This is a genomic window from Neosynechococcus sphagnicola sy1 (assembly GCF_000775285.1).
In the GTDB taxonomy this organism is placed as follows: Bacteria; Cyanobacteriota; Cyanobacteriia; order Neosynechococcales; family Neosynechococcaceae; genus Neosynechococcus; species Neosynechococcus sphagnicola.
Genome location: NZ_JJML01000002.1, coordinates 57,672 through 171,371 on the forward strand (window position 1 = coordinate 57,672; position 113,700 = coordinate 171,371).

The 113,700-nt window shown below is 52.3% G+C and carries 104 protein-coding genes, 2 tRNA genes and 22 pseudogenes (2 of these 128 running past the window's edge); 65 read left to right on the top strand and 63 right to left on the bottom strand.

Translation table 11 applies throughout. From position 1 onward, the window contains the following. The 4 genes from DO97_RS00950 to DO97_RS00965 form a co-directional block, all read right to left on the bottom strand. Positions 1–847, bottom strand: the 5' portion of a protein-coding gene (locus DO97_RS00950) for an S-layer homology domain-containing protein (RefSeq protein WP_239651339.1). Its footprint begins 530 nt before the window's first position; the window shows 847 of its 1,377 coding nt (coding positions 1–847); its start codon is at positions 845–847; its stop codon lies off the left edge, out of view. Positions 848–1,382: 535 nt separating this feature from the next. After that, positions 1,383–1,658: a hypothetical protein gene (locus DO97_RS00955; protein WP_036530462.1), complete on the bottom strand. Its 276-nt coding sequence runs from the start codon at positions 1,656–1,658 to the stop codon at positions 1,383–1,385. After that, positions 1,645–1,914, bottom strand: a complete 270-nt coding sequence (locus DO97_RS24255) for a hypothetical protein (RefSeq protein ID WP_036530464.1) — start codon at positions 1,912–1,914, stop codon at positions 1,645–1,647. Before DO97_RS24255 ends, DO97_RS00955 begins: the two co-directional genes overlap by 14 nt. A gap of 36 nt (positions 1,915–1,950) precedes the next feature. Next, positions 1,951–2,238, bottom strand: coding sequence for a hypothetical protein (locus DO97_RS00965; protein WP_036530465.1), 288 nt, complete (start codon positions 2,236–2,238; stop codon positions 1,951–1,953). Positions 2,239–3,166: 928 nt separating this feature from the next. Between DO97_RS00965 and DO97_RS00970 the strand changes: the two genes are divergently transcribed. The 9 genes from DO97_RS00970 (at position 3,167) to DO97_RS01005 (ending at position 9,769) form a co-directional block, all read left to right on the top strand. Then, positions 3,167–3,535, top strand: a complete 369-nt coding sequence (locus DO97_RS00970) for a hypothetical protein (protein ID WP_036530467.1) — start codon at positions 3,167–3,169, stop codon at positions 3,533–3,535. Positions 3,536–3,555: 20 nt separating this feature from the next. Next, on the top strand, positions 3,556–4,416 hold the full coding sequence (locus tag DO97_RS00975; RefSeq protein WP_156120377.1) for a hypothetical protein: 861 nt from the start codon (positions 3,556–3,558) through the stop codon (positions 4,414–4,416). A gap of 216 nt (positions 4,417–4,632) precedes the next feature. Beyond that, positions 4,633–4,767 carry a hypothetical protein gene (locus DO97_RS27190; RefSeq protein WP_275574911.1) on the top strand — a complete coding sequence of 45 codons (135 nt, stop codon included), beginning with the start codon at positions 4,633–4,635 and terminating at the stop codon, positions 4,765–4,767. A 198-nt stretch (positions 4,768–4,965) separates the two neighbouring features. Further along, positions 4,966–5,250: a hypothetical protein gene (locus DO97_RS23535; RefSeq protein ID WP_156120378.1), complete on the top strand. Its 285-nt coding sequence runs from the start codon at positions 4,966–4,968 to the stop codon at positions 5,248–5,250. Between the two features lie 256 nt (positions 5,251–5,506). Beyond that, positions 5,507–5,800: a hypothetical protein gene (locus DO97_RS00985; protein ID WP_052128219.1), complete on the top strand. Its 294-nt coding sequence runs from the start codon at positions 5,507–5,509 to the stop codon at positions 5,798–5,800. Positions 5,801–5,973: 173 nt separating this feature from the next. Then, positions 5,974–6,975: a hypothetical protein gene (locus tag DO97_RS00990; RefSeq protein WP_036530472.1), complete on the top strand. Its 1,002-nt coding sequence runs from the start codon at positions 5,974–5,976 to the stop codon at positions 6,973–6,975. Between the two features lie 641 nt (positions 6,976–7,616). Next, positions 7,617–8,213, top strand: coding sequence for a hypothetical protein (locus tag DO97_RS00995; RefSeq protein ID WP_036530474.1), 597 nt, complete (start codon positions 7,617–7,619; stop codon positions 8,211–8,213). 835 nt (positions 8,214–9,048) lie between these two features. Then, the gene (locus tag DO97_RS01000; protein ID WP_036530476.1) at positions 9,049–9,303 is read left to right on the top strand and encodes a UPF0175 family protein; all 255 of its coding nucleotides are present in this window, start codon (positions 9,049–9,051) and stop codon (positions 9,301–9,303) included. Then, a complete protein-coding gene (locus DO97_RS01005) occupies positions 9,287–9,769 on the top strand; it encodes a PIN domain-containing protein (RefSeq protein WP_036530480.1) in 483 nt (160 codons plus the stop codon). Before DO97_RS01000 ends, DO97_RS01005 begins: the two co-directional genes overlap by 17 nt. A gap of 393 nt (positions 9,770–10,162) precedes the next feature. Here DO97_RS01005 and DO97_RS01010 read toward each other — a convergent pair. The 5 genes and pseudogenes from DO97_RS01010 to DO97_RS01030 all read right to left on the bottom strand — a co-directional run. Beyond that, positions 10,163–10,528: pseudogene (locus DO97_RS01010) on the bottom strand (Arm DNA-binding domain-containing protein); the annotation flags it as partial. Positions 10,529–10,795: 267 nt separating this feature from the next. Beyond that, positions 10,796–10,867: transfer RNA gene (locus DO97_RS01015), tRNA-Val, on the bottom strand. A 97-nt stretch (positions 10,868–10,964) separates the two neighbouring features. After that, positions 10,965–11,697, bottom strand: a pseudogene (radC, locus tag DO97_RS01020) (RadC family protein). A 131-nt stretch (positions 11,698–11,828) separates the two neighbouring features. After that, positions 11,829–12,329 (bottom strand): cupredoxin domain-containing protein, encoded by a 501-nt coding sequence (locus DO97_RS01025; protein WP_036530483.1) that lies wholly within the window; start codon positions 12,327–12,329, stop codon positions 11,829–11,831. A gap of 119 nt (positions 12,330–12,448) precedes the next feature. After that, positions 12,449–14,708: pseudogene (locus DO97_RS01030) on the bottom strand (heavy metal translocating P-type ATPase). A gap of 221 nt (positions 14,709–14,929) precedes the next feature. Here DO97_RS01030 and DO97_RS01035 point away from each other — a divergent pair. Beyond that, positions 14,930–15,859: a glycosyltransferase family 9 protein gene (locus DO97_RS01035; RefSeq protein ID WP_036530485.1), complete on the top strand. Its 930-nt coding sequence runs from the start codon at positions 14,930–14,932 to the stop codon at positions 15,857–15,859. A 10-nt stretch (positions 15,860–15,869) separates the two neighbouring features. Here DO97_RS01035 and DO97_RS01040 read toward each other — a convergent pair whose 3' ends face one another. Further along, complete coding sequence (locus tag DO97_RS01040; protein WP_036530487.1) at positions 15,870–16,349, bottom strand: CRR6 family NdhI maturation factor; 480 nt, start codon at positions 16,347–16,349, stop codon at positions 15,870–15,872. A gap of 113 nt (positions 16,350–16,462) precedes the next feature. Between DO97_RS01040 and mtnA the strand changes: the two are divergent. Further along, positions 16,463–17,527 (top strand): annotated as a pseudogene (gene mtnA / locus DO97_RS30540) (S-methyl-5-thioribose-1-phosphate isomerase). Positions 17,528–17,538: 11 nt separating this feature from the next. Here the strand turns inward: mtnA and dapB are convergent. Further along, positions 17,539–18,360 carry a 4-hydroxy-tetrahydrodipicolinate reductase gene (gene dapB / locus DO97_RS01050; protein ID WP_036530490.1) on the bottom strand — a complete coding sequence of 274 codons (822 nt, stop codon included), beginning with the start codon at positions 18,358–18,360 and terminating at the stop codon, positions 17,539–17,541. Positions 18,361–18,716: 356 nt separating this feature from the next. On the opposite strand from dapB, the pseudogene bchI reads away from it, so the two are divergent. Both bchI and ruvC read left to right on the top strand, forming a co-directional pair. Further along, positions 18,717–19,796: pseudogene (bchI, locus tag DO97_RS30545) on the top strand (magnesium chelatase ATPase subunit I). A 19-nt stretch (positions 19,797–19,815) separates the two neighbouring features. After that, on the top strand, positions 19,816–20,295 hold the full coding sequence (gene ruvC, locus DO97_RS01060) for a crossover junction endodeoxyribonuclease RuvC (protein WP_036530492.1): 480 nt from the start codon (positions 19,816–19,818) through the stop codon (positions 20,293–20,295). Positions 20,296–20,421: 126 nt separating this feature from the next. Here ruvC and DO97_RS20415 read toward each other — a convergent pair whose 3' ends face one another. Both DO97_RS20415 and DO97_RS24765 read right to left on the bottom strand, forming a co-directional pair. Then, positions 20,422–21,768: a DUF6745 domain-containing protein gene (locus DO97_RS20415; RefSeq protein WP_052128221.1), complete on the bottom strand. Its 1,347-nt coding sequence runs from the start codon at positions 21,766–21,768 to the stop codon at positions 20,422–20,424. A 287-nt stretch (positions 21,769–22,055) separates the two neighbouring features. Further along, complete coding sequence (locus tag DO97_RS24765; RefSeq protein WP_204368415.1) at positions 22,056–22,670, bottom strand: hypothetical protein; 615 nt, start codon at positions 22,668–22,670, stop codon at positions 22,056–22,058. 544 nt (positions 22,671–23,214) lie between these two features. On the opposite strand from DO97_RS24765, the pseudogene DO97_RS30550 reads away from it, so the two are divergent. Further along, a pseudogene (locus tag DO97_RS30550) lies at positions 23,215–24,113 on the top strand (S66 peptidase family protein). A gap of 160 nt (positions 24,114–24,273) precedes the next feature. Continuing rightward, positions 24,274–24,945, top strand: coding sequence for a response regulator (locus tag DO97_RS01080; protein WP_052128223.1), 672 nt, complete (start codon positions 24,274–24,276; stop codon positions 24,943–24,945). Between the two features lie 49 nt (positions 24,946–24,994). On the opposite strand, the pseudogene DO97_RS30555 reads toward DO97_RS01080, so the two are convergent. Beyond that, a pseudogene (locus DO97_RS30555) lies at positions 24,995–25,679 on the bottom strand (HEAT repeat domain-containing protein). Between the two features lie 252 nt (positions 25,680–25,931). On the opposite strand from DO97_RS30555, the pseudogene mnmA reads away from it, so the two are divergent. Both mnmA and glgX read left to right on the top strand, forming a co-directional pair. After that, positions 25,932–27,015 (top strand): annotated as a pseudogene (gene mnmA, locus DO97_RS01090) (tRNA 2-thiouridine(34) synthase MnmA). 158 nt (positions 27,016–27,173) lie between these two features. Beyond that, positions 27,174–29,267 carry a glycogen debranching protein GlgX gene (gene glgX, locus DO97_RS01095; protein WP_036530495.1) on the top strand — a complete coding sequence of 698 codons (2,094 nt, stop codon included), beginning with the start codon at positions 27,174–27,176 and terminating at the stop codon, positions 29,265–29,267. Positions 29,268–29,381: 114 nt separating this feature from the next. Here glgX and trpA read toward each other — a convergent pair whose 3' ends face one another. The 6 genes and pseudogenes from trpA to trpD all read right to left on the bottom strand — a co-directional run bounded on the left by trpA (position 29,382) and on the right by trpD (position 33,840). Next, positions 29,382–30,188 (bottom strand): tryptophan synthase subunit alpha, encoded by an 807-nt coding sequence (trpA, locus tag DO97_RS01100; RefSeq protein ID WP_036530496.1) that lies wholly within the window; start codon positions 30,186–30,188, stop codon positions 29,382–29,384. Between the two features lie 55 nt (positions 30,189–30,243). After that, positions 30,244–30,585, bottom strand: coding sequence for a DUF3007 family protein (locus tag DO97_RS01105; RefSeq protein WP_036530498.1), 342 nt, complete (start codon positions 30,583–30,585; stop codon positions 30,244–30,246). Positions 30,586–30,608: 23 nt separating this feature from the next. Further along, the gene (gene ndhL / locus DO97_RS01110; protein ID WP_036530501.1) at positions 30,609–30,833 is read right to left on the bottom strand and encodes an NAD(P)H-quinone oxidoreductase subunit L; all 225 of its coding nucleotides are present in this window, start codon (positions 30,831–30,833) and stop codon (positions 30,609–30,611) included. Between the two features lie 149 nt (positions 30,834–30,982). Further along, positions 30,983–31,351 (bottom strand): STAS domain-containing protein, encoded by a 369-nt coding sequence (locus tag DO97_RS01115; protein ID WP_036530502.1) that lies wholly within the window; start codon positions 31,349–31,351, stop codon positions 30,983–30,985. 155 nt (positions 31,352–31,506) lie between these two features. Next, complete coding sequence (carA, locus tag DO97_RS01120) at positions 31,507–32,694, bottom strand: glutamine-hydrolyzing carbamoyl-phosphate synthase small subunit (RefSeq protein ID WP_036530505.1); 1,188 nt, start codon at positions 32,692–32,694, stop codon at positions 31,507–31,509. A 98-nt stretch (positions 32,695–32,792) separates the two neighbouring features. Further along, a pseudogene (gene trpD, locus DO97_RS30560) lies at positions 32,793–33,840 on the bottom strand (anthranilate phosphoribosyltransferase). Positions 33,841–34,340: 500 nt separating this feature from the next. On the opposite strand from trpD, the gene DO97_RS01130 reads away from it, so the two are divergent. Together DO97_RS01130 and plsY are read left to right on the top strand one after the other, a co-directional pair. Further along, the gene (locus tag DO97_RS01130; protein ID WP_036530507.1) at positions 34,341–34,535 is read left to right on the top strand and encodes an NblA/ycf18 family protein; all 195 of its coding nucleotides are present in this window, start codon (positions 34,341–34,343) and stop codon (positions 34,533–34,535) included. 456 nt (positions 34,536–34,991) lie between these two features. Then, positions 34,992–35,666, top strand: a complete 675-nt coding sequence (gene plsY / locus DO97_RS01135; RefSeq protein ID WP_156120381.1) for a glycerol-3-phosphate 1-O-acyltransferase PlsY — start codon at positions 34,992–34,994, stop codon at positions 35,664–35,666. On the opposite strand, the gene DO97_RS24260 is transcribed toward plsY, so the two are convergent. The 5 genes from DO97_RS24260 to DO97_RS01160 all read right to left on the bottom strand — a co-directional run bounded on the left by DO97_RS24260 (position 35,657) and on the right by DO97_RS01160 (position 38,525). Then, on the bottom strand, positions 35,657–36,046 hold the full coding sequence (locus DO97_RS24260) for a potassium channel family protein (RefSeq protein ID WP_162182917.1): 390 nt from the start codon (positions 36,044–36,046) through the stop codon (positions 35,657–35,659). The two genes, plsY and DO97_RS24260, sit on opposite strands and share 10 nt — an antisense overlap. 320 nt (positions 36,047–36,366) lie before the next feature. Beyond that, a complete protein-coding gene (locus DO97_RS01145) occupies positions 36,367–37,500 on the bottom strand; it encodes a PP2C family protein-serine/threonine phosphatase (RefSeq protein WP_036530514.1) in 1,134 nt (377 codons plus the stop codon). Between the two features lie 13 nt (positions 37,501–37,513). Further along, positions 37,514–37,891: an Hpt domain-containing protein gene (locus DO97_RS01150; protein WP_239651340.1), complete on the bottom strand. Its 378-nt coding sequence runs from the start codon at positions 37,889–37,891 to the stop codon at positions 37,514–37,516. Further along, on the bottom strand, positions 37,888–38,316 hold the full coding sequence (locus tag DO97_RS01155) for a response regulator (protein WP_036530517.1): 429 nt from the start codon (positions 38,314–38,316) through the stop codon (positions 37,888–37,890). Before DO97_RS01155 ends, DO97_RS01150 begins: the two co-directional genes overlap by 4 nt. Before the next feature lie 50 nt (positions 38,317–38,366). After that, positions 38,367–38,525 (bottom strand): hypothetical protein, encoded by a 159-nt coding sequence (locus DO97_RS01160; protein ID WP_162182918.1) that lies wholly within the window; start codon positions 38,523–38,525, stop codon positions 38,367–38,369. 174 nt (positions 38,526–38,699) lie between these two features. Here DO97_RS01160 and cysE point away from each other — a divergent pair, with 174 nt between their 5' ends. Beyond that, positions 38,700–39,491, top strand: coding sequence for a serine O-acetyltransferase (gene cysE, locus DO97_RS01165; RefSeq protein ID WP_036530522.1), 792 nt, complete (start codon positions 38,700–38,702; stop codon positions 39,489–39,491). An 11-nt stretch (positions 39,492–39,502) separates the two neighbouring features. Here cysE and DO97_RS01170 read toward each other — a convergent pair whose 3' ends face one another. Further along, a complete protein-coding gene (locus DO97_RS01170) occupies positions 39,503–39,865 on the bottom strand; it encodes a hypothetical protein (RefSeq protein WP_052128230.1) in 363 nt (120 codons plus the stop codon). A gap of 248 nt (positions 39,866–40,113) precedes the next feature. On the opposite strand from DO97_RS01170, the pseudogene nrdJ reads away from it, so the two are divergent. Continuing rightward, a pseudogene (nrdJ, locus tag DO97_RS30565) lies at positions 40,114–42,412 on the top strand (ribonucleoside-triphosphate reductase, adenosylcobalamin-dependent). 28 nt (positions 42,413–42,440) lie between these two features. On the opposite strand, the gene DO97_RS01180 reads toward nrdJ, so the two are convergent. Genes DO97_RS01180 through DO97_RS01190 form a run of 3 tightly spaced genes read right to left on the bottom strand, consistent with a single transcriptional unit; the run spans position 42,441 to position 45,126 of the window. Next, the gene (locus DO97_RS01180) at positions 42,441–43,184 is read right to left on the bottom strand and encodes an NUDIX hydrolase (protein ID WP_036530523.1); all 744 of its coding nucleotides are present in this window, start codon (positions 43,182–43,184) and stop codon (positions 42,441–42,443) included. Continuing rightward, on the bottom strand, positions 43,130–43,744 hold the full coding sequence (locus tag DO97_RS01185) for a nicotinate-nucleotide adenylyltransferase (protein ID WP_036530526.1): 615 nt from the start codon (positions 43,742–43,744) through the stop codon (positions 43,130–43,132). Before DO97_RS01185 ends, DO97_RS01180 begins: the two co-directional genes overlap by 55 nt. After that, the gene (locus DO97_RS01190; protein WP_036530528.1) at positions 43,741–45,126 is read right to left on the bottom strand and encodes a nicotinate phosphoribosyltransferase; all 1,386 of its coding nucleotides are present in this window, start codon (positions 45,124–45,126) and stop codon (positions 43,741–43,743) included. The genes DO97_RS01185 and DO97_RS01190 overlap by 4 nt, the downstream gene beginning before the upstream one ends. A 421-nt stretch (positions 45,127–45,547) precedes the next feature. Here DO97_RS01190 and DO97_RS01195 point away from each other — a divergent pair, with 421 nt between their 5' ends. Continuing rightward, positions 45,548–45,994, top strand: a complete 447-nt coding sequence (locus DO97_RS01195) for a T3SS (YopN, CesT) and YbjN peptide-binding chaperone 1 (protein WP_036530531.1) — start codon at positions 45,548–45,550, stop codon at positions 45,992–45,994. A 92-nt stretch (positions 45,995–46,086) separates the two neighbouring features. Here the strand turns inward: DO97_RS01195 and DO97_RS01200 are convergent, their stop codons facing one another. The 3 genes from DO97_RS01200 to DO97_RS01210 form a co-directional block, all read right to left on the bottom strand. Next, a complete protein-coding gene (locus DO97_RS01200) occupies positions 46,087–47,253 on the bottom strand; it encodes a DNA double-strand break repair nuclease NurA (RefSeq protein ID WP_036530534.1) in 1,167 nt (388 codons plus the stop codon). Positions 47,254–47,407: 154 nt separating this feature from the next. Continuing rightward, entirely contained in the window at positions 47,408–48,130 is a 723-nt protein-coding gene (locus DO97_RS01205; protein ID WP_081980574.1) for an HAD-IA family hydrolase, read from the bottom strand. Further along, positions 48,127–49,344 carry an NAD(P)/FAD-dependent oxidoreductase gene (locus tag DO97_RS01210; RefSeq protein WP_036530535.1) on the bottom strand — a complete coding sequence of 406 codons (1,218 nt, stop codon included), beginning with the start codon at positions 49,342–49,344 and terminating at the stop codon, positions 48,127–48,129. Before DO97_RS01210 ends, DO97_RS01205 begins: the two co-directional genes overlap by 4 nt. A gap of 152 nt (positions 49,345–49,496) precedes the next feature. Between DO97_RS01210 and DO97_RS30570 the strand changes: the two are divergent. From DO97_RS30570 to DO97_RS01230, 6 genes and pseudogenes are all read left to right on the top strand, one after another. Then, positions 49,497–49,577: pseudogene (locus DO97_RS30570) on the top strand (helix-turn-helix domain-containing protein); the annotation flags it as partial. Between the two features lie 40 nt (positions 49,578–49,617). Beyond that, positions 49,618–49,836: pseudogene (locus DO97_RS29980) on the top strand (zinc ribbon domain-containing protein); the annotation flags it as partial. Between the two features lie 70 nt (positions 49,837–49,906). Then, a pseudogene (locus tag DO97_RS01215) lies at positions 49,907–51,050 on the top strand (pyridoxal phosphate-dependent aminotransferase). A gap of 420 nt (positions 51,051–51,470) precedes the next feature. Continuing rightward, positions 51,471–54,062 carry a DNA gyrase/topoisomerase IV subunit A gene (locus DO97_RS01220; protein ID WP_036530537.1) on the top strand — a complete coding sequence of 864 codons (2,592 nt, stop codon included), beginning with the start codon at positions 51,471–51,473 and terminating at the stop codon, positions 54,060–54,062. A 195-nt stretch (positions 54,063–54,257) separates the two neighbouring features. After that, positions 54,258–56,170, top strand: a pseudogene (locus tag DO97_RS30575) (cation:proton antiporter). Between the two features lie 187 nt (positions 56,171–56,357). Then, entirely contained in the window at positions 56,358–57,116 is a 759-nt protein-coding gene (locus tag DO97_RS01230) for a hypothetical protein (RefSeq protein ID WP_036530538.1), read from the top strand. Positions 57,117–57,276: 160 nt separating this feature from the next. Here the strand turns inward: DO97_RS01230 and DO97_RS01235 are convergent, their stop codons facing one another. Further along, positions 57,277–57,813, bottom strand: coding sequence for a P-loop NTPase family protein (locus DO97_RS01235; RefSeq protein ID WP_036530540.1), 537 nt, complete (start codon positions 57,811–57,813; stop codon positions 57,277–57,279). Positions 57,814–58,115: 302 nt separating this feature from the next. Between DO97_RS01235 and rph the strand changes: the two genes are divergently transcribed. Next, positions 58,116–58,841 (top strand): ribonuclease PH, encoded by a 726-nt coding sequence (gene rph / locus DO97_RS01240; protein ID WP_036530541.1) that lies wholly within the window; start codon positions 58,116–58,118, stop codon positions 58,839–58,841. Between the two features lie 2 nt (positions 58,842–58,843). Here rph and hemJ read toward each other — a convergent pair whose 3' ends face one another. After that, complete coding sequence (gene hemJ, locus DO97_RS01245) at positions 58,844–59,452, bottom strand: protoporphyrinogen oxidase HemJ (protein ID WP_052128232.1); 609 nt, start codon at positions 59,450–59,452, stop codon at positions 58,844–58,846. Between the two features lie 34 nt (positions 59,453–59,486). Beyond that, positions 59,487–59,690 carry a DUF2811 domain-containing protein gene (locus DO97_RS01250; RefSeq protein WP_036530544.1) on the bottom strand — a complete coding sequence of 68 codons (204 nt, stop codon included), beginning with the start codon at positions 59,688–59,690 and terminating at the stop codon, positions 59,487–59,489. Positions 59,691–60,658: 968 nt separating this feature from the next. Between DO97_RS01250 and psbV the strand changes: the two genes are divergently transcribed. The 10 genes and pseudogenes from psbV (at position 60,659) to ilvB (ending at position 68,422) form a co-directional block, all read left to right on the top strand. Next, entirely contained in the window at positions 60,659–61,150 is a 492-nt protein-coding gene (gene psbV, locus DO97_RS01260; protein ID WP_036530549.1) for a photosystem II cytochrome c-550, read from the top strand. Between the two features lie 47 nt (positions 61,151–61,197). Further along, positions 61,198–61,698, top strand: coding sequence for a photosystem II cytochrome PsbV2 (psbV2, locus tag DO97_RS01265; RefSeq protein WP_036530550.1), 501 nt, complete (start codon positions 61,198–61,200; stop codon positions 61,696–61,698). 180 nt (positions 61,699–61,878) lie between these two features. Continuing rightward, positions 61,879–62,211 (top strand): cytochrome c6 PetJ, encoded by a 333-nt coding sequence (petJ, locus tag DO97_RS01270; RefSeq protein ID WP_036530552.1) that lies wholly within the window; start codon positions 61,879–61,881, stop codon positions 62,209–62,211. A 126-nt stretch (positions 62,212–62,337) separates the two neighbouring features. Further along, positions 62,338–62,646, top strand: coding sequence for a hypothetical protein (locus tag DO97_RS01275; protein WP_036530554.1), 309 nt, complete (start codon positions 62,338–62,340; stop codon positions 62,644–62,646). A 4-nt stretch (positions 62,647–62,650) separates the two neighbouring features. Then, a pseudogene (locus DO97_RS01280) lies at positions 62,651–63,614 on the top strand (Npun_F2552 family protein). Between the two features lie 232 nt (positions 63,615–63,846). Next, positions 63,847–64,005, top strand: coding sequence for a hypothetical protein (locus DO97_RS24265; protein WP_162182919.1), 159 nt, complete (start codon positions 63,847–63,849; stop codon positions 64,003–64,005). A gap of 23 nt (positions 64,006–64,028) precedes the next feature. After that, positions 64,029–64,298 carry a YciI family protein gene (locus DO97_RS01285; RefSeq protein WP_036530555.1) on the top strand — a complete coding sequence of 90 codons (270 nt, stop codon included), beginning with the start codon at positions 64,029–64,031 and terminating at the stop codon, positions 64,296–64,298. Next, on the top strand, positions 64,280–64,858 hold the full coding sequence (locus DO97_RS01290; protein WP_036530557.1) for a hypothetical protein: 579 nt from the start codon (positions 64,280–64,282) through the stop codon (positions 64,856–64,858). The genes DO97_RS01285 and DO97_RS01290 overlap by 19 nt, the downstream gene beginning before the upstream one ends. Positions 64,859–64,944: 86 nt before the next feature. Further along, positions 64,945–66,192, top strand: a pseudogene (locus DO97_RS30580) (MFS transporter). Positions 66,193–66,531: 339 nt separating this feature from the next. Next, positions 66,532–68,422 (top strand): annotated as a pseudogene (gene ilvB, locus DO97_RS01300) (biosynthetic-type acetolactate synthase large subunit). Positions 68,423–68,920: 498 nt separating this feature from the next. On the opposite strand, the gene DO97_RS01305 reads toward ilvB, so the two are convergent. The 3 genes from DO97_RS01305 to DO97_RS01315 all read right to left on the bottom strand — a co-directional run bounded on the left by DO97_RS01305 (position 68,921) and on the right by DO97_RS01315 (position 70,888). Then, entirely contained in the window at positions 68,921–69,604 is a 684-nt protein-coding gene (locus DO97_RS01305; RefSeq protein ID WP_036530559.1) for a hypothetical protein, read from the bottom strand. 128 nt (positions 69,605–69,732) lie between these two features. Next, positions 69,733–70,599: a DUF2092 domain-containing protein gene (locus DO97_RS01310; RefSeq protein ID WP_239651345.1), complete on the bottom strand. Its 867-nt coding sequence runs from the start codon at positions 70,597–70,599 to the stop codon at positions 69,733–69,735. A gap of 43 nt (positions 70,600–70,642) precedes the next feature. Beyond that, positions 70,643–70,888: a hypothetical protein gene (locus tag DO97_RS01315; protein ID WP_052128233.1), complete on the bottom strand. Its 246-nt coding sequence runs from the start codon at positions 70,886–70,888 to the stop codon at positions 70,643–70,645. Positions 70,889–71,105: 217 nt separating this feature from the next. Between DO97_RS01315 and DO97_RS01320 the strand changes: the two genes are divergently transcribed. Both DO97_RS01320 and DO97_RS01325 read left to right on the top strand, forming a co-directional pair. Beyond that, on the top strand, positions 71,106–71,297 hold the full coding sequence (locus tag DO97_RS01320; protein ID WP_036530561.1) for a hypothetical protein: 192 nt from the start codon (positions 71,106–71,108) through the stop codon (positions 71,295–71,297). A gap of 140 nt (positions 71,298–71,437) precedes the next feature. After that, positions 71,438–72,697, top strand: coding sequence for an MFS transporter (locus DO97_RS01325; protein WP_036530562.1), 1,260 nt, complete (start codon positions 71,438–71,440; stop codon positions 72,695–72,697). A gap of 9 nt (positions 72,698–72,706) precedes the next feature. Here the strand turns inward: DO97_RS01325 and DO97_RS01330 are convergent, their stop codons facing one another. The 3 genes from DO97_RS01330 to DO97_RS01340 all read right to left on the bottom strand — a co-directional run bounded on the left by DO97_RS01330 (position 72,707) and on the right by DO97_RS01340 (position 75,431). Beyond that, on the bottom strand, positions 72,707–73,639 hold the full coding sequence (locus tag DO97_RS01330) for an NADP-dependent oxidoreductase (RefSeq protein WP_036530563.1): 933 nt from the start codon (positions 73,637–73,639) through the stop codon (positions 72,707–72,709). A 140-nt stretch (positions 73,640–73,779) separates the two neighbouring features. Then, the gene (locus DO97_RS21715; protein ID WP_036530565.1) at positions 73,780–74,574 is read right to left on the bottom strand and encodes a DUF6515 family protein; all 795 of its coding nucleotides are present in this window, start codon (positions 74,572–74,574) and stop codon (positions 73,780–73,782) included. Positions 74,575–74,654: 80 nt separating this feature from the next. Next, positions 74,655–75,431 carry a DUF2092 domain-containing protein gene (locus tag DO97_RS01340; protein ID WP_036530566.1) on the bottom strand — a complete coding sequence of 259 codons (777 nt, stop codon included), beginning with the start codon at positions 75,429–75,431 and terminating at the stop codon, positions 74,655–74,657. A gap of 164 nt (positions 75,432–75,595) precedes the next feature. Here DO97_RS01340 and DO97_RS21720 point away from each other — a divergent pair. Further along, positions 75,596–75,754, top strand: a pseudogene (locus DO97_RS21720) (DUF4351 domain-containing protein); the annotation flags it as partial. Positions 75,755–75,829: 75 nt separating this feature from the next. On the opposite strand, the gene DO97_RS01345 reads toward DO97_RS21720, so the two are convergent. Continuing rightward, positions 75,830–77,026, bottom strand: a complete 1,197-nt coding sequence (locus tag DO97_RS01345) for a glycosyltransferase (RefSeq protein ID WP_036530567.1) — start codon at positions 77,024–77,026, stop codon at positions 75,830–75,832. Between the two features lie 65 nt (positions 77,027–77,091). On the opposite strand from DO97_RS01345, the gene DO97_RS01350 reads away from it, so the two are divergent. Beyond that, positions 77,092–77,844, top strand: a complete 753-nt coding sequence (locus tag DO97_RS01350; RefSeq protein WP_036530568.1) for a proteasome-type protease — start codon at positions 77,092–77,094, stop codon at positions 77,842–77,844. A gap of 188 nt (positions 77,845–78,032) precedes the next feature. Here DO97_RS01350 and DO97_RS01355 read toward each other — a convergent pair whose 3' ends face one another. The 8 genes and pseudogenes from DO97_RS01355 to bchB form a co-directional block, all read right to left on the bottom strand. After that, positions 78,033–78,572 carry a DUF2996 domain-containing protein gene (locus tag DO97_RS01355; RefSeq protein ID WP_036530569.1) on the bottom strand — a complete coding sequence of 180 codons (540 nt, stop codon included), beginning with the start codon at positions 78,570–78,572 and terminating at the stop codon, positions 78,033–78,035. A 148-nt stretch (positions 78,573–78,720) separates the two neighbouring features. Next, positions 78,721–79,194, bottom strand: a complete 474-nt coding sequence (locus DO97_RS01360) for an SRPBCC family protein (protein WP_036530570.1) — start codon at positions 79,192–79,194, stop codon at positions 78,721–78,723. Between the two features lie 59 nt (positions 79,195–79,253). After that, positions 79,254–80,704, bottom strand: a pseudogene (zds, locus tag DO97_RS01365) (9,9'-di-cis-zeta-carotene desaturase). 62 nt (positions 80,705–80,766) lie between these two features. Then, a pseudogene (locus tag DO97_RS01370) lies at positions 80,767–82,847 on the bottom strand (ribonuclease catalytic domain-containing protein). Between the two features lie 55 nt (positions 82,848–82,902). Continuing rightward, entirely contained in the window at positions 82,903–83,121 is a 219-nt protein-coding gene (gene rpsR / locus DO97_RS01375; protein ID WP_036530572.1) for a 30S ribosomal protein S18, read from the bottom strand. Positions 83,122–83,198: 77 nt separating this feature from the next. Next, positions 83,199–83,387 carry a 50S ribosomal protein L33 gene (gene rpmG / locus DO97_RS21725; RefSeq protein WP_072016314.1) on the bottom strand — a complete coding sequence of 63 codons (189 nt, stop codon included), beginning with the start codon at positions 83,385–83,387 and terminating at the stop codon, positions 83,199–83,201. A gap of 41 nt (positions 83,388–83,428) precedes the next feature. Then, positions 83,429–83,821, bottom strand: a complete 393-nt coding sequence (locus tag DO97_RS01380; RefSeq protein WP_204368416.1) for an RDD family protein — start codon at positions 83,819–83,821, stop codon at positions 83,429–83,431. Positions 83,822–84,070: 249 nt separating this feature from the next. Further along, on the bottom strand, positions 84,071–85,597 hold the full coding sequence (bchB, locus tag DO97_RS01385) for a ferredoxin:protochlorophyllide reductase (ATP-dependent) subunit B (protein WP_036530573.1): 1,527 nt from the start codon (positions 85,595–85,597) through the stop codon (positions 84,071–84,073). Between the two features lie 367 nt (positions 85,598–85,964). Between bchB and DO97_RS01390 the strand changes: the two genes are divergently transcribed. Next, on the top strand, positions 85,965–86,870 hold the full coding sequence (locus DO97_RS01390; RefSeq protein ID WP_036530650.1) for a carbohydrate ABC transporter permease: 906 nt from the start codon (positions 85,965–85,967) through the stop codon (positions 86,868–86,870). Here the strand turns inward: DO97_RS01390 and DO97_RS29985 are convergent. Together DO97_RS29985 and DO97_RS01395 are read right to left on the bottom strand one after the other, a co-directional pair. Beyond that, a complete protein-coding gene (locus DO97_RS29985; RefSeq protein ID WP_193365046.1) occupies positions 86,867–87,109 on the bottom strand; it encodes an AMP-binding enzyme in 243 nt (80 codons plus the stop codon). The two genes, DO97_RS01390 and DO97_RS29985, sit on opposite strands and share 4 nt — an antisense overlap. Next, a complete protein-coding gene (locus DO97_RS01395) occupies positions 87,001–87,741 on the bottom strand; it encodes an AMP-binding protein (RefSeq protein ID WP_052128240.1) in 741 nt (246 codons plus the stop codon). Before DO97_RS01395 ends, DO97_RS29985 begins: the two co-directional genes overlap by 109 nt. Between DO97_RS01395 and DO97_RS23540 the strand changes: the two genes are divergently transcribed. Continuing rightward, entirely contained in the window at positions 87,740–87,982 is a 243-nt protein-coding gene (locus DO97_RS23540; protein ID WP_036530574.1) for a hypothetical protein, read from the top strand. The two genes, DO97_RS01395 and DO97_RS23540, sit on opposite strands and share 2 nt — an antisense overlap. A 373-nt stretch (positions 87,983–88,355) precedes the next feature. Here DO97_RS23540 and DO97_RS01405 read toward each other — a convergent pair whose 3' ends face one another. From DO97_RS01405 to DO97_RS01430, 6 genes and pseudogenes are all read right to left on the bottom strand, one after another. Next, a complete protein-coding gene (locus tag DO97_RS01405; protein WP_036530575.1) occupies positions 88,356–88,706 on the bottom strand; it encodes a hypothetical protein in 351 nt (116 codons plus the stop codon). A gap of 117 nt (positions 88,707–88,823) precedes the next feature. Beyond that, positions 88,824–91,733: pseudogene (locus tag DO97_RS01410) on the bottom strand (glycerol-3-phosphate acyltransferase). A gap of 113 nt (positions 91,734–91,846) precedes the next feature. After that, the gene (locus DO97_RS01415) at positions 91,847–94,171 is read right to left on the bottom strand and encodes a GAF domain-containing protein (RefSeq protein ID WP_052128243.1); all 2,325 of its coding nucleotides are present in this window, start codon (positions 94,169–94,171) and stop codon (positions 91,847–91,849) included. A gap of 158 nt (positions 94,172–94,329) precedes the next feature. Beyond that, positions 94,330–95,079 (bottom strand): histidine kinase, encoded by a 750-nt coding sequence (locus tag DO97_RS01420; RefSeq protein ID WP_239651351.1) that lies wholly within the window; start codon positions 95,077–95,079, stop codon positions 94,330–94,332. Then, positions 95,066–95,248, bottom strand: a complete 183-nt coding sequence (locus DO97_RS25660; RefSeq protein ID WP_239651352.1) for an Hpt domain-containing protein — start codon at positions 95,246–95,248, stop codon at positions 95,066–95,068. Before DO97_RS25660 ends, DO97_RS01420 begins: the two co-directional genes overlap by 14 nt. 265 nt (positions 95,249–95,513) lie before the next feature. After that, a complete protein-coding gene (locus tag DO97_RS01430; RefSeq protein WP_036530578.1) occupies positions 95,514–95,948 on the bottom strand; it encodes a hypothetical protein in 435 nt (144 codons plus the stop codon). A 248-nt stretch (positions 95,949–96,196) separates the two neighbouring features. Between DO97_RS01430 and DO97_RS01435 the strand changes: the two genes are divergently transcribed. The 4 genes and pseudogenes from DO97_RS01435 to DO97_RS30585 form a co-directional block, all read left to right on the top strand. Then, the gene (locus tag DO97_RS01435; protein WP_036530579.1) at positions 96,197–96,865 is read left to right on the top strand and encodes a hypothetical protein; all 669 of its coding nucleotides are present in this window, start codon (positions 96,197–96,199) and stop codon (positions 96,863–96,865) included. A gap of 141 nt (positions 96,866–97,006) precedes the next feature. Beyond that, on the top strand, positions 97,007–97,381 hold the full coding sequence (locus tag DO97_RS01440) for a hypothetical protein (protein ID WP_036530581.1): 375 nt from the start codon (positions 97,007–97,009) through the stop codon (positions 97,379–97,381). 36 nt (positions 97,382–97,417) lie between these two features. Then, positions 97,418–97,936 carry a TIGR04376 family protein gene (locus DO97_RS01445; RefSeq protein ID WP_239651353.1) on the top strand — a complete coding sequence of 173 codons (519 nt, stop codon included), beginning with the start codon at positions 97,418–97,420 and terminating at the stop codon, positions 97,934–97,936. Further along, a pseudogene (locus tag DO97_RS30585) lies at positions 97,911–97,991 on the top strand (TIGR04376 family protein); the annotation flags it as partial. The gene DO97_RS01445 and the pseudogene DO97_RS30585, both read left to right, overlap by 26 nt. An 8-nt stretch (positions 97,992–97,999) precedes the next feature. Here DO97_RS30585 and DO97_RS01450 read toward each other — a convergent pair. After that, positions 98,000–98,374, bottom strand: a complete 375-nt coding sequence (locus DO97_RS01450) for a pentapeptide repeat-containing protein (protein WP_036530582.1) — start codon at positions 98,372–98,374, stop codon at positions 98,000–98,002. A gap of 196 nt (positions 98,375–98,570) precedes the next feature. Here DO97_RS01450 and DO97_RS01455 point away from each other — a divergent pair, with 196 nt between their 5' ends. The 12 genes from DO97_RS01455 (at position 98,571) to DO97_RS01510 (ending at position 107,584) form a co-directional block, all read left to right on the top strand. After that, positions 98,571–99,761: a class I SAM-dependent methyltransferase gene (locus DO97_RS01455; RefSeq protein WP_036530584.1), complete on the top strand. Its 1,191-nt coding sequence runs from the start codon at positions 98,571–98,573 to the stop codon at positions 99,759–99,761. 186 nt (positions 99,762–99,947) lie between these two features. Beyond that, the gene (locus DO97_RS01460; RefSeq protein ID WP_204368417.1) at positions 99,948–100,241 is read left to right on the top strand and encodes a hypothetical protein; all 294 of its coding nucleotides are present in this window, start codon (positions 99,948–99,950) and stop codon (positions 100,239–100,241) included. Between the two features lie 128 nt (positions 100,242–100,369). After that, positions 100,370–101,140 carry a F0F1 ATP synthase subunit A gene (gene atpB, locus DO97_RS01465; protein WP_036530654.1) on the top strand — a complete coding sequence of 257 codons (771 nt, stop codon included), beginning with the start codon at positions 100,370–100,372 and terminating at the stop codon, positions 101,138–101,140. Between the two features lie 111 nt (positions 101,141–101,251). Further along, positions 101,252–101,500 carry an ATP synthase F0 subunit C gene (gene atpE / locus DO97_RS01470; protein ID WP_019493624.1) on the top strand — a complete coding sequence of 83 codons (249 nt, stop codon included), beginning with the start codon at positions 101,252–101,254 and terminating at the stop codon, positions 101,498–101,500. A gap of 90 nt (positions 101,501–101,590) precedes the next feature. Then, positions 101,591–102,025 (top strand): F0F1 ATP synthase subunit B', encoded by a 435-nt coding sequence (locus DO97_RS01475; protein ID WP_036530589.1) that lies wholly within the window; start codon positions 101,591–101,593, stop codon positions 102,023–102,025. 78 nt (positions 102,026–102,103) lie between these two features. Further along, positions 102,104–102,667, top strand: a complete 564-nt coding sequence (locus tag DO97_RS01480) for a F0F1 ATP synthase subunit B (protein ID WP_036530591.1) — start codon at positions 102,104–102,106, stop codon at positions 102,665–102,667. After that, positions 102,664–103,218: an ATP synthase F1 subunit delta gene (gene atpH, locus DO97_RS01485; RefSeq protein WP_036530593.1), complete on the top strand. Its 555-nt coding sequence runs from the start codon at positions 102,664–102,666 to the stop codon at positions 103,216–103,218. The genes DO97_RS01480 and atpH overlap by 4 nt, the downstream gene beginning before the upstream one ends. Positions 103,219–103,304: 86 nt before the next feature. Further along, positions 103,305–104,822, top strand: coding sequence for a F0F1 ATP synthase subunit alpha (gene atpA, locus DO97_RS01490; protein ID WP_036530595.1), 1,518 nt, complete (start codon positions 103,305–103,307; stop codon positions 104,820–104,822). A gap of 113 nt (positions 104,823–104,935) precedes the next feature. Continuing rightward, positions 104,936–105,883 (top strand): F0F1 ATP synthase subunit gamma, encoded by a 948-nt coding sequence (locus tag DO97_RS01495; protein ID WP_036530597.1) that lies wholly within the window; start codon positions 104,936–104,938, stop codon positions 105,881–105,883. Positions 105,884–106,146: 263 nt separating this feature from the next. Continuing rightward, the gene (locus DO97_RS01500; protein WP_036530599.1) at positions 106,147–106,902 is read left to right on the top strand and encodes a hypothetical protein; all 756 of its coding nucleotides are present in this window, start codon (positions 106,147–106,149) and stop codon (positions 106,900–106,902) included. 46 nt (positions 106,903–106,948) lie between these two features. Then, positions 106,949–107,143, top strand: coding sequence for a YqaE/Pmp3 family membrane protein (locus DO97_RS01505; RefSeq protein ID WP_036530601.1), 195 nt, complete (start codon positions 106,949–106,951; stop codon positions 107,141–107,143). Between the two features lie 51 nt (positions 107,144–107,194). Beyond that, positions 107,195–107,584: a phage holin family protein gene (locus tag DO97_RS01510; protein WP_036530603.1), complete on the top strand. Its 390-nt coding sequence runs from the start codon at positions 107,195–107,197 to the stop codon at positions 107,582–107,584. A gap of 304 nt (positions 107,585–107,888) precedes the next feature. Here DO97_RS01510 and DO97_RS01515 read toward each other — a convergent pair whose 3' ends face one another. The 3 genes from DO97_RS01515 to DO97_RS01525 all read right to left on the bottom strand — a co-directional run bounded on the left by DO97_RS01515 (position 107,889) and on the right by DO97_RS01525 (position 110,042). Next, a complete protein-coding gene (locus DO97_RS01515) occupies positions 107,889–108,185 on the bottom strand; it encodes a hypothetical protein (RefSeq protein ID WP_036530604.1) in 297 nt (98 codons plus the stop codon). Positions 108,186–108,276: 91 nt separating this feature from the next. After that, positions 108,277–109,659, bottom strand: coding sequence for a recombinase family protein (locus DO97_RS01520; RefSeq protein ID WP_036530606.1), 1,383 nt, complete (start codon positions 109,657–109,659; stop codon positions 108,277–108,279). 20 nt (positions 109,660–109,679) lie between these two features. Then, entirely contained in the window at positions 109,680–110,042 is a 363-nt protein-coding gene (locus tag DO97_RS01525) for a VOC family protein (protein WP_036530656.1), read from the bottom strand. Between the two features lie 152 nt (positions 110,043–110,194). Here DO97_RS01525 and DO97_RS01530 point away from each other — a divergent pair, with 152 nt between their 5' ends. Continuing rightward, on the top strand, positions 110,195–110,386 hold the full coding sequence (locus tag DO97_RS01530; protein ID WP_162182920.1) for a hypothetical protein: 192 nt from the start codon (positions 110,195–110,197) through the stop codon (positions 110,384–110,386). A gap of 448 nt (positions 110,387–110,834) precedes the next feature. Here DO97_RS01530 and DO97_RS01535 read toward each other — a convergent pair. Further along, positions 110,835–110,926, bottom strand: a tRNA-Ser gene (locus tag DO97_RS01535). Positions 110,927–110,997: 71 nt separating this feature from the next. Between DO97_RS01535 and menA the strand changes: the two genes are divergently transcribed. The 3 genes from menA to lnt form a co-directional block, all read left to right on the top strand. After that, complete coding sequence (gene menA / locus DO97_RS01540) at positions 110,998–111,897, top strand: 2-carboxy-1,4-naphthoquinone phytyltransferase (RefSeq protein WP_036530610.1); 900 nt, start codon at positions 110,998–111,000, stop codon at positions 111,895–111,897. Positions 111,898–111,945: 48 nt separating this feature from the next. After that, entirely contained in the window at positions 111,946–112,950 is a 1,005-nt protein-coding gene (locus tag DO97_RS01545; protein ID WP_052128247.1) for an o-succinylbenzoate synthase, read from the top strand. A 211-nt stretch (positions 112,951–113,161) separates the two neighbouring features. Further along, positions 113,162–113,700 carry the start of an apolipoprotein N-acyltransferase gene (gene lnt / locus DO97_RS01550; RefSeq protein WP_036530612.1) on the top strand. 1,102 nt of this gene lie beyond the right edge of the window, so the window shows 539 of its 1,641 coding nt (coding positions 1–539); it begins with the start codon at positions 113,162–113,164; its stop codon lies off the right edge, out of view.

The following is a 113,700-nucleotide window of genomic DNA, read 5'->3' on the forward strand; positions in this document are numbered from 1 at the left end:
CCAGCCAACGGGCAAACTCCCGGCGGGTAATCGGTTGACTGGGGGCAAATAAGGTGGAGGTGTTGAGATTTTGCTTGCCCCCTCCGGTGGGGGCAGTCAGCACTCCCAAGGCTGCGAGATCGGCGATCGCAGACTGGAGTTCCTGAGGGGCTTTGTTGAGGTCAGAGAAGGACTGTGCCACTGTCACCGGAGTTCCTGGCGTATCCGTCGGCAGCGGTGTCGTTGCGACTGTGGGTTCCTGGGGCAGCGGCCCAATAAAGTCTGGACTCCCAGGAGCGGGAACGGAGCGGGCGATCGCCCCCTGGTTATACTCAATTGTCAAGGTGGTATTGGCTTGGGAAGAGGGAGACGGAGTCGTGGGGGAGGGGGTTGGTAAAGGGGTGGGTTGAATGGAGATCGTTACCTGGAGGTCGTTGCGCCGGGCAACGAAGGTTCCCTGCAAATCATCCGTGGGACGATCCTCAATCTGCCACCCATCACTCTGGAAGGCTTGTTGATAAAAGCCCATCACCCGATCGCTGCGATCGCCGCTCGTCCATTGGGTCATCACGGCGGCATCCGTTGACTCAACCGGATCGGTAACCGGGGGCTTGACAGCAACTAAAACTGCATTCGGGTAGCGGGGAATCTCTGGAGGAAAATCCCTGGGTAACTCAGCAGCTCCCAGGGTAGTTGGTTTATCAGGACTACCACCAAACACCGACGGATTATTTTGTAATCTCGGGTCAGCGGCCAGAGATCGCTCCCAAGACTGTCCGGTCGGACTGTTGGCACAGGCAGTCAAGGTTGCCAGAGTGCCTGTCAATAAGCCAAGAAGAACCGCAGCTCGCAATGAGATTAACACCACAGCAACACCGAACGCAGATACCCCTAACGTAGCTCAAAGCGTAGACATAACTGAGGGAGTTTCGTACAGATGGACGATGCAGAGTTGTACCGTGGTTTGAGGCAACGGGTGTCTCGACTAGTCCGAAAAACCTTGTCCTTCCCAAAATCGGTGCAAAATCACATTGGTGCGATCTGGTATTTCATCGTAGCGATCAAATGGTAACTTTCATGGGTGCAATCCTTCCGGGTAAAAATCCGGGTAAATTTACAGCCCAAACAGCCCCTAATCAGCCTATGCAATTGTGCTTATTGACAACATAAAACACTCTTAAGAGTTGTCTGGAACTCCCAAAAGCCTTACCTGTACTTGGTTCCCCAAGCAATGGGCGATACAGGATTTGAACCTGTGACCCCTTCCGTGTGAAGGAAGTAATATTGTTGGCTGAAGTTCTTTGCAGGTAAGCTTTTGGGACATTCTCAATAAACTATCGGGAAACTATCGGGGTGTAGATCGGGGTGTGTTCGTTAATGTACTACTAGCTCAGGAGAATGGTTTAGACCTTCACGTCTGGGAAAAATGCCAGCTTTGCCAGTAAACCGAATAAGGCAAGGACTACCCCTACAACAAGACTCCATATCCGGGTATCTTGAGCATTCATCCGGGTTTCAATGCCATCAACCTTTTTGTCTACTGCTTCAATATGCTGCTCGATGCGCTTCAGTTGTTCCTCAGTACGGACGGCGTTGACCTCAATGTTCTTATCCAATGCGTCGATCTTCTTGTCCAAACCGAGAATCAAGTTTCTTAAATCGGTATCAGTAGACTGCATTCTCATCGCCTCTCTTGTTGCGCTTGCGAGTGTCTGCGATCTCTGGTTCTTCTGATTCACCCATCAGCTCACGTTGAACCGCTTCGGTGATGACCCTCCTAAGCCATTCGGAGCGATTGGGCAGAGAGCGAACAATCCTGTCAGTTTGCTTATCCAGCGCTACAGAAACAGGTGGACGGGCAAGGCTGCCAACTTGGGGTTTGAATCGGGTTTCAATATCTCTACGCATGGCATCAATTGAATCATTTATCCCCATGTTACAACATGGGATATAAAATATCAATAACTCCCATCAGGGGACATCCAACCCTCTCGGGGGGAAGTAGAGATTCTTCATACCCTGTTTTTGCACAATCCAGGGTACGCCCGTGGCATTCCTGATGTAGCCCGGAGCATCGCCCTGGAATCCTTTCTGGCGACTGGCATTATCAGCGCTGAGTCCATACATCTGGTAGACCTGGCGCTGAGTGAAGCCGGGGTGTGATTGCTCAATGGTCACCAGAGGTAACACTGGTAACTCTTGAGTAAATGCTGGTAACTGAGGTAAACCTGCTTGACTGCTTCCCCGTTGGGCAATCAAGCGCTTACCTCCCCCAACTCAGATCTAAGCTCCTCTATCTGGGCAGTTAGTCACTGTTCCAAACTCCTAACCGTGTCAGGGTTGTCCCTCTTCAGAGCCTCACCAATAACCCCCTCTACCCATTTGCTCGGAGTTACCCCCAATAGCTGGCACATCTCATCAATGCTCTGCTTCCACATTGCTAGCGCACACCATCTGAGGGGTTGACAGTCAGCGAGGTCAGAGGCGGCATGTCATGGATAAAAGTTTCCAAACGCATTTTCAGCACCAGCCACGATTTTTATGAAGTTTTATTGCAACATGCGTAAAACAATCTCTGATCGACTGACTTATCTATAGAGCTGTGGAAATCCTGCGGATGCTGTAGGTCTAAACCCCTTCTCTACCCAATAACGATTCAGATTCTTTCTTCATTCCTGATCACGTACACAATCTTGGAGGTTGCTGATGACAGACCTTATTGTGACAAGTGTGATAGACACTTGGCCTTTGAAGGGTAAATCAAATCGAGTGCAGGTGAATTGACCAAGGAATTCAAGCCATCTAGCCATCCCCCTTTAGAAAACCAGAGCCAATTCTTCTACGTAAGGAATAAGATCCCTTTTTTGCAAGTTATGATCCCACCATGAAGACTAAGCAACCAGATTTTATCGAATAAAAATAACTAGAATGCTTTACAGATAAAGTCTTGAGCGATTTTGTGCGTAGTTTCTATATCAGGATTTTTAAAATATAGCCAATTCAGATGGGGTATGCTAATATCCCCATAACGCTTAATCCACGGGTAATTCTGGGTATTAAGCACCAATTTGCTTAGATTCCAAAATGGGATCTAAATATAGTTAGCCCTCTTTGAATCACCTGTGAAGACATTGCACAGTCGAGCTTTCGTATGCTCTGCTAGAGAAGTACTTCTTGGACAGCTATTATGGCCTTTACAACAGCATTGTACTACCCCTGGATTGACGTAAGAGATGAGAGTTGGCTAAAAAATGCGCTTTTGTATTGGGAAAATATTCGTACGATAGTCCCTGAATCAATTGATGCTCCTTACACTACAAGAACTGCAAAAGAAGCTTATGAAGCAGAGCTGTTGCAGCCTCTTTATGTTGAATCAAGGATGCAAGTGATCGACGAATTGACAGATGATGTTTTAAAGTACCTCGAATCCCCAGAAGGTGCAGAAGTTCTTATGGCAAGAGATATAAGAGGATGTTTTAAAAGTCTTCCTGGGTGTATCCAACCACTCAGACCACCTAGAGACCGCTACGACAGAATCAGGGTTTATGGATTTTAGATTGCACCACTGAGTCGTATTTGAGGCTCAAGACGACCCTTTTAAAACATCCTCTAAGAGATTATCAGCTTATTCATCCTGATAAATTGCCTTCGGAAATTCGAGAGCTAGTAGATATTCATCCCGATAAACTATCGGACAGACTCCAGAGGGAATTGCAAAGCAGATTATCTAGTGATTCACAAGAATGGATTTCTGTAGGCAGTAGATTTGCAAGCTTTTACATGACTTTATTGGCTACTCGTTTATCAGAAAACTCTGGAGTAGGTCTATTAACTGATATGGTAGCTAACAGCAAATTAGCGAATGCAGCTAAATTGGATGCCAATTTGCATCTTCCAAGTCGTCGCAGAAGCAGGAATGCTTATGATGGTTACCGACGCACCCAAAATATCCCACCTTCACTAGCGCAAGGAGTACTTGCTGACTTGATTTTTGAAAGAATTAAAATTGATCCTGATACATCTTTCAAAAATATTCTCAAGTTTAGAAGGGAAAATGCAGATGAATTAGGACGTTTTCGTGTCAAGCTTGCAGAGTTGACAAAAAATATTTCTAGTGAACAGTCAATTGAGAAACTCCAGGAGGAAGCTAATGACATTTTTATAAATGAAGTAAAGCCTTCATTAAATGCACTAAAAAAGGGACTTACTTCAAACAATATAAAATGGGTGACAGAAGGTTTTCTCAAGGTTTCATTTTTCTCGGCTCCTACAACTTCTCTACCTCTTGCTCTAATTGGACTCTCTATTCCTCAAGCACTTCTTGCTGGTGTTGGAGTATCATTTGTGGCATCGCTTATTCTATATAACTGTGACAAGGCTGAAAAGTTAAGACAAAACCCATACTCATATTTGTTAACCGCCGAGAGAAAATTTTGAGTTGGAGCAAACATAGGGAGTCTCGGTCGCTCACACAATTGTCACAATGCTGTCTACCTTATCTACAGAAGGCTAACACTGCGTGGCAGCGGACGGTCGAAAGCCGTTGGTGTTGAGTTTCAGGGTATCTCTACCGCCGCTGCACTTTACCGTTAGACACCACGCAGCATCGCCGAAAAGGTTGTCTGTTTCGTTGAGGTGTTGGGTGAGCAAGGGTTGAGTTGGGGAGATGCGATCGATCGAGAGTTCAACCCCTCTCTGGCAAAGGTTGAGCTAGCAAAGTATGAACCTCAGCGGGCGATCGGTCAGGAGGTTGATTACTTCAACGAAAGGTTCCATTGCCAAGGTTGATCAGCAAGTTGCCTGAAGCACTCGAAAGCATGACCTCAATTCAGCCCAAGTTAGGTTAGTTGCAAGGTCTAACACCTCACTGCAGCGGATGGTTGTTTGAAGCTTGGGCTTGAGTTACAATCAGCTTACCACCGCTGAGTTCAACCGTTAGGCCCGCTTCGCGGCTCGGCGCCGTTGAGGTCGTCCGCATTCAAAGTGATGAGCAATCGCTCCAATCCGCCCAGCACCGCCATTGCGCGCCCTCCTGGGTGCGAGCGTTGCTCCGATCCGCTGGCCGTGACGCTTCACGAGTCTCCCTATCGGCGCATTAATCATGAGGTCTTCATCTTCCGTTGCCCCGCGTGTTCGGTCCTGATCCTCGACGACATCGTCGGGTTCAAGGGGCACGGCACCGTGTTTCGTGCCTCCGAGGCGGACATCGCTGCATACATCGAGGCGCCAAATGGCCGGCCTTGGCCCATCGCCTTGCCTCCGGACGAGTAGGGCGTAGCTGGCCCCGGGGCGGTCAGCCTGGGATCCCTGCACCAAGCCTCGCACGATGTTTCGACCAGAGGTATCCAGTAGGTTGGCGACCGTCGTTTCCTGAGCCTCGGAAAATCTGTCGGCGGGCCTAACAACGCGTTGCAGCGGACTCGCTTCGCTCGCCGCTGAACTTGGTATCGTTAGGTGGCGCTCAATGCTTCGATACATCGCTGCCATATCGATCCTTTCGACATTCCTTTCGGGATGCGCTGGGGATATGTGCGGCAACACTATCGGTCAGACTGTTCTCTCTCCCTCCGGTCAAACCAAGGCCGTGGTGTTCAAACGAGACTGCGGTGCTACGACAGGGTTCAGTACCCAGGTTTCGGTGCTTTCGTCCGACGACGAATTGCCAAACGACGGCGGTAACGTGCTGGTCCTGGATGGGGCGGTTCCTATCGAGCTGCGCTGGTTATCTGAGTCATCGCTCGCGATCGGCGGCATTGGCAACGCCAAGGTCTTTCTCCAGGAAAGCGTAGTCGCGAACACCCAAGTGAGCTACGTCCGATGAGGCGCCACCTAACACTTCGCTCGAGCGGACGCGTGAGGGATAAAGTGCCAAGCTCAAACGTCGGCGTGCGCGCCGCTCAGCTCAACCGTTATGTGAACAAAAGTAGTGAGTCGTTAAGTCTTTTGAATTAGTATGGAATGCAAGCCGTTGTAGACAATTAATAAGATTTAAGAATGGAAAAAATACTCTTCGGAATTTTGTGTTCAATATTTATTTATCAGAGTTCTGCAAAAGCCATTGAAGTATCTACGAAGGCAACTTTTGCGTCTATTCAAGCTACTGGAGTGATTCCCATAGCCGATAAACCCGTTCTAGTTATACCTTGTTCTCCAATTAATACAAACTGCAAGGAAGTTGTCAACTACATTACTCAAGTAATCCAAGATTCCCAGAATCTAAATGATTCTCAAATAGAAGACCTAAACCAAAATATTATAGTGGCTTTAAAGAGTCTTAAACAAGTTTCGGAGGTTCGCACAGATCTAAAGGGAGAGGTGCAAATTCCTTGCAAAGTATCTAATTGTTTAATATATACAAATTGGACTAGTACTGAAAGTAAACTTTTCTGGATAAGTATTCATGAAAAGGGAACAGCACAAGAATATCCACCGTCAAAAGCTGTTCAATTAATCAGCATGAAAATTCCTGAAGATATTATAAGATTAAATGAAGCCATAAGCAGGCTCAAAGCTCAATTATCTGCTGGGGTAACATATGTAGATTTTCCAAATGCTGTCACTCCATTTATTCAAGCTCTTAATTCTGCTCAAAGTTCTCCAGAGGCTTCAGACTACGTAAATTATACCAATGAAGCAAATAGAATTTCAAATATGATTTCTATTTTAAGTAGAACTTGGGGTCTTTATATAAAGAGTACATCAGTGTCAGGATTTACTACTACACATCATGTTTCCTGCAAAACTGCGAAAGCTATCAGAGAGTTATGGAATGATGCTATCGGCTATGATGATATGACAGAAATAAAAGGGGGATTACTAGGGTGTTTATTTGTTGATTTAGATCGGTTCTCAAGTCCCTACGGAAATACCACATGGCCACGCTATATGCTTCAAGTAGTTTCAATTAAACTTGAAAGAATATCTAACTTTACAAGCAAAGGTAAGAGGACTGTGCCAGTAATATCACTTCCGCAAGTGGATGCAAACAAATTTTAAGATCAATACGGTAAAACACCAGGGCTGTTTCATTCTAAATTTTAGTATTTTATGCATCTACGAGAATGCGCGATTCTAGACTTCAGAGATTTTATCTCTCGATCGCTGAAATGCTCTAAAATTGTCACCTCCATCTAGAATGAAATGACCCTGGGTAAAACACCTAACCCGTCGTTGGAGCGTATGCACAAAACTGATCGAGATAATTTAGAATAGGTTAGAGCAACGTTCAACTCTAGGCCGTTAGACCCCGCTAGCGGTTTCTGGTTTTCGGTTCATCTCATTTCTGGTTTTGTTGCTGAGTTTGAGTTTCAGAGTTTTTGGGCTTTTGCTGTCAGGTTTTGTAGTTGGGGTGGTTGGGCGATCGCTGGTCGCAGAGATTTGTAGACTCTACGTGTTGAAATCGTCAAAGGGCGATCGCTAGTGGTAGAGATTTGTAGGCTTTATGTGTTGATATGATCAAAGGGCGATCGCTAGTGGTAGAGATTTGTAGGCTTTATGTGTTGATATGATCAAAGGGCAATGGCAATATAGATTGAACTCGCAGTACGCATAACCAATCATTGCAGCGGACGGTATGGAGATCCTTTCGGAGATGCAGAGTATATTTACCGCCGCTGAATTTAGCCGTTAGGCATCACATGCAAGAAGAATCACCCATCTGGCCGCCTTACGAAGCGTTCTATATTCAGAGCATGCTCTTCAACAGCGCGTCTGCTGTTCGCTCAATACTCAGGCTCGAAGCGATCTTTGGCAAGCTGCCTGAGCGGCCAACCGCAGAGGACGTCGACGGACTACCGACGAGAATCGTACTGAACGAGCTTCAAAACATGGTCGTTCAAGCCGGCGCACTTTCAAGGTACTTCTGGCCAGTCCGTCCCGAATACAAGTCGAGAGGTCAAGTACTTCGACAGTGCTTCGCGATGACTGATGAGAGTCCACTCTTCAATCGAGATCTCCGCAACGCGATCGAGCACTTCGACGAACGAATTGACAAATACTTCGCTCGCGGTGCTGTGGGATGCTTCTTCCCTGAATACGTAGGAGCGCGGCCAGCCGACGACGGAGTTCCCGGACACTTCTTCCGCGCGTACTTCGTAGACACTGGGGAATTCCGTCTGCTCGATGAAGACTTCGCCATGAAGCCCCTTGCAGATGAGGTCCTGTTCGTTCAGGCCCACCTTGAACTCATGGATACAGAAGGTGGGCGCTTCCAACCGGCAAAACGCGATGCCTAACCCCTCAGTCAAGGGGACGTCTTGCGCCTAGGCGCAAGCCGCCCCTTACCTCGAACGTTACGCTCCCTGCGATTTGCAGACAACGGACGAGGCTGTGCTTAGAGATTGTGGCCAGGATTTATAGGCTCTACGTGTTGATATGATCAAAGGGCGATCGCTAGTGATAGAGATTTGTAGACTCTACGTGTTGATATGATCAAAGGGCGATTTCTTGTCGCAGAGATTTGTAGGCATTACGTGTTGATATCGTCAAAGGGCGATCGCTTGTCGCAGAAATTTATAGACTCTACGTGTTGATATCGTCAAAAGGCGATCGCTTGTCGCAGAAATTTGTATGCATTACGTGTTGATATGATCAAAGGGCGATCGCTCGTGGTAGAGATTTGTAGGTACTACGCGCTGATATCATCAAAAGGGCGATCGCTCGTGGTAGAAATTTGTATGCATTACGTGTTGATATCATTAAAGGGCGATCGCTCGTAGTAGAGATTTGTAGGTACTACGCGCTGATATCATCAAAAGTGCGATCGCCCAGCCAATTAACGCGATCTCATCAAAGCTAACTTTCTCCAGCGCGATCGCCCCAAAACACCCCTATTCAAAACATTGCCGTAAGTTTATAATCGCTTTCAAATTCCAGTGTTTTGGTCTAACATTCACTGCAACAGACATACGGGCGATCGCTCCGCCTCGGCAATCACTTCAGCTCACAAGAAGCCTGTCAACTCATGGAGACGTGTGCAGAGGCTCTGCCTTATCCAGTGTTCTACCAAGCCTTCCACGCTTCCTGATCGCCGTTTAGTTAGATTTTAGATCCTTCAATGTACCCCCAATTATGAGCCTACAACTTTCCATCCCCGACTCCATCCTCCAGGCAATTCGTCTGCCAGAACAACGCATCGAACAAGAACTCCTGCACGAACTAGCTGTAGCCCTTTACGCCCAAGAGTTGCTGTCTTTCGGCAAAGCCAGAGAACTCGCTCGGATGGACAAATACGAATTTGGACAGCTACTCGCCCAACGGGGCGTTCTGCGGCACTATGGTTCCGAGGAACTAGAAGACGATCTCGCCTATGCCCACCGTCAGTAACACATCCCCAATTTTGAATCTGGCAATTGTGGATCAACTCGCTCTATTGCGCCAACAATTTGGTCAAATTCAGATTCCGCCTGCTGTCTTGGACGAGTTGAAAATTGACGAAGAACGTCCCGGTTCTCACTCCATTCAAACCGCCATTACTGCTGGCTGGATACAAGTTCAGCCCGTTAGTAATCAATTCCTTGTTCAACTACTGCGGCAAACCCTGGATGGCGGCGAAGCCGAAGCAATTTCGCTAGCTCTTGAGTTGCAAGCCGAATGGATACTGCTAGATGAGCGGGACGGGCGGAAGGCGGCAAAATCTTTGGATCTTCAAGTTACGGGCGTTCTGGGTGTTTTGCTCCGAGCCAAGGAGTCCGGTGACCTTCCATCCTTGCAGCCCGTGCTCGAAGAACTCACCCAAAACGCTGGCTTTCGGATTGCACCAGAGTTACTGGCCAGAGTCTTACAAGCATGAGGAGCAAGGGCGATCGTTCAGCGTCCAGCCACATAACCAGTCGATGAAGCGGACGGTCGAAAGATCTTGGTGGGGTTGGCAAGATGATCTGCCGCCGCTTATCTTGGTCGTTATGCTCCCTGCGATTTGCAGATAACTAACGGGGCTGTGCTTAGAGATTGTGGGTGGGATTTATAGACTCTCCGCGCTGATATCATCAAAAGGGCGATCGCTGGTCGTAGAGATTTATAGGCTTTACGGCTTGAAATCGTCAAAGGGCGATCGCTCGTAGTAGAGATTTGTAGGTGCTACGGGTTGATTTCGTCAAAGGGCGATCGCTGATGGTAGAGATTTGTAGGCATTACGTGTTGATATGATCAAAGGGCGATCGCTCGTGGTAGAAATTTGTAGGTACTACGCGCTGATATCATCAAAAGTGCGATCGCCTAGCTTCTCAAACAAGGGGGTGAAGTTTTCGTATTTCTCCTGGGTCTTGGCTTTTAGTTCTGATTTCTTGCTGGTGTAGAAACGTTGCCAAAGCTCCTGAATGCTCAAGCTAGGGCGAATAGTTTGGACAACCGTTAACTGAGGAGGAGCCTTGCCTGTGTACTTCTCTAGAGTGTAGTCAAATCGCTCCTTCAGAATGTCGTCCTCGATCACCCTCGCCTTTGACTCCGCAAATTTACGATTAATATCCGTGTCAGGCAAACCAAGGTGGATGTATTTTTGCTTTCCATCAAATAAATGTCTGGGAAGTCGCAGTCGAAGATTACTCCTGGATACTTCAACCCCAACTGTACCCTTATGGTTTCGTTAACGATTTTCCATGACTATTCTGAGAGTAGTGTGCTATCTACAGGCTACTCATGTACATATTAGCGATTAGTTGCTAGTCAAATGCTAGTCAAATGCTAGTCAAAACTTGTCAAATTTACCCCAACACACCCTAATCTCTTAGTACAGAAATATTGCTTTCTTATGCCTCTCAGCCTAATAAAAAACCGCCGAATCCCTTTTTTGGGGGGTTTTAGCGGCTTCTGTTTCATATGGGCGATACAGGATTTGAACCTGTGACCCCTTCCGTGTGAAGGAAGTGCGCTACCACTGTGCTAATCGCCCAGGTTTCTTAATGTAGCATAAGCTTCTGCCGTGGACAACCAGCCCAGAGCTGCATTGCAGCTGTTTTTCCAGATTTCTTAGGGCAAATATTCAGCCTTCAATCTCCCTGGGGAAGCTCACTCCAGAGAGAAGTGGTCTGCCGCAAACTTGAATAGTCTCCATTGCCCAGAATCAAGTGATCAAGAAGAGGAATCGCCAAAAAATGGGCACCCTGGAGCATCTGACGCGTCAGTGCGATATCCTCTGGACTAGGTTCCACGCTGCCCGATGGATGATTATGGGCAATAATCACCCGCGTCGCTCCCCGCCTAATGACTTCCCGAAAGATATCCCGGGGGTGTGCCAATGTCTCAGTAGCCGTGCCGATGGTAATCACTTGCGTACCCAGGAGTCGATGCTTGATATCCAAGAGCACGACCGCAAATCGTTCCTGAGCCTGCCACATCAGGTCATTGCTCAGAGCGGCAACAGCCAGTGATGGGTCATCAATTACCATGCCTTCTATGGGGCGAGCTTGGAAGGCACGCTTACCCAGCTCGATCGCCGCCAGAATCGTGGTGGCTTTCGCGGGGCCAATTCCCGAAATGGTCATCAGTTCTTGGGCAGTGATATCTCGCAACACCGCCAAGGGATCTTGCTGATGCTTGCCTAACTCCTGCAAGAGCAACTGACCGAGGCCAACCGCCGAGAGTTTACCTGGCCCCTGTCCGGTTCCTAAGAGAATCGCCAGCAGTTCCGCCGCTGCTAACGTTTTAGCGCCATGGCTGATCAGGCGTTCTCGGGGGGCGTTCACTAGAGGGAAGATCTGCAACTCTCAAACAGTAGGTCATATACATTGCCACAACTTACCCAGGACAGGCGACCTCATGGAGCCACTTTGAGCCATCTAGCAAGGTATCCCACCCTGCTGACATTATGGCTGATTGCATAGGCTCAACTGTACTCAGATCGACACCCAATGCTACAAGTTTGCTGGCGAGCCCGGCTTAGGTTCTTGGACAGAGATTGTGCCTCGATACATCCCCATGCCACAGGTGAACGGATACTCTCCTGGCTGCTGCGGTGTCAATTCTATCGAGGTCGTTACATTCATGGGTAGGTGAGCACTGATGCCAAAATCAGGCAGCTGAATCTCTTCCAAGCAACTATTGGCATCTTGACGGCGGAACTGTAGCCGCAACGGTTGTCCCACCTTGACAACTACATAATCCGGTTGGTAGCCTCCATCCACAGTAATGGTCACGGTCTGAATGTCTGATTGGAATTGAGCTTGCTGCACCTGACGAGGTTTTAGCAAAAACCACCAGAACTCTGCCACAACTAGGGTGAGACCTGCCAGGGTGATGGCGATCTTGAGAGCCATCGGTTGCTCAATTGGCTGTAACCCACGAGATGGTTCGTGGGGCATTTGATTCGCAGTCGCATTGGTCGTGCCGACTAACAAACTTAAACCCAGTAGCATTCCCCAAACTTGACTCTGCTGATACAGGGTTGACCTTATGGGAGCTAGTGATCGGTCAAGTTTTTTGGATGGATATAAGGTGTCATTAAGGTGTCGCTGGTGATCAGACTTGTTCATCTTTATGTAAGGATTCTGGGCTTAAACTGACGTAGGCGCAGAGCATTGGCAACCACGGAGATGGAACTCAACGCCATCGCTGCTCCCGCAATCACTGGGTTTAGTAGCCAGCCAAAAATTGGAAACAGTGACCCCCGCTGCAATGGGGATGCCTGCCAGGTTGTAGCCAAAGGCAAAAAGCAGATTTTGGCGAATATTGCCCATGGTGGCGTGGCTCAGTTGGATCGCCGTCACAATCCCTTGCAGATCTCCTGAGATCAGGGTGATGTCGCTTGCCGCGATCGCCACATCGGTGCCTGTACCAATGGCAATTCCCACATCCGCCTGAGCCAGGGCCGGGGCATCGTTAATCCCATCTCCCACCATGGCGACGATTTTTCCTTCGGCTTGCAACTGTTTGATGGTGTCTGCTTTTTGGCCGGGGCGCACGTCTGCCAGCACCCGTTGAATCCCCAATTCACGGGCGATCGCCAGGGCGGTGGGGCGGTGATCGCCCGTGAGCATAATGACCTCTAACCCCAGGCACTGCATGGTATGGACAGCCAAGGCCGAGGACGGCTTGAGAATATCAGCAACAGCCATCAGGGCAGCGATTTGTTGATCCACGGCAATGAAAATCACCGTTTGGCCTGCCTCCTCCCAGGCTTGCTTTTCCCCTTGGAGAACTGGGGTCGCCATTCCTAACTCCGTCATCCAGCGTTCCGTCCCCATCTGTACCAGTCTGCCCCCCACGATCCCCTGAACCCCACTGCCAGCGATCGCTATAAACTGCTCCGCTATCAGCAATGGATCAAAGGCATCCTGGGCTTGGGCGTAGTTGACGACGGCGGCTGCCAAGGGGTGCTCTGACTGGCGTTCGACGGCTGCTACCTGCTTCAGCAATGTAATTTCATAGTGATCCGCCGTACCCTGGAAGCAGAAGAAGTGGGTGATGCCGAGTTTGCCCTGGGTGAGGGTGCCGGTTTTATCCAGGACAACAGTTTGAATTTTGTGGGCCAGCTCTAGACTGCCTGCATCTTTGATTAGAATGCCGTTCTCCGCCCCTTTGCCAATGCCAACGGTGACCGAGGTGGGAGTGGCTAACCCCAGGGCGCAGGGGCAGGCAATAATTAAGACCCCAACGGTTGTGATCATCGCCAGGGTGAGATTCCCCATGAGATTAAACCACACCACAAAGGTGAGAATTGCCAGACCAATCACCCCAGGGACAAACCAACGGGTCACCTGATCTGCCAATTTTTGAATTGGAGCCTTTGACCCTTGCGCCTGTTGCACCAACTTGACAATCTGAGCCAGGGCGGTATCTGAGCCAACTCTCGTGGCTCGAAAGCTAAAACTGCCGGTTTGATTCAGGGTGGCTCCGACCACTTCATCCCCTGGTTGTTTGGTGACGGGCAGGCTTTCCCCCGTGATCATGGACTCATCCACCGCCGAGGAACCCGTCACCACCTCCCCATCCACGGGAATTTTCTCACCTGGGCGTACCTGCAATAGGTCACCCACCACAACCTGCGTCACGGGAATATCCAATTCCTGCCCTTGCCGCATCACCCGGGCGGTTTTGGCTTGCAGGTCCATCAGTTGGCGCAGGGCAGCGGAGGTTTCACCCTTGGCGAGATTTTCAATGTAACGACCAATCAAGGTGAGGGTGATGATCACGGCAGAGGCTTCAAAATAAACCTCGGGTTGGAGTCCCTGCGATCGCCAGAAGTCGGGGTTGAGGGTTGTCCAAACAGAGTAGGTATAAGCCACGGTGGTTCCTAAGGCAATCAGGGTATTCATATCCGCCGTGCGATGCCGAAAGGCTGCTCCCGCCGCCCGGTAGAATCCCTGTCCGACCCAAAATTGCACCGGGGTTGCCAGCAGAAATTGTGTCCAAGGCCAGGCCAACCATTGCAGCATTGGGGGTAACCCTAACCCAATATGGTCAAGGACACCTATCATCAGCAACAGGCTGAGTCCTGCCGCGATCAGGACTTTGCGGTGGAGATGTTGCTGCTCTCTCAGCCGGGAAGATGGCTCGGCATCCAATGATGCCGAGCCGATCTCGGGTAAGGCCTGAGCGGCATAGCCACTGTCAGCGATCGCCCGAATAATCTGCTCAACGTCCACTCGCTGAATGTCGTACTCGACAGTGGCCGTCTCCGTCGCAAAATTAACCGGGGAACTCCTTACCCCCGGCAATGCTTGCAGAGTTTCCTCGATCCTGCGGACACAAGATGCACAATTCATACCTTGCAAGCGCAAATGAAGGGTTGCCATGATGGATACCTGCCTGGGAATCAGAGATAACAGCCGCAGTCCTGGGAGGGAATCGCTGTAACCAAGCTAACTTCTCCAGTTAACTGGAGAGTCAAGTCTACTGATAAAAGTTCATCGCTCGGTTGAGCCGAGTTGATCCGATAGGGCTGCTCTATTTACGAGGGATTCCCCTAAAATGGGGAGCGAGTCAGGGTTCCTTACCTTAATACGCAGGTTTTATCATGCAAATCCTAGCCCTTGTTCCCGGCGGCATCGGCGATCAGATTCTGTTCTTTCCCACCCTTGAGAATCTGCGGCAAACCTATCCACAGGCCAAAATCGATGTTGCTGTTGAACCGAGAGCAATCGGTGCTTACCGAGTCTGCAAGTTTGTCAATGGCCTAATTCAGTTCGACTACCTCAACCTCAACAGCCTGGCAGATTGGAGTAACTTTTTGGGGCAGATCCGCGATCGCGAATATGATGTCGTGTTGACTTTGGAACGGAGTTGGGCAGTTGGCATCCTGCTGTGGTTAAGTGGGATTCCCAACCGGATTGGTTATGCCAACAGTGGCGTTAGCCCCTTTCTCACCGCCAAGATTCCCTGGAATGCCAATCAATATATTGCCCATACTGACCACGATCTGCTGCAAGGACTCCAAATTCAGACCCCCTGTCCTCCCCTCTCTATCAATGTCCCCAGCCGCGATCTGGCGTGGGCAGAGAGTGAGCAACAACGACTGGGTGTGCAAGGCAGCGGCTATGTGTTAATTCAGACAGGGGATTACCCCACCGCGAGTTGGCAGGTGATTCTGCAAGACTTACAGCAACGGCAACCTGCTCTCCCCATCGTGTTACTCCAAACCGCCGCCACCGACGAAGGGATTTCAACCCTGACCGCAGCCTCTCCCGGCTTGAAGGTTTCAATGCCCACGGACACTGGTAAACTGGCGGCTCTGATTGCGGGAGCCAGTCTGATGCTCTGTCCCGAGGGGGCAGCCCTACAACTGGCGATCTCAGTGCAAACTTATACCCTAGCCCTGTTGGGAGCTACCTACCCGGCTCTGGTGTTACCCACGCCCTCAGAAAAGTGCATCGGCATTCAATCCACTACGGGGCAAATTGCGGATATCCCCCCCCAAATCATTCTAGAGCGGGTGTGGGCAGGGTAACGCCCACTGATCAACATCCTGGATCAATTACCTCAAAAAAACCGTCATCTAACTCGTACCCAAGGATCTGCGCCATCGCTTTTAACCGGGCACGACGGGGACTCCCCTGTTGTTTCAGCCAGTCTGTTAACACAAAAATTTTCTGCATCAAGAAGATTTCCAGAGCTTCGGGATTGAATTGAATTCCCTCCCGAGCACTGAACTGGTGGGGCACCAGCATGGCAGTGTAGCGACCGAGTTCCCCTGCTTGCCAATCCAGGTAAAGAGGTAACCAGGGATAGCGACTATCAAGGCGGATAAACCACAGTCTGACCTCGGGAATCTCCGACAATTCACGGGGATCATCCGCATCTCTGACGTAGTCAATCTGAAGCTGGAGCAGCTGCGAATCGGGCGCTTCGAGGGTAGACAGGGGCTTGAGGATCCCCTCAGCGGGGGATAAATCTAGGCGCTGGATTGCTTCGGTGTCAACGGTAATGGTCAAGGGCATGGGTGAGATTGATGACGTGGTCGTCGCAGCAAGTTGTATGGTATTTTCGCAGGCATAGGATGTCCTCTGGGCTCCTGGGTTGATCTTGGCACAAAGCACTTCCATCTTTAAGTATGTCCCTCCCTAATCAGGTTTATCCCGTTATTTGGTCTGGTGATCACGTGTTGCTGATTGACCAAACTCGACTCCCCGGTGAGTATTCCCTTGTTGATATTAAGCGCTGCCAAGATATGGCGGAAGCCATTAAAACCATGATTGTGCGCGGTGCCCCCGCGATTGGGGTCGCCGCTGCCTACGGCATGTACCTGGGGGCACGGGAAATTGAAACCCAGGATCGGGCTGAATTTCTCAGCCAACTGGAAACCGTAGCCAATCAACTGCGGGCGACTCGTCCCACCGCTGTGAATCTATTTTGGGCGATTGAGCGCATGCTGAAGGTTGCCCGCCAAACCATTGGCCCTGTGGCGCATCTGCGGCAAGTTCTGCTGGCCACTGCTCAGTCGATCAATGCTGAAGATCTCCAGACCTGTGAACAAATTGGGGATCACGGGCTGGATGTCTTGCCTACTGCTCCCCAGCAACTGCGCCTGCTGACTCACTGCAATGCTGGTGCCTTAGCAACAGCAGGCTATGGGACGGCCTTCGGGGGTTGTGCGTTCCGCATGGCGTGCTGGACGCTTGGAGCGGGTCTATGCTGACGAAACCCGTCCCCGCTTGCAAGGTGCCAAACTCACAGCGTGGGAATGTGTGCAGGAAGGGATTCCAGTGACAGTGATTACGGACAACATGGCGGCTCACTGCATGCAGCGGGGGTTGATTGATGCCGTGGTGGTGGGAGCCGATCGCATTGCGGCCAATGGCGACACCGCCAACAAAATTGGCACCTACAGTGTGGCGTTGATTGCCCAGGCTCATCAGATTCCGTTTTTTTAGTCGCGGCACCGTTATCCACGATTGATTTCAGTCTCACCGATGGCAGCCTGATTCCCATTGAGGAACGGGACCCCACAGAGGTCTATCAGGTGGGAACCACAACGCTGTGTCCACCAGGAGTGGAGTACTACAACCCAGCCTTTGATGTTACCCCGGCGGCGTTGATTACCGCTATTATTACCGAGCATGGGGCGATCGCCCCCGACCTGTTGCAAGCGCAACTCCAGGAGAAGCAAGTGGTCTAGCGGGTACGGGGCTACAAAATTTTCTCAAGGCCATAGACCAGATTTTTTAACTGCGTCACCTTGCGAATCGCCAGTAACACACCGGGCATATAGCAGGCGCGATCGCTGGTATCGTGGCGCAGGGTGTAAATCTGCCCAGGTGCGCCAAAGATCACCTCCTGGTGGGCAATTAAGCCAGGTAGACGCACACTATGGATGCGGATATTTTCAGCGGCCAAACCGCCCCGCACCCCTGGAATGGTTTCGGTTTCTTGCACCTGTGCTGGGTTATAGGTTTTGCCCATCTCTGCTAAGAGTTCAGCGGTTTGAATCGCTGTACCACTGGGGGCATCTGCCTTTTGATTGTGGTGAAGTTCAATAATTTCGACGTGGTCAAAATGCCGGGAGGCTTGCAAAGCCGCCTGCTGGAGCAGCACCACCCCAATGGAGAAGTTGGGGATGATCAGACAACCCGTACTGGCTTTGTCGGCAAACTCGGCTAGGTCTTGAATTTGCTCAGAACTAAGCCCCGTCGTTCCCACCACGGGCCGAATGCCATAGGCGATCGCTGAACGGACATTGTGGTAAACCCCGCTGGGATGGGTGAAGTCAACCATGACCCCCAGTTCTCTTTCCTGCACCGCCATACCGAGGGTGGGTTCCAGTTGATCCGTTATCGGAATTTCCAGGGGTTCTATCCCTGCCAGTTCTCCGGCATCTTGACCCAGCCAGGCGGGATTGCGATCCACCGCCCCTACCAGCGTTAAGTCTGGTGCCTGGGCAACGGCCTTAATCACCTCGCGGCCCATTTTGCCAGCGGCACCATTGATAATTACGGGTATTGGATTCGGCATAACGTGTTCGGTAAGGTTGAAACTCAATAGGAGAATAGCAACGGCGGACTCGCAAGCAGGGATTGACGCTGGGACGCATCAGCGCCAAGACCCGCTAATCCGCCCTTGATGGCGATCGCTCACAGATCTGGAGCTAGGGTGTGTCAGGGCTCCCCGCATCGGTACTTTAGAGTCTGGTTCTCAGCGGCCTGACCAGCACTATATTATCAGCCCAAATATCCGCCGAGTTAGGGTCTGGCTTTTGGTGTGCCGTCAGCATCCATGGCACAATGAGAGGCAGTGGTTAAAACAGTCTTAAGGTTTCAGGTAAGCTCGTGAGTTCCTCTGCCCTGGTGAATCCGCCCCCAACATCGACGATGCGTCGTCCCGTTTTCCCCTTCACTGCCATTGTCGGGCAGGAGGAAATGAAACTGGCATTACTGCTGAATGTGATTGACCCCAAAGTGGGTGGGGTGATGATCATGGGCGATCGCGGCACGGGCAAGACCACCACCATCCGGGCGTTAGCCGATCTCCTGCCCGAAATTGATGTCGTGGCCGATGACCCCTTTAACAGTCATCCCACGGACTCGGAGTTAATGAGCGATGATGTCAAGCGGCGACTGGAACAGAGCCTGACCGTACCGGTGACCCAGAAGAAAGTCTCAATGGTGGATCTACCCCTGGGGGGCAACAGAGGATCGGGTCTGTGGCACCATCGATATTGAAAAAGCCCTGTCAGAGGGGGGTGAAGGCCTTTGGAACCCGGTCTGCTGGCGAAGGCCAATCGTGGCATTCTCTATGTGGATGAAGTCAACCTCCTGGATGATCACCTCGTAGATGTGTTGCTGGACTCCGCTGCCTCGGGCTGGAATACCGTTGAGCGGGAAGGCATTTCCATCCGGCACCCGGCTCGTTTTGTTCTAGTTGGCTCCGGCAACCCCGAAGAAGGGGAACTGCGACCCCAGCTCCTGGATCGCTTTGGGATGCACGCCGAAATTCGCACGGTGAAGGAGCCAGCCCTGCGGGTGCAAATTGTGGAGCAGCGATCGGAGTTTGATCAGGAGCCTCAGGCGTTTCTGGAGAAATATCAAGCCCAGCAACAGGACTTACAACAACGGTTGGTGCAAGCCCAAACCCTGCTGCGATCGGTCAGCATCGACTATGACTTGCGGGTACAGGTTTCCCAAGTCTGTGCGGAGTTAGATGTGGATGGGTTACGGGGAGATATCGTCACTAACCGGGCTGCGAAAGCCCTAGCCGCCTTTGAAGGCCGTACCACCGTTACCCCAGACGATATTCGCCGGGTGATTGTGCTCTGTCTGCGGCACCGCCTGCGCAAAGATCCCCTGGAGTCCATCGACTCCGGGTACAAAGTCGAGAAAACCTTCAACCGCATCTTTGGCATGGAAACCGCCGAAGAGAGCAACGGCGCCACCTCTGCCCGAACCAAGTAGCGCTATTGCCCCCCTGGGAATGTCCACTCGGATTCTGGGACTTGACCCTGGGCTAGCAATCCTAGGGTTTTGTGTTCTGGAGTGTGAGAACTCAACCGCCATAACCCCCAAGCTCTTAGACTTTGGCATTATTGAAACCCCTGCCCACACCGAGATCGGCCAGCGGCTTTGCACCATCTATACCGATCTGCATACCTTAGTTCAGCAGTGGCAACCCGATCGGGTGGCGATCGAGAAACTGTTTTTCTATCGCATGGGTAATACGATTTTGGTAGCTCAAGCCCGTGGGGTGCTGCTATTAGTCCTGGCACAGTATCAATTGCCGATGGTGGAGTTCACCCCAGCGCAGATTAAACAAGCCCTAACGGGCTACGGCAATGCCGAAAAGCGCGAGGTTCAGGAGGCCGTCGCCAGGGAGTTAAAGCTAGATCGGATTCCTCAGCCTGATGATGCGGCGGATGCCATCGCCGTTGCCCTGACCGCCTGGTTTCAGGTGTGACGAAATCGCAGCATCCAAGACAGGATGGGATGCTGATCGCTGTTGCCCTGAATGTTCCTACCGAGCGCCACCCCCAGTAACGCTACGGCAAAACTTGGATGGAGCAGCGTTTGTATCCCCACCTCCCTAAGTTTGCACAACGAATTCCTGCGGATCATGCCCCCAATTGACCCAGGCGATCGCTTCCCGAGCTGATGTCATTTCAGGAGGAACTCGGAGGACATGAATATGGTTAGTAGAGGGGCAGGTCATTTTCAACAACTGAATCGATTCCTCGTCCTCCATAGGAATCTGAAGCAGGGTATATTCCTGCCAGCGATCGATTTCCAGGGCTTTCAGTTCTTGGCAAATCCGTTCATAGCCAAAGGTCTGGATCAACATCCGCCGTAGTTCAGCGTTGGTTTCTGTTAACAACCAGTCAGCTCGCCATTGATCGTAGGAAACCTGATAGGCTTTGGGTAAGATCAAGCCGTGGTGGATATTGATAAAGGAAGCATCGGCAAATTGAATTGCGGGTTGGTTCTCGCCATGGAAATTTCCCTGGTCGTCGAAGCCATAATTCGTCGGGCGATCGCAGACCAGGCACATGAATTTAAATGGGAAAATCCAACCACAGTTTTCAACTAAGGATGGCAGAATGATTTCCTCCGATCGCGGCCAATCTCTCTTGTCTTGCTTTAGTTGCAGAGCGATCGCATGACTGAACACCGCCAACGAGTCGGGATAAATGCCACCCCCGAATTCATACTCAACCTCTAAATGCTCCTTGCGGATAGATTCATAGATTTTTCGCCAGAGTTTGTTGCTAAAGTGACTACCCAATTCGGTTCGAATCGACTGTTCTAATTCCCCCTCGATCTCCCACATAAGTTCGGGTCTATTAATTTCATGGATGAGAGACCAGAAATGCACACCCAGGTCTTGAATTACCTTACTGTTTCCTACTGGATTAAGATGGGAACTCTCGCCGAATAGATCCTGATTTAACAACCCATCTAACTCGTTATAAATCCTGGCTTCAATTTCCTCCGCCAAACAGGGACCCAAGGTTTTAGGAATCACCTGAACCCTGCACTTTCCTAATTGGCCTACATAGCTGAGAACCTCGGGAATTGCATATTCAATATCTGCCTCTGTAACCGTTGGGCGACTCAAAATTTCTGGACGAAACTGCGATAAAAAGGTTGAATTTTCCCAAATATTTGAGGTAATTTCCTGGTAAATAGGATGGTTTTTGTAGACCTTAATCAGATACTTAAATGCGGCATCCGGGCTGGTAAAAAAAGAGAATTTGGGGGGGGTCAATTCTCCCAGGGATTCATAAAGATTTAGAATCGCTTTCCGAGCCTTTTCCTGGTCAATAGGCTGCGTGGGAAAGACTCCTGCCGCTCCTTGATTCATTAACTGGGTTTGGCTCTCTGCTTCAGAGAAGAGAGGGAATTCCCCAAAACTGATTTCAAGCTCTTGATCCAATTCTTGGAAGTTTCCATCTCTGAAACTATCCCTAAGAAAATTAATGTCGATAGAGGGAAAATTGAGACTAGCGTCTGAGGAGTTTAATCGAGAGCGACCTAGCACTTGAATCTCCTATATTCATCAACTATATTAATTTCCTAATCAATGCAATCAAGATCCTTAATTACTTTTCAGCATCCAGGAATCAGAATTACAGAATCCTTCTAAATTCGGGTTTATATATTCTTAATCCAGATGTAACACAGGTGAATGAAAATGCTATGCATATAACCATACATAAGATATTAGTCAGCGACATAGCGCCAATTTGGTTGACGGTTGGCACTGGAACTTTCTTGCCGTAATTCGTCTAATTCCTGTCTTAATTTTTGCAGTTTTTGCAGATCTTGCTGCATATCTTGCCGTCGTCCATCAGAAGCATATTGGTGCGGATCGGAGTGCATTACATGCCGTTGGCGGATTTCTTGCAGTTCTTGTCGAATTTCAATCCGCCGCATCTGTCGCAATTGTTGTTGTGCATCAGAAGGATATTGGTGCGGATCAAAGCGCATTTCATGCCGTTGACGGATTTCTTGGAGTTCTTGTCGAATTTCAATCCGCCGCATCTGTCGCAATTGTTGTTGTCGTATCTCAGGGTCATATTCGCGCTGAATTTTGACTTCCCAAATGCCTTGCGGGACGGTCAATTCTCGGTGTTCCTCATGGGTGAGCGTTGCCGACCGAGAATCTACCTTGAGGTATAAAATATCGTGATGTAGATACAGCTCAGCTGTTCCCCGTCGAATTCGATGTTGGTGCCCGGTGACTTCGCCTCTGGCCAGCACCAAGTGAGATAGCCGTTGACCTATCATCCTCCCAGATTGAGCCATGGGAAACAGCAAGACATCGCCCTGTCTCATGGGGCGTACGTTCCTCTTAAAAGGAATGATCATGTTCATGCCTTGGCGATCAGAAAGGAAATTAATATCCAGGGAATACATGTTAATCCTCCATCAATGACATTCTGACGCTTGGGACATCGAGTTTTCCTACGTTATAGCAGTTACCGATTTAGTGTGGGACAAGTAACAAGCTGAAGCCCTTTTCCTGTCTCACTCAGACGTACTTCATGTTACGAGGAGCCGCTATATGTAGACGTTGATTAGATTTTTCTCCTGCAATTATGCTACCCAGGTTTCAATGGTTTCGATCAGGGTTGTGGAACTTTTACCGTAGTGGCAAATTATTTATTGAAGAAATCTACAAAAAACCCCAGAGAATCTGGGGATGTGTGAGGATTTACTCCTATAGTTTTTAGAATCCCAGACCCCTGTGACGAATTTGTGAGTCTTTATTGCCAATGATGTGTCGAACCGCTAACCTCATCTCCTGGTTATCTGGCGACGGGAATGACCTGAACCTGCTATATCCTGGTCACCATCCCCTGACTCCAACCTCAGCTAGATGCAACGCTGCCAACTGCCTGATCCCCTTCAACCTGGCGATCGCCTGTGCGTGATTGCCCCCAGTGGTGCCCTGCGGTCATCCGAACACCAGGCATTGCAAGAGGGAATTGCCCACTGGCAAGCACGGGGATACGAAGTCATCGGCCATTGGGATTCCCAATGGGGATATTTGGCTGGCAGCGATTCCCAGCGTCGTCAGCAACTCCAAGAGGTCTGGCAAGATCCCCATTGTCGGGGTCTTCTTTGTGCCCGAGGTGGATTTGGGAGTACCAGACTCCTAGAATCTTGGCAATGGCCACCCTCTGATCCCCGCGATCGCAAATGGCTCATCGGGTTTTCAGACATTACCAGCCTGCTCTGGAGTCTTTCCCAACAGCAGATCGCGGGGGTACATGGCCCTGTCTTGACGACCCTTGCTGCCGAACCCGATTGGTCGCGGCAACGCCTGTTTGCCTGGGTTGAGCAGCATCAACTCCCCGAGTTACGGGGGGTGGGGTGGGGCGGGGGCAGGGACGGGGGCTGCTGTTGCCAGGAAATTTGACCGTGGCTACCCATCTCTTGGGAACCCCACTACTACCCGACTTAACAGGGGTGATTCTGGCGTGGGAAGATGTGGGGGAAGTCCCCTATCGGATTGATCGGATGCTGACGCAATGGCGATCGAGTGGGCTGCTGCCATTGATTCGGGGAATTGCCTTGGGTCGCTTTAGCCGCTGTGAAGCCCCAGCTCAACTGCCCAGTTTAACCCTAGAAACCGTCCTGCGCGATCGCTTGGGGGATCTAGGAATTCCCATTGTCGGGGATCTGCCCTTTGGCCACGAAGGTGCCAACGCAGTGCTACCCGTCGGCATTGAAGTTTGCCTCGATGGTGAACAGGGACTGCTCCACTTTGGTTAGGCCAGGGGCGCTGCATCGATCCCGCTATTACTGGCTCGGCAGAGAAAAAATAAGATTTTTTTGGTATCAACTGGGTAATTCGTAACTTTCCATACTTCTTCATATTCTCAAGGCGGCATAATTTGAGATCTGCATCCCCACACCTCAACGGATTTTTCTCATGGCTAGTTTTCAAAAGACAGTCTTGATGCTGCAACCATCGGTGCGCCAGGGAGAAGTCTGGAGGATAGCGATGTTATCCCAAGATATCAAGGCAATTTGGGAAAAGGGGGATGGTGATCTGGTACAGATGTTAGATCAGATAGAAGCCTCTGGCGCAGAACTTCCCCAACTGCTGTTGATTGACATTAGTGCTCAGAGTATCAATCCCTATGCCTTCTGTCGTTGGTGTCGAGAGCAACGCCCTGATCTCAAGATTATTTTGACCAGTGCCAACCAAAAAGAGATCTCAGCTACGGAGCGCCGCTGGGCAATCTATCAGGGAGCGCAAGATCTACTCCCCGGTTTTCAACAGGAAACGCTGTTGACCAGTGTGACGACGGGGATTAATCGCGTCATGGAAGTCTTAGATTGCGGCCCCCTACAGCAAGAGCGCCTCGCCCAGATCTTGGTTTCCTTGACCGCTGTCGTGGATGGTCGCCTTCATGGAGCAACGCCAGTGGCTGCAACGGTGAGCAGTGCACCAGTTCCGGCTCAACCATCCATATCCTCTAACCCTGGCGGGAATAATCGTGTTTTTTACCCAGAATTGCCCGTACCTGCCCCTCTGCCTCAAGTAGCAAAACCAGCCGCCCAACGGAAAACCAAAACCTACCGTGGTGTTTCCTATTAGGTCGTGGCACGTTGAAATTAACCCTGTTGACAACCCACTCCGTCTAAGGTTAAGTGCTTGCGGAATTGGCGGTCTGTAATCTTTGCAATGAGATTTGGGCTGCGGCTGACACCTGAGGATGACTGTCTTTCTCAAGATATTTCAAAGCAGAGAGGCTTTTGGGTGTGGGAAGATTACCTAAGGCTTCTGCTAGGCGTTGACGCACAAGCCAATCCTCTGCCTGGGCAAAGCTGAGAATGGCATCGACGGCCTCAAGGTCGTGAATTTCGCCCAAGGCTGCGATCGCAGCCTGTTGTACCACGACCTCAGAACTTTCCAGCGCCTGCATTAATACCGTATGGGCACGGGGATCGTTTTAAATTGCCAAGGGACACCGCAGCGCTGAATCGCACCAACCACTCGGTATCTTCATACAACGCATAGGTTAGGGGTTCCAGGGCGCGTCCATCCTCCAAGTATCCTAAAGCACCCGCCGCATTGGCTCGAATCCCATAATCAGGGTCGGATGCCAAGGACTCGACTAGGATAGGGAAGCATTCTGCCGTGGGCTTTAACCCCAGTGCAAAGATCGCCATGGAGCGAATTTGTAGACTAGCGTCTTGCAGCACTTTTTTAATCAAAGGCACAGCTGCTTCCGCCGACACATCTCGGAGGGAAGCCAATGCCAACATGCGATCGCGGGAATTTTGACTCTCCAGTTGCAGGGCAATTTCTTCCAGGCTGAGGTTTGTCATCTTAAAGTTGCTTAATTTTTATTTACATTCCAAGTATAGCCATCGCCATCATGCCTTGAGGGATGGCGGGTCGGGCTGCCTCCCAGCATTGGCATTTGACCGCTGATACTCCGTTACTAGGTCAGCGATCTGAATCTATATACACGGGCAGATCCACTCGGGCACGAGTTTGATACACCGCAACCTATTATTCTAATTGCTGAGTAACTGAATTAGACTGGATGAGACAGTTTTTCATCCCCTCAGTAAGTCATGGACAACATCGTGGTCGGACTCTCCGGTGGAGTCGATAGTTCAACCGCAGCAGCTCTTTTGCACCATCAAGGCTATACCGTGATCGGGTTGACCCTATGGTTAATGAAGGGCAAGGGGCAATGCTGTTCTGAGGGCATGGTAGATGCGGCTCGACTGTGTGAACAGTTCGGGGATCCCCCACCACATTGTGGACAGTCGTGATCTGTTTCAAACCCAAATCATTGATTATCTGGTGCAGGGCTATAGCGCTGGGGTAACTCCCCTACCCTGCTCTCAATGCAATAAATCCGTCAAGTTTGGCCCCATGCTGCACTACGCCCGTGAAACCTTGGGAACGGAGCGAATCGCAACCGGCCATTATGCCCAGGTGAGTTATCACCCCCAAACCGGGCGTTATCAGTTGCTGCGAGCCGTCGATCGCTCGAAGGATCAATCCTATTTTCTCTACGACCTCAGCCAGGAAATTTTAGCCGCCTGTGAGTTTCCCTTAGGTTCCCAAACCAAAGCAGCCACGCGGCAGATTGCAGTGGAGTTTGGCTTGCACACCGCTGAGAAACCCGAAAGTCAAGATCTCTGTCTGGTCGAAGCCCATGGATCGATGCAGTCTTTTCTCGATCAGTACATCCCACCTCAAACTGGAGAAATTGTGGATCAGTCGGGCAAAGTGTTGGGCACCCACGCAGGGGTGCATCACTACACCATTGGTCAGCGGAAGGGACTGGGAATTGCGGCGGCTCAGCCATTGTATGTGATTGCCCTGGATGCGGCTCGTAATCGGGTGATTGTGGGCGATCGCTCCAGCGCTCTCCAGTCTAGCTGTACCGTCCAGCAGGTGAACTGGGTTTCCATTGCCCCCCCGATAGCTCCGATTCGTGCCGAAGTGCAAATTCGCTATCGATCGGCAGCTGTGCCCGTGACCGTGATTCCCCTAAAAGGTGAACTAGCCGACAGCCGAGTTAAGCTGGCGTTTGATGAACTGCAAGTGAGTGTCACCCCTGGTCAGGCAGCGGTCTGGTACGACGGGGAAACCTTACTAGGTGGGGGCATTATTGAACCCCTTGCCCCTGAGGGTGATTGCTGATCACAATAAATCTTCCCTAGAGAAGTCAAGCCATCTAGGACGTGGGAGCCTGGAACATACTCCAAATCTGAGTCAAGTAAACAAGCAATATGGACATGAATCCCAATCGAATTTTACATTCTTAACATTTTGATCACGTTATTCGGCGCACTAAATCGATGAATCGCGATATTTCCTTAGGGAAGAGCTATCCTCTGGGTGCCACTGTTGAGCCAAAAGGTGTCAACTTCTGTGTTTTTTCCAAGAATGCAACCGCCATAGATTTGCTGTTGTTTGATACCGCAGATGCGCCCGAACCCGCTCAGATTTTCTCCTTAGATCCAAAACAGAACAAAACGTTTTATTATTGGCACATTTTTGTTTCAGGGATTACTTCTGGACAAATTTATGCTTACCGGGTTCATGGCCCCTATATGCCAGAACTGGGGTTGAGATTTGATGGTCAAAAAGTTCTTTTAGACCCCTATACGCGGGCGATCGTGGGATGGCACAAGTATAGTCGGGAAGCAGCCATTCACCCCGGCAATAATTCTGCTCAGGCATTGAGGAGCGTCGTGGTGGACACCCAGACCTATGACTGGGAAGGAGATCAGCCACTGAAGACCCCCTATGCTGCAAGTGTAATTTATGAATTGCATGTTGGAGGTTTTACCTCCCATCCTAATTCTCAGGTTTCTCCAGAGAAACGGGGCACCTACGCCGGACTGATCGAGAAAATTCCCTACTTGAAAGATTTGGGAATTACGGCTGTCGAACTTCTCCCGATCCATCAATTTGATGCCCAAGATGCCAAGCCCGGTCTGGAAAACTATTGGGGCTATAGCACGATGTCTTTCTTTGCCCCTCACAGTTCCTATAGCTCCCGCCGTGACCCCCTAGGTTCTGTAGATGAATTTCGCGACATGGTGAAAGCACTCCATCGCGCAGGAATTGAAGTCATCTTGGATGTCGTTTTTAATCACACAGCTGAAGGCAATCATCAAGGTCCAATCTTATCTTTGAAAGGGTTTGAAAATGGTGCTTACTACATCCTTGAGGACAACCCCGTTTTCTATAAGAATTACAGCGGCTGTGGTAACACATTAAAAGCCAATCATGAGATTGTTGGACGGATGATCCTTGATTGTTTGCGGTACTGGGTTGCCGAGATGCACGTCGATGGATTCCGGTTTGACCTCGCATCCATTCTCTCTCGCAGTCGTTCCGGTGAACCCTTGAAAGATCCGCCGATTCTCTGGTCTATTGAGTCTGATCCCTTACTGGCAGGCACCAAAATTATCGCTGAAGCCTGGGATGCCGCTGGGCTTTATCAGGTTGGTTCTTTTATTGGCGATCGCTTTGCCGAGTGGAATGGCCCTTTTCGAGATGATGTCCGTCGTTTCGTCAAAGGTGATCCCGGCATGGTTCCCAACTTGGCGGCTCGTCTTATGGGTAGTCCGGATATTTATCCCCAGGAACATCGAGAACCCAATCGCAGCATCAATTTTGTTACCTGTCACGATGGTTTGACGTTGAATGATTTGGTGTCTTATAACTTCAAGCATAATCAAGCCAATAAGGAAGATAATCGGGATGGTGCCAATGATGATCACAGTTGGAATTGTGGGGTTGAAGGGATTACAGAGAATCCTGAGATTGCAGCACTGCGATTGCGGCAAATCAAGAATTTTCTGACCATCCTGCTAGTCTCCCAGGGAACGCCGATGATCCTGATGGGGGATGAGATCAGGCACACCCAATTGGGAAATAACAATGCATACTGTCAGAACAATGAATTAAGCTGGTTTGACTGGAGCAAATTAGAAACCCATGCTGAACTACATCGCTTTGTCAAAGAGATCATTCAATTTATTCAATCCTTACAAATATTTCAGCAAGAACGCATTTTGGCAATCAATTACGATGGCAAGCGGCCTTATATTGCCTGGCATGGGGTGTATCTAGGAATGCCCGATTGGGGACACGACTCCCATAGTTTAGCGTTGACGCTGCACCACCCCGTTTATTACGAGCATTTATACATCATCTTCAATGCCTATTGGCAGCCCCTCAAGTTCGAGTTACCGCCGTTGGATGATCCAGCTGAGCACTGGTATCAGATTGTGGATACGGCACAGCCAGCGCCCCAGGATATCTGCTCCATCGCCAATGCCCCCCAGGTAAGGGATGCGTTCTATCCGGTTGCCCCCCGCTCGACGGTGATCCTCAGAGCCAATTTTCAGTGCCAGATCCCCGAATCCCTAGAATCTTGAAGCAGGTGAGGTCTGGGCTACCCAGTGCTACCTAATACCTCGCCCATTGAGCAATCCCCAGGATCAAGCTTGGATGATGCGATCCCTTAAGGGAAACGAGCATCCGTGCCTCACTCAGGTGGGGGTAGGGGCGATCGCTGCCTTAAGTTGCTGACAGAATTGGGCGATCGCCCGTAAACCCGCTTCAGGAGACTCCGCGGCCAGGCGTTGGACAAAGGCACTGCCAACAATCACCGCATCCGCGCCCCACGCTTGCACCTGTCGCGCCTGTTCTGGCTGAGAAATCCCGAACCCAACGCCAATGGGTTTGGGTGTCGTTTGCCGTAACTGAGAGAGTAAATCCTGAACCCGCGCCTCAATTTGACTCCGCACCCCGGTGACCCCCGTGACGCTAACCAGGTAAATAAACCCCTGGGCACTTGCGGCGATCGCCTGAATCCGCTCCGCAGAACTCGTAGGAGCTACCAGTAAAATCACTTCAATGCCCGCAACCTGCGCCTGCTCCAAAAGTGGTTTGGCTTCTTCGAGGGGTAAGTCGGGAACCACCAGACCTTTAATGCCCGCCTGCACCACCTTGGCCAGGAAAGGGGCAATGCCCAGGTTCAAAATTGGATTGTAGTAGGTAAACAGAATCAAGGGCGATCGCAACGTCGGTGCCACGGTCTGCACCATTTCCAGCACCGTATCCAGACGCGTTCCCCGCTGCAACGCCCGAGTTGCCGCTGCTTGAATCACTGGGCCATCTGCCAAGGGATCGGAATAGGGTACCCCCAACTCAATCAGGTCAGCTCCGTTCTCGTCTAAAACCTTTAGCGCAGCAGCGGTGGTTGCCAGATCCGGATCACCCGCCGTCAAGAAGGGAATCAACGCACAGCGATGATGACAACGCAACTGCTCAAAACATTGGGAAACCGAGATCATCCTAAATACAAGGGGAAATAGGGAGCATTCCGAATTGTATCAGGGTTTGTACTTCCTAAGATGGGTTCCCCCTTGAGGGGTCGGCATCAATAGCCTGTTGTTTTTCCTGAATAATTTCAGCTTGTAGTTGCGCCAATTCTGCTGGACTGAGTTCGGCAAAACGCTTTTGGAGCACCGCGTCTTCGTAGTTTTTCAATTGCTGATTGTAGGTCATCCGATGGGTAGAGACCCGAAATAGGTAGGTCAATACCCAGCCCATCAGCCCCATCACCAACAAACCTTGGCTCCAAATGCCAGCACTCTGGCTGTTAAGACCGAGGAGTTGCAGCGTCCAGTAAAGCAGACCTCCGGCGGCAAAAGCACCCAGACCAATCAAAATCACATCGATTTTTCGCATGGAGCGTTCCCTAAGATGCCTGCTTAGCCGACAATCTCGCGAGGCTGGGGACGGAAGTTGAGGAAGGGAGCCAGCAACAACAAACCAGGAAAGAAGAAGAAAACCAAGAAGTACATAAACCCCCGCTCTAGGGAGCTGGCAACATACCAGCGGCTCCGCAGATAGAAATAGAGCAAGAAGGGCACAACCACTAGATAAGCACTGCCCAACACAAGATAGAGACCAGCAATAATGATCAGATCCGGCATATACGGCGATCGCAAGGGAGACGATGGAGATACCAACTAAAGTAGCAAGTTTTGTGTCTGGAAACTACTTGCAAAATACCAATGCCAGGGATAGAGGGTTTCCAGATCGCAGATAGCCAAGGAGACTCGGCAAGGGTGAAGCCCTGGAATCAGGACTTAGAGAGATTGGTCAAAGCTACGTCAACAGATGGCTGCAGCGCTAGAAATTGCTCTAACCTTACTAGGCGTACCGTTTGAGTAACCCGAGCATTGGTGACGATTTGCAGGGTTCCCCCTGAACTCTGAGCTTTCTTGGCCAGCTGCACCAGTGCTCCTAAACCAGAGCTATCCACAAAGTCAATGGTAGATAAGTCTAAAACAATGTTGGCAGGGCCGTCTTCAATACACTTACTTACCACCTTTCGGAAAGTTGGTTCTGAAAAAGCATCTAATAAACCTGTGAGGCGAAAAATTTGAGAATTATCCCTGACTTCGCGCGTGCCTCTTAAGCTAACGGTCAGGGTAAGCTGCTCAGGAATAAAACCCTCCTAGCAATAAAGTCCAGAACTCGAGGCTTTAGTATAAGTCAGGTTCTCGTCCACTGCAAGCTCACGGAGAAATTAGCAAGGGCAGCACTGAGCCTAGCCTGTAACCCTAACCCATGATGCAGTTGCAGTTTCACCCCTGTAAAAGCTTATAAAGCAGACTCTGAAAGGGGAATGACTGTTTTCCGCTGTTGGCGGTAGGCCACCATGGCTTGCAGAAACTGCCCAAATAAATAGTCGGCATCATGGGGGCCAGGGCTGGCCTCGGGGTGATACTGCACCGAGAATAGCGGCAGAGATTTATGGCGCAACCCAGCCACCGTTTGGTCATTTAAGTTGAGATGGGTGATTTCCACCTCTGCTTCATTGAGAGAAGCCGGATCAATAGCAAACCCATGATTCTGGCTGGTAATTTCCACGTGCTGTTCCAACCCTGCGGGTTGGTTTAAGCCCCGATGCCCAAACTTGAGCTTGAAGGTTGCAGCCCCCAGGGATAATCCTAAAATTTGATGCCCCATACAGATGCCAAACATAGGTTTCTGGCTGCTCAGGAGTGCCCTGGTCGTGGCAATCCCTTCCGTTACTGTGGCGGGGTCTCCGGGGCCATTAGAAAGGAAAATACCATCTGGGTCATATTTGAGAATTTCGGCGGCAGGAGTGTTAGCCGGAACCACCATTACCCGACAGCCATAACTCGCAAGCCGTCTCAGGATATTCCTTTTAACCCCAAAGTCAATTGCAACAACCATTAAGGAATCATCCCCCAGCTGTTGCAATTGGGTGGCAGGATTAAATTCCCAGCAGCTCGGGGTGGACTCGAACCACTCGTAGGACTCACGGGTAGTCACCTCCTGGACGAGATTTAAGCCGCTCATACTGGGAGCTGCCTGTACCCGCGCTATTAACTCTGATGGATCGAGAATTGCGGTGGAAATCCCTCCATTCATCGCCCCGACCGAGCGAATTTTTCGGGTGAGGGCACGGGTATCAATGCCATAGATAGCCGGAATATGATGCTGTTTCAGGTAGTCCGGCAGGGATTGGGTGGAGCGCCAGTTACTCGGTCGGCTGGAGATGTTGCGGGCGATCGCCCCTCTAATATGGGGTTGATGAGATTCTTCATCTTCGGTGTTGACCCCGGTGTTCCCCAACTCAGGATAGGTGAAGGTGACAATTTGTCCCCGATAACTGGGGTCAGTCAAGACTTCTTGATAGCCCGTCATTCCGGTATTGAACACGACTTCGCCAATGGTCGTACCGGCTGCACCAAAAGACCAACCTCGATAAGTTGTACCATCGGCCAGAACAAGCAGGGCAGGTTTCGCAGCAGGCAGCATAGGATTGATACGACACAACTCTCTGGACGGCTATTATCGCATGAGGACGCAGAAATCCTGGTATTGCCGGTGTCGCCTTCGTCAGATCTCGCTGACATTTAGGCAAGAAACCGGATCAGCTGCTCAAGTTTTGACCAAGCAGCCCCGCTCTTGAGAATCTCTTGAGCGAGTAAGAGTCCCTGGGCATGATCACCCAGGGGAACTTTCTCCCCCACTTGCAAGGCCAGAGCTGCATTTAAGGCCACGGCATTCTCTTGGGCAGGTGTCCCTTTGCCCTGAAGCACTGCCCGCAGGATGGCTGCATTGTCTTCCACCTCTCCCCCTTGAAGCTCGGTGATAGGAGCCAGGGGTAACCCCAAGGCTTGAGGATTGAGGCTTCTGAGGTGAACCTGGCCATCCACCAACAGTGCCAGAACCGTTTCATCGGCCAATCCTGCCTCATCGAGGCGCTCTCGCCCATGGAGCACGATAGCTCGCTGGATGCCCAGTTGCCCCAACGCCTGGGCCATGGGTTCCACGAGGGATGGTGTAGAGACACCGAGAACTTGCCCCGTGGGACGCAAGGGATTTACCAGAGGCCCCAAGAGATTAAAAACCGTTCGGATCTTCAAGGTTTTACGTAACGAGGCCACGGCTTTCAGCGCCGGATGCCAACCCGGTGCAAATAAAAACTGTAATCCCCACTGCTCTCAGAGCTGCCTGATTTTTTTCGGGCACGGTATTGAGAGGCACACCCAAAAATTCCAGCACGTCCGCAGACCCAACGCGACTGGAAGCAGAGCGGTTTCCATGTTTGACCACAGGTACCCCTGCCGCCGCCGCAACAAAGGCAACAGCAGTTGAAATATTGAACGTTGCTACACCATCCCCCCCAGTTCCACAGGTATCAATTCGAGGAGTGGGAAGCGTGAGTTCGTCAAAGGATAGAGACTGGGCCTGAAGAACTTGAGCCATGCCAACCAGTTCAGCGGTGCAGACCCCTTTCGCTTGCAACGCTGCCAGAATTGCTCCCGATAAGGCGGGCGGAATTGCCTCTTGGAGCCACCCTTCCATCAGTACAGTGGCCTGGGCGGTAGAGAGCGATTGCCGATCCAGGAGCTGTTGGAGCAGGGTAGGCCAGGGAAGCAGAGGATCGACGGGAGTCACAATGCAGCAGCAGTAGAGATCAAAATCCAGTGACCGAGCACGGAGCCGCTAGAGGTCGGACTCAGTGGTAAGCCTGCTCCATTTTATGCCGAGTTGACGACCCCTAGCTGAGCAGCGCTAAAACGTTGGCAATTCCAATCCACCGGGCAACAGGGCTACCGAGTCCCGCCTCAATCCTAAATTTTGTTCATTTTGAGCAAACTTCCCCTGACCAAGTTGCTAAAAATGCCTCAACTGAATCGATCCTCCTTCTCAGAGACATTAATCAACAGCCCCCTTCTCTTATCCGATTCATTAGTTTTTCTGAAGTAAAGGAACGAAAGAATAGTGGGCAATTTGTCAAATAGTTGTTATCTTTTTTAATAATAAAGCGACCGCCGAAATTGCCCCACTGGCGAGAACCGTCTGGTAAGCGTGCGATCGCTCTGGGGGAGTGTTTCTGGTTCAGGCCAGGGTTAGGCGCTCCCATTGTCTACTCTCTCTTGCATAGGAGCTAGTTTATGAGTCAGTCCATTGAGTTATCTCTGGAACAGAAGTTCAGCATCCGATCCTTCGAGAACCAAGTAGAAAAGATGAGCCGTGAGCAGGCTCAGCACTTTCTGGTGCAACTCTATGAACAGATGATGGTGCGGGAAACCATGTACAAACACTTTCTCAAGCAAGAGTGGGGCTTAGAGACTGGCCCCCGCTTTTAACCATCGGACGTTCTGCAGTGGGCGACCTCTGCCTCTTGCTTAATTCCTCTGGAAACAAGCTGGGGGTGTTGGGGCGTCAGATGCAACCATGATCCAAGGTCGTCTTCCGGTCACGTATATTCTCTTTATTTACTTACTCCTCCTCATTTTTTTAGTTCTGGCAGTCCTCCTGCCCCCTATCCCTCTATATAAGTTTTTCGGCTCCGAAGTTACACCAGGAATTTAACCCTTTCAAGGAAGCCAGGAGCTAGGAGTTGATGGCTTTCTGCCTCCTGCCTCTCGATACCGATCTCCTGCCGATCCAAAGTTGCCTGCCACCCATCAAGTTCAGATCTGGCCTCGCTGCAGTTGCTTCTTGGCTGCACCCCACCTTGGTAAACTGAAGAGCAAAGTTCTGGTAAAGACAGATCGGTGTGTCTGTCCTAGAGCTTGGGGTGGTTGAACTTGGATATAACAATGCTGGGACTCGCTGCAAGTGCTTTACTGCTGATTCTGGCGTACCTGTTGGGATCAATCCCCACGGGATATTTGGCGGGTCGCTGGCTGAAGGGAATTGATATTCGAGAACAGGGTTCCGGTTCCACAGGAGCGACAAATGTCTTGCGCACCTTGGGAAAAGTACCGGCAGTTACAGTCCTGATCATTGATGCCCTCAAGGGTGCAGCTGCGATCGCCCTGGTACGGGGGGTCTATGGTTTAGAAACTTTCCGTGCCATCACAACAGATTTGAGTGGGATGGGAACCAGCCTGTTGCCTTGGATGCTTACCCTGGCTGGACTGTTGGCAATCCTGGGTCACAGCAAACCCGTCTGGATTGGGTTCAAGGGGGGAAAATCAGTGGCAACGAGTCTCGGCGTTTTGCTAGCCCTCTCTTGGCAAGTCGGTCTGGCAACTTTGGGGGTATTTCTGGGGGTTTTGGCCCTCTCACGAATTGTCTCTTTAAGCTCAATCCTGGCAGCAATTGCTGTTGGGGGCTGGATGTACGGGTTTGCCCAGCCCTTACCCTACTTGTTGTTTGCGATCGCTGGGGGACTGTATGTCATTGAGCGGCATCGGGGAAATATTCAGCGCCTCATGGCTGGCACCGAACCACGTCTGGGGCAGAAACTTCCTCAAGAAAATCAATCCTGACGATCATGAACAATGTAGAGGCTAACCAATCGAGCGATAAATATCGCTGGAAACAGTTGACCCAGCACCGACTCTACATTGGCCAGAAACATTGCTAATCCCTGAGTGGGAAGAATATCTCCATAGCCCAGGGTTGTCAGGGTTGTGAAGCTAAAATACATCATAGGGTAAATGCCATGGCGTTGAGTCAGGTGGGAGAAGGCACTCTGATCGAGTAATTCGATGCTGCTATAAAAGAGAAACCAGAGACTCCCAATCAGAAGATAAATACAGATTCCCCCACGAATCACGTCGATAGTTACCCGCTCCGCTTGATAAATCCTCCCCCCCATCACATAAATAGCCACTGCAATAAAAAGGGCGTAAATTAAATTACTCACAATAGAAGTGGTGACTCCCAAGGTCGAGAGGGGATTGTGATTATCAATTGCACCTAAGATAAAACCTAGTATTGCAACTCCTCCTAAGGGCCAAACTATATCTCGACGAGGATGACAAATTCCAATAATTTGAAAGATCACACCGAGCAGCATTAATGTAGAAATAGTCTGGGCAACGCTATTCTCATTAGAGATCGCTAGCGTCAATAGGAATAAAACTTGAAGTGTTAGAAGACGAGTATACTCTCGATGCTGTAGGTGTGTGATCATAAAGTAAAAATCGAAATTAAATATTCGAGCTAAGTCTGGGCTCAAGTCCTTCAATCAAAGTTAATTTGGAGCAGGGAAATATCATCATCAAAGGTGGTTTTATCACCAATTGTCCGGATATGATGCAAGATTTGATTCAGGTTAGATCGTTCCAAATCTTGTTGGCTTCTGAGCAGTTCGATAAAGGCTTTTAGCCCCCAGATGATATTATTTTCCAGACAAATTTCATAGACTCCGTCACTAAAAATATACAGCGTACTCATGGCTTCAATCGTGTAGATGTCATCGACAAACTTGATATCTGTTAGCATCCCAATCGGTGGGCCAATCGTGCGCAACTGACGTAGTTGAGGCGTATTATCTGTGTTTAAATACTTGAGAATTGCCGGGGGATGTCCGGCACTTGCATAGGTCAACTGACGCAGAGAAGGATGATAGACACCGTACCAGATGGTGAAATAGAGATCCTTGTGGCGCGACATTTGAAAGGTATCATTGAGGGCTGTCAAGACCGCACTTGGTTTGTTAAACGGCACATTCAAGGACTGCGATCGCAACATATTCAAGACAGACACTGACAGCAAAGCCGATCCCACCCCATGACCGGAAACATCCAGGAGATAGATCACCAATTCATCGGCATTCAACCAGTAGTAGTCAAAACTATCACCCCCCAGTTGCTTCGAGGGGATAAAGCGAGAATCAATGGTGATATTCCCCGTCATTGGTGGTGGCAGCAGGGAGCGCACATAATCGGCAGCTTCAGTCAGTTCTTCCTCCAGTCGTTGCTTCTGGAGCTGCAAATCTTGACTAAGTTGATGCAGCCGGAGTCCGGCACTGACTCGAGCCCTGAGTTCATTCATTTCAATCGGCTTGGAAAGAAAGTCATCTGCCCCAGTGTCCAAGCCCTTGATGCGATCTTCTAAAGCCCCCCGGGATGTCAACAAAATAAAAAAAGTGGTTAATAGCTCCGTGTTAGCCTTGATCTGGCGACAGACTTCTAGCCCATCCATCACGGGCATCATCCAGTCGCAGATAATCAGTGAGGGGAGTAACTTGTGGGCTTTGGCTACGCCTTCCTCCCCATTTTGGGCAACACTGACCTCATAGCCCTGCTTCTGCAGAGTCCTCGTGAGCAACACCCGAATGGTCGGGTCATCATCAATGATCAGAATCTTAACCATAGGGCGGCATCAACTAACTTGCCAGTGAACCCGCAGCTTCAACCGTTTGTAAAAGCCACTCTAAACGGGAAAGTAGCTCTATCGCATCCGTGAGTTGTTGATCACGGGCTTGATCTTCAAGGGTTGCGGCGACGGATTGCATCGCTGTGATGCCCAAGCTACCACTGGCACCTTTGATCCGATGGGCAGATTGCTCCACGCCCCGACAATCCTGAGCTGCGATCGCGGTTTTAATCAGATCAAGATTAGATTGAGTGTCCGTCACAAAGACATCCAGCAGCTCCATTTGAAATTCTGTATCCCCATCAGACAGTTGATGGAGAAATTCCCAATTAATCGGGTTTTCTGAGGGAGGATCGTTCTGATGAGATGGTTCTTGCACGGTTGTCACTTGCGGCTCTGACGGACGATATGTTGAATCCAGTGGTTTAAAATTGCTGACAGATCTTCCTGGGTCACAGGCTTGCTTAAGAAGTCATCCATCCCTGACTCGCGGCATTTTTCTCGGTCGGCAGTTGACGTATTGGCGGTAATCGCAATAACCACAGTCTGTCGGTGCACACCTTCTCGCTGGCGAATCACACGAGTTGTATCATAACCATCCAGAATCGGCATCTGACAATCCATCAGGACAATATCATAAGTGTCTTGATCCATCCGTTGCAGTGCTTCCTGACCATCGCTGGCGACATCGGCCACATAGCCCAAGACCTTGAGTTGTTTCAGGGCGAGTTTCTGGTTGACCTTGTTATCTTCTACCACAAGGATTTTCACCGATGACGGGTGGCCATCATTCTGAAGAGTCGCCTTGATCATAGGGTCATCCTGGGAAATAGTTCAGATTTTCAATACCGCCGTAGACGTTTCTACTCTGCGAAGCACCAGGAAAACACGAAGAATAACAGACCCAGACTCAACCAACCCGGCACCTGGAGCCATTCTAGCCAGCTTAACGGCCAGACGATCAGCACCTTTGTCAACAGTCCACCACTGGCTAGCAATAATACTAAGACGGCAAGGGGCATCAGTCTGCCTCCATCAAAAATATCCAGAATCCGCTGCAGACATCCTAAACGCTTTTGCAAGATCCCAATGCAATCCGGGGTACTGAAAAAATTGAGCCGGATTGCAGGCGACGCTGGGGAGTCAGGCTAAGATGGAAGCTGGTGTGCTCTAAAATATCCCCCTGAGTAACCTTTGTGCTGAATACCTTACTAGCTGATTTTCGCATCATTTTCGAGCGCGACCCTGCTGCTCGTAACTGGTTAGAAGTTCTGTTGTGTTATCCCGGTTTCCAGGCGCTACTGTTACACCGTTTTGCCCATTGGCTTCATGTTCTGGGTTTGCCGTTGATTCCCCGGCTGTTGTCTCACATTGCCCGATTCCTCACCGGGGTTGAAATTCACCCCGGTGCTGTGATTGGCAAATGCGTCTTCATCGATCACGGCATGGGAGTGGTCATTGGCGAAACAGCGATCGTCGGAGATTATGCCCTGATTTATCAAGGTGTCACCTTGGGGGGCACGGGCAAGGAAACGGGGAAACGTCACCCCACCTTGGGAGAAAATGTCGTAGTTGGCGCTGGCGCTAAAGTACTGGGGAATATCCAAATTGGCAGCAATGTTCGGATTGGGGCTGGTTCAGTTGTACTGAGGGATGTACCCTCTGACTGCACCGTGGTAGGCGTTCCAGGTCGGATTGTCTTCCGTTCCGGTGAACGAGTTGAACCCCTGGAACACGGACGGTTACCTGATTCAGAAGCCCAAGTCATTCGAGCTTTGGTGGATCGTATTGAAGCGTTGGAGCAGCAACTCCAGGCTGGGCAATGGGAATCGAGACAGACTCCACCTTCCATTCCTGATTTTGTCCCGCACCATCTTACCGTCCGGGTCAGTGGAGGGGAGCATGCTCTGGTTCCTCAAACTGCTGCACCTTGCTGTGATCTGCGAGATAAGGTCATTGAGGAATTTTTAAACGGAACGGGCATCTAAAGATTGGTGTCTTAAGGATTTACCCACCGAACTGCCCCCTGAAGGGGCTGCTGCTGATCATCAATCCAGCGGGTTTGAGACTCTAGTTGCAGTTCTAGATGATCCACCTGTCTAGGCTGCAGCAATAGGAGGCAAAACATCGGTAGTCGATCCGTGGGGCTGGGTGGCAGGGCTGGGAAAGCCTGATCCTGGTGGGTGCCCCCCGATGTGGGCCAGGTAAATTGCCGGCGGGCAGCTTCTAAGAGATCGTGCCAAGTGGCTCGATCGTCTTGCTGCAAGATGGGAATCGAAGGGGCTGCATCCACCAGACTCAAAGTGCCAGCAATGCGGATTGTTCGCGGGTTGGAGGAAAGTACCAGCAGGCTTGTGCCCAAGGGTTAACGTAAATTTGGGCTGCTTTCTGGCTGCAATTTGCAGAGAGTGGCTATCGATCAAAGAACGGTTGCGATGGAGGGCATGGGCTAGGGGCAATCGCTAGGGAGCGGAGGACATTGGGTTAAAACTTCGAACAGTCGGCAAGGCTCAATAGGTTTTCTCTAAAACCCTATTGATGGTGTACAGTAATAACTTTAAGTACTATACCTAGCAAATCTCTTCCTTCAACCAATAGCGAGACCCTATTATGGTTCGAGAACTCGATCGCCCCAAGCAGACCCATGAATTTCCTGCAACTGCGCCTGCTGCTAACCCTGTCTTCTTTCGAACCTACAGCCGTAAATTTGGCCGACGACGGGAAAGTTGGGATCAGGTGTGCGATCGCACGATTACCGGTATGGCTCGGCTCGGCAAGCTGATGCCCACAGAGGTTCAACTTCTACAGCGAATGCAGGGCGAGATTAAGTCGTTACCCTCAGGACGCTGGCTCTGGGTGGGTGGATCGGAGTGGCTGGAACGACCGGAGAATTTTTCGGGTGCTTACAACTGTACCAGCACCAATGTGGTGGACTGGCGCGCCTTTGGCTTGATGATGGATCTAGCCATGATGGGCTGTGGTACCGGGGCGGTTTTAGAGCCGCAATACATTAGTCAACTACCGCCGATTCGCAATCAGGTACAGGTCACCGTTCAGGGGGCACTCGGGACGACGCCAGCGGCGGCTCGGCGAGAATTGACTGAAGTAGCGATCACAGGGGATCAGGTAACAGTTTGGGTAGGGGATAGCCGCCAGGGCTGGGTGAAGTCCTATCAAACCTTACTGGAACTAGCCAGCGATGAACGCTTTGATGGCCAGGTACAAATCCTGATTGATCTCAGTGATGTTCGACCTGCGGGGGAAGCCCTACAAGGATTTGGCGGGGTTGCCAATCCAATTCGTCTGCCAGGATTGTATGAGCGCTGCGCCGCAATTCTCAATCAGGCGATCGGGCGACAGTTAACCTCCGTTGAGTGCTGCCTGCTGATTGATGAAGCTGCGGTTACCATCGTCGCCGGAAATATTAGACGATCAGCAGGGATGCGCCAGTTTAATAGTGATGACCAACTAGGGGCAACCGCCAAAGATAACCTCTGGCAGCAAGATGAAAATGGCAATTGGCGCATTGATCCCCAACGGGATTCCCTACGGATGGCGAATCATACCCGAGTGTTCCACCGCAAGCCCACCCTAGACGAATGCATTGATGCCGTTCGCAAGCAGTACTATTCTGGCGAAGGGGCGATTCAATGGGCAGGAGAGGCGATCGCTCGGGGGAATTACGATCTGCTCCAAACCCCTACTCAAAAGACAGCCTTCCTGCAAGCCTATAGCCAGGGAGAGGGGGTTCCAATGGCTGCAACAGCATTTGCCAGAGATCCCAACCCATGAATTAGAGCAACGGTTGCAGCGGTATGGTCTCAACCCCTGCGGTGAAATTTTAGGGAGCAATTTTCACTGTAATCTCAGCGAAATTCACTTAAATCGACTCGATCCCAAGAACCTCCAGGAGCAGGAGGATGCATTTACGGCGGGAGCGTTATCGGTGGCCACGCTGCTGAACCATCGGTTTGTGGAGGAGCGCTATCGTCAGTCCCGTGAATTAGACCCGATTGTCGGGGTCTCCTTTACCGGCTTGTTTGACTTCTTTGTCCATGCCTTTGGAGTGGAGTGGCTGGAATGGTGGCAAGCAGGTCGCCCCCAGACAGCAGTTGGGCTAGCCTTCAAACAGAAAGAACAAGAGTACTTAAATCGCTGGCGGGATACGGTGCATCGGGTGATCTGGGACTACTGCGATCGCCATGGAATCAAACGTCCCAATCGCTGCACAACCGTGCAACCCTCTGGAACCAAGTCACTGCTGACCAATGCCTCTCCCGGTTGGCATCCCCCCAAATCCCAACGATTTCTGCGTCGGATTACCTTCCGTAAAAATGATCCAGTGGCCTTAGCTTGTATTGACTACGGCTATCAGGTGGTGCCCTCCCAGTCTGATAAGGACGAAAATGGCCACCTCCTCAATGATCCCTTTGATCCACGGTGTACAGAATGGTTGGTGGAAATTCCCGTGGCCGTGTCCTGGGCGGATCTGCCAGGGGCAGATGCGATCGATGTTTCACAATTTTCTGCCCCAGCACAGATGGATTTCTATATGCAGGTGCAGGGTTGCTACGTAACCCACAACACCTCCGCCACCATTGAACTTCGCGAAGCCGAGGTAGAGGCATTGGGAACTCGCATCTACGAAGCGATTCGGGATGACGAAGGCTATATTTCAGCCGCATTACTGGCTCGATTTGACGATCATCAAACCTTTCCCCGCTTACCCTTTGAGCCGATCAACCGGGCAACTTACCAGCAGTTTCAGCAGGATGTCCTCGATCGTCGCCGTACCCAGGATTTCCAGTCAGCTCTGAATCGTTATGACTCCGGCTACCTCGAAGAAGCTGGTCCTGCGGGGTGCGACTCTGATAAGTGCCTATTACCAGAACAAACACCCAACTCTTAAGGTGGATGCTAGGGATCTGTCAAGAGTTTTAAATAAAAACTAGGGGCTTATCTTTTAGGGGGGCAAACGCATTGGCATCAAAGCGATACAAACTCGCAGGTCTGCCAGCCCCCCTCGATACCTTGACCCCCGTATCCTGCAAAAACCCCAACTTCAGGAGGCGGGAGCGAAAATTAGAATAGTCAGAAAAATTCTCACCCAGAATCGTTGTGTACAGTTGATAAAGATCATTGAGGGTGAAGACTTCGGGGAGAACGTCGAAGGCAACAGGGCTATACTCCAGTTTGTTACACAACCGCCGATGACCATACTGGAGAATGCGATTTTGATCAAATGCTAGGAGCGGCACCTGATCCAGCGGGTACCAGGCAATGCCACTGACCCCATCGGCAATCAGTTCCGCTGCTTCAAATTGCACCAAGGCAAAGTAACTGACCGAGAGATAACGGACGCTAGGGCTGGCAGGCACACCCCTCTCCTGTCGAGGATTTCCAAAGGTGTAAAGCTGCTCTAGGTAGAGGTTTTTAACCCGAATTTTCTCGTCCAGAATCCGGTAAGCAGCATCTTCTAGAGTCTCGCCTTGCCGTACCAAGGTTCCCGGTAGACACCACTGCCCCAGATAAGGCTCCTGTTGGCGCATCACCAGCAGCACCAGAACTCGGTTCAGGGTGGTATCTACCGAGAAAATTACATTATCAACCCCAACTTTAAATGCAGCTAACACCCGTTGTGGGGATGAATCGGCCGTCTTTTTAGAGAAGCGTCCTGACATGAGTACAACTGCTGTTGATGGATATAGGCAGCGATGGGTGGGGGTAATTCTTCCGATTCTCTATTCTCACGATACGCTGTGGACGAGACATTTAGGCCAGGAAGATCGGCGATCGCGACGATGGCTCCCATTCCTTTCAGCTTTTCCAGATGGGCAGCTGTGATCCCATAACCCGGTCGTGGGATCACCAATAGATGCACCCGCTCCAGCAGCTCTGAAATGTGATACCACTGGGGCAGTTGAGCCAGTAAATCAGACCCGATCACAAGGGTGAAATGGGCGTGGGGCCAACGCTGACGGGCGCGTTCCACCGTCTCCAGGGTTCGGGGGCTGCTAAGTTCTGCATAGAGACCCACATTGTTAATCGCTGGCTGAGTTGCAGCAATCAAGAGATGCAGCATCGCCATCCGGTGTTCTAGGCAGGTGGAGTGGGACTTAAAGGGGTTGTCCGCCGCCCACACCGCCACCCAATCAAAGTGCTGGGACAACCAGCGGAGAATGGATTGATGTCCGGTTGTGGGTGGATCGGCACTGGTGCCAAACAGAGCAATGGTTTTCATGGCAGACTAGCAGATTGAGAGGGATTATCAATTCGGGAAAGATGCTGGGTTTGCCGGATCAGCATTTGCAATTCATCAGAGAGTTCTACTGCCGGAGACATCGGATCTTTGAGCTGCTGGGTTGCCAGAGGAAGACTGGCAACGGACATAGCGGTGCGCTGGGCAATCTCAGCCAAGGGTTCAGGGTCATACAGCCGTTGGCCTTGTTTCATCACTAACTGCAACAGCGGGATCTCCCTTGGCAACGGAGATTCTGTTGCGACCCCCAAGCGATCGCCCCGAATCTTCCCCTGAGCCACCTGCCGGAAAATCTGTTTTCGCCCCGGATACGTGATCTTGCCAGGGGATTCTTTCATCACGGCACGACCCTCCAGTTCCACCAGTTTATACACGCCATTGACAGGGTCTCCGGTAACCAGACGAGTTCCCAGGCCATAGCCGTCAATACAGGCTCCGGCGGCTTGCAGATCGGCGATCTGCCATTCATCTAGATCACCGCTGGCAAAAATGGGTACGGTGGGTAACAGGGCTTTTACCTGTTGAGAAAGGGTCACCAAATCGCCGGAGTCTAGACGCACCCCGGCAAGTTGCATCTCACCTGACCGCAGTCTTTGAGCCAAATCACGCGCCGCCGCGATTGTATCGAAGGTATCAATCAGCAGCGGAGATCCTGGGAAATAACGATGAAACGCTGTAAAAGCAGCGGCTTCGGTACCCTCCATTGCGGTTAAGGCCATCACCAACGAATGAGCCATGGTTCCCGCTGGTTTAGAACCAAGTCGTAGGGCTGCCAGAACATTGGAAGTGCCATTAAATCCAGCTGCTAGTGCGGCCCGTGCTGCCCACAGAGAGGCCTGAGGACTAAAAGCCCTGCGGGTACCGAACTCCAATAAGGTTGCCTCGGTACCAGCGATCGCTCGCAAACGAGCTGCTCGGGTAGCAATTAAGGTTTGATAATTAAGGGCATTGAGAAGATAGGTTTCAGCAATTTGGGCTTGCCAAAGGGGGGCTTCGACCCGAAGCAATGGTTCATTGGCGAAGACAGCTGTTCCTTCAGGGACAGCCCACACATCACCTCTAAACGGGGTATCTGTCAGTAAGGACCAAAATTCATCAGGGGCATGGGCAAAGATGTCCGTTGCTTGCAACGCCGTCAGCTGGTTGGGAGCAAACTGCAACTGAGTCAAATAATCTAGAACCTGTTCCAGACCCATGACAATCAGATAGCCAAAGCCTGCTGGCAAACGCCGAACCGTCACTTCAAAACTAGCTCGACTCTGCGCCAAGCCTTCACCAAGGTAACAAGCAGTCATGGTCAGTTGATACAGATCCGTCAGAAGACCATAGTCCTGAGGCTGGATATCCAGGGTTGACTGATTCAAGTGAGCCTCCCTGCGGGGTGGGTGTTTTTAGACACGGGCAATATTCAGTTACCGTTAAATTATAGTTGATTCAACCAAAATTATACCCATTATATTGGGCAATGATTCTGAAAGTATTATTTTTATTGGGTCAATACTGGGCTTTAATCCCTTAGACAGGGCTTAAAATCTGCAATTGTGAGCGTCAGTGGTTATAGTGAAGTACAACATAACCTGGGGTGTATCCAGTGACTGGGGTCTCAGCTGTTAGGGATGCTTTGGCATCCCTGTACCCCTTGATTGCATCTTTAACCGCTCTTAAATATCATTTGTCATAGTCAGGCTGATGGTACAAACTAACAAATAAACGCCATTACAGGATCACGAGTCAGACAGCGTGATCCCCAATTTCATCCACTTGTCCTCAGAGAGAAACCTCCCCATGACACTTCAAACCGCTGCTCAAAAGGCCTGCTATGAAAAAGTAGCAACCTGGCTACAAGAGTTATTCCCCGATGGCTTGATTGCAGAGGAGGAGATTAATGTCTGCATTATCCCGATGGGGTCAGCCTTAGCTGTGGTAGAGGTAGTACCTTGGGACAGTGGCGAGACCTTAGTGCGGGTCTGGTCTAATGTGGTTACGGATATAGGACTTACCTCTGACCTGATGGAGTTCTTACTGCGGCAAAATGTGGTGATGAAGTTTGGAGCCTTTGGTATCAATGAAGATGGTGATATTCGTTTTGAACATGCCATTGTTGGCTCTACCTGTGACAAGAAGGAATTGAAAGCTTCTGTAAGGGCAGTGCTAGAAACAGCGGATCGATACGATGACGAAATTACTACGAAATGGGGAGGACGACGAGCATTGGAAGAACCACCCGTTTAAAGCATGGATCACTAGAGATAGGGTAAAAACCTAAACACGAGACGGTAAATTAGTTTGTGTCAAAGGTCAGAAATCAGGATCTAAATTGGAGGTTAGCGTCGTCGGGCTTTACTAACCATTTTCCGCGACAGGCGCAGCTTCAGCTGAGCTTGAGCTGCCCAGTCTTGGAAGAGACGATAGAAGCTCTGGCGATCGCCCGCCTGGAGCACCGCGGTCTGATCGGCGGTTTCAATCACGTAGGGATAGCCACTGCCAATAATCACCTCCCCGCGAATCCAGTTCACTACGGTTTCCAGCCGTCCGGCATCGTAGATCCAGCGGGGAAACTCCAAGCGTGCGGGGTAGCCATCATGGGTTTTGAGATAGGTAAAAATCAGTGAATCCCTCTGGGATGGATCATAGTCCCTGAGAATGCCTGGACGCTGGCACAAAAAGGCGGGGGTGCGATCGCCCCAGGTCATCCCCCAGTTCAGAAGTTGGGCATCATGGATACTATGGGCTGGGGGTAGCCCCCCGCAATGCTGCAACAACAGGGTAAGGTCATGGGCATAGCTGGTGTCGATATAACCGACCAGGGGGACACGATGGGTTTCACTGGCCTGGAGTAGGCGGCAGATGCACTGAATATAGAAGGCGCGACTCTCGCGGTCAAAGGTATCGGCAAAGGTAACCACCAGGGAACCATCCCAGAAGGCCAGACAGGTTTCACAACCCGCATGATTAGCCATGTACTGGATCAATCGTTCGGTTTCCATCTCAAACCGCCGCATATTCACCTGCCGCTCCGCGAGTTCACCGCTGTTACTCACCTGCAAATCACTGGGGGTGAGAATATCCACGGCAATGTCTTTTTCGTAACTGCCATTGGGGTGATGCGAATTCTCAAACCAGCCAATTTGCACCAGCGCCACTGGAATCGACAGATCTTTGCTGGGGTAAATTTGGGAGCCATCCACGGCAAAAGTAGAAATCCCCAGCAGGCGATCGCGCACCCAGGCTAAACTCTGCTCCCGACTCTGCCACACCGGTTCAAAGTCCATTAACCAATTGGGGGACGCTGCCCAGGATTCTAGGGGTCGGGCTCCCGGATCGGCGATTTCCTGGAGTTGCTGGGTCACGACCTCTGAGGAGCGTTGTCCTAAGGTCGTCAGCCCTTGACGATATTGCTGCAACAGTTGCCGCGATTGGTGGTCAAAGTTCTGAAACTCAGCTTGTTTGGCTTGCAGGAGCGCTAAAATTTGGGACGGTTTGAGGGGCATCGGCAAAGCTCTCTGAACAGGATAGCCATCGTCAAAAACCTTGGTGCGATGGCGTGTCAGGCAGTCTCCCAGAATCAGCGTTTGACAGTCTAATCATCTCCTGAATCTGCCTGACTAGCGCTATCAATCACCATCTAGGGTGCTTGCGCCTCGATTACTCGGGTCGATTTAACCAGATCCCCCGGAGGCCAGCCATTTGAGCGGCAACATAATCTTCTCGCAGGCTGTCCCCAATATGCCAGGCGGCGGCGGCAGGGCACTGGTGTTTAGCCAGCGCCACCTGAAACACTTGGGGTTGGGGTTTAGCGCTCCCCACCTCCGTGGAAATGGTGATGGTGGCAAAGTAGGGACGGAGTCCTAACACCTCCAAAACCGTGTAGAGACGACTATCAAAATTAGAGAGAATCCCCAGGGGAATCCCCTGAGCCAGCCAGGACTGCAAGGTGGGAATCACATCTGGATAGAGATACCAGGGAGTCGCCGTCGCAAAGTGATGATAAAGCTCGGTGAACAATGCCTCAAAGTCCGAGATCTGATCCAAAAGCCCCACCCGCTGGAAGGTTTGGGCCGCAATCGCCCGCCACCAGCGGTATTCCTGCTGGGGAATCTCAGCCGCCGCTACCCCTGGAAACGCCGCCGCCGAACTACTCTGAAAACTGGCAAAAAACGCGGAGTTCAGCGCTGGTGCAGAAGCCTCAATACCGAATTCAGCCGCGATCGCCGCATAGATAGCGCCTACACTGCCCTGTATGCCAAACAGCGTCCCCACGGCATCGACAAAAATCACCTGGGGTGGGGTGGCTGGCAGGGGAATCTCGGCCAGAGTGGCATAGTGATCCGTAGGGGGAACGGCTGGAAACCCCGGGGCAGTACTCATTGTCTTAAGGCATCCACTAGGGGGCGCGTGATCCAGCTGAAGCCAACCTTGAGTTGATGATCCAGGGTTGGCAACCGCGCCAGATAGAGCAGCCGCCGCACCAGATGTGCCATGGGGCCATCCAGGGTGACTCCCAGTCCTGCAAAGGTGGCATTGTCAGTCCCCAGGGTCATCATTTCCCCCAAATGCAGGTAACGGAAGGGCAATAAGGGTCGTCCCGTCAGGCTGGCCCAGAGATTCCACCCTGCATAATCTGCTTGTTGAAACGCGACTTGGGCAGTGGCGGGTACCTGCTGACCTTCGGCATCTCGACAGTCCGCCATATCTCCGAGGGCAAACAGATCCGGATAGTCGGGCAATTGCAGGGTCGAAGCAATCAGTAACTGTCCCCGCTGATTCTTCTGGACGGGCAAGGTCTGAATCACGGGGTGCATTTTGGTACCCACCGTCCACAGCACCAGATCCACGGGGATGGTATCGGTCTGACCTTGATGGGTGAGGGAAATTTCATCGCCGGCGATCGCCGCGATGGTGGTCTCTAGATCGACCCAAACCTGTCTCTGGGAGAGGGCACGTTGGGCGGCCTCTCGATTAAACTCGGGAGCGGAGCGCAAAATTTGGCAGCCTTGCTCAATCAGTCTCAGTCGTCCTCGCCCTTGCAGGCGGTCTGCCAGTTTACACGCCAACTCAACGCCACTGTACCCCGCCCCCACCACTGCTACACGAATCTTCTCAGCAGGGGATGCTTCCAAAACCCGCAAGGCTGCTTCCAGACGCTGGGCATCGGCCAGCACCCGAAAGGGCAGGGCATATTCGGCAGCTCCAGGCACCAGATCCAGGGGACTTTCCCCACCAAGGGCCAACACCAACTTGTCGTAGGGGAGATCGGCCTCGTCCTGGAATTGCACCGTTTTTGCCTGTAAATCCAGGCCGATCACCGCAGCCTGACGAAACCGTACCCCGGTGTTGGCAAGCAATTCGGAGTAACTCGGGGCAATTTCCCAGGTTTGGAGTTCCCCTGTCACTAACTCATAAAGCAGGGGGGAAAACAAAAACCGATCGCGCTGATCCACCAGCACAATTTCGGGAGGCAACGTCTCAATGTCTGCATGTCCTAGTTGGGTTTCCCAGGGCAGCTGACTCAAGCGCAGGGCGGTATGGAGCCCCCCAAAGCCACCGCCAAGAATACAAATCCGTTTTGGTTGTTGAGTCATCGAAAACCTCTGGGAAACCCTGCCGTTCCAGGGCAGGGATGGATAGGAGCGGCAATTGAGCGGTATCTCCTTCGGAGAGGCTCCGCGAACGATGCCGGGAAAATTGCCATACAAATTAACACTTTCACAGTCAATATATTAGAGTGTGAAATATGGAAACAGCTTTCAAATACCGTTTCTATCCGACTCCTGAGCAAGAATCCTTGCTGAGAAGAACGCTTGGCTGTTGCAAAAAGAAGCGCCATGGCGGCTCTATGGTTAAAAACTCGGAAGTTGTCTAATGCAATTTCTGATGCTGGATGGAGCGAGATGACCCGCCAACTAGACTACAAAGCCAAATGGTATGGTCGCACCTTTGTTCAGCTTGACCGTTGGTTCCCTGGTTCTAAAACTTGCTCTCAGTGTAGGCATAAAGTTGAACAGCTGCCGTTGAAGATTCGTGAGTGGGATTGTCCGAAGTGCGATGCTCACCATGATCGAGAGGTGAATGCGCTTGCCCCTTGATCGATGACTTATGGATTCTGATCCAACCACTGACCTAATTTACCGTCAAACCCTGCGGATGCAGCAGGTTCAGTCTCCGATCATTCCGGTGGTAGCGCAGCTGGTTCGCAACTGTCCCGGCACCATTTCCCTCGGACAAGGAGTGGTTGATTACGGCCCACCCCCGGCAGCGATCGCGGCTATTTCGGAGTTTCTGACCAGTGATCACCCGCACCAGTACCAGGCAGTGTCAGGGATTCCAGCACTCCAAAGGGCAATCTCGGCCAAGTTGCACCTCGAAAATGGCATCCCTGGAGGTGAGCAAACCCAGGTTGTGGTCACTGCCGGAGCCAACATGGGGTTCATGAATGCAATTCTGGCCATTACCAGCCCCGGCGATGAGGTGATTCTCCCAACACCCTACTACTTCAACCACGACATGGCGATCGCGATCGCGGGTTGTCAGGCAGTGTGCGTCCCCACCGATGCCGATTACCAGCTCCAGCCGCAGCTACTGCGACAGGCAATCACAGCCAAAACTCGAGCCATTGTTACCATCTCACCCAACAACCCGACGGGAGCGGTTTATCCGGCGGCGACGTTGCAACAGGTGAATGCCCTCTGTCGAGAGTATGGATTTTACCACATCAGTGATGAAACCTACGAATATTTCACCTATGACGGCATGCAACATTTTTCGCCAGGTTCAATTCCAGGCAGTGCTGCACATACGATTTCCCTCTATTCCCTCTCCAAAGCCTACGGGTTTGCCAGTTGGCGGATTGGGTACATGGTGATTCCAGGGCACCTCTTGCCATCGGTAGAAAAAATTCAAGACACGATGTTAATTTGTCCCCCCGTGATTTCCCAGTATGCGGCGGTGGGGGCACTGCAAGCAGGATCTACCTATTGTCGAGACCAACTGAGGGCGATCGCCAGAGTACGACAGATGATCCTGACCGAGCTAGCCAAGCTTCAGGATCTTGTCACTCTACCCCCCCGCAAGGGGGGCTTTCTACTGTTTCTTGAAGGTGCATACAACTTTATCAGCCATGACGCTTGTAGAAAAACTAATCCAGGAATACCAAGTTGCGGTTATCCCTGGCGAAACCTTTGGGATGTCAGAGGGCTGCTATCTCCGCGTTGCCTACGGGGCACTGCAACCCACAACTGCCTTCGATGGGATTGGACGGCTAGTGAAAGGACTGCAGCGATTGATCTAAATTTCTCTAGGTCACATACCCCGGAGATTGTTGCGACCAGTATCACGTCACTGGGGATGATTTCGGAATGGCAAAGGTCAGGGAGGGGTGGGATCAAGTCTGAAAAGTCGGGTTCTGATCTGTCCAGGACGGCCATGGGACAGGGGTTATTAACCTCCGTCGAAGTCAAACGATGTAGACCCCTCAATCTGCCTGTGGTTAATTGGATGGATGACAACCTTTTGCTCTGTGGCGCTCTGGCCCATGACGTTGAGTCGGCTAAGGGTAGAATGCCCATTAAACTGGCGCCCTCTTAAACCTCTGCCAAGGCGATTAAAGCTCTCTTTATCGGGTATGAGCTGGTCAAAGCCATTGATTGAATTACACTGTTGAGTTAAAAACCTTCCTCATTACTTCCTCGCGCGAAAGTGAAATCAACGCATGGCTAAACAGTTGAACTTGCTAACACCCGCTCAGGTAATCCCAACTGCGTTGCACATTGAGATGCAACGCTCTTACCTGGAATATGCCATGAGCGTGATTGTTGGCAGGGCGTTGCCGGACGCCCGGGATGGTCTCAAGCCTGTCCATCGCCGCATTGTCTATGCCATGCACGAACTGGGGCTGACCCCCGATCGCCCCTTTCGTAAGTGTGCCAGGGTAGTCGGGGATGTTTTGGGGAAGTATCACCCCCACGGAGATCAGGCAGTTTACGATGCCTTGGTGCGCATGGTGCAGGAGTTTTCCAGTCGCTATCCCCTCTTAGCAGGGCATGGCAACTTTGGGTCGGTGGATGATGACCCCCCGGCGGCGATGCGGTACACCGAAACCCGACTGGCGGCGATCGCCCACGAGGCAATCCTCGCTGAGATTGGAGATGCCACCGTTGACTTTATTGGTAACTTTGATAACTCCCAGCAGGAACCGACGGTTTTACCAGCTCAACTGCCCCTGCTGCTGCTGAATGGTAGTTCCGGCATTGCAGTGGGCATGGCAACGAATATTCCACCCCACAATCTGGGAGAAGTGGTGGATGGTTTAATGGCCCTCATCGATCGCCCTGACCTGAGTGATCAGGACTTACTGAAACTGATTCCTGGCCCGGATTTCCCCACCGGCGGGGAAATTGTCAGTACCGATGGCATTCGGGAAGCCTACACCACAGGGCGAGGGAGCATTCCAGTGCGCGGCGTGGTGCAGGTGGAAGAAGTACAACCAGGCCGGGGTCGCCACCGCCGAGCCGCCCTGGTGGTCACGGAACTACCCTATCAGGTCAACAAGGCCGCCTGGATTGAGAAGGTCGCAGATCTGGTGAATCAAGGCCGATTGGAAGGGGTGGCGGATATTCGAGATGAGAGTGATCGTGACGGCATGCGGGTGGTGATTGAATTAAAACGGGAGATCCAACCCGCCGCCCTGCTCAATGAACTCTATCGCCAAACCGCGCTGCAATCGAATTTTGGGGCGATTCTCCTCGCCTTGGCAGAGGGGCAACCCCGGCAGATGCCCCTGCGGGAGTTGCTCCAAATCTTTCTGCAATTCCGGGAGCAAACCCTATCCCGTCGTTACAACCATGAACTCGACAAATCGGAACAGCGTCGTCACTTGTTAGCAGGGATGTTGGCGGCATTGACGAATTTGGACGGCCTGATTGAGATTCTCCGCCAGGCACCGGATGGCACCACTGCCAAGACCCGCCTTCAGGAACAATTTCAACTCAGCGATCGCCAGTCTGATGCCATTCTTGCCATGCCCCTGCGACGACTCACGGGTTTAGAACGCCAAAATTTACAGACGGAATTTGAGGAACTCACCCAGCGAACAACTGAGTTACAGCGTCTCTTGGGCGATCGCCGAGAATTGCTCAAAGCCCTGAAAAAAGACCTGCGTTCCCTGAAGCGTAAGTATGGCGATCGCCGCCGTACCCGGATTCTGGGTCAAGCCGATCCAGCTGGCGGCCAGGGAGCGATGGTTAAAGATCCGCCTCCGGCTATGACACCGCCCCCCCGTAGTCACACCCCCCAGCGCCCCTCCGAAAGCAGTGAGCCACCATCGCTGCAAGAGTACACCCCGGAGCCAGAAGCCACCGTCGTGGAACTCACCCAGCGGGGATATATCCGCCGCCTGACTCCCAAAGCCTTCCAGCGACAACAGCGACCCAGGACCAGCCTCCCCGCACCAGAAGACTGCGAGGATGCCGTGATTCAAGCCCAACCCGCTGACACGGCTCAAGAGTTACTGGTGCTGACCCGCAGTGGCAAGGCTTATACCCTTCCCGTCGAGGAAATTCCCTCGGGGCGGAATGGTCGGGGAACCCCCTTGATTAGTCTCCTACCGACAGCGGCCCAAGGAGATCCCGAGGCGATTGTGCAAACCCTGGTACTGCCAGGGGCACTGGAGGGGCTGGATCTCTTACTGCTATCCCACCAGGGACGGATTAAACGTATTCCCCTCCTAGAGTTTACCCACCTCACAGGCCGGGGCTTGATCGGGATGAAACTGAAGCCAGGGGATACTCTAATTCATGCCAGTCTGGTACAACCTGCAACCCAGTTAGTCCTGGCTACCTCCAGTGGCCGCCTGCTGCGCTTTGAGGTGAATTTAGACCAGCTACCTGTGATGGGTCGGACAACTCAAGGCTTGGCAGCCATGCGCTTAGGCAGCCAGGAACAGTTAGTGGGTTGGGCGATGGTAGATCCCCAGGTGAACCTGTTGTTAGTTTCCCAACAAGGGTATTTGCAAGCACTTCCCCTCCAGCGACTGCGCCTTGGCAAGCGGGGAGAACTGGGTACCCAGGTGATGCAGTTTGCCAATCGTACGGATGAGTTGGCTGGATTTCTACCCCTATTGCCCGAGGCAGGCGTGCTGCTACAAACCACTACGCAGCGGTTAATCCGCCTGCCCCCGGAAAGTCTTTTCCCCGAAGGGGTGGAAATCGATCCTCTCGGTCTTCACTACGTCGGCGATCGCCTCATCCAAGCCGATCAGGGAGAGCGAATTCTCGCGGTCATTCCCCTGATCCCGCATCGATAGGCATCCACTCCCGAAATAGCGTCTCTCCAAAGCCAGTGTTTGTACTTACTAGTCTGAGGTTGTACCCTGGTTATTAAGCCCCTCGGCAGCGATCGGCAACCGGAGAATCCAGATTTATCCACGCTGCACCTTGGGCACGTCTGGGTTCAATGCATCCGCTGTCCTTGCTGAGCATAGCCTGCAACCTTCACCATCATGGAAGCCCCTCTGGAATTAACCCTGCAAATGGTGATGACTGTGATGGCAGGCATCAGTGCTCAAGTGTTGGCAGACTTTCTCAAGGTTCCCGGCATTGTGTTCCTACTGCTGTTTGGGGTCTTACTCGGCCCCGATGGGTTTGGGTGGCTCCATCCCAGTCTGCTAGGCACGGGTCTGGATGTGATTGTTGCCCTCTCCGTGGCAGTGATTCTCTTTGAGGGGGGTCTTCAACCTAGAATTGCGGGACTTGGGCCAGATCTCCGCCAGTCTCCGTAACTTAGTCACCCTGGGAACCCTGATCACCTTAATCGGCGGGAGTATGGGGGCTCACTGGCTGAGCGAATTTCCTTGGCCGATTGCCATCCTTTACGCCTCTTTGGTGGTTGTCACCGGGCCAACCGTCATTAGCCCGCTGCTCAAACAGGTTCAAGTGGATCGTCAGGTTGCGACTCTGCTCGAGTACGAAGGTGTCCTGATTGATCCCATCGGAGCCATCCTAGCCGTGGTGGTGCTCAACATTATCATTAGCGGCGACATGCACCCCTTGGACATCCTCAGTGGCGTGGGCATGCGCGTGGGCATCGGGGCTGGCATTGGCATTGTCGGCGGCTGGCTCCTGGGTTGGATCTTAAAACGAGCCAAGTTTCTATCTGAGGATCTCAAAAACCTGGTAGTGCTAGCAGGGCTCTGGGGACTATTCGGTTGGGCGCAGATGCTGCGGAGTGAGTCAGGACTGATGGCAACCGTAGTAGCTGGAATTATGCTCAGAGTCGCGGCGGTTCCAGAAGAGCGGCTGCTGCGGCGGTTTAAAGGGCAGCTCACGGTGCTGGCTGTTTCGGTGTTGTTTATTTTATTGGCCGCCGATCTCTCCATCGCCAGTATCTTTGCCTTGGGGTGGGGGGGGTTGCTGACAGTTGTATTCTTGATGTTGGTAGTACGGCCTATCAGCATTGGTCTGTGTACAGGGAAGAGTGACCTCAACTGGCGGCAGAAACTCTTTATGAGCTGGATTGCCCCTCGGGGGATTGTGGCAGCTTCCGTGGCTTCTTTATTCGCGATCTCCTTAACCGAACACGGCATCAATGGGGGAGATGCGATTAAAGCCCTTGTGTTTCTCACCATCTGTCTCACCGTCATTCTCCAGGGACTCACGGCGCGATGGGTAGCAACCCTGCTACGGATTACATCGATAGATCGTACCGGAGCTGTGATTGTGGGCTGCCATCCCCTGAGTTGTCTATTGGCGCGTCTCTTTCAAGAACGAGGCGAACCCGTTGCCTTAATTGACACCAACCCGGAGGCCGCCGATCTGGCAGAACAGGAAAAACGTGCCATTTTTCGTCAACAGTGCCCTTGATACGGCTGTTTTGGAAAAGGCGGGATTGTCCTCTGTGGGAACCTTTTTGGCGATGACGAACAATGGTGAGGTCAATCTCGTGCTGGCGCAACGGGCTGTAGAGGAGTTTCATCCCCCCCACGTACTAGCGGTATTCCCCCGCGATCCTCAGGTAGGACGTGGAACGACTCCTAGCAAGGTCAATCAGGCTTTTCTCCCCGATCTGATGATCAAAACCTGGAATCAGTACTTAATGGATCGGGATGTCAAATTGGGGGAAACGATCCTCAGTCAAGAGCATGAATTAGGCTTCCAGACGGCCCATATTCAAGCCTTAATCCACTCAGGGGATCTCATCCCCCTGTTGTTGGAACGAGAGGGACGGCTTCAGATTGTACCCGTAGGGGAGATCTGGCAAACGGGCGATCGCCTGATCTATCTCTTATATGCACCCAAACCCAAACTCTTGAAGCTGCTCTCAGGCTCGAGCCAGCCCCGTCTAACCTTGGAAAAACTCCCTGAAATCGAGGACATTAGCCTTCTGACCCCAGCTCTAGAGCCATCGTTAGAATAATGGGCTGATTCGCCAGCTTAAATGTCCCGCAATCCTCCAGAGTTGAGCCATGGCTGCCCTCCTCCAGCCCCATCCAATCCAACGGCGACCACCTCTGTGATCTCCGTACCTGCACCTCGTGAGTGAAATCACAGCAGCTTTATGAAGTCTTCATAAAAACTGGAGGCATGCGGTTGTGAAATTTACTATGTCCAACTCTATAATCTTGGTTCAGCCAGCGCCCTTACATCCAGCTGTCATTAACCCTCCACCCCTGCAACCCCAGAATTTTTGGATGGCCGCCTCAGCCGGACTGTTACTGCTCCTGACAGGGGTGGCAATTTATGCCCATCTCAAAAGAAGTCGGCAAGAAAACTTGATGCGGTTTGAAAAGGTTAAAAACCGAGAACTGCAAAAGCGCTTAAAGCTGGCCTTAGAAACCATTGGCAAGATGGAACAAAATCCAGACTTGATCCACTCGCGGGAGTTCAACCTCGATTACCTGCGGATGCGCATGGATGAGGAAATCTTTCATTACATTATTGTCAACCAGATCAAGGTGAAGATCCGCAGCAAAATTGCCACGGCCCTGCGTCCCCATCAGGCAGATGAAGGCCGGATCGGCATTGCCAGCATCGCCAGACAGGTCGATGAGATGTTTGATATTGAGTACCAAGTGGGGACACGATCCCAATCGGTGAAGCAAGTTTTGTTTCGGGTGCGGATTCGCCTGACCAAAATCCCCATTCAACCCACCTTGGAAACCGTGGCACAGGTTGTAGCGTGTATTGAAACCTTTCTGAGTCCCACGGACAAGCAAGACCATTGGCAATCGACGATTCAGGGGCAGATTGTACAGATGCGTTGGGACCAAAAAGCCAGACCGACTCCCCTACTAATTGTGGAGCAGTCCACCGAGGGAGCAAATGTCCCGTTGCGCACAGCCCGTAGTTTTGCCCATAGCTAAACCACTCATGGGGAACCAGGGTGAACAGTGAGACCGACCACCCATCTCGAGTGCTAGACTGGTGGGCTGCCAATTTTTAGTGCATGGCGGAACAATTTAAAGTTTGATAGCGGGTGATTGTTGGAGGGGTTGAACACCTTCCCAAAATCTTGACAGACCACTAGGGCTGATGACTGCGACGAAACTCCGTAATCTGGTCTGCGATGTCTAGGAGGGATTGGGGCATGGCTGGCCCGGTTAAGATAATGTCAATATGCTGAGGCCGCTTCCCTAAAAAAGCCAGTACCTCTACTTCGGGAATCAGCCCGAAGTTAATTGCCAGACTTAATTCATCGAGCACCACCAGGGAATACTGACCGCGAAGCACCACATCCTGGGTATATTGCCACAGATCGGTAAGAGACTGAGCTTCCTCTTGATCCAGATGGGGCGTATCGATACATCGCGGCAGGTTACAGCGAATCCACTGCAAATTTTGGCCAAGCTGAATGGGATGCTCATGACCTTGCCCAATCCCACCTTTCAGGAACTGAACAACAAGTACAGATGTTCCATGGCCCGCAATTCTCAGGGCTTGAGCCATGACGCTGGTGAAAAAGCTCCGGTGAGAACAGGTGAAAACCTGGACTAAACCTTCAACGTGATAGGCTGACAGACCCGTGGAATTGCAGGTGGGAGATTCTAGCTGAGAAACCATAGGATCATTGAGAATTGAGAAGATTTAGGAACAGGAATAGACGGGTTAAATCAGTCGAACCAACAAAATATAGCGCTTTTTACCGATTTCTCCCTTAATAAACCACTAGATATATGTATCCGTCAATAGCAAGCACGGGCGTACCAACTGGAGGGCAAAGCCGCGATTTTGAGGGGAACAACAGCTACCGCTAGCTGCTGGAGTAGGGGTGCTGTATCCTAAGCAAGGTTTTGGAAGCCTCAATTTTCCTCGTTTTCCAAAGTTTTGCACTTGTTCTTTTCACCTTGTTAAGGGGTTTCACCATGGTCTGGCAGCGTACTCAGGATCGACAACCGGATCAACTCCGTTCGATGTCCTTTGAGCGAGGGTTTACAAAATTTGCAGCTGGTTCTGTTTTGACCCGTTGCGGTGATACCCAAGTGCTCTGCAACGTCACGATTCGCCCTGGTGTCCCGAAGTTTTTGGAGGGCAAAGGTCAAGGTTGGCTCACCGCTGAGTACCGGATGCTGCCAGGGGCAACTAGTCAGCGCCAAGAGCGGGAATTTTTGAAGCTCTCAGGGCGAACCCAGGAAATTCAGCGATTGATTGGCCGCAGTCTGCGGGCAGCATTAGATCTGGAGCGACTAGGGGAGCGGACGATCATTGTGGATGCGGATGTTTTGCAGGCGGATGCCGGTACCCGCACCACAGCGATTACGGGGGGATTCGTGGCACTGCATGATGCATTAAATCCATTGATAGAACAGGGGGAATTACCTCGATCGCCCCTTCGTTGTCAGGTGGCAGCTATCTCCGTTGGCTTATTACAGGCACAACCAATGTTGGATTTGGACTATATCGAGGATGTCGCTGCGGAGGTTGATTTGAATGTGGTCATGAACGATGGGTTAGGTCTAATCGAAGTTCAAGGAACCGCCGAGTCAGGTAGCTTTACCCGCAACCAACTGACACAGATGCTCAACCTGGCAGAAACAGGGATTCAATCCCTCTTCCAACTACAATCTCAGGCTCTCCAAGTCTCTGCTTAGTTTTAGGAGGCAGAGCCACTCAGATCTGCTGCTCCCGTCTCTGTTAAGGGGGAAGCTGCTGCCAGCTGTTGCTCGCGATCGCGCCTTCGCTTTTTGGCATAGAGTTGAATGATTGCGCCCATGGCCACAATCATGGCTACCATACCCCAGGCTGTGATGTCTGTGGGCAGACTATTTTTAAAGATAGCTAGGAGCACAATCATCACCAAGAGAACGGTTGGGACTTCGTTGAGCCAGCGCATTTGCTGACCGCTCCAGTGACATTGATCAACAGCTAACTGCTTCATCAGGCGACCACAATAGTGGTGATAAGCAATCAAAAGGACGACCAACGCCAACTTCACCTGGAGCCAAATGTCATGGAGAACCTCGGGTTCGGTGATCAATAACCCCACAGCCATGGCAACGGTTAACACCATTCCAGGGGTGGTAATCAGGTTGTAAAGGCGCTTTTCCATGAGCTGGTACTGCTCTTTGAGGATGCTTTGGGCTGGCTCTGGACGTTCCTGGGCTTCAACATGATAGACAAATAGCCGTACCAGATAGAACAATCCTGCGAACCAGACCACAATGCCGACGAGATGGAATGCCTTAAACCAGTAATACGTCATGCCTAACAGACTCTCCAGAACAGGGGGCGATGCCTCAGGAAACCGTGTGCTTGAATAGGGTGTCTAAGTAAACTCGAGCCGTCCGGCGATCGCTGTCTCCATTTTGCAGCAAAAACAGAGAAAGGGCGGCTGAGAAAACGCGATCTTGATCCCAGTCTGGATGAGTTTCCAGGTAACCTTTCAGCGACTCATGAAGAGGTTCAGGGATTTCGGCCAGAATACTAACAGTTGCGTGCATCTCAATATTCCCGCTAAAAACTATGTCCAGGCTTACACCTGGGCAGTACGGAAAGCAGGGCGGGGTGGATACCGCTTTCCTCAAGGATATTCAGACAGTTCGACATTTACCGTTCTCTTCCTGCCCAGTCACCGGAGACAGAGATGGGGCAGGAGCCGTTTGCTGCTGGAACGGACTGGGTTATTTTACTAACAACAAAAGTGACCCCTACGCTGGGCTTCATCGCCATCACTGAGAGTTAATTTGCTGTTGTCGCCCCATTGTGCGCTGAGGCTCATGGGTTGTCAATGCTGCAAAATGTTACGAGTACTGATATCCCAAAACAACTTCAACGCAAGCATAAGGGTTTGACGCCCATCTTTGTTACATTCTTTTACATAAATCGCGGCTGCCGCCCTCTCAGGAGGGAACCCGAAAAAAATCCCCAGCAATCCTATCTAACCCTGATGGCTACGTTTGCACCTGTGGAAAACATCCCCTAATCTGTGGAAAACTCCTTGGTAATCTGTGGAATTCCTGTGGAATGTCTGTGGAAAACTTCAGCGAATGATAAGAATTACAAAAAACCTGCAAAGTCAGGATTTAGAGAAATTAGGGCTTGGGGAAACTGTGGAAATTGTGGAAAACTTCACAGAGAGATGCACTTACCCCCTGCATAGAACCTGCGGAGCTGGGGAATGGCTGCGGCTACCTGACGAGAACAGGAATGAGATACAAAACTTCAGATACTTCTCTCCCTTGTTTGCAGGAAAGGGGTACTGACAGTGGCATGATATTGAATTAAAACAGCTTAATCTTGTCAGCAAATAATCATCATCAGCTTTGCAGGCCTGCCGATTTGGTCAGGCCTGGTGATTGATTTGCTGCTAGACCCTGCGTAAAATGCTGGCCTGCTTTGAGGACATTTAGCCTTTTTAGCGCTGGGGGATTGAGTTGTGCACCAAAACGCCACATTTTTAAGGAGAACCATGCTTAAGAGATACATCTGGCTGGCTGTGGCCACTGTATTCTTTGCGTTTCAGATCGCGACTGGGGGGGCCTTCGCCGCTGAATTGGATGCGGCAACCCGTACCCTTCCGCTGAATACCAAGGGAGACACCATTGTCCTGAGCCTCAAACAGGTCAGCGAAGGAAAACGCTTATTCAACTATGCTTGTGCTCAATGTCATGTGGGTGGGATTACCAAAACGGATCCCAATGTGGGTCTCGATCCAGAAGCCCTGGCACTGGCAACCCCCGCTCGCAATAATATTGCTGCTCTCGTTGACTACATGCAAAATCCCACAACCTATGATGGGGCTCAGGAAATTGCAGAGCTCCATCCCAGCAAGACGAGTTCCGATATTTTCCCGAAAATGCGGAACCTCACAGACTCTGATTTGGTAGAAATCGCAGGGCATATTCTGTTGCAACCGAAGGTCGTCGGGGATCAGTGGGGAGGCGGGAAAGCCGTCCGCTAGTCAGGGATTGACCTGCTAGTTTCAGAAGACTGTTCTGCACTTTATTTATGATGTGTCCCTTATATTCCCCAGGTCTCTGGATGATTGTCTTGACCATCTGGCTGGCAGGAATGGCCTTCCCTCACCCCGCTGTTGCGGCTGGTGTTGATCCCTATGTAACCCGCTATCTCAGGGTGACTGAGCCGATTGCCTTGCCACTGAATGATCAGGGGCAAACTCGCCTGTTTTCCCCTGCAGACCTGTCGGTTGGCAAACGTTTGTTTGGGCAAAATTGCCAGACTTGCCATGTGGGTGGCACCACCCTGCCGAATCCACAGGTATCCTTGTCCTTGGCAGATCTGCGGGGGGCGATGCCTGCCCGAGATCGCATTGATCCCTTGGTTGCCTATTTTCGTCAGCCCATGACCTATGACGGTAGGGAAGTCGCTGATTGGTGTCGTTCTGTGCCTGAAAGCTGGATGTCCCAGGCAGAAGTCGAAAATTTGGCGGCTTTTGTGCTGAAAGCTGCCCAGTCGGCTCCGGGGTGGGGAACGGAAACCTTTGAGTGATGAGCTACTGGCGCAGGAGGTAGGACTCCTGTCGCTGTTGGCTCCAGCCTCAGAGCCTTGTCTCTGAGGGTTTTCTCCCTAAAATGTAGAAGGGAATGTGTTTTTGAGATGCATCCATTCAGCATCGGTATCTGAATGAGACCGTGTTACAAGTTGTTTGAAAGAGAGAGGAGAACGATTTTGAAAAGACTGCTTTCAGTGATCCTGTTGGCGATCGCTTTGGTGACCGTGGCCTTTGGCCGTCCTGCCTGGGCAGGTGATGAGGTTAGTGGCGCGAAGGTGTTTAGTGCCAACTGTGCTGCTTGCCACATGGGCGGTAACAACGTGATTATGGCGAACAAAACCCTGAAGAAGGAAGCCCTAGAGAAGTATCAGATGAACTCTCTAGATGCCATCATGACTCAGGTCAAAAATGGTAAAAATGCGATGCCTGCCTTTGGCGGTCGTTTGACCGCCGCTCAAATTGAAGATGTAGCTGCCTATGTCTTGGGTCAATCGGGCAAAGGTTGGTAGTTTGATCAAGGAACGGGTGGACAAATTCTGAGGAGACGACTGCTGGTTTTCTGAACTTTGCCAACCTAACCCTCTCTGGTTTTCTGGGGAGGGTTCTGTCTTCAAACCATGGGAGTATGTTCTGCGATGTATAACTCAGAGAGCTTTACTCAACTGACGTTTCACTACGTCAACGGCGAAAAGGAAGCGTTTCAAGTTTATCTGCCCGAGGATGCCACAGAGGCTGACCTGAATGTCCAAGAACAGGTGCAGCGCTTTCTCGATCAACGGTGGTGGATTTTCCATCTGCCAGATGAAACGGTTTGTATTCAGGCAGAAACGGTGCTGAAGGTGGACATCCGACCCGCAGTCCTAGCCTATCGAGATGGGATGGTGTTTCCGGATGCCCAACGGGTCAGTGCCCTCAATCGGATGCATTCTGTTCGGGTTGGATAATCCTATGACCTCTGCTGTGAGTTTGCTTCGTACTCTTTCCTACGATCTGCCCCTGCTCCAAGCCAACCTGGAGCGACTGCTGGCACCCCTCGGCGGTATGGCTGCCTTTGTGAAGCCGGGAGATCGTGTACTACTAAAACCCAACTTGCTCACCGGTGCCCGTCCGGGCAAGGAGTGTACAACTCGCCCCGAACTGGTTTACAGTGTAGCCCAGCTGGTACAGGCGGCGGGTGGTCAGCCGTTCCTCGGGGGATAGTCCTGCCTTTGGCAGTGCTCGGGGGGTGGCAGTGGCGAATGGCTATCAATCCCTGCTCACGGACTTAGGGTTACCCATTGTTGACTTCCATGGTCACCGCTACCAAACCGCTAGTGAAACCCATAACCATCTGCTGCTGTGTAAGGAGGCGATGGAGGCGGATGTGGTGATCAACCTGCCGAAGCTGAAGTCCCATGTGCAACTCACCCTGACTCTGGGGGTGAAGAACTTATTTGGCTGTGTCCCTGGCAAAATGAAGGCCTGGTGGCATCTGGAAGCAGGCAAAGATAGCCAGCGCTTTGGAACGATGCTGGTGGAGACGGCGCGGGCGATCGCCCCAAATTTGACCATTCTGGATGGCATTATCGGCCATGAGGGCAATGGCCCCAGTGAGGGAGATCCTCGTCTTCTGGGAATTCTGGCAGCCTCTACCGATGTCTTTGCCCTGGATCGCACCATGGTCGAGATCCTTCAGGTCGATCCCTTGGTGGTGCCCACGGTGGCAGCGGCGCAGCGATTGGGTATCTGTCCCGATGGATCTGGGATTACCTTTCCCCTGCAGCATCCCCAAGAAATGCTAGTTTCCGATTGGCGCTTACCTGAGGAATTGGTGCCCATCGACTTTGGCATGCCCCGAATTTTGCGATCTACCTTCAAACACCTCTATATTCGCTGGATCAAAGAACCCCTGAAAGCCTATGTGCTGAACTAAACCCAACTTCAGACGAAGCACAGGGTGCTGGAGGAGTCCAGAAGATCGGAGGCTGTTGAATGCTGGTTTCTGACTTATCAAGAATGTTTCCTGCCCAATCCGGTGTTACTTGCTGGACGCTACGATACAAAAATATGGTTAAGAAGCTTGTGGGCGATCGCTCCCTGACTGGAGGTCGAGACTATGGTAAAAGTACCATCCAGTTGTGGGATGACTATCCATCCTCGCCGCTATGCTACACACCTTGTCTCGCCTGCCCCATCGTTTCACAAATGCCCAACTGATTGCAGCAATTTTGCTGAATCTGTTCATAATTCTCTGCTGTTTCATGGCCTTTGAAACCGCCTACCGGATTGAGCGTGGCCCTCAAGTGGTATCCTTCAGTTCTTGATGCTGCATCCTAGGGATATGACCATGCCCAAATATGTTTTATGGGGAACCTACTGTGACAATGTGTTGGAGCGGCGGGCTCCCTATCGTCAAGCCCATCTGGAGGGCTTGGCCGCCCAGAAGTCGGCGGGGGTTTTGTTGACCATTGGGCCAACCCAGGATTTACGCCTCGTGTTTGGCCTCTATGAAGCTGCCGATGCAGACACTGTGCGGCAGTTAATTGAAGCGGATCCCTACTGGCAACATGGCATCTGGACAGATTATCAAGTCCACGAATGGATTCAAGCCCTTTAAGGGTTGTGCTCTGCCCTGGGTTTCATCCCCCTGAACTCACTGATCAGTTTTGGCAGGGTCTGGCCGAGCAAGTCTCAGATATGGCGATCCTGCCACCGCTGTGTTTCCCTGCCCCAGACTATCCGGCGTACTCTCCGCTTCATATTCTGGCGTTTTTACACCACCATCTGCCAATTGCTGCTACTGCGCCCCCCTTGGTGTTTATTGGCTTCAGTGCTGGTGTGGTCGGGGCGATCGCCGCTGCGAATATTTGGCAGTATCAGGGAACGGTGCGCGCCCTGTTTGCCCTCGATGGCTGGGGGGTACCTCTGGCCGCTCCGTTTCCCATCCATCGACTGAGTCATGATGCCTTTACCCACTGGAGTTCGGTCTTACTAGGGGGAGGAGATCCTAGTTTTTATGCCGATCCTGCTGTCCCCCATCTGGATTTATGGCGATCGCCCCAAACCACCATCGGTTGGTGGATCTCCCGGTCAGGAGATCGGGGAGCGACGACTGCTGCCCAGTTCCTCGGTCAATGGCTGCGCCAGTATGGGAATCAGGCGCAGCCAGCCCCGTAGGCCGACACCTAAAAATGGCGGGGGACTAGCGCGACGGCCCCACCGCAACGGACACTGGGGAACAGTGGCACTGTCCTGGGATGTTTATGCTACCTACCCAACCCCCTCCCCGTGGGTTTACGACCCTCTTCAAGAATCACCCCTTCATGATGCTGTGGAGCGGACAGATTTTGTCCCAGGTGGCCGATAAGGTATTCCTTGTCCTACTGATCACCCTGATGGTGGACTATCGACCCCCCCCATGCCCTGGAAAATTCCATGAGTTCAGCGGTGATGGTCGCCAATACCCTGCCGGCAAGTTTTTCTGGGTTCAGCAGCGGGCATCTTTGTGGATCGCCACTCCAAGAAACACATTCTCACCGTGTGTAATCTATTACGTGGACTCTTGACCCTCACCATTCCCCTGCTGCCAAAGGAGTTTATTGGCCTGCTGGCGATCGCCTTTTTGGTCTCGATGCTGACCCAGTTTTTTGCTCCTGCCGAGCAGTCGGCCATTCCCCTACTAGTGGAAGCACCCGGATTAATGTCAGCTAACGCGCTATTCACCACAACAATCATCGGCTCCCTAATTGTCGGGTTTGCCATTGGCGAACCTCTGCTGAGTTGGGCGCGATCTACCCTTGGTGACTTTGGCCAGGAGTTGCTGGTGGGGGGGTCTGTATCTCACCGCTGCTGGAATTTTGCAGGGAATTCCCATTGGAGAGGATCGTCCCTCACTCCTGCACCGGATCGATCCCTGGAGTGATTTCAAAGCCGGACTCCACTACCTAAGACACGATCGCCGCATCAGCAGTGCCCTGATGCAACTTACCCTTCTCTATTCGGTATTTGCAGCTCTCATGGTGCTCGCAATTAACTTGGTGCAGGTTTTGGGTCTGAAGTCGAACCAGTTTGGGTTTCTCTTGGCTGCGGCGGGGGTGGGTATGGTCTTGGGAGCTGGCTTGCTCGGGCAATGGGGCGATCGCTATTCCCGTCAACCCCTCCCCCTTCTAGGCTTTCTGATTATGGGTTTGGCGTTGGCTGTCTTCACCCTGGTACATCATTTAGCCATCGGTCTGGGCTTGAGTGTGCTTTTGGGAATCGGAGCCGCCATGATTGGGGTGCCGATGCAAACACTAATCCAAAAACAAACCCCAGAATCAATGCGGGGCAAGGTATTTGGCTTTCAAAATAATCTGGTGAATATTGCCCTGAGTGTACCGCTGGCGATCGCAGGCCCCCTCACCGACTGGCTCGGTCTACGGGGTGTCCTCCTGGGGATGAGCCTGCTGGTCATGGTGGGGGGAGGCTGGGCTTGGCAACGGGGGAACCCGATGTTCCAGGATGCGATCTGAGCCCACCTAGAGGGCGAGTCATTTCAGGGAACCTTGACATTGAATTCCCTCTTTGCCGCCTCTCTGAATTGCCCATGGCATTCCCTCCCATGGAGACATGTTATTCCAGGATCACAAGATCTGGAAAACTGCTGATTTTACTGCAAAATCCCTAGGGGGATTGAATTATAATGTGGGTCTATGGTGCAGTAGGATACAAAAAACGGTTCTAAGTATCCGATGTAAGGTTTTACAACGCTGCTCAATCTCTGCATAGATTTTTTTAATTTAAATTCCACCAACACATTCAACCACACGTACAAACGCATCTCTGTTGAGGCTGTCAGCACTATGAAGCGAATGAAGGTTCAGGACTTGGAGTATGTGGGTACAGGCCGAGTTTCCCTTAATGTACCTCCTGATGCTCCGGTAACGGTTTTCAAAGGAGTCTCAGGAGCCTTTGCCCTCATTGATAGTCTGCGGCGGCACGGTGTCAAACACATCTTTGGCTATCCTGGCGGTGCGATTCTGCCGATCTATGATGAGTTGTATCGAGCGGAAGCGGCGGGGGGAATTCACCATATCCTGGTGCGCCATGAACAGGGGGGCAGCCCATGCCGCCGATGGCTATGCCCGTGCGACGGGAGAAGTGGGTGTCTGCTTTGCAACCTCTGGCCCAGGAGCCACCAACTTAGTCACGGGGATCGCGACGGCACACATGGACTCGATCCCAATGGTGGTGGTCACCGGCCAAGTCAGTCTCGCGGCCATTGGTACCGATGCCTTCCAAGAAACCGACATTTATGGCATTACCCTGCCCATTGTCAAGCATTCCTATGTGGTACGTGACCCCAAGGACATGGGGCGGATTGTGGCGGAAGCATTCCATATTGCCAGTACGGGGCGACCCGGCCCTGTTTTAATCGATGTCCCCAAGGACGTGGGTCTGAAGACCTTTGACTATACGCCGGTAGAACCCGGTAGCGTCAAACTTCCTGGCTATCGTCCCACGGTTAAGGGAAATTCCCGTCAGGTGCCCCAAGCCCTTGCCCTGATCCGTCAGGCTCGACGACCTCTGCTGTACGTCGGGGGAGGAGCGATCACCGCCACTGCCCATGGCGAGATTCAACAGTTGGCTGAATACTTCCAAATTCCGGTGACCACCACCCTGATGGGGAAGGGAGCCTTTGACGAAAGCCATCCTCTTTCCCTGGGGATGTTGGGAATGCACGGCACCGCCTATGCCAATTTTGCCGTCAGTGAGTGTGACTTGCTGATTGCGGTGGGGGCTCGTTTTGATGACCGAGTGACCGGGAAACTGGCTGAATTTGCCTCTCGGGCGCAGGTGATCCACATTGATATTGATCCAGCAGAAGTAGGCAAAAATCGCGGACCTCAGGTGCCGATCGTCGGAGATGTGCGATCGGTTTTAATCGAGATTATGCGCCGGATTCAGGAAGAGCAAATCCCTGCTGAGTCAGGTCTCACCCAAGCCTGGTTGCAGCAAATTCAGTCTTGGCGACAGGACTATCCCCTGGTGATACCTACCTATGCAGACAGTCTCGCTCCTCAACAAGTGATTGTGGAGGTGGGTCGTCAAGCTCCCCATGCCTTCTATACCACCGATGTCGGTCAGCATCAGATGTGGGCGGCTCAGTTTTTGAAGACAGGGCCGCGCCGCTGGATTTCCAGTGCAGGACTGGGAACCATGGGCTATGGACTTCCGGCTGCCATGGGAGCCAAGATGGCTCTACCCGATGAAACGGTCATTTGCATCAGTGGCGATGCCAGCTTCCAAATGAATTTTCAGGAATTGGCAACCCTGGCACAGTACGGAATTCATGTCAAAACGGTAATTATCAATAATGGCTGGCAGGGGATGGTGCGCCAGTGGCAGGAAGCCTTCTATGGGGAGCGCTACTCTTCCTCCAATATGGAAGTTGGCATGCCTGATTTTGTCTTACTTGCTCAGGCGTTTGGGATCAAGGGCATGCTGCTCCAGGAGCCATCTCAACTACCAACCGTGATTGCTGAAATGCTCGCCCACGATGGCCCTGTATTAGTGGATGCTCGGGTGCGCCGGAACGAAAATTGCTACCCCATGGTGGCACCCGGCAAGAGTAATGCCCAAATGGTCGGGTTACCTGAGCAGCGGCAACCAGCAGCTGCTATCCCCATGACTTGTCATCACTGTGGTACTAAAAACCCCGTCAATCATCACTTCTGTCCCGCCTGTGGCACCAAGCTCTAGACCTTGAGCCTCACTGCGTCGGCATTTCCTTGAATAGATCGGTGCCATTCTCAGCCTTGTGAACAACTTAGGACTCAAGGCATTTGTTGCAATCGCCTGGAACTCAGGTTCACCTAAGAGATGTAAAAGTTGCGGAGCGCTAAAATGCCGTAAGCGGACGGGGAATCTGAAGAGATGTAAAAGTTGCGGAGCGCTAAAATGCCGTAAGCGGACGGGGAATCTGAAGAGATGTAAAAGTTGCGGAGCGCTAAAATGCCGTAAGCGGACGGGGAATCTGACCCCTGCGAGATTGAAATTATTCCCAAGCCGGAGCTTGGGAATAACTGACGAGACTCCTGCTTCTTCTGCGCTGACTCGAAGCAGGAGCTTCTCAATCGGCATTACCAGGCAGGAGCCTGGTAACGAGGGAACGGCTGAATTCGTCAGGGTTTCACCTTCTGCCCTTAGCCCCTTGGAGGGTTTGGGGATATGCCTTCTGCCCTCTGCCTTCCTAATCAGTTAGGGAGCGGCCACGACGCGGTAGTAAACTCCATTGGCTCCATAGGCTGGACTGAACCAGGTGCCGTTGTAGACGTAGTAGGTGGCTCCATTCACCGTCTTAACCACCGCCCCAGCGGGTACGGTTGGGTAAATCGCATCCATGGCGTAAGCCGTTGCCCCAGCGCCTGCGGTATAACCTGCCGTGTAAGCGTTAGCGGTATTTGCACTGATGGCTGCCCCTGCCATTGCCGCTCCGGCACCATACCACCCGGCGCAGTTGTAGCAGCCTGTGGAATAGGAGTTCACTACGGCAGGGGGATGGTACGCCCCGTAGTAGGTACCCCCGTAGTAATGGTCAGCCCCACCGTAGGCCGTGGTTCCGTAAGGAGTCGTGGCATGCCAGGAGCCATCGCCACCGGAGGCCGTGCCACCCCGATAGCCCGTCCCACTCCAGGAACCATCGCCACCCGACGCTGTTCCGCCCCGATAGCCTGTACCGCTCCAGGAGCCATCGCCCCCAGAGGCAGACCCGCCCCTCGCTCCACTGGCACTCCAGGAGCCATCGCCCCCAGAGGCAGACCCGCCCCTCGCTCCACTGGCACTCCAACCGCCCCCACCGCCACCGTGGAAGTAGGCCAGGGCAGGACTGGAATAAGCCACCATCACCAAAAGACTGGCAAAACCGATCGCAACTTTTTTCATGATCTGTATACCTCAATGGAACTAAAGTCTGCCTCTGCCTCTAAAGAATGAGAACTCAACAATGTCGGCTTTCGTAGGTTGGGTTTCGTTCCTCAACCCAACCTAACCAAGTTATTTAATTCATGATCCTATTGAGTCAGTCTGGGCGGCTCAAAAGCTGGCCGAGAAGGAGTCGATGGAGCAGGCGGTGGGTCAGGAGCCTTGAACTCAATCTTTTTAGCCGTTGTGGTATGAGGGGATGTAAAGGCATTGGCGGCAATGGGAACATCCAGTTTCCAGTTCGAGAAGGCCACTTGATGCCGCAAGCGAGATGGATCGTCTTTGTAGACGGCACGAATCATCCGGGGCAGCTTATCAGTGGTGCCAATCCAGACCTGGGCGAATACCTTGTCATTGGCGATCGCGATTATGTCCGTGGTAGTACCGCCAATCACCTTCGACTGTCCAACGTAAAAGGCTGACTTCAGGCCATCGGTAATATCCTTGTAGAGATTGGCCACCAGCACATCCGTAAAGGGGAAATATACCGCCCCATCTTCGTAGGCGGCTTGGAGAGCCGCATCAATGGTAGGTGGTGCTTGCTTGATGGCAACCAGATTTTCATTGGGTGCAAAGGCCGTGATGGTTTTGCCATCGTAATAGAACTGTGAAGGGGGGCCGTCACCGGGGGAAATTACCTTCAGTTTATCCGGACGTTGCAACGTGACATCTGAGGTCGTGGTGTAAACCAGGGGAGGCCCGATGCGACTGGGACTTTCGTAAGTGCTGACGGCAGTAAAGGTCATCGTCTGGGCAGCTGCAAGGCGATCGCTGGTCGCTTTTAAAATCGCCAGTGCTTTCGGTTCCAGGGCTGGCTGAGAACTCGCTGGAGTCGATGGATTCTGCGCTGATGGTGACTTTGGCTGAGGGGTCTGAGCACTGGCCAGTTGACTTATCCAGAGGCCACTGAGCGGCAGCAAACAAACCTGGAGCAGAAACAGCCCAAGCATTGGCATACTTGTTTTGGATCGGTTCAATTTCTTCATCTCAAGCACTCCTCTATGCATGACTCAGATGATGCGTAAACAATGTGAATAGACAATGATCGATCCCTTCACCCTGGAACTCCATAATTTCTTCTTCTTTCAGTGGCCCAGATATTGCTGGCACGATCCACCCTTGAGCATTGATCCGCAGCATATGATCTCGATCTCGGGTGCGTTGGGGCAGCGTCGATGCCATCCGCAATTCTGCTAGGGTGCGCTCTTCCTCCTGAGTCAAAATAATCTGAATTGGTGCAGCCATAAAGGCTACAGTGGCATCTCTCTGCTTCTATCTCTGCTTCTATCTTAGATTTAATTGCAGTTGTCTACTTCATTGCCAGGGTTGCTCAATCGCGATTGCATTGGACCATTACCATTACACTTCATTGCAGGATTTAAAGTCAGCAATCTCTCCGTGGTAACTTTCTGGGTGGTGAATGAACCGTGAAAGGCTAGAGAAGGAGAACACTTTGGATTCTATGTCTCATCAGATTCCACAACAGGCATTTCGTGAAGACTTCAGTGAGTACGTAGCTCACCTTCAGCTTCACATGGCGTTACAGGCGCGCAATTTAGTTCCCTCCCTCACCCGCACCTCTGACAGTCGCGAGGCGTTACTCCACCAAACCCAAGCAACAGTGGAAAAGCTAGTTTCTCGACAATCCTGCTAAAGTATCCATCCCCCTCACCCGTCTGGAGGGTTCCGGGCGATCGCCCCACCCATCATAATTGTCAGTAATCTAGCGAAGTGGAGCAGCTATGGCTCCAACCAAGGTTACTCAAATTAGGGCAGGGCTGAGGGCTTAGTATTTTGAAAAGTTTACGAACCTTGAGTCCCCAGCTCAGACGCAATTTGCTGGTGCTGTTTGCGGCTGGGTTATTTTTTTGGTCAAGTTTAGCCTCCTTATTACCGACCCTACCGCTCTATGTGCAGGCCATTGGGGGCAGCAACCATGACATTGGTCTGGTCATGGGGTCATTTGCCATTGGTCTACTGTTGTCTCGGCGGTGGTTAGGACAGATGGCAGATCGACGGGGGCGAAAAATTGTGATGCTGATAGGCATGGCAGCCGTGGCAATCGCCCCATTGGGATATTTGTTGATTCAATTCATCCCCCTGCTGATGGTGGTGCGTGCCTTTCACGGCTTGAGCATCGCTGCCTTTGCCATGGCCTATGCTGCTTTGGTAACGGATTTGGCACCTGATGAGCATCGTGGGGAAATCATTGGTTACATGAGCTTAGTCAACCCTGTCGGTGTGGCGTTTGGCCCCGCGATGGGTGGTTTTTTGCAGGAATGGCTCGGTTACACACCGTTGTTTATCCTCTCATCGGGTTTGGGACTACTGGGTTGGATTTGTACGATGCAGATCCAAGAGCCCAGGATTGCTGCCATAGAATCGACACTGCCCCCGCATCCCTCCACCCAGTCTCCAGAGGCTGATCAGTTTTGGAGCCTACTCCTCAGTCCTCGACTGCGGATTCCGACCCTAGTCATGTTGCTCATTGGGCTGGCCTTCGGTGTGCTCAGTACCTTTGTGCCGTTGTACATCAAAGAGAGTCAGGTTGCCCTCAACCCAGGGTTGTTCTATGCCGCCGCCGCGATCGCCAGTTTTGGGGTGCGAGTACTCACCGGGCAAGCATCGGATCACTATGGTCGCGGTTTATTTATCACCATGAGCCTGGGCTTTTACACCCTAGCCATGTCAATTTTGAGTCTTGCAACCGAGGCTGAAATGTTTTTGCTGGCAGGGGTGATGGAAGGCATGGGCAGTGGCATCCTGATTCCCATGGTGGTGGCCTTGATGAGCGATCGCTCCTTCCCCCATGAACGGGGACGGGTTTTTAGCCTTTGCATGGGGGGGTTCGACCTAGGCTTAATCATTGCAGGGCCTGCCCTGGGATTCTTTGCCGAACAGATTGGCTACCGGGGATTGTTTCAATTGGCCGCAGGTTTGTCCCTGCTGGCGGTTGTAACCTTCTTAACCCAGTCCAGCAAAGATATCCCACGTTCCCTCCGATTTGCAGTGGGGAGGGATGAAGATGCCTATGCAATTAAAGCTTCTGAATGATGATGAACTTCACGCTTTGACCTGAAGCACAATCTTTCCCCGTGTATGTCCGTTCTGGCTTAAATGGTGTGCCTCGGCGACCTGACTCAGGGGAAGCACAACCTCAACAATCGGAGTTACCTGGCCTGCGTCAATCAGTTGGGCGATCGCGGTTAACCAATCCCCTCGCGGTTGAATAAAGACAAAGGCACTGCGACAATTATGGGCGGCGGCTGTTTCTTCGGGTGGGGGTGTCACAACCGAAACTAGCATCCCACCAGGTTTCACAACCTGCCACGATCTCGCTTGCACTTCTCCCCCCATGGTGTCAAACACCACATCGACCGGATCCACCACGGTTTCAAATGCAGTGGTCTGGTAATCCACCACCTCGGTTGCTCCCAACTGCATCAGGAAGTCTCGGTTCCGCGCTGAACCTGTGCCAATGACCTCAGCCCCTTTCCACCGGGCCAATTGCACTGCATAGGTTCCAACCCCACCCGCTGCCGCATGGATCAAGACCCGTTGCCCTGCAGTCAACTGTGCCGTTTCAAACAGTGCATGCCATGCCGTGATTGCGGCGAGCGGAACCGCCGCTGCATGGACATGATCAATACTTGTGGGTTTGAAGGCAACTTCGGAAGCCTTGACAGCAACGTACTCGGCATAGGTACCATCGCGTTCAATATTCGGACGAGAGTAGACGTGATCTCCTGGATTAAAGGTCGTGACCTTAGCACCCACCGCTTCCACAACCCCTGAAACATCCCAGCCTAAGATCAGCGGCAGTTGGTGATGCAGAAAACCTTGGAGATAGCCCTCCCGAATTTTCCAGTCAACCGGATTAACGGCAGCAGCATAAACCTGAATCAGTACATCGTCGTCTGCAATTTCCGGTCGTGGTGCGTCTTCGTAGCTCAGAACCTCAGAACCTCCGTAGGTGTGAATGCGTACTGCTTTCATCACAACCCTCTCCAATTTCACGCCAATATGTTTCCCATATTGTAAGAAAGCCCCCTCAAAATAAGGAGCCACACTCTCAATTCTGAGGCGGCAACCCTAGCGTTTTGCAGTAATGATAGAGCCACTCACTTTTACTACTGCTATGAATTCACAACCTGGTAAACCACATCACCATTTTGATAGAAAGGCTGATAAATCACCCCACTACACTCAAACAGTTGAGTCCCATTGCTGTTGGTCGCAGTGCAACCATCGGGCAGATAGCTAACCACCGCTCCCTCGGGAGGGGCAGTGACAATATAGGAACTACCGTTGGGCTGCACATAAATTCCATCTGAATATAAATATTCTGACCCCCCGACAACTAGGGTGCTGTAATTGGGGGGGGGAGTACTCAGCGCAGCTCCAATTGCCAAACTTGTGCCAAAGGCAGCCAATCCCCATCCAGGGGGAGTATAGTATCCTCGCCCATACCAGCCACCCCCAGCTCCCCAGCAATTGGAGCGACATCCCCCTGCATACCAGTTTTGATCACGATTAATATTTCTATTAACATTAACCGTGTTACCCGATATATTGCGGTTAACATTTCCTGAATTCTGAATATTGCGGTTAACATTTCCTGAATTCTGAATATTGCGGTTAACATTTCCTGAATTCTGAATATTGCGGTTAACATTTCCTGAATTCTGAATATTGCGATTTTGTAAATTAGAATTTGTGGGTCGGTTAAAATTGCTAACATTACCTTGATTTTGCAAATTCACCCTCGTATTTCCCCCACCACTAAAACGAGCCCCGCCACCAGGAGATCCACCGCTACGCCCACCGCCACCGCCACGCCCACCGCCACCGCGAGCAAAGGCAAAATCATAGGGAGATAGAGTAATGCCAAAAATTAATGTCAGGCAAATGGATAAGATTGGGTGTTTCATAACGATGGCACATGCACTATAAAAGTTGTTATCTATACAGGCGATTGACTACGATTCTCTAAAGAAAAAGGCATAGAGGCTTACTTCTTTGGTAAATCGTTTGTATGATCAATCTGGAGAAAATTAATCTGACCTGCGTCCGGAGGTGCAACAAAGGAAAATGAGTTTTTAGGAATCGTAGGATTAGAGTTCCAGTTAGAAAAAATCGCTGTGTATTGAGGCTGACTTGGTTGATCTTTGTAAGTGATTACAATTTTGAGGGGAATGGCCTTTTCTCCCTCCCTCACCCACAACTGCCAATCCCGATCCTTACCGGTAATAAACAAATGATGGGCAGGTGTGCGATTAACAAAACCTGAGCCGACATATTCAATATGCTCAATATTGCCCCGAATAATTTTGCAAGGATCGCTAACAACTAAATTTGAGAGCGGCAAAGTAATGCCGTATTGTGTTTCGAGCAGAGCAACCGTGTCGTCTATGGTAGCTGGAGCAGGTTGAGTGGCATAGAGATTATCGTCAGTATTTAACCATGTAAAAGTCTTGCCATCGTAGTAGAAACGGGTATTTCTTTGATCACCCTTATAATCAACCTGTAAACTGTTAGGCTTTCGTACTTTGACAATCTGGTAAGCGCTGTATTGTACTTTCTGCCCAGAGTTCAATACATTATCGTAGGTAATATCAAGATCAAAGCTAAAGAATTTCTGAGCCTTCAAGAAATTACAGGTCTGACTAAAAATTTGATTTGCTCGAGCATCCGGCGAGGGGTTAAATGAGACAGGTTGGGCAGCAACTACTAGTGGACTAGACAACAGAATAGTGCCGACAATAAAAATACTGTTGATGATATGCATTGGCCAGTACAAAAATGAGTTCAAAAGTCTTATTTCAGCACACTAGTATGTGTGATATTAATACCAATTATACAATGGTTAGAGGAAGCAGCGGGATGATGACAAGGATTTACGCAGCAGTTGAGGTCAAGGTGCTGGACTAGAGTAGGTGGGGTAAGTTAGAAGGCAAGCAATCGTTGATTGTTCGCCAACTCACCCGCCGCATTGGCACCCTATCACCTGGGTTACTGACTCAACTCCAAGGGTTATCCCTAGAGCAAGTGGAGGCTTTGTTAGATTTTGCCACCCCGTCCGATCTAGATAACTGGTTCAAATCTTTTTAAGGGGTGGGGACAACGGTTCTGGGCGCAGGCGCTTCGCTGGCTACGTCCAGATAAACTGCCATACCACTTACCCCACTAACCGCGATGAACTTGAGCATAAACCCGTCCCTTCCAAGCTCCCCCCTGGCCGCGCCAGTGGCGCAGAGCCGAATCCAAGGTCATCAGGGTATACAACAGGGCGATCGCGGGTAAGCTGAAGGCCCAGAGAGGCAGACAGCCATAGAAGCGAACCATCGGTAGATAGGCGATCGCCATCACCAGCCAGCCGATGCTGCCCACCAGCGCCAGCGGCCAATTGCCAGTGAACACCCCCGAGATCGTTGCCAAGGGAGGCAGCAAATAGATCAGGGTCATCGCCAGCAGGGTGCCAACCAGTAGCCCAGGGGAATACTGTAACTGGGTAAAGGCAGTGCGGGCCACCATATTCCAGATTGTCGCCAGAGAGTCGTAGGGACGCAGGCTCTGGGTCAAGGTCGTCAGCCCTAGCCAAATGCCCGTCGGGCGGCTGGGATCGGCACGGGTCGATTTCACCTGCTGGGCCAAGGTACAGTCGTCAATCAAGGCTTCCTTCAGCACTTGTAGGCCACCGATTCGCCCAAGGGCAGCCTGTCGCATCAGAATACAGCCCCCGGCGGCGGCGGCCAAGGGATGGTCGGGGCGATTCACCCAACGAAATGGATATAGCTTGGCAAAGAAAAATACAAAGGCGGGGATCAGAAATTGCTCCCAGAAACTCTGACACCGCAGTTTCACCATCAGGGAGACGAGATCTAACTGTTCCATCTCTGCCTTTGCCACCAACCGCCAAAGATTCTGGGGATCATGCTCAATATCAGCATCGGTGAGCAGGAGATAGTCGGGAGGGGGCATCAGAGTCTGCGCTTGCCGGGTCCCCTGTTCCATCGCCCACAGTTTACCCGTCCAGCCCTGGGGGAGTGGTGCCCCAGCCAGGATCTGGAGTTGAGACGTTTTCCCGAGGGCGATCGCAACTTCCTGAGCGACCATGGTGGTGCCATCGCTGCTCTGGTCATCCACGAGAATAACTGTCAACTGACCGGGATAGTCCTGTATCAGTAGCGATCGCAGGGTTGTCGGCAAGACATCGGCCTCATTGCGAGCCGGAATCACCGCACAAATGGTTGGGTAGTAGGGTAAATCGGGAGGGATGGCGGCGAGTTGTTGATCGGTGCGCCAAAACTGCCCCCGCCCTAGCAGCAGGCCCAGCCAAATTACCAAGGAGAGGGTCGTGAGTCCCAAACCAACGAGATTCATAGGCAGCGCGTTCGTCGATAGGGTATATCTTAATCTTTGGATACTGGCCTACTCTAACTGCTGATATGACCTACTGTCTGGGAATTATTACCCAATCTGGCCTCGTGATGGCTGCTGATTCCCGCACCAATGCTGGCGTGGATCATATTTCGACCTATTTGAAGTTGTTTGACTTTTCCCAATCAGAGGAGCGAGTGCTCTTGATTTGCACTGCTGGCAACCTGTCGATTACCCAGGCTGTGATCGCCGCCTTGCAGCGGGATTTAAAGCTGCCAGATGGTATTAATTTGCATAACTTGCCGACCCTGTACGAGGTCGCTCGCTACATCGGCGGTAAACTGCGATCGATGGAGGAACAGGATCGCCCCTGGCTGCAAAAAGATGGCATTGACTTTCAGTGCAACCTCCTCCTGGGGGGTCAGATTAAAGGAGAAGAAGCCGGTCTGTACCTGATCTATAGCCAAGGCAACTGCATCCAAGCCACCCGAGAAACGCCCTTTCTCCAAGTGGGGGAAACAAAATATGGCAAGCCAATCCTGGATCGCACCTTGAACTATGAGACTCCTCTAGCTGCGGCGGCCAAGTGTGCCCTGCTCTCCATCGACTCGACAATGAAATCGAATATTTCTGTAGCTCCTCCGATCAACCTGGTGATGTATGAGGCCAACACCTTCCAGGTGCAGCACAGTCTGCGCCTACCCGTCGGTGACCCCTACCTAGTACAGATCCGTAAGTACTGGGAGACATCCCTCAAGGTAGCCTTTGAAGGCATGCCGGAGATTGATTGGCATCCTCAGGCAACGAACCCCAAGGGCTAGGACGCTGTTAACTTTTGTGGGATGGCGTGTCAGGCAGTTTCCCAGAATCGGCGTTTGACCGTCTGAATCCTGTCCTCATCTGCCTGAGTAGCGCTATAAAAGGGGGGAGTTTTTTCAGGGTTTTTCACCCATCCCCAAAATCTTCCCAGACCGCTCGCGCCATCATCCCTATCCGGGAGCGATCGCCGTTAGTTCCGTGCCAACCACTTCTGACCGTTCAAGCGCTGCATTAAACCAAACACCAGCAGATCGAGGGTGACTTTGCGTTCATCGCCCAAAAATGGCTCCAGGATACTTGCCTGGGTACCATTATCGGTACAGGAAAATGCCCGTTGCCCTTGAATATCGGCGGCCAGAAAGTACAGATTAAACTGCCGCTGCCCCCGTGCCCAGGAACCCACCACTTGCCAAGACTCAGTCTTTTCCAGCCCCCGCACCGGCAGCGTTTGGTTGACAAAATCAAGTTGCAGATCGGAAATGCCAAGGGCTGTAAAGGCTTTGCCAATGGCGGGGAGATAATCCTGGGGGATAAACTCGGCAAAGGGCTTATCCTCCACTGCTGGAGCTTTTTCTTTTTTGGGCTTCGCCGCTGGCTTGGTGTCTGCAGCCGTTTCTGCGACCGTTGTCTCTGCAGCTACTTTGGCGACCTTCGGCTTGGCGGGCTTCACATCTGAGGCCGCATCAGCGCTGGATGCTGGGCTCACCTTGGGCGTTGTCTCTTCTGCCATTGCTATGTCCTCGGAGAAATCTGAAATATGGATTGCAGTTCCATCACTCACGGGCGATCGCCGGTCAGCTGTTATCTATTCAAGCGTAACTTCAGGCATTTGATGACAGCGTTGGTTCAAAAACAATGATTCCACCCCCCAAAGGGAGTCAATAGGTGGGGGATTCGTTTCTGGCAGAACCCGATGGATCGACTTGGCGGGCATACTCCCGAAATCGATCCAGATCGGCTTGGAGGGTAGACTCGACCACCCTCCCCAAGAACAGATTATCCATCAGTTGTCCTAGGATGCCAGGGATGGCATAGGCCACCGTGAGCTTGACAATGCTGTTGCTGCCCCGGTCATAGAAGCGAATCGCCCCCCGGTTGGGGAGTCCATCCACGGATTCCCATTGGATGATCTGGTGGGGCACGGTTTTGAGAATCCGCGACAGCCAGCTAAACTGCAACCCTCCCGAGGCCAGGGTCCAACGAGATAGTTCTGGGGTCTCCTCCAGAATTTTGACGGATTGAATCCACTTCATCCATTGGGGCATCTGTTCTAGATCAGACCAGAGGTTCCAGGTCGTGGCAATGGGGACATCGACTTCAACTTGTACACTGTGTTCCAGCCAGTCAGACATAGGAAAGGGGAGAGGGAGAGCGAGAGGGAGAGCGAGAGCACGGCATAGCTCCCAGCTGATTAGGGCGTTGCGGGGGCAAGGGTTGACAGAATCGCTTGGGCAGCCTGTCGCCCCGAGAGGGTGGCTCCTTCCATACTATCGATGTAGTCCTGCTGGGTGTAGCTTCCGGCCAGGAAAAAGTTGGCAATTGGGGTGGTTTGGGAGGGGCGATAACGATCCATTCCGGGGCCTTCTCGATAGAGAGACTGGGCCAGTTTCACCACACTGTACCAGGTCATCTTCAGTTCTCGGGCGGAGGGGAAAAAGATCTTGCACCTGCTGTAACACATGATCGGCGATCGCTTCATTGCTTTGCTTAATAAAAGGATACCCCCGGTGTCAACACCAGTTGTAACAGCGACCCCTGTCCTGAACGGTAGTAGCTACCCGGACTGGTCAGGGCCAGATCGGCAAAGCATGAGAAGTCCGCATCGGGAGTATAGAGCAGATTATCCAAACCCGCAGCATGTTCCAGTTGTTGACGCTCAGCCTGATTGTGAAGTTCGGTCACCCAGCCATCAAACCGCAGTTGCACCGTGGCTACGGGCACCGTATCCAGCTGGTAGATATTGTCAAAGGTCTCCCACTGCCGCCAAGCCTGGGGGAGCAGGCGCTGAATCCCTGGGACATCACAGGCACAGACATAGGCATCAGCGGTGATCGTGGACGCTGTGTCTCCCTGGGCCACCACCAGTCCTGTAACCTGGGTGGTAGTCTTCGATGTGGCAAACAAAATCTCCCGTACCCGATGCCGAGTATGGATTTTAGCCCCCCGTTGTTGCAAATAATCCAGGATTGGCTGATGCAGATATTCCTGGGGCGACCCTTCCAGCATCCGTAACACCGAGGCTTCCGTACGGGCAGCAAAAAACTGAAAGATGGTGAGCATACAGCGAGCCGAAATTTGTTCGCAGTCAATAAATCCCAGGGCATAGGCAATGGGATTCCATAGACGCTGAATGCTGCCGTTGGAGCCACCATGCTGACGAAACCAGTCGGCAAAACTGATCCGATCCAGCTGCCGAATCGTCCCCATGGCCCCGTCAAAGTCCACCAAGCCTCTGACCAGGGGACTAATCCCCAGGGCGATCGCATTTTGGGCTTTATCCCGCAAGGACAGTTGGGAGGTGGTGAAAAATGCTTTTAAGCCATTGAGGGGAGCACCGGTGAGAAAGCGGAAATCCAGGGCTCCGAGGACACCGCCGTGATTGACAAAGGTGTGGACATGGTCTTTGAGCCGCAGATTTTCCAGGGCACCGACCTTGTCCATGAGGGCAAACAGCTGGTAGTAGCAACCAAAAAACACATGCAATCCCATTTCGATAGGGTTGTTCTCGGCATCGACCCAACTCCCCACCTTGCCCCCCACAAAGGGGCGGGACTCAAAAATTTCGACGCTGTGACCAGCATCGACGAGATCCACTGCCGTCGCCATGCCAGCCAGACCCGCCCCAACAATTGCAACTCGCATTCTGAGACTTGTTCCTGATGAGTATTCGTTACATATTTTAAAGAGTTTTGCAGCCCCCGCCGTCAGTGGTTGCTGACGGCGATCGCCTGGGGATCTCGCAAACTGATCTCCTGGAATTGAATAAAATCTTGTCGGGGATCGGAATGACTGACCCGAATTTCGAGGCGATCGCCGGGTTCAATGCCACGGTTAAACCGCATCGCCAGTTCCAAGCCTAAATCCTCGATCAGAATTAATCCCAGGTTTTCATGCTCCCGCAACCAGCGCAACATCAGGGCTTGCCACACCATTTGGGAATGGCGACGCAGGTACTCTAAGCCCCAATAACGGTTTGTTTGCCGTTCCACTAGGGTGGCTTCCTGCACCGTCGAGCTGATACTCTGAACCAGATCCTTCATTTGATCCAGGGAAAAGGGCAGTAGATCGCCCCGCAGGTGAGCCTTAATCTGGAAATGAGCCAGCAGATCACTGTAACGGCGAATCGGAGACGTTACCTGGGTATAGGTATCTAAGCCGAGACTGGCATGGCGAGCGGGCTGAATGCTGAGTTCACTCCGGGGCATGCAGCGACGAATGGCACAGGCACGCACCGGTCCAGGGGGGAGTTGCAGCAGTTCCCCATCGGAGGGCAGTTCCGGCTGGGGTTGGTTGCGGAAAGGCAGGGGAAGATTATGGGCGCGGCCATAGCGACCGGCCACCTCTCCCGCCAAAATCATCATTTCAGCTACCATCTGCCGCGATAGAGAATCATCCAGGACTTGAATGGTGATCTCGTCATCACAAACCTTAATGGAAGACTCCGGCATATTAATGCTAATCGCCCCTTGGGACTGACGCCAGGTACGTCGGCACTTGGCTCTGGCCGCGATCGCCGCTAATTCCGGCTCCGCCTCAATTCCCAGTTCCAGCATTTCATCGACATCCTCGTAGGTCAGTCGATAGGTGGGCTTAATCAGACTGGCGTGAATCCCATACTCCACTACAGCTCCCTCTGAGTCGAGGATGATGCCAAAACTGAGGGCAAAGCACTCCCGTCCCTGCACCAAACTCATTGGCCCAGTTGCCAACTCCACGGGGAACATGGGAATCATGCCCGTGGGCAGATACAGGGTGGTGCTGCGGCGACGGGCTTCCAGATCCAGGTGATCCCCAGGAGCCAACCAGCGGGTGGGGTCGGCAATATGAATCCACAGCCGTTCCCGACCATCGCTCAAGTATTCCAGACTCAGACCATCATCAATTTCACGGGTACTCTCATCGTCAATCGTGTAGACCTTGAGCGTGGTTAGATCCAGACGCTCAACATTGGAGTCAGGTAGGGATGAATGCAGACGATGATCAGCCAATTCCAGCACCTGTGGAGGAAAGTGAAGCGGGATCTGACTGCGACGCAGAAAGAGATTCTCATGGGGACTCCACAGATCCAGATCTACTAATAACTGGAAGGCGGCCTGGGACGTTTGAGGGCGCTCCAAGGCTGTCAAAAGTTCTAGAGCTGGGGTGCGGTGTGACGCTTCTTCTCCCAGGGTAGCAAACCGCTCCAAAGACTCAATACGAGGACGGAACTTCGCCAAGTCGGACACAATGCCATCAGTTGGTGGCAGCTCGGGGGGAGAGGGGTTGCCGCTGATAGCCCCTGCTGCCGCTGCAATTGTTGACGGATCAGCGCCAAGAATTCCTGCCATTCTTGCTGGCGCTGCTGCTCCATTTCCAGTTGATGCTTGAGTTCTGCAACCTGAACCGCAGAGCGAGGTTCATAGCCCTCCCCTTTTTGCTTAAAGTACAACTTATCGTCCGCCAACAGCACGTGGGCGGCATAGAGCAAGGGGGGGTCCTGTGCTGAAAACAGTAGCAGTGCCAAACTGGTGGGAGTAACAATTTCTCCGGCTTCCACCAGCAATTCCCAGGCCACTTCTAAGGCGGCTGGGTCTAGATAGGGCTGCACCTGCTGCCAAAACTTAGAAAGATCGGCAGGACGATAGAGTTGCCCGGACACCTCATAGGTAATCTGTCGGGGATGAATGGTATGGGATTGACCCCGTTGATCGGTTACAATCCAGTGTTTCTTACCCTCTGGACGCTCGGCAACCGCCAGATGTCGGTCGCTGTGCAGACGAAATTCAATGAGAGTTCCCTTCTCCATTCAGACCTTAAGGGTGCGGTTGCAATAGTTGCCCATCCACTCTATACCCTAGCGTCTAACCCTCTTGGTTAATAAACGGTAATAAAGCCAAGAGGCGAGCCCTTTTAATTGCAGCTGTTAAATCGCGCTGCTGCTTGGCGGTTAAACCAGTGATCCGCCGGGGTAAGATTTTGCCCCGTTCGGTGACGAACTTCCGCAGGAGATCGACATCTTTGTAGTCGATGGGTTCGTCGGGTTTGATCGGGGAAACACGTTGACGGAAGAAGTTAGCCATAGCGAAGTACAACCCAAAACAAGTTCAAGAGATAGACGACGAGGAACGGCGATAGTTAACCAAGATTCCTTAGAACCCTACTTAATTTCTTTGTGAGCCGTGTGCTTATTGCAGTGGGGACAAAACTTCTTCAGTTCTATCCGAGCCGTGGTGTTACGACGGTTCTTGGTGGTGGTATAACGGGAAACACCGGGCGATCGCTTATTGGAATTGCTGCGACACTCGGTACATTCCAGCGTAATGATGATGCGGACGCCCTTAGCCATAGTTTCAGATCGGGGGTGAACTAAATTTTAGACACAAACTTTTATTGTTTCATACGACGGCTCACTTCCGCAACCATCTTTTTTAATTTCAGGTCTAGGGAGTAACCCCGCCGACTGGCTACCACCAGGGTTCCGGCGACGCGATCGTGGAGGGCCTGTCGTTGCAGGGGGTCTACCCAGGCGGGGAGACAGTCGATCACGAGGGGTAGCACCAACAGCATCACCCCGGCGTTGGTGGGGGATAGATTGGTCAGCCCTAGCACCACCAGCAACGCCCCCAACCCAGCAATGCCCTCCCGTTTTGCCAGCTCCAGCAGCCCCGGCCCTCGACCGTAGCGAGTTTCGACCACCTTCATATCCAGTGCCCAACGACCCAAACTTTGGCCCTGGTTCTGGTAAGTCACCAGCACCCGGGCGATCAGCCACACCAGCATAAAAACTGAGGCTCTGGGTCACCTGAACCCCAGGATTGGTGCCGCCGAAGGGGGAACTAATCAGCCAGACCGTCACAAAATCAATGGCAAAGGCCGCTGCGCGGCGGCCCATAGGTACCCTGGGATAGCGATTGGCTACAAGTTCACTCCGCATAACGATGATTGCGACGGATCTCTCCCATCTTAGGGGGTTCAGCGATCGCAGCGGTCACTGTTTTGGAGAAGGTGCGATATCCATCGCTGGCAAGGTTAAGCGCCGACTGCTTCCTTGGCTGCGTACATCACTTCCAGGGTGATCTCATTCATCCCCCGCTCACGGGCAAACTTCTCAGTGTTCCGTTTCACCTTACCGCGCACAAAACCCGGTACTTTATTCAACTCGGCTTGGGCTTCGCGATTCCAGTTGAGGTCAGAACCAGCGGAGATGCCTTTGTGGATCACTTCCTTGGTGTCATGCCCCCCAAAGATCTCTAACAGGTGGTCTTCCATGCCCAGGGTAAAGGAGTTGTAAACCAGATCGGTGAGTTGGTTGGTGCCTTCATACCCCAGGAAGGGCTTGTAGCCAATGGGGAAGTTCTGGATGTGGATGGGGGCAGCAATCACACCGCAGGGAATATTCAGGCGTTTGCCGACATGGCGCTCCATTTGGGTTCCAAAGATGGCTGAGGGTTCTACACGGGCGATCGCATCCCCAACTAGGCCATGATCATCGGTAATCAAGACCTCATCGCAGTACTCACTGACTTCTTGCCGGAACCAGTCGGCATCGTATTTACAGTAGGTGCCCGCCCAAACCACATGGATGCCCATTTCCCGAGCTAACACTTTGGTCATGGCCGCTGCATGGGTATTGTCTCCATACACAACCGCTTTTTTGCCCGTGAGATTTTGGCAGTCAATGGAACGGGAGAACCAAGCTGCCTGGGACACATAGAGGGTTTGGTTGTTGATGTAGTCCTCATAGTTGACATCGGCTCCCTGCTCGTTGATTACCTGCTGAATTTTCCGCAGACAACGGGCGGTCTCAACCACGCCCATGGGGGTAATGTCGATGCAAGGAGTGCCAAACTCCTGGTGCAAATATTCAGCCGTCATTAGACCGATTTCCCGATAGGGCACAAGGTTAAACCAGGCCTGGGGGAGTTTCTTGATTTCGTGAACCGATGCTCCCTCAGGGATGACCGCATTGACTGCAATCCCCAGATCCGCCATCAATCGCTTGAGCTCGGTGCAGTCATGCTGATTGTGGAAGCCCAGAGTGGTCATCCCCAGGATGTTGACGGAAGGCTTGGCAGTTTTGCCCTCCGGGAGTTCCCCTTTCTTGCGCGCTTTTTCAATGTAGTAATGAACGATTTGCTGGAGGGTGCGATCGGCGGCCTGCAACTCGTTGACGCGATAGTGGTTGACATCGGCCAGCATCACATCGCCTTGAGCCTCAATCTGCGCCCGATCCACAAAGTTTTGCAGGTCTTCTTGCAGAATGCTGGAGGTGCAGGTGGGAGTGAGCACAATCAAGTCTGGATGCTCTTCACTATCCTTGCGGGTAATATTATCGACGACTTTTTCTTGGGAACCACGGGCTAAAACGTTGCGATCCACCACACTGGTGGTGACGGGGGTAAAATTCCGCTCCCGTTCCAACATCGAACGCATGACGTTGAAGTAGTCGTCTCCCAGAGGCGCATGCATAATGGCGTGGACGTTTTTAAAGGAGCTGGCAATGCGAAGTGTACCAATGTGGGCGGGACCAGCATACATCCAGTAAGCCAATTTCATAGGGTGCCTCTCTTATGCGGGGTTCGGTCAGGGTCGGGAGCAGGGACAGGGGATGATAATGCCTCTCAATTTTCTCAGACCGAGTCCTCCTATGGGCAACCCTGACCCCGATGGGTTGATGTAGAAAATCGATCCCCAAACTCCTTTGAACCCTTACTGGACAGAGCATACACCACCCCAAATCTAGGGGGACTTCCCCGCCGGACTTGCAATGATTCTTAATGGCTAGAGATATCCTGGGACGCTTATCTAGAGAGGAATTTGGGATATTCATTCCATTCCCTCTATGGCAGCCCCATCATCAGTCACCTGTTCCCAGATTGCTATAATCGCCACGGTTGCCAGGTGTAACACAGGTTGGGATCGGATGAAATATATAGACAATAAATTCCACAGGGCGCTGACCCCGTACCTGTTTTTGTTGCCCGCCTTGTTGGTCTTGAGCCTGACCGTTTTCTGGCCTGGCATTCAGGCGTTTTACCTCAGCTTTACCCGATTTGAATACGACCTCACCCAGGCACCAGAGTGGGTGGGACTGGCGAACTTTCACCGCCTCTGGGGCGATCGCGTCTTTTGGCAAACCCTGGGGAATACCCTGATCTACCTGGTGGGGGTGGTGCCCGTTTTGGTGACCCTACCTTTGGGGTTGGCGATTCTCGTGAACCAAAAACTCCGGGGGATTCGCTGGTTTCGCGCCGCCTACTACACCCCGGTTGTGATTTCCATGGTGGTGGCTGGCATTGCCTGGAGATGGCTCTACGCTGAGAATGGCTTGCTCAACCAATGGCTCCAGGTGCTACCCCTGGGGTTGGGCAGGGATGGCATTCCCTGGCTCACCAGTCCCCGTTGGGCAATCTTTAGTGTCATGGCAGTGACCATCTGGAAAGGATTGGGCTACTACATGGTGATCTATCTGGCGGGCTTGCAATCGATTCCCGCAGATCTCTATGAAGCCGCCGCCATCGATGGTTCCGATGGGGTAGGTCAACACTGGGATATTACCGTGCCACTGATGCGGCCCTACCTGCTCTTAGTGGCAGTGATTTCAGCGATTTCAGCCACAAAGGTGTTTGAAGAGGTCTACATCATGACCCAGGGGGGACCACGCAATAGTTCCAAAACCATTGTCTATTACCTCTACGAACAAGCATTTCAAAATCTAGAAATGAGCTACGCCTGTACCATCGGGCTGGTGCTGTTCTTATTGATTTTAGGGTTATCGATTTTAAACCTCTGGATTTCGGATCGACGGAAGCGACAGGCAGCCTCCTAGGGTTTAGTCATCCGGTGATCGGTACAGGCTTGTTGGGCGATCGCCACTACCTGGGGATAATTCACCTTTCCCTGGACATTCCGGGGGAGGTCGGCAACGGGAATCCAATGTTTGGGATGCTTGAAGCGGCTCAGGCGATCTGCGATCGCTGCCTTGAGGGTAGCAGGTAAAACCCAGGGATCATAGGGGACGTAAACCGCTGCAACCGCCTGTCCCCACGCTGGATCGGCCAGACCCACAACGCAGACATCTTGAACCAGTTGGGTCTCCCGCAGAGCAGCCTCCACCTCCCCTGGAAAAACCCTTCTACCCCTCCGGTGATGATCTTGCTGCTGTTGCGACCGAGAATGTGTAAGCAGCCATCGCCATCGAGCCAGCCCTGATCGTCGGTTTGAAACCCATCACCATGAAAGCCACTGCCAGGAGCATCGGGATAGTAACCCAGCGCCAGGGACGGAGCTTGAATGTCGATGGTTCCAGGTTGGTTGAGCGGGAGTGGCTGACCTGTTGGATCACAGATGCGGACATGGGCATGGGGAAGCACTGACCCACAATGGCTCTGTCCCTGTAAGAAGGCCTGCGGTCGCAGGGTGGCAATCTGGGCAGCGGTTTCCGTCATCCCGTAGGTCAAGGCTAGGGGAATGCCAGAGGCTCTGGCTTGGGTTAGCAACTCCGGCCACGGCGGTGCTCCCCCTAAAAAGACCGTACGAAAACGAGACAGCCAACCTCCGCCCTCTGGATGCCCTAGTAAGCGTTGCAGCTGGGTCGGTACCAAGGAGAGAAAAAAACCCGCTCTGGTTGCAGCCTCCCCGAGGGGTGCCGTGGCGATACTCGCAGCACTATCAAGCAACGGCAGATCCGCAACACCCATGACCATTGCCCCAAAGGGCAACACCACAAACGTCTCCCCCGGTTACCAGCGATCGCAGAAACTGCATCAAACCGCTGACATGGTAAAGGGGCAATACACAACAGGAGTGGATAGTCTCCCCTTGCAGGTGCTGCCTCAACCCCTGAACCGCCGCCATCAGGGTTTCCCAGGTATGGATGGCAAACCGGATGTTGCCGGAAGATCCCCCCGGTGGGGATCAGAATTCTGCACTGGGTTGTAGGAATCGAGACGCTAGAGGCGGCCACCTCCTCTGGGCTGGGCAGATAGTGATGCTCTGCCAACCCCCCAGATGCCATGGGGTTGACTCTGCTCTAACACCCCTTGGAGTTCGCGGGGGGCCCAGTCGGGATTCCCTAAAAACCAGCGTACAATCTACACCTGCAGCAACTGTCAACCCGGCCAGGAAGTTCAGGGGCTCCCGCTCCATCAGCAAAATTCTGGGATGGGGATGCCGAGCTTTCAGATCCCTCAAATGAGCTTGGTGTTGGGCGAGGCAAACCTGAAGGCGATCGCGATCGCAGTTGAGCCAATGCGCCGCTGCCCAGGCTTCCATGTGCTTGAGAGACTCCACCCCACCAGCAAGCATAGAGTTGCTACCTTAGATCGACCTCACAACCATCCCCTAGCCCAATCAGGGTATAGATCCGTTTTTCCAGGTGCTCCACCCTGGCATGATTTTGTGCCTGTTGATGGGACAGCCGTACTTCAACCATGGCTAGGCGTTCTGTCAGGTGGAGGATATTGGCGTGGGCCAGTTCCATGAGGGTTTGATACTTTTCAATACGATCCAGGGCTTTCGTCCCCGCCGCTGTTTGCTGCTCCAATTGCTGCAGCGTCCCGCCCAATTTCCCCTGAATGGCCCGAATGATCCGAAGGGAGCGACGATTTTTGGCTTGTTTGTCCCTGATGCGGCTGAGGCAAAGCGGTGGCAGATCGCGAGTCATAGGGTCGGGGAAACGTTGTTCTTCATTGTGCCATCCCCGTTACCATCAGGATGCACTGTGATCCAAAAAGTTACTGGCGGGGATCATCCCCCCGCTTGGTTCTGACCCTGGGGAGGGTCATGCCAAAATTTCAACCGTCCCCAATTGTCCATCAATGCGAACCCGTTGCCCATCCCGTAACACCTGAGTGGCATGGGGGATGTCCATCACCGCCGGAATCCCATACTCTCGAGCTACGATCGCCCCATGGGACAATCGACCGCCAACCTCGGCAATTAAGCCCCCGGCCCGAGCCAACAGCGGTGCCCACCCAGAATCAGTGTAGGGAACCACAAGGATGATGTGAGACCCCAAACCAGGGACTAGCTGTAGGGTGCGCAAGACCTTGACCTCCCCTTCGCAGCAGCCGGGACTGGCTCCAATCCCCTGGAGGATTTGCAGGGGATGAGCGCTACTGGGACTGGGCACCCGGGGTGCTGCATGGCCATAGATCAGCGGTGGCACCCCAGGGAGTTGGCTGTTTTGTTGCCACTGGTGACGCTGTTGGGCAATGCGATCGCCGAGGGCTGGGATCTGGGGGGCGGGATCAGCGGTGCCCCCCTGTAGGATCTCGTCCCACTCCAGGAAGAAAATATCCCCCGGCTTCTCTAACAGCCCCGCTGCTAGCCAGTGTTGCTCTAGGGCGAGAAAGCTCCAGCGTAATTCTGCCAACAAACGACTGTAAACAACGGTCACCTGCCCTTTGAGATCGACCCGTCTTTGCAGTCGCGGATAGGCCCGTCGTCTCCGTGGGGATCGGGACGGGGGGTCGGGGAGCAAGGCAGAGCTGGACAAATAAATCCAGGGCGATCGCGGGGTCTTCTTTCCAGGTGGGAATGGCAATGTCAGTGCCCACCGGACTGAGATAGCCGTACGCTTGCAGTAGTTGGTGCAGTTGGTCGAGGAGGTGTAGTCCTAAGGCGGTGGTTCCCAGTGCCTGGAGCCCGGTCTCTGTCTGCACTGGGGTGGTTGACAGATGGGTCAGCAAGGGACGGGCTTGATCCGCTAAAGCTTGGAGCGATCGCAGAGCGGCGACTTCTGGGGTTTGCCCCTGATCCAAAGCCGTTTCCGGGGCACGAATCAGGGCTTGGCGCAGAGCCACACTGAGGGGAGCCAAAATGCTGAAGTAGGTTGCGCGTTTAAGCAGTGCTAACAGGGTCTCGATCCGTGCTATCAAGGCATCGACGTTAAGATCTGTGGCTGGCTGGGCAGCTAAGGCTGCTAAGGTGGGCTGAAATTGGTGGCGATCTTGCCGTTGAAAGTCCTTCACCAGTTGTAGTTCTCGCCCCAGTAACCGCAGCAGTCCCGGTAGATTCCCCAAAGTCACCAGTAGGGGGGGACGCGAGAATTTTGCTCCTCGGGTGAGAAACTCTAAACTTTCGGGGGGCAATCCCATACGGCGAAAAATTTGCCCCAGCAGGGAGGCATTGAAATAGGCATGGGAGTCATGGAGGGTGGCCGTGGCTGCAAAGGTTAGATCCTGCGCCCGTTTCCCCAAAACCACCGTGAACAATTCCCCCCAAACTCCACAGGTCAGGGGTTGATTAATCGACCACGTCAGGGGGCGAATGGCACCGGGAATCACTTCCGCGGCAATTTTGCGGGTCCAGATCGGCAGCAGGGTGGTAATCGGTCGCGACTGCAACAGCCACAGGGTTTGTCCGTCAAAGCTCCACTCAATGTCTTGGGGAATACCGTGGTAGTGAACTTCCAGATGGCGAGCCAGGTAGGCAACCTGTTGGATCAGGCGGGGGGGCAGATCCCCCGCACCTTCCAGGGGCAAGGCTCGCTCCTCGGGGAGTAGCCAACTGGACTGGGGTCGTATCTCACCCTCGGGAATATACACCCGATAACATTCCGGTGTCACTTTCCCTGAAACCACCTGACTGGCTGCCCCTGGGAGGGCTTCAATCACCACCGCATCCCCCTGACAGGCAATCGGATCCCGGCTAAAGGCCACCCCTGAAAACACAGCCTCTACCTGTTGCTGAATCAGGATAGCCATTGCATCTTCGGGGAGGTGGCGATCGCGGCGATATTGAATCGCCGCCGGTTGATCGTAGGAAGCGAGACAGCGACCGATTGCGGCCTCCAGTGCTGGAGTATTGGTGACGTTCAGCACTGTGGTGTACTGTCCAGCGGCGGAAGCTACCTCGGAGTCTTCCCCAATGGTGGAGGATCGCACCACTAGGGGGCGCTGTCGGGAGGGTTGCAGAAACCCCATCAGGGGTTCTGGGTCATCCCCCGGTGGGATCACCCAGCCCGCCGGTACAGGGTAGCCCCGCCGCCGCAGTTGGGCCAGGGTTGCAGCCTTTGCGCCCACTCGGTGGGGCGTGAGGGGTTGATCCAGGGAGACGAGGGCGCGATGGCCAGAGGCCGGTCTTTGACCATCGCCGCGAAAAAAGTGAAACATCCCTTGGGAACTGGGCTGTCCCTGGGATGGTTCCAAATCTAAATCATCGGGAATGTGCTGGTAGATCCAGGCCATTAAGACGGCCAGGGCGATCGCCGCCCCAATCTGGGAGAGATCCTGGGGATGGCGTAAAGCCGTGAGCAAGGGAAAGAGGACTAATACCCCCCAGCGTCCCTGGTGGCGCTCCCGCAAAATCGTAAAGCCAATGCCGCCAATCACAAAGGTGAGACCAGCAACCACCGGGTCATAGACCAGATAGCCCCAGACCACATTGGTGGTTCCGGCTCCCCGTCCCATCCAGTAGCGTCCCGTTACCAGAGCCATCAAGGCGATTAACTCCCAGGTGGGGTCAAGGGGGAAAAACTGCCGTGCCAGCAGCACCGTGGCAATTCCCTTGAATGCCTCTGACAGAACTGCTAAGGTTCCGGCCAAGCGCCCCCCGATGGTAAAAGGCTGCGGTCACACTGAGGTTGCCCGTGCCTACCTGGGTCAATTTTTGCTGGGCGATCGCAGCGGTGATCCAGTCAATCAGCGGCAGCCCCCCCGAAGAGTGGGCAGAGAACAAAAATCAGCAGCGCACCCCCCGACCTGGGTCAGTGTGATGGTCATGGCGTTTGTGAAAGTAGGATCCAGCTATCCCCAGGATAGACAACCCACCGAATTTTCTGAACTCCTGAGCGGGGCACTCCTAACGGGGGCGAAGACAGGAGGCGGGGGCTTGCAGCGGCAAGGTAAACCAGAAGGTAACCCCTGCCCCCGCTTGACTCCGCACCCCAATTTCACCGCCATTGGCCGTGATAATTTGCCGACACAAGTACAATTGCATGCCCATGCTGGGACAGTATCGGGTGTTGCCTCCCTGGGTATAGAGTTCAAACAGGCGATCGCAGTCCTCGGCCTCCAGCCCAATGCCATTGTCCGCAAGGGTGCAATGTAACATGCCGCTGGCAACCCACGCTTGCACCGACAACGCTAAACCTGGCGGATTGTGCTTCAGGGCGGTGGTGATTAAGTTCTCAAAGACTCGCTGTAGTTGGGTGGGATCCGTGGTAATCGGGGGGAGGTCAGCTGCGAGGTCATAGCTGACCGTGGCCTGGTTTTTATCAAGGTTGGGCGCTAGCTTGCTGAGCAATTGCGGCAGCCACTCCTGGAGTCTCAGGGGCTGGCACGTCAGGGTCACCCCTTGGAGTTCGCTCCGATGGACATCCAACAGAGAGTTAATCATTAACAGTTGGCGATCGCAGCTCTGGATCATCCGGTCTAACAAGCAACGACTCAGGGGGATGGGATCTTCGGAATGGCGGAGCAAATTCTTCAGCACCATTATGGTGCCCATCACCGGTGTCCGCAGCTCATGGGTCACCGACTGCATAAAGGCTTCCTTCAGTTGATTGAGTTCCTGAAGCTCCTGCACCTTTTGCTGGATTTGGGCGGTGCGGTCTGCCACCTGCTGCTCCAGCGTGGTGTTGAGGGTCTGCACCTGGTGATACAGCTGGGCCTGTTGGGTGGCGATCGCGATCTGAGTCGCTAACTGTTCCAGTAATTCCACCTCTGCGGCTTGCCAATGACGAGGGGCGGAACATTGCTGAGCGACCAGTACCCCATAGAGTTGCTGATCGACAAAACTCGGCACCGCCAAACTGGCTTTAATCTCAAACCGCCGGTAGTAGGAGGTCAGCCAGGGAGAAAACTGCAACTCGGCGATATCGTCGATGGCCTGGGGATGGCGCTGCTCAAACTTGGCTCGGAATTCTCTCAAGGAACATTCATCAGCCACCCAGCCTTTCAACGACATGCGGTCAGGAGCAACGGATTCCGCAACCACCTGCCCCCGAGTCTCCCCCGTCATCTGCCCGATCAAGACCCGATCAGCTTGTAGCAGGTGTCTGACTTCCAACACGGCGGTGTTGAGGATAGTCTCTAGATCGAGGGATTGGCGAATTCGTAAACTCACCTCGGCTAAGAGTCGCGCCCGTTCCGCCGAGGCTTGCAGCAGCAATTCTGAGCGTTTGCGCTCTGTAATGTCGGTGGTGACCGCGAGGATACAGGCAACCCCATTGACATAAATCAGCTCTGCCGACAGCAGGCCAATGAACGTCTCACCGGATTTTGTTCGAAATCGACACTCCAGTTCCTGGACTTCTCTCTGGGTTTGCAATTGTTGTAACAGGCGATGGCCGAAGGCCGGCCTTTGACCCTCACGGGCGGGGGAATCGAGCCAGAGTTGTAACTCGGCAACCGTGTGGCCAATGACTTCAGAACGTTGGTAACCACTGATGCGGAGGAAACTGTGATTGACTTCAATAAACCGCCCTTCTTGAAGGGTTGAAAGGCTTAGGGGGTTGGGACTGGCTCGAAAGGCTTTGGAAAATTTTTCTTCAGAAACCCGCAATGCCTCCAGGGTTTGTTGTTGGGCAATCAGACCCCCCACATTGGCAGCCATGGTCATTAACACCGCTTCTTCATCCCCAGACCATTGGCGATCGCAGTGACAATCATCAAACCCAATAAACCCCCAGAGCACAGGAACCGCCGATGGGGACTGGGACAATTCAGCATAGGATGGATGCTCACCGGGTTGAATCAAGATCGGCACCACCAGGATAGAGCGAATCTCCTGCGCCTCCAGACAAGGTCGCTCTCCAGCAGGAAACTCCCGCACGAGTCCGGCGATGGACTCCCCCGCCGTCAGCTTTTCCAGCCACCGCAATAGACCAGCACCACGATAGCTGAGGTTCTGAAGCTGGGGATTGGGGTGTTGTGCCGTCACAGAGGGCCGTGCCCACTCAAACCGCTGACTCATGGCAGGTTCTGTGGTTTCCGGATGGGGATGGGTCTCAAAGATATACACCCGATCTACCCCTGTGACCTCTCCGAGGATTGCCAATGCCTGGGCGATCGCGCTGTCGAAGTCCTGATGAATCAGCAATTGATTGGTTGCCTGAGCCACACCTTGCAGGAGTGTCGGCTGAACCAAGTAGCACAGATCGGAAACCGGAGGTGGGTTGGGCATTACTTCAAAACATTATCTTGAGTGGGTGAGTCGATTACCTCCATTCTTGAATGGTGATCGTGATCCAGCCAACACCTGATCGGGTTAAACCCAGAGCTGCTCCTAATGAGTCTCTGCCCCCGAGAAGATGCTTGTCAGACGGGGGTGTACGATCCACCTCAAGCCTTGAGCGCTGCCACCAACAACTGAGCAATTTCTCGGAGTTGTTGCTTGTTAAAGGATTCAATTAACACCCGTGCGACCGCCTGGGGTTCTGCGGGAACCGTGAGGGGTTGGGTTGCGGGACTGACCCCTATCGTCCCGGAAGCCGCTGCTAGTTTTTGTAGGCTAGGACTGGGGGCGATCGCCCCAGGATTCTCGGCCAGGAGCAGTTCACTGGCCTGTTTGATTTCTTTAATCAGAATTGGAGCCAGCGTGGGGTAGGGAGTTTGGGAATTTGCCACCGCCCGCTGGATCGTCTGAATCAGCGATCGCCAAGGTTCGACCCCCGGACACAACTGAATCAGGCGATCGCAACACATGACAATTTGCTGTCGTCCCGCAGCGGTCGGTGCTTGCTTGAAGAAGGGCAGGGCTTGCTTAAGAATCTCATTCACCTGGGCAGCAAAATTAGCCCCCACCAGTCGTCTGGCAGGCTCAGGGGTGACTTCTACCCCATTCATCAAAAAGCTGAGGTGGTTTTGCAACTGGGTAAAGATGGGTTCTGATTCTTGGAGTAATTGCTGAGCATCTTCTTCTCGAAAACCAAAGGGACCCTGAATACAGTCAGTCAACTCCCGCAGGGAATCAAAGCCTTTCAAAAATAGGGATTCTAATTTTTGGTCAATGTTGATGGGATGGTCTTTGAGTAATTTGAGGCAATCTTCCAGGTGGTGGGCGGTGCGGTGAATGCCGTCAAACCCCAACATGGCTGCCCCCCCCGTTGACCGAGTGAGCGGCGCGAAACAATTCATTAATCATGTCTGAATCATCCACGGTGGTCTGGAGATCGAGGAATCCTCGTTCGAGCGTGTTGAGGTGTTCCCTGGCTTCCTCAATGAAATAACCGACAATCTGCTGTTGCTTCCCTGACTGCACGGCAATGCTCCTCAAATGCAAGACTTCAAGATCCCAAGCAAGGGCCTTAGCAAGGGGTTCGCCCCTAAGATGCCCAATTCTTCTTTAGATATTAGAACAGTGCTATTAAATCTAAATATGTGGTTGAGATAAAGAATATGCGATCGCTCCCAAATTGGGGAAGGATCAGCCTTGACATTCTGGGTTGATGGGGCAGCGATGGTCTCCCACCGGCCTAGCTCTAGGGGAGCGGCGATGGCGATGATCGCCGCCGGACTGTTAGTACCTAGCAGCGCCGACATCTAGATGTGCCGCGACAGTAAGGACGACCTTTCCAAAAGATCCCCAGCAAGACCCCAAACAGCACTGGGGAGCCTTGACCTAGGATCAACCCTGGTAAGGGCAGCACCCGCACACAGAGCACCAGCAACAAGACACAGAAAAACAATGCCCAGAGACTTGCCGCATTGATCAGAATGGGTTGATAGAGACGTTCTAAGGCATAGACAGCGAGAACACCCATGGCAATGCCGATTCCGAGGACAACTAATGTTCCCAGTCCCGGAGATAACAGCAGCTGAAACATGCGGTGAATGGGGGGTAGATGCTCAAACCCTAAGAACAAGAGAAAGTCGAGGGCAAGGGTCACAACCGTTGTCAGGGCAGCAACTGGCAGCAATTCTTTCCACGGTAACAACTTCAGCCGACGTACTAACGCCATAGGCTCGCTCCTGGACATCATCATGGGAATTATGGAATCACTATAACTGGTACTCGGGGGGAGAAACCGACACACGACCCCTGAGCTGAAAGCCTTCTGGAACTCCTAGAGCTGCCGAACCGTCTGTTGAAATTACTGCCATTTGTGAATAAACATGTTTCACTATCGGTAGGATCTTTTAGGATCTTTCTGAACCGATCCGGTGTCCCTTACGCTGTACTGTTAGTGCAACAGTTATCTGCTGGCTTATGTCGTCATCGAGTGTCCGTTCCAGTCAGGGTACTCTAGAGCGCCTTGCCTTAGAGTCTGAGACCTCCCCCGAACCTACGGCTGCAAATGCAGTTCTCTCTGCTGTTTTGACCTCTGGCATAGCATCGAGCCATGAAACAGACGCAGTTGAACTCCATGCCGAGCATCTGATGGACGAACTCTTCCAGGAGGTGGAGCATGTATTCAGCGAGGGAATGAAACTGCCGTCTCAGGGGGTAAATGGGGCATCTTCCCCGATGTCTGAGCAGCGATCAACAACTCTGCTCTCCATGCAGTCGTTGTCTGCAACCCTAGAAGCGACCACCCCGTCCGATCTGGTTCCCTACAGGAGTCAGCCGACCGCTGCTGTCACCCTTCATGACCCCTACGACTGGATGCCAGTGGAAGCGACAGCGGTTGCCGACCCAACTTTAGGGGTGGGTGCCGATGGGACTGACCCTACGCTGATTCATCCCCACCCCATCTGGCGATCGCTGGATATGCAGCAGCTCTTGCTTGGGGGAGGCATGACTCTGATTGGTTTGGCAGGGATTTGGTTAGCGAGTCAACAGAGTCATCTGGCGGGCACACCCGTCGTCAACGCCGCCGCTTCCCCCCCAAGCCTTGATCTCCCAACCTCCCAGCCCTGGAGGAGATCCCTTTTTTAAACTACTTGCAGCAAGCGCTTTCCCGTCTAGAGCGCACCCAGACAACAACGGCCACGGCTCTGAATCCCAATCGTTCCTTAGGGGTATCGCCACCTGCACCAGGGAATCTAAAAGTGGTAGCACCCACAACGGGGGGCACCAATGACCTTCCGAAGATTCCAGTACCGGCCCTCCCCCCCACCCGCCGAAGGCTCCCCCAGTCAGTGGCTGCCACCCATGACACCATCAACCTCCGCCCCTGCCGCAGTTCCCCTGCCCTCCATTACCCCTGCCCCCATTCAGCCAACCGCAGCGGTGCCCCCCCCGGTTCCGAAGGTGCAGCATATTCTCACGGGGGTATTTGAGTTGGGCAATCAGTCAGCGGCGCTATTTAGCATCAATGGCATCAGTCGGCGCGTCTATGTGGGAGAAACGATTGGCAGCAGTGGTTGGTCTTTAATGCAGGTTGCCAATCAAGAGGTGGTAATTCGGCGCAATCGGGAGGTTTATACCATTGAGATTGGCCAAAAGTTCTAGGATAGGGGTGAATTTTTCGCGGTGGGAGTGCCCAGTATGGGCTTATTTGAAGACCTGAGCCAGTTTCTCGAACGTCGTCTAGAGGAATTTTTACGGGAAAATCCTCACCTCGCGTTACAGGCTTTAGAAGAAAAACTTCGGGAGCAGGAAACCGAAACCCAGGAACTGATAGCGGATCTCAAGCAGCAACAGCAGCAATCCCAGGCGGAGATTCTCGCCATTGCCCAAGAGATCCAGCGCTGGCATACTCGTGTTGATAAAGCCAGGGCTGCGGGTCGAGTTGACTTAGCAGAGGCTGCCCAAGAGCGAGAATCGGCCTTATTGCGGGAGGGCAATCAACGCTGGGGTCAAATGGAGATGTTGGGTGAGCGACTGCGCCAAGCCGAGGAACTCCACCGGAAAATCACAGCCCGCCGCCAAGAGGTGGGGACGAAGGTAGCCCAAGTAGTGGCAAACCAGGCATCAACGGCACAACATCAAGGGGCTGCCTCTAGCTGGGATCGTCCCTTTAACCCCCCTGCACAACCAGCCAGACCCCTTAGAAGAAAAATTTAATCGCTGGGAAACAGAGGATGAACTGGAGCAAATGAAGCGGCGCATGGGCCGATAACTACCCGATTAGACTGACAATAACTGCATCCCTTTGGTGCTCGGATCAAAACGGCGAGGAAAACAGGTTTCCCGATCGTACTTTGCCCCAAAGAGATAGGCTTTCCCCAGGTTTGTCCCCCGCAGATCGGCACCACAGAGGTCGGTACCACCCAAATTGGTGCCCCTGAGATTGGCTTCAAACAAGTCTGCTCCCCTGAGATTGGCATCCGCCAGATTTGCGTCCGCCAGATTCGCCACCATAAGATTGACATCCCGCAGATCCGCAGCCTGAAGCATGGCACCGCCTAAATCTGCTTTCAAGAAATCTCGCTCCCCTGCTTGATATCGCTCCAGCAGTTCTGAGACATCATTGACAGCTCGATAGGGTTGCAGGCGAGACACAGACTAGCCACAGCGATAGCAGTTCCACCCTAGTTATCACCCACCGGATGGGGAGATGGGTAGCCGCATGGCTAAAAAATCAGGGTTTCACAACATTGTGACGCCTGCCCTGGGGTTTTGATTGCACTCCGTAAAGTGTGCGTCTCTATGACCAACGAGACTCGATACACTCAAGAATGCTGTTACTTTGTGGATCATGACAGACTCTAAAGCAATTAGCGCTGCTGTTGCCAAGCTGTACGATACCTATCCCTTCCCGCCCGAGCCCTTACTGGATGCCCCACCTCCTGGCTATAACTGGCGCTGGAATTGGCGTACTGCCTACAACTTTTGCACCGGGTGTCAACCCGAGACCCAAGCCATCCGGATTTTAGATGCGGGGTGTGGAACCGGGGTGGGCACCGAATATTTAGTGCATCTGAACCCTCAAGCCACAGTGGTAGGAATTGATCTCAGTGCCGGTGCTTTGGCAGTGGCCCAGGAGCGCTGTCAGCGATCTGGCGCGGATCGGGTGACGTTTCACCACCTGAGTCTGTACGAGGCTGAACAACTCCCCGGTGGATTTGATCTCATTAACTGTGTGGGAGTCCTGCACCACCTGCCCGATCCAATCCGAGGCATCCAAGCCCTAGCGCAGAAACTTGCCCCTGGAGGGCTGATGCACATTTTTGTCTATGGTGAACTGGGTCGTTGGGAAATCAAGCTGATGCAAGCGGCGATCGCCCTGTTACAGGCAGAGAAACGAGGGGATTATCCCGATGGGGTAAAGGTGGGACGGCAACTGTTTGCCACCCTCCCCGAGAACAATCGCCTGGTACGGCGAGAACGAGAACGCTGGTCCCTGGAAAACCAGCGGGATGAATGTTTTGCAGATATGTACGTCCATCCCCAGGAAATTGACTACAACATTGAGAGCCTGTTTGAGTTAATTGATGCCTCCGGCCTGGAATTTATTGGGTTTTCTAACCCCAACTCCTGGAACCTGGAAGCATTACTGGGAAGCAATTCTGAGCTGATGCAGCGAGTCCAGTCCCTCAGCGATCGCCAACGATACCGTCTGGCCGAACTTCTCCATCCCGATCTGGCAACCCACTACGAATTTTTTCTCGGTAAAGCCCCACTCCCCCGATGGGACTGGACTGATGATCAGGCACTCTTGGCGGCGATTCCAGAACGCAGTCCCTGTATGGATGGGTGGCCGAGCCAGTGCCTGTTCAACGCCAACTATGAGATTATTCAACTCTCCCCCGCCACGTTTCAGTTTCTCCAAGCCTGTGAACCACAGCAAACACGTACCATTGGTGCCATTCTCACCGAGGTAGATCTAGACTTAGCCGAGGTGCGCACCCTCTGCCAGCAGCAATTGCTATTGCTAACACCCGGTTAATACTTTTTTAAGTATTGTTTCCACCCCATGGTATGATTATCGATGGTTTTACGGGCTGAAAACAGTTCTCTAGACTCGTTTGTGAGTGTTGTGGATTTGTCAGATCAATTGCCTGCGCCTAGCTCTTTAAAGACCACCGAAGCAACTGTAGGCTCGTCTGCCCCAGTTTCTGAGGGAGGTGGAGCTATGGGAGAGTACTACCAACTCAAGCGCAACTTGCTGACCATTACCAGCTTGTTGTCCCTTAGCATTTTTGGCTGCGTCTGGGGTTTCTATTCTCTGACCATCGCTCTGAACTATTTGATAGGGGCATGTGCGGGTGTGGTTTACTTAAGTTTGTTGGCCAGGAATGTCGAGCAACTTGGAAGTCAAACGAAACGCATGGGGAAGGCTCACTTTGCTGTTTTTGTGGGGGTTGATGATCTTCGCCACACAATGGCAGCAGTTGGTGGTTCTACCCAGTTTTTCTGGGATTTCTGACTTACAAAATTACGCTCATCATCTATGTGCTAAAAGCTGCTTTTGTAGCTGAGTCTTCGTAGGTGGCAGGTTGTAAACCGTGAGAGCACGTTTTTCATTGGTGGCGTTTTGATGAGGTTGGGCAAATGATGCACCAGAGCAGCCTATTCTTGAATTTTTTCCCTAGTTTTAACACCTTCTTCCTTGCCAAGCTAGAGGTTGGTCATCATCTTTACTGGCAGATTGGTAACCTCAAAATTCACGGACAGGTGTTTATCACCTCTTGGATCGTGATTAGTGTCTTGGTTCTGGCTTCAGTACTGGCCACTCGAAATGTGCAGCGCGTCCCCAGTGGAATTCAGAATTTCATGGAATACGCCTTGGAATATGTTCGAGATTTAACCAGGAATCAAATTGGTGAAAAGGAGTATCGCCCCTGGGTTCCTTTCATCGGTACACTATTCTTGTTCATTTTTGCCTGCAACTGGTCAGGTGCCCTCGTACCTTGGAAGCTGATTCAGCTACCTGAAGGTGAACTGGCCGCACCGACCAATGATATCAACACAACCGTTGCCCTGGCGCTGCTGGTTTCCCTTGCATACTTTTATGCGGGGTTCCGCAAGTCAGGCTTGGGGTATTTTGCCAAGTATATTCATCCAACACCGATCCTATTGCCGATCGCAATTTTGGAAGATTTTACCAAGCCTCTCTCCCTGAGTTTCCGTTTGTTTGGGAACATTCTGGCAGATGAATTGGTGGTCGCGGTGTTGGTACTCCTAGTGCCCTTGTTTGTACCGCTGCCAGTGATGATGCTAGGACTCTTTACCAGTGCCATTCAAGCACTGGTGTTTGCGACCCTGGCAGCCGCTTACATCCATGAGGCACTGGAGATTGGCGAAGAGCATGGAGGGGAACATTAATCCTCTTCAGCAGGGGTGATGCACCCGCTTGCGAGTGGTGATAGTGAGTACTGTCACGTAGTTCGGTGATTAATTTCGATTGATTTTGTACAAAAGGTAGGAAAGCTCATCATGGATCCATTAGTTTCTGCTGCTTCTGTTTTAGCTGCTGCCCTCGCCATTGGTCTCGCTGCCATCGGCCCTGGGATTGGACAAGGGAATGCTGCTGGTCAAGCGGTCGAAGGGATTGCCCGTCAGCCAGAAGCAGAAGGCAAGATTCGCGGTACCTTGCTGCTAACCCTGGCGTTCATGGAGTCCTTGACCATCTATGGTCTAGTGATTGCCTTGGTGCTGTTGTTTGCTAATCCTTTCTCTGCCTAGCACAGTTTTGCTGGAGTGATAGAGGTGGGGAACTGTATCGCCCCTCTATCACTCCAGTTGTCATCAAGCCAACTGCTAAGGAGAAAACGCATGTTTGATTTTGATGCCACACTGCCGTTAATGGCTGTGCAGTTTCTACTGTTGGCGGCGCTACTCAATGCCATCTTCTATAAGCCCCTGACAAGGGTCATTGAAGAGCGGAGCGAGTATATTCGCACCAATGAAACGGAGGCTCGGGAACGCTTGGCCAAGGCCGAAAATTTGGCAAAACAGTACGAACAAGAATTGGCAGAAACCCGAAGAGAGTATCAGGCTACCATTGCCGCAGCGGAGGCCGAAGCTCAAAAGCTAGCAGCTCAGACAATTGCTGAGGCTCAAAAAGAGGCTCAAATGCAACGAGAGCAAGCTCAGGCAGAGCTAGAGCAACAGAAGCAAGCGGCAATGACGACCCTGGAACGGCAGGTGGATGCCCTCAGTCGCCAGATCCTGGAGAAGCTCTTGGGAGCATCCTTGGTGAATTCTTAAGGTTTTACCCCTCGGAGCTTCTCTGGGTGGGCAAGTCCTGATCGTTGAGATGAAGTTGTGCAGTTAGGGATAAGTGTCATGGGGAGCTTTTTATGGCTAGCGACAGAGCCTAGCGCCGCTGCCTCGCAACTCGCAGAAGCAGTGGAAGCGCATGGGATTGGGTTGAACTTCAATCTCCTGGAAACGAACCTGATCAACCTGGCGATTGTAATTGCTGTGCTGTTCTACTTTGGGCGGCAATTTCTGGGAAAAGTGTTAACTGAACGTCGTGAGGCGATCGCGGTGGCGATTCAAGAGGCTGAAGCCAAACGGCAGCAAGCTGCGATCGCCCTTGCCGAAGAGCAACAGAAGTTGACCCAAGCTCAAGCAGAGGTTGAAAAGATTCGTGCTAGCGCGACAGAAACGGCGAAAGCTGCACGGGCGGCTATTTTAGCCAAGGCAGCCGACGATGTGAAACGGATGCAGGAGAACGCTGTTCAGGACTTGACCTCCGCCCAAGAACGGGTTATGGGAGAGCTGCGACAGCGGATTGCCACTTTGGCCTTGACCCAGGTGGAATCACAATTAAAGTCACAGTTGGATGCGGCAAAGCAACAGCAATTGATCGATCGCAGTATTGCTCTCCTGGGAGGTTCTAGATGAGCAGTCTCGTTAGCACAGAAGTATTTGAGCCCTATGCAACGGCTTTGATGTCCATTGCCCAGTCCCAAAATCTTGTGGATCGGTTTGGGGACGATGTGGCCTATCTTCTGAACCTGATCCGGGAATCCGCTGACTTGCAAGAGTTCCTAGCCAACCCCTTTGTCCAGGTTAACGATAAAAAAGCTGTCCTGAAGCAAATTACGGGTGATCCAGTCCATCCTCTAGTACAAAATTTCCTCATGGTGCTGGTGGATCGTCGCCGGATTCTGTTTCTAGAAGGGATTTGCCAACAGTTTCAGGTACGGCTACGACAGTTAAAACAGACCGTTCTGGCTGAGGTGATGGCTGCGGTGTCGCTCTCAGAAACTCAACGGCAGGCGATTTCTCAACAGGTGATTGCCCTCACCGGGGCGCACCAGGTTGATCTGGATGTCCGGATTGACCCGGACTTAATTGGTGGAGTGATTATCAAGGTTGGTTCTCAGGTGATTGATGCCAGCTTGCGCGGACAACTCCGTCGCATCGGAATTCGCCTCACGAGTGCTCTCTAGTCACGACCCACGGCTAGGGCTGAACGCTACCTGACACTTTGTTAAAGCTGTTTCAACCATTCACAATCAGTAACTAAACAACTCCCATGGTAAGCATTAGACCTGACGAAATCAGCAGTATTATTCGGCAGCAAATTGAGCAGTATGACCAAGACGTTAAGGTCTCTAACGTCGGTACGGTGTTGCAAGTGGGCGATGGTATTGCCCGGATCTATGGCCTCGAGCAGGTCAAGGCTGGTGAACTTTTAGAGTTTGCAGATGGCACCGTAGGGATCGCCCAGAATCTTGAAGAAGATAACGTCGGGGCGGTGTTAATGGGGGATGGCCGTGCCATCCAAGAAGGTAGTACCGTCACCTCCACGGGGAGAATTGCCCAAATTCCCCTGGGTGAAGCCATGATCGGGCGGGTGGTGGATGCCCTCGCCCGCCCCTTAGATGGAAAAGGGGAAATTCACACCACGGAATCTCGCCTGATTGAATCCCCCGCCCCTGGGATTATTGACCGTCGTTCGGTCTATGAACCGATGCAAACCGGTATTACCGCAATTGACTCCATGATCCCCATTGGCCGGGGACAGCGGGAATTGATCATCGGCGATCGCCAAACCGGGAAAACTTCCATTGCGGTCGATACCATCCTCAACCAAAAGGGCGGCGATGTCGTCTGCGTCTATGTGGCCATTGGTCAGAAAGCTTCGACGGTTGCCAATGTGATCAACGTCTTCCAGGAAAAGGGAGCAATGGATTACACCATTGTGGTTGCAGCCAACGCTAACGATCCGGCAACCTTGCAATATCTGGCACCCTACACCGGAGCCACTCTGGCCGAGTACTTCATGTACCGTGGCAAAGCTACCTTGGTGATCTATGATGACCTCTCCAAGCAAGCCCAGGCCTATCGTCAAATGTCCCTGTTGCTGCGTCGTCCCCCTGGTCGGGAAGCCTATCCTGGGGATGTGTTCTATCTCCACTCTCGCTTGCTGGAGCGGGCAGCGAAACTCAGTAATGAACTGGGGGAAGGGAGCATGACAGCGCTGCCGATTATTGAAACCCAAGCCGGTGATGTGTCGGCCTACATTCCTACGAACGTGATCTCGATTACGGACGGTCAAATTTTCCTCTCCACCGATCTGTTCAATGCGGGATTGCGCCCGGCGGTGAATGCGGGGATCTCCGTCTCTCGGGTGGGTTCGGCAGCGCAGACAAAGGCGATGAAGCAAGTGGCTGGGAAGGTAAAACTAGAGCTGGCTCAGTTTGCTGAATTAGAAGCCTTTGCACAATTTGCCTCAGATTTGGATAAGGCGACTCAGAATCAACTGGCGCGGGGTCAGCGTCTGCGGGAACTGCTAAAGCAACCACAATATTCTCCCCTGCCCTTGGCTGAGCAGGTGGCGATTATTTACGCTGGCATCAACGGTTATCTAGATGATCTCCCGGTGGAGAAGGTGACTGGCTTCACCAAGGGTCTGCGGGACTACCTGCGCACCAGCAAAGCTCGCTATGGGGAGCTACTTCAGACCGAAAAGAAACTGGGTGATGAGGCTGAAACCCTGTTGAAGGAAGCGATCGCGGAATTCAAGAAGACCTTTCTGGCAACGGTGTAATTCAGAAGGGCTGGAGGCTAGAAATTGCGGACACCTGTGATGTCTAACGTCATGTTCTAGCCTTTAGCACCCTGTTCCCGTGCTTAAGTTCCTCATTCATAGCTCCTAAACCTATGGCAAATCTCAAAAGTATCCGCGATCGCATCAAGTCGGTCAAAAACACGAAAAAGATCACGGAAGCCATGCGCCTAGTGGCTGCTGCCAAAGTGCGTCGTGCCCAGGAACAGGTGATTGCTACCCGTCCCTTTGCCGATCGCCTAGCCCAGGTGCTCTATGGACTTCAGGCACGACTCAAGTTTGAAGAGGCCGATTTACCGCTGCTGAAAAAACGTGACGTTCAGAAGGTCGGATTACTCGTGATTTCGGGTGATCGTGGTCTTTGTGGTGCTTACAACACCAATGTCATCCGCCGAGCCGAGACCCGAGCCCGGGAATTAGCCTCTGACGGGATTGGGTACCAATATGTGCTGGTAGGCCGCAAAGCCACTCAGTACTTTCAGCGTCGGGAGCAACCGATTGACGCTTCCTACGTCGGGATTGAACAAATTCCCACGGCAGACGAAGCTTCGATGATTGCCAATGAATTACTGTCTCTGTTTCTCTCCGAATCCGTCGATCGCGTCGAGTTGGTCTACACTCGGTTTGTTTCCTTAATTAGCTCACGTCCCGTCATTCAAACCCTGCTGCCCCTTGATCCTCAAGGTCTGGAGGTCAGTGATGATGAAATTTTCCGGCTGACAACCCGGGGCGGACAATTCCAGGTGGAGCGGGAGCGAGTCCCAGCCTCGACCCAAGCACTTCCCCAGGACATGCTCTTTGAGCAAGATCCAGTACAAATTCTGAATGCACTTTTGCCCCTGTATTTAAATAACCAGATTCTGCGGGCACTCCAAGAATCAGCCGCTAGCGAACTGGCGGCACGAATGACTGCGATGAACAACGCCAGCGAAAACGCCAGCGACCTGATTAGTAGCCTGACGCTGTCCTATAACAAGGCACGGCAAGCCGCCATCACCCAGGAAATTCTGGAGGTCGTTGGTGGTGCTGAAGCTCTGAAATAAAACGACATCACATGATGGTAAGGGCGTCTAGGATGGTTACCTGGGCGCTTTTTATTTTTTCAAGGGCTGGATGATCCTACCCTAGGAGGCAGCGATCGCTGTCCTGGATTGGTCTCAGGGATAATCCGTGAAACAGGAGGGGCGGTTATCCCCCCACGCCAACTGAGAGGTATCAAGCCAGGATGTAAGAGACAGTGAGAACTAACCCAGCGATCGCAGCTGGGTTCTCGCATCACCCAGGTCTTTTACATGGAGGGTGAAGGATGGCTGACTCAGTGAAAGAAAAGATTACAGCTAACCTTGAAAAAGCAAAGGCAGAGGGAAGTCTTAGGACAGAGCGAATTCGAGAAATTATTCAGGAAGCCGTTTCCCAGGCCATTGCTGAACTCAAGGAAGGCACGGGTGAGATTCGGTCGATTGTCAAGGATGCGATCTCAGCAGTGACGTCTCCAGAGCGAGAGCCGGATCAAGAGGCCAAAGCAGAGATTACTGCTTCAATTGAAGGTGTCATTGAGGGAGTGACCCATCGCCAAAAGGCAGCGATCGCCCAAAGCCAATCTCAATTGAGACAACTCCAAGCTCAGGTGGAGGAACAGCAACAGCAGTTGGAGCAAGAAATTGATGGAACCATGGTCGCGATTGAAGCGACGAGTCAGGAAGTGCCCACTTGGCTCAAATCAGTGATGGAGTCAGCAGTCAACGCCGTCAAGGAACAGAAAGGATTTGTCCGACTACAGCAGCAGTATGAGCAATTGCAGATGCAATTGACAGCTTTAGATGAGAAGTTAGCTGCCCGTTATGGCGATCGCTATCAAGAGGTGAAGCACCAACTAGAGAATGCCAAAACTTGGTATGAAGCGACCAAAGCTGAAGCAGAAACCCTTGGCAGTGATCCACTCCTACAAAAGCAGGCGGAAATTGAAACTCAGCTGGGCGAAGCAGGTGCAACCGCTGCCCGTAAAGAACAACAAATCAAGCAACAATTACAAGCCCTCTGGCAGACCGTGACCAAGCGTTGATTAGATAACCCATTTTGTCGTTTATTCAGAGAGTGAGATCAGCCCGATGAAACTAATGAGAATTCTGATCGGTATCGTCCTTCCCCCCCTGGGTATTTTTCTGACCTTCGGCTTCGGCCCCACCCTATTAATTAACATTTTGCTCACGCTGTTGGGTTGGATTCCAGGCAGTATTCATGCCGTTTGGGCGATCGCCAAACATGAAGAACTAGATAGCAAGCAAGCCCCCAAGGCGAGTTAAAGGTTTGGTTTTGAGAGTTGTTGAATCACTTAATATAAATGGAAGGAAGATATGCTTGGATATTTTGTCATCACCCTGTCAACAGCCTTAGGGCTTCTGATTGTTGATCTAGTGGTACCGGGAGTAGACATCGCCACATTCCCAGCGGCCCTGTTAGCGGGTGTCGCCGTTGGGTTTATCAATGCTTTTGTCAGACCGATTCTGTCAGTTCTCTCACTCCCCATCACCTTCCTGACCTTGGGATTGTTCTCATTTGTGGTCAATGGATTGTGTTTCTGGTTGGCTTCAGTGCTTGTGCCTGGCTTTACAGTCCACGGCTTCTTGGCCTTCATTTTTGGCCCCGTTGTCCTCACCTTTGCCAGCACCTTCTTGAACAAGTACTTTGCTGAAAAAGGCATGGGTTCACCCCCCGACAAAAAACTTGCTGAAAAGGCCAGTTAGACATCGGTTTTCAGCGATGATTTAGCAGAGCTCTTGACCAAAGGTCTTGAGCTTTTTTAAAATAGCGCTGGTCAGGCAGATTAGGACATGATCAGACGATCAAATGCCGATTCTGGAAGAGACTGCCTGACCCGCCATTACCCCCAGACTTATGGCAATGGCTATCCTTCAAAGGATCAACTATCAAAGTAATAGTCATGGGATGCGCGATCGCAGTAACCCAGTGATCTACTGTTATTAGTTGGTTTTCCAGGATTTGAGTTGCCGTAACAGTGTGCCGATCAAAATAACAGCGATCTCATACTTATTTTTTGGCTATAAGCTTGATCTCGAAAGCGGAGATCAGGATAAAAAGTATAACTTCAAACGATGCAGCAACACTCAACAAAATAACAAAGAAGTTAAAGATGTTAAAAGTGGAGATCAACAAGCCTGTGATCAGTGCAAAAGCGATGGCAATGCCTAAAATTACCCCCGCATGGTTTTCTAGCTTTAACTCAGTATGGCAATGATCACACTTGAGATGAAATGGGGTTGGAGCTTTCGCAAAGTTCCAGAATGAAATATTTTTCTTGCAGGATGGACAGGTTAGTTTTTTCATATCACGTTGTCCCTGTGGGTCGCAGGATCTTATCAAGCTTAACAGCATCACTCAACGGCGGTAGAAAACCTTTGAGTCGCCGCCCTAACCTTTACCCGAAAATAAAGCTCAAACGAACTAACACCTGCTGAGGCTCCCGTAAAATCTCAATCTGACGAATAAATTCCCGAAAGTAGAAACGCCGCTCTGCCTCTGAGAGATCCAGCCAAAAACGCGGAATCGAGACGGTTTGAGCCAATGCTTGCAAATTAACCGGGGGCAGTTGTGCCATCTGGGCTTGTAATTGAGATATTTCAGTTCGCAGCTTATAAACTCGCAACTCTGCGGTTTCGCTATCCAATACTCCGGTGTGAACTAAGTCTGGGATCTGGTCTAACACCCCTTCTTTTTGCGCGATCGCCCCTACAAGTCCCTGCTTGATTCCCTCCATATCTGGGAGCGGCCCCCCTGCCACCGCCAAGGGCAGATCACGACAAATCACCTGAATCGTTTGCTCCAGCACCTGGTCATAAACCAACGAGCCACATCGAGGTTGCTGGGGACACCGGGTGGGTCGTAGATAGAGATATTCCTGCACCCGGCGCGGAGCCGTCACACGGGTAATGGTCATGGGAGACTGGCAAGCAGCGCAGATCACCAACCCTGCCAAGGATCGGGGAGCACTGGCGGTGCGAGGGGGCAACCGCCGATTCCGACGTAACAGCCGATCCACCTGAGCGGCTTCTTCCCGCGAGAGAATCGGCACATGGGTATTGGAGAGGGTTTGACCATTGTGATAAGCCAAATCTCCTCGGTAGACTGGGTTCGTCAGCCAACGATGGGCGGTGGACACCGAAATTTTCTTGCCGTGTTGCTGATCGAGATAGCGAACGGCTCCCCGCAACGATCCATAGAGGAGAAAATGTTCAAAAAAATCCTTGACCACTGTGGCGGCGTTGCGATCGAGGGCGTAACGCTCCTTCCCTCGGCGATACCCATAGGGGGCACGACCAGGAGGGGGTATAGCCTTCAGTCGATTGCGGGCATGACCCTGGCGAATCTGGCGGCTGCGCTGTTGGCGTTGAACCTCCTGTAACAATTTCAGGAGACTGACGCGCTGATCCGTTGCGGCAATGGCGGCAGAGGAGTCGATGGCGATCGCCCCAAGGGACGGATCACTGGCTGGAGTTGCCAGGGGATAGTTTTGTTCGGTTGTGATCACCTGGATGCCCAAGACGGTCAATTCTGAGAGGCGATCGCTGACCTGTTGCAAAGATGTGCCCAGTTCTTCTAACCGACGAATCAATAAATAGTCCGCCGCTTCCACCTGGGCATCGGTGAGGAGTTGTTGAAACTGGGGGCGGAGTTCTCGATGGGGAGAAGGCTTGCGCACTGACAGATCTTGGTAAACCCGATCGATTTCCCAGCCCCAAAGGTCATGATCAGGCTGGGGCTCTAGTAACGAATCAGTATAGAGATAGGCAATGATTCTCATGGATACTGGGGGACACAGACTCAACCTTGACTTAATTCAATCATGTTGCCATCTGGATCTTGGGTAAAGAGCGCGGCGCGACCCGAGGCACTGGTCTGGATCGGGCACCCATGTGCTAGGAGGCAATCCTGGGCTGCTTGCACATTAGCCACTGAGAAAGCAATGTGGCGATTTCGCCCCCATTTATCCTCATTAATCCGATCACTAGGGACAGTAGCAGCTGCAATCAAGTGAATCTGGAAGCTCCCAACTTGATACCAGACTCCTGGAAATTTCAGTGCTCGATCGACCTGGGGGAGTCCCAGAATGCTGCCGTAGAAGTGGGTTGACTGCTCTAAATCAGAGACCAAAAGTGCGGCATGAAGACAGTGGGTAATCTGAATCTGCATCGGCTTTATCAGCAACGAACGGCTAACCTCCCTCTAGGCTAACCTCTATAATGATCACCAAGTGCACAGGGGTAACGAATGGTGGATCTTTCCCCCTAAAGTTGCTACTAATCTAGAGAGATTTTATGCATCGCAAGGAGTTCATCATGGGCAACTGGTTGAATAACATTGCCAACACGATCAAATCTTACTGGAACGTTACCATGATCGCCGTTGGTGCCCTCAGTTTGTTGTTGGGGATTGTTTTTGTGCCTGTTCCGATGGTTCCAGGTTGGCCGCTGATCATACTGGGTTGGCTCTGTCTCAATGCTTTAATCTACGACTATCTTCCGGCTTAAGTCTTGTCAACGTTGATGCAGTGCCAGTCCCTCGGCACTGCTCTACACGTTCTAGGGCGACAAGGGCGACAGATGACTCAACCTTGATAAAGAAGAGCTTCAACTGCTGGTTGAATTGCTTAATTTGCTCCTGGATTTTGACTGAAGCCAAGACTGCGGTTTGCCTTCGTTCCCTGAACTACCCGACACTGAACCGCTCTTGAGTCAACACAATTCCCATCTACAGTGCTCGGCTTCCCGCAGGATAAGCTAAATTTCCCTAAATTCTACCCTCACAGGACTGACGCAAAACAAGTAGCTTCTGGGCTTTCAAACACTACATATAGTACTTAAAACCAGATTTTGAGTACTATCACACTAGGATCTACCTAAGTTCTAGCTCAAACAACTATAGTCAGTTCAATTTACCTGAGCTGACATGGGTTAATAAATCGTTGGAAGCTAGATACGGAGAGGGAGGGATTCGAACCCTCGGTATGGAGTTACCTGCCATACAACAGATTAGCAATCTGCCGCTTTCGACCGCTCAGCCACCTCTCCAAGCTTAGAGAAATATATGATAGCAGATCTGACAGTGATGCAAAGATGCAAGCTGATACGGATGCAAACGAATGACAACTCAATCCCTACCCAACTCTTCTAAAAGGCTCTGGCTAGCTGCCATTAAGCCACCGATGTACAGTGTCGCGGTACTCCCCATTTGGGTTGGCTCTGCCGTTGCCTGGGCAGAAACCCAAAGGTTCCATCCCTGGATCTTTGCTACTTTTCTGGCTGCTGCTATCTTGATTGTTGCCTGGAGCAACGTCAGTAATGATGTGTATGATGCTGACACGGGCATTGATCAGCATAAAGCCCATTCCTTAGTGAACTTGACGGGGAATAAACCCCTGATATTTTGGATTGGCAATGGACTCCTGTTCCTGGGGATTTTAGGAATTCTCGCGATCTCCTGGGAGCAGCATGATCCAACCGTTATCGGCTTGATTCTGCTGTGTTGTGCCTTGGGTTACAGCTACCAGGGGCCCCCCTTTCGATTTGGCTATCAGGGGTGGGGGGAGCTGATATGTTTTATCTGCTACGGCCCTCTCGCCCTCTCCGCGGTCTATTATAGCCAGGTACAGTCCTGGTCCCTCACAAACCTGGCGGCTGCGGTAATTGTGGGCCTGACCACCAGTTTGATCCTGTTTTGTTCCCACTTTCATCAGGTGGCTGACGACTTAGCCGCTGGCAAGCGATCGCCGATTGTGCGCTTAGGAACAGCGCGGGGCGCAGCACTATTACCCTGGGTCTGTGGCAGCCTGTATGGGTTGACGTTGCTGTTTGTCCTCTTGGGCAGCTTCCCTCTCTGGACGCTCTTGGTATTTCTCAGTCTCCCCTTTGCGGTGCAGTTAGTCCGCCATGTCCAGACCTACCATGACCAGCCCGATCAAGTCAGTAACTGTAAGTTCATTGCGGTGGCACTGCACTTTTGCAGTGGGATGCTATTGGGACTGGGATTTGTGCTCGGTTAACCCTCAGCGATCGATGGAAAATTTTAGTGTCCTGTATGTCTGCCCCCCTTGGATGACTATCAATTTAAGTACTGGCCCTATCAGTACCCTTTACAGCCGCCGCTCCTGACCCATCATGGTTTCTGGGAGATCAGGGAAGGGATGATTCTTCAACTCTGCGATCGCCAGGGTCGAGTCGGTTGGGGTGAAATTTCCCCCCTGCCCTGGTTTGGCTCCGAAAGCCTCGCCCAAGCCCTGGCTTTTTGCCGTCAACTCCCAGACCGCATTTCTGAGGAGAGGGTTCTGGGGATACCGTCCCATCTCCCTGCCTGTCAATTTGGGTTTGAATCTGCGTGGTCAAGTCTGCAAAATCTCGATGCAGAGGCGGATCTGAGTCAGTTGACCTACAGTGCCCTCCTCCCCGCTGGCGAACAGGCACTCCAGGCATGGCAGCTCCTGTGGCATCAGGGCTATCGCACCTTTAAGTGGAAAATTGCGGTCTACCCCTGGGAGCAGGAGCAGCGGATCTTGGCGCAACTAGTGGCGACGTTGCCATCCTCGGCACAGCTCCGTCTTGATGCCAACGCGGGACTGGACTGGCTGCAAGCAACCCAATGGCTCCAATGTTGTGACCAAATCAACCATGGTGAAGCACTTCCCCGGATTGAATTTTTGGAGCAACCCCTAGCCGTTGATCAGTTCCCGGCCCTCTTAGACTTAAGCCGCCGCTACGCCACCCCCCTGGCTCTGGATGAATCGGTTGCCACCCTGAGACAATTGCAAGCTTGCTATCACCAAGGGTGGCGGGGAATTTTTGTGATCAAGCCAGCGATCGCTGGTTCTCCCAGGCAACTACGACGGCTCTGCCACGAGTATCAATTGGATTGGGTGGCTTCTTCCGTGTTGGAAACCACTATCGGCAGACAGGCCGGACTGCAACTGGCAGCTACCCTACCCGTCAGCGCCCCTGGAAATCGTCGTGCGGTCGGCTATGGGACGCAGACCTGGATACCGGATGCGCAACTCATTGCTGGAGATGCCGATCCCTTTGCTCCGCCCGCTCCTGAACCTTGACCACTGGATTGCTGAAACCTTGATGGTCAACAACCGCTCTCCGAGCAGTCCCCTGCCCCCGCGCTTTGAGCCGCTGGGCTAGAAAAAGGGAGGAATTCCGGAAGCCCCCTTGTTAAGGGGGTTAGGGGTTCTAACTTCGTAAGCGCTGTTTCCCGATGGGGTGACAGCTGTTTTGATACCTTTAAGAAATGTTGCCGTCTGCGGGTGCCCCATGAAAACTCGGTGGTTAAAGGCTCTTGTGGCTTTAGGAAGTGGTTTGCTGATGGGACTTGCCCCTGCGCCCTTGAATCTCTGGCTCCTCGCTTGGGTGGCGTTGGTACCGCTGTGGGTTTGGATGGCTCAGCCCCGGCGTTCCGGCAAGCCGTTAACCTTTCTAGCCCTGCTTTGGGGAATGGGATATCACGGCCTGGCGCTCTCCTGGATTACCGGACTTCATCCTCTGACCTGGATGGGAATTCCCTGGTTGGCGAGTTTAGGGATTGTCCTGTTTTGCTGGCTGTTCATTACCCTTTGGGGAGCTGTGATGGTTCTTCTCTGGGGCTGGAGCCTGCGCTGGTTGGGGCGGCTGCTCCCCGTTGCCCCTTGGTGGCGTATCCTCGCAGGCACCGCTCTTTGGTGTGGCTTGGAATACCTCTGGGGGTTGGGACCACTCTACTGGACAGCGTTGGCCTATACCCAAAGTCCCCATAACCTGGCGATCTTGCATCTGGGGCAACTCTCCGGCCCCCTGACGGTCTCAGCAGCGATTGT

Bases quoted from the DNA above. Each gene is read 5' to 3' on its own strand.
- DO97_RS00995 (WP_036530474.1), top strand. From the start codon at position 7,617: ATGCAAGAAGAATCACCCATCTGGCCGCCTTACGAAGCGTTCTATATT.
- DO97_RS00955 (WP_036530462.1), bottom strand. From the start codon at position 1,658: ATGCAGTCTACTGATACCGATTTAAGAAACTTGATTCTCGGTTTGGAC.
- DO97_RS01205 (WP_081980574.1), bottom strand. From the start codon at position 48,130: ATGAGTACTGCCCCGGGGTTTCCAGCCGTTCCCCCTACGGATCACTAT.
- DO97_RS01285 (WP_036530555.1), top strand. From the start codon at position 64,029: ATGCCCAAATATGTTTTATGGGGAACCTACTGTGACAATGTGTTGGAG.
- DO97_RS01510 (WP_036530603.1), top strand. From the start codon at position 107,195: ATGCTTGGATATTTTGTCATCACCCTGTCAACAGCCTTAGGGCTTCTG.
- DO97_RS01040 (WP_036530487.1), bottom strand. From the start codon at position 16,349: ATGCCCTTGACCATTACCGTTGACACCGAAGCAATCCAGCGCCTAGAT.
- DO97_RS24265 (WP_162182919.1), top strand. From the start codon at position 63,847: ATGCTACACACCTTGTCTCGCCTGCCCCATCGTTTCACAAATGCCCAA.
- DO97_RS01145 (WP_036530514.1), bottom strand. From the start codon at position 37,500: ATGGTTAAGATTCTGATCATTGATGATGACCCGACCATTCGGGTGTTG.
- DO97_RS01350 (WP_036530568.1), top strand. From the start codon at position 77,092: ATGACCTACTGTCTGGGAATTATTACCCAATCTGGCCTCGTGATGGCT.
- DO97_RS01310 (WP_239651345.1), bottom strand. From the start codon at position 70,599: ATGCCAATGCTTGGGCTGTTTCTGCTCCAGGTTTGTTTGCTGCCGCTC.
- DO97_RS01025 (WP_036530483.1), bottom strand. From the start codon at position 12,329: ATGCTACTGGGTTTAAGTTTGTTAGTCGGCACGACCAATGCGACTGCG.
- DO97_RS01530 (WP_162182920.1), top strand. From the start codon at position 110,195: ATGGGCAACTGGTTGAATAACATTGCCAACACGATCAAATCTTACTGG.
- DO97_RS01005 (WP_036530480.1), top strand. From the start codon at position 9,287: ATGCCCACCGTCAGTAACACATCCCCAATTTTGAATCTGGCAATTGTG.
- DO97_RS01440 (WP_036530581.1), top strand. From the start codon at position 97,007: ATGACCTTCCGAAGATTCCAGTACCGGCCCTCCCCCCCACCCGCCGAA.
- DO97_RS01210 (WP_036530535.1), bottom strand. From the start codon at position 49,344: ATGACTCAACAACCAAAACGGATTTGTATTCTTGGCGGTGGCTTTGGG.
- DO97_RS01355 (WP_036530569.1), bottom strand. From the start codon at position 78,572: ATGGCAGAAGAGACAACGCCCAAGGTGAGCCCAGCATCCAGCGCTGAT.
- DO97_RS01290 (WP_036530557.1), top strand. From the start codon at position 64,280: ATGGATTCAAGCCCTTTAAGGGTTGTGCTCTGCCCTGGGTTTCATCCC.
- ndhL (WP_036530501.1), bottom strand. From the start codon at position 30,833: ATGCCGGATCTGATCATTATTGCTGGTCTCTATCTTGTGTTGGGCAGT.
- DO97_RS01515 (WP_036530604.1), bottom strand. From the start codon at position 108,185: ATGAAAAAACTAACCTGTCCATCCTGCAAGAAAAATATTTCATTCTGG.
- DO97_RS01520 (WP_036530606.1), bottom strand. From the start codon at position 109,659: ATGAGAATCATTGCCTATCTCTATACTGATTCGTTACTAGAGCCCCAG.
- atpB (WP_036530654.1), top strand. From the start codon at position 100,370: ATGCACCAGAGCAGCCTATTCTTGAATTTTTTCCCTAGTTTTAACACC.
- DO97_RS01230 (WP_036530538.1), top strand. From the start codon at position 56,358: ATGTCCAACTCTATAATCTTGGTTCAGCCAGCGCCCTTACATCCAGCT.
- DO97_RS01035 (WP_036530485.1), top strand. From the start codon at position 14,930: ATGCAAATCCTAGCCCTTGTTCCCGGCGGCATCGGCGATCAGATTCTG.
- ruvC (WP_036530492.1), top strand. From the start codon at position 19,816: ATGTCCACTCGGATTCTGGGACTTGACCCTGGGCTAGCAATCCTAGGG.
- DO97_RS21715 (WP_036530565.1), bottom strand. From the start codon at position 74,574: ATGAAACACCCAATCTTATCCATTTGCCTGACATTAATTTTTGGCATT.
- DO97_RS01480 (WP_036530591.1), top strand. From the start codon at position 102,104: ATGGGGAGCTTTTTATGGCTAGCGACAGAGCCTAGCGCCGCTGCCTCG.
- DO97_RS01185 (WP_036530526.1), bottom strand. From the start codon at position 43,744: ATGAAAACCATTGCTCTGTTTGGCACCAGTGCCGATCCACCCACAACC.
- psbV (WP_036530549.1), top strand. From the start codon at position 60,659: ATGCTTAAGAGATACATCTGGCTGGCTGTGGCCACTGTATTCTTTGCG.
- DO97_RS24255 (WP_036530464.1), bottom strand. From the start codon at position 1,914: ATGGGGATAAATGATTCAATTGATGCCATGCGTAGAGATATTGAAACC.
- DO97_RS01200 (WP_036530534.1), bottom strand. From the start codon at position 47,253: ATGCCCCTCAAACCGTCCCAAATTTTAGCGCTCCTGCAAGCCAAACAA.
- rph (WP_036530541.1), top strand. From the start codon at position 58,116: ATGGTCTGGCAGCGTACTCAGGATCGACAACCGGATCAACTCCGTTCG.
- DO97_RS01500 (WP_036530599.1), top strand. From the start codon at position 106,147: ATGGCTGACTCAGTGAAAGAAAAGATTACAGCTAACCTTGAAAAAGCA.
- psbV2 (WP_036530550.1), top strand. From the start codon at position 61,198: ATGATGTGTCCCTTATATTCCCCAGGTCTCTGGATGATTGTCTTGACC.
- DO97_RS01250 (WP_036530544.1), bottom strand. From the start codon at position 59,690: ATGCACGCAACTGTTAGTATTCTGGCCGAAATCCCTGAACCTCTTCAT.
- atpA (WP_036530595.1), top strand. From the start codon at position 103,305: ATGGTAAGCATTAGACCTGACGAAATCAGCAGTATTATTCGGCAGCAA.
- DO97_RS01420 (WP_239651351.1), bottom strand. From the start codon at position 95,079: ATGTTGGGGTTTGACGGCATTCACCGCACCGCCCACCACCTGGAAGAT.
- DO97_RS01180 (WP_036530523.1), bottom strand. From the start codon at position 43,184: ATGTCAGGACGCTTCTCTAAAAAGACGGCCGATTCATCCCCACAACGG.
- DO97_RS01160 (WP_162182918.1), bottom strand. From the start codon at position 38,525: ATGCCCCTTGCCGTCTTAGTATTATTGCTAGCCAGTGGTGGACTGTTG.
- DO97_RS23535 (WP_156120378.1), top strand. From the start codon at position 4,966: ATGAGCAATCGCTCCAATCCGCCCAGCACCGCCATTGCGCGCCCTCCT.
- DO97_RS00985 (WP_052128219.1), top strand. From the start codon at position 5,507: ATGTGCGGCAACACTATCGGTCAGACTGTTCTCTCTCCCTCCGGTCAA.
- DO97_RS01460 (WP_204368417.1), top strand. From the start codon at position 99,948: ATGGGAGAGTACTACCAACTCAAGCGCAACTTGCTGACCATTACCAGC.
- DO97_RS01430 (WP_036530578.1), bottom strand. From the start codon at position 95,948: ATGGCGTTAGTACGTCGGCTGAAGTTGTTACCGTGGAAAGAATTGCTG.
- DO97_RS01475 (WP_036530589.1), top strand. From the start codon at position 101,591: ATGTTTGATTTTGATGCCACACTGCCGTTAATGGCTGTGCAGTTTCTA.
- trpA (WP_036530496.1), bottom strand. From the start codon at position 30,188: ATGATCTCGGTTTCCCAATGTTTTGAGCAGTTGCGTTGTCATCATCGC.
- DO97_RS01305 (WP_036530559.1), bottom strand. From the start codon at position 69,604: ATGAAAAAAGTTGCGATCGGTTTTGCCAGTCTTTTGGTGATGGTGGCT.
- atpH (WP_036530593.1), top strand. From the start codon at position 102,664: ATGAGCAGTCTCGTTAGCACAGAAGTATTTGAGCCCTATGCAACGGCT.
- DO97_RS01435 (WP_036530579.1), top strand. From the start codon at position 96,197: ATGTCGTCATCGAGTGTCCGTTCCAGTCAGGGTACTCTAGAGCGCCTT.
- carA (WP_036530505.1), bottom strand. From the start codon at position 32,694: ATGCTGCCTGCTGCGAAACCTGCCCTGCTTGTTCTGGCCGATGGTACA.
- DO97_RS01405 (WP_036530575.1), bottom strand. From the start codon at position 88,706: ATGACTCGCGATCTGCCACCGCTTTGCCTCAGCCGCATCAGGGACAAA.
- DO97_RS01390 (WP_036530650.1), top strand. From the start codon at position 85,965: ATGAAATATATAGACAATAAATTCCACAGGGCGCTGACCCCGTACCTG.
- DO97_RS01105 (WP_036530498.1), bottom strand. From the start codon at position 30,585: ATGCGAAAAATCGATGTGATTTTGATTGGTCTGGGTGCTTTTGCCGCC.
- DO97_RS01455 (WP_036530584.1), top strand. From the start codon at position 98,571: ATGACAGACTCTAAAGCAATTAGCGCTGCTGTTGCCAAGCTGTACGAT.
- DO97_RS01275 (WP_036530554.1), top strand. From the start codon at position 62,338: ATGTATAACTCAGAGAGCTTTACTCAACTGACGTTTCACTACGTCAAC.
- plsY (WP_156120381.1), top strand. From the start codon at position 34,992: ATGCTGGGACTCGCTGCAAGTGCTTTACTGCTGATTCTGGCGTACCTG.
- DO97_RS00970 (WP_036530467.1), top strand. From the start codon at position 3,167: ATGGCCTTTACAACAGCATTGTACTACCCCTGGATTGACGTAAGAGAT.
- DO97_RS24765 (WP_204368415.1), bottom strand. From the start codon at position 22,670: ATGAGACAGGGCGATGTCTTGCTGTTTCCCATGGCTCAATCTGGGAGG.
- DO97_RS01235 (WP_036530540.1), bottom strand. From the start codon at position 57,813: ATGGTTTCTCAGCTAGAATCTCCCACCTGCAATTCCACGGGTCTGTCA.
- hemJ (WP_052128232.1), bottom strand. From the start codon at position 59,452: ATGACGTATTACTGGTTTAAGGCATTCCATCTCGTCGGCATTGTGGTC.
- dapB (WP_036530490.1), bottom strand. From the start codon at position 18,360: ATGCCGAATCCAATACCCGTAATTATCAATGGTGCCGCTGGCAAAATG.
- DO97_RS01130 (WP_036530507.1), top strand. From the start codon at position 34,341: ATGAGTCAGTCCATTGAGTTATCTCTGGAACAGAAGTTCAGCATCCGA.
- DO97_RS01505 (WP_036530601.1), top strand. From the start codon at position 106,949: ATGAAACTAATGAGAATTCTGATCGGTATCGTCCTTCCCCCCCTGGGT.
- glgX (WP_036530495.1), top strand. From the start codon at position 27,174: ATGAATCGCGATATTTCCTTAGGGAAGAGCTATCCTCTGGGTGCCACT.
- DO97_RS01360 (WP_036530570.1), bottom strand. From the start codon at position 79,194: ATGTCTGACTGGCTGGAACACAGTGTACAAGTTGAAGTCGATGTCCCC.
- DO97_RS01080 (WP_052128223.1), top strand. From the start codon at position 24,274: ATGGCTAGTTTTCAAAAGACAGTCTTGATGCTGCAACCATCGGTGCGC.
- DO97_RS23540 (WP_036530574.1), top strand. From the start codon at position 87,740: ATGACCATTGCCCCAAAGGGCAACACCACAAACGTCTCCCCCGGTTAC.
- DO97_RS01195 (WP_036530531.1), top strand. From the start codon at position 45,548: ATGACACTTCAAACCGCTGCTCAAAAGGCCTGCTATGAAAAAGTAGCA.
- DO97_RS00990 (WP_036530472.1), top strand. From the start codon at position 5,974: ATGGAAAAAATACTCTTCGGAATTTTGTGTTCAATATTTATTTATCAG.
- DO97_RS01445 (WP_239651353.1), top strand. From the start codon at position 97,418: ATGGGCTTATTTGAAGACCTGAGCCAGTTTCTCGAACGTCGTCTAGAG.
- DO97_RS01345 (WP_036530567.1), bottom strand. From the start codon at position 77,026: ATGAATCTCGTTGGTTTGGGACTCACGACCCTCTCCTTGGTAATTTGG.
- DO97_RS01330 (WP_036530563.1), bottom strand. From the start codon at position 73,639: ATGAAAGCAGTACGCATTCACACCTACGGAGGTTCTGAGGTTCTGAGC.
- DO97_RS01495 (WP_036530597.1), top strand. From the start codon at position 104,936: ATGGCAAATCTCAAAAGTATCCGCGATCGCATCAAGTCGGTCAAAAAC.
- bchB (WP_036530573.1), bottom strand. From the start codon at position 85,597: ATGAAATTGGCTTACTGGATGTATGCTGGTCCCGCCCACATTGGTACA.
- DO97_RS01155 (WP_036530517.1), bottom strand. From the start codon at position 38,316: ATGATCAAGGCGACTCTTCAGAATGATGGCCACCCGTCATCGGTGAAA.
- DO97_RS01380 (WP_204368416.1), bottom strand. From the start codon at position 83,821: ATGCTGGTGTGGCTGATCGCCCGGGTGCTGGTGACTTACCAGAACCAG.
- DO97_RS01395 (WP_052128240.1), bottom strand. From the start codon at position 87,741: ATGGGTGTTGCGGATCTGCCGTTGCTTGATAGTGCTGCGAGTATCGCC.
- DO97_RS01415 (WP_052128243.1), bottom strand. From the start codon at position 94,171: ATGCCCAACCCACCTCCGGTTTCCGATCTGTGCTACTTGGTTCAGCCG.
- menA (WP_036530610.1), top strand. From the start codon at position 110,998: ATGACAACTCAATCCCTACCCAACTCTTCTAAAAGGCTCTGGCTAGCT.
- DO97_RS01340 (WP_036530566.1), bottom strand. From the start codon at position 75,431: ATGCATATCATCAACAGTATTTTTATTGTCGGCACTATTCTGTTGTCT.
- DO97_RS01315 (WP_052128233.1), bottom strand. From the start codon at position 70,888: ATGGCTGCACCAATTCAGATTATTTTGACTCAGGAGGAAGAGCGCACC.
- rpmG (WP_072016314.1), bottom strand. From the start codon at position 83,387: ATGGCTAAGGGCGTCCGCATCATCATTACGCTGGAATGTACCGAGTGT.
- DO97_RS01320 (WP_036530561.1), top strand. From the start codon at position 71,106: ATGTCTCATCAGATTCCACAACAGGCATTTCGTGAAGACTTCAGTGAG.
- atpE (WP_019493624.1), top strand. From the start codon at position 101,252: ATGGATCCATTAGTTTCTGCTGCTTCTGTTTTAGCTGCTGCCCTCGCC.
- DO97_RS01220 (WP_036530537.1), top strand. From the start codon at position 51,471: ATGGCTAAACAGTTGAACTTGCTAACACCCGCTCAGGTAATCCCAACT.
- DO97_RS01000 (WP_036530476.1), top strand. From the start codon at position 9,049: ATGAGCCTACAACTTTCCATCCCCGACTCCATCCTCCAGGCAATTCGT.
- rpsR (WP_036530572.1), bottom strand. From the start codon at position 83,121: ATGGCTAACTTCTTCCGTCAACGTGTTTCCCCGATCAAACCCGACGAA.